76 protein-coding genes and 1 pseudogene (2 of these 77 cut by a window edge) are annotated in these 115,343 nt (G+C 62.7%); 34 read left to right on the forward strand and 43 right to left on the reverse strand.

Annotated features, from left to right (window positions below; all coding sequences use genetic code 11):
* Nucleotides 1-3,112: the 3' portion of a dermonecrotic toxin domain-containing protein gene (locus JZ00_RS11480; protein WP_039589956.1), read on the forward strand. 1,607 nt of this gene lie to the left of the window's left edge; only the last 3,112 of its 4,719 coding nucleotides appear in the window; the start codon falls outside the window, past its left edge; the stop codon is at nucleotides 3,110-3,112.
* 58 nt (nucleotides 3,113-3,170) lie between these two features.
* Here the strand turns inward: JZ00_RS11480 and JZ00_RS11485 are convergent, their stop codons facing one another.
* From JZ00_RS11485 to JZ00_RS11520, 8 genes are all read right to left on the reverse strand, one after another.
* The gene (locus JZ00_RS11485) at nucleotides 3,171-5,546 is read right to left on the reverse strand and encodes an efflux RND transporter permease subunit (RefSeq protein ID WP_039589954.1); all 2,376 of its coding nucleotides are present in this window, start codon (nucleotides 5,544-5,546) and stop codon (nucleotides 3,171-3,173) included.
* A gap of 43 nt (nucleotides 5,547-5,589) precedes the next feature.
* Nucleotides 5,590-6,642: a WD40/YVTN/BNR-like repeat-containing protein gene (locus JZ00_RS11490; RefSeq protein WP_039589952.1), complete on the reverse strand. Its 1,053-nt coding sequence runs from the start codon at nucleotides 6,640-6,642 to the stop codon at nucleotides 5,590-5,592.
* A gap of 257 nt (nucleotides 6,643-6,899) precedes the next feature.
* Nucleotides 6,900-9,557 carry an aminopeptidase N gene (gene pepN / locus JZ00_RS11495; RefSeq protein ID WP_039589950.1) on the reverse strand — a complete coding sequence of 886 codons (2,658 nt, stop codon included), beginning with the start codon at nucleotides 9,555-9,557 and terminating at the stop codon, nucleotides 6,900-6,902.
* Between the two features lie 13 nt (nucleotides 9,558-9,570).
* The gene (locus JZ00_RS11500) at nucleotides 9,571-10,401 is read right to left on the reverse strand and encodes a DUF2797 domain-containing protein (RefSeq protein WP_039589948.1); all 831 of its coding nucleotides are present in this window, start codon (nucleotides 10,399-10,401) and stop codon (nucleotides 9,571-9,573) included.
* Entirely contained in the window at nucleotides 10,398-10,658 is a 261-nt protein-coding gene (locus JZ00_RS11505; protein WP_030142618.1) for a YeaC family protein, read from the reverse strand. Before JZ00_RS11505 ends, JZ00_RS11500 begins: the two co-directional genes overlap by 4 nt.
* 45 nt (nucleotides 10,659-10,703) lie before the next feature.
* Nucleotides 10,704-11,576 carry a rhomboid family intramembrane serine protease gene (locus JZ00_RS11510; protein WP_039589945.1) on the reverse strand — a complete coding sequence of 291 codons (873 nt, stop codon included), beginning with the start codon at nucleotides 11,574-11,576 and terminating at the stop codon, nucleotides 10,704-10,706.
* Complete coding sequence (locus JZ00_RS11515; protein ID WP_411829975.1) at nucleotides 11,573-12,547, reverse strand: metallophosphoesterase; 975 nt, start codon at nucleotides 12,545-12,547, stop codon at nucleotides 11,573-11,575. The genes JZ00_RS11510 and JZ00_RS11515 overlap by 4 nt, the downstream gene beginning before the upstream one ends.
* Nucleotides 12,544-13,434 carry an NAD(+) kinase gene (locus JZ00_RS11520; protein WP_030142621.1) on the reverse strand — a complete coding sequence of 297 codons (891 nt, stop codon included), beginning with the start codon at nucleotides 13,432-13,434 and terminating at the stop codon, nucleotides 12,544-12,546. The genes JZ00_RS11515 and JZ00_RS11520 overlap by 4 nt, the downstream gene beginning before the upstream one ends.
* Before the next feature lie 105 nt (nucleotides 13,435-13,539).
* Here JZ00_RS11520 and JZ00_RS11525 point away from each other — a divergent pair, with 105 nt between their 5' ends.
* Nucleotides 13,540-14,490 carry a DUF1853 family protein gene (locus JZ00_RS11525; protein WP_039589943.1) on the forward strand — a complete coding sequence of 317 codons (951 nt, stop codon included), beginning with the start codon at nucleotides 13,540-13,542 and terminating at the stop codon, nucleotides 14,488-14,490.
* 99 nt (nucleotides 14,491-14,589) lie between these two features.
* Here JZ00_RS11525 and JZ00_RS11530 read toward each other — a convergent pair whose 3' ends face one another.
* From JZ00_RS11530 to JZ00_RS11540, 3 genes are all read right to left on the reverse strand, one after another.
* Nucleotides 14,590-15,873, reverse strand: a complete 1,284-nt coding sequence (locus tag JZ00_RS11530) for an arsenic transporter (protein WP_039589942.1) — start codon at nucleotides 15,871-15,873, stop codon at nucleotides 14,590-14,592.
* 37 nt (nucleotides 15,874-15,910) lie between these two features.
* A complete protein-coding gene (locus JZ00_RS11535; protein ID WP_039589940.1) occupies nucleotides 15,911-16,261 on the reverse strand; it encodes a metalloregulator ArsR/SmtB family transcription factor in 351 nt (116 codons plus the stop codon).
* A gap of 133 nt (nucleotides 16,262-16,394) precedes the next feature.
* Nucleotides 16,395-16,952 carry an NADPH-dependent FMN reductase gene (locus JZ00_RS11540; RefSeq protein ID WP_039589939.1) on the reverse strand — a complete coding sequence of 186 codons (558 nt, stop codon included), beginning with the start codon at nucleotides 16,950-16,952 and terminating at the stop codon, nucleotides 16,395-16,397.
* A gap of 186 nt (nucleotides 16,953-17,138) precedes the next feature.
* Here JZ00_RS11540 and JZ00_RS11545 point away from each other — a divergent pair, with 186 nt between their 5' ends.
* Nucleotides 17,139-17,369: a hypothetical protein gene (locus tag JZ00_RS11545; RefSeq protein ID WP_039589937.1), complete on the forward strand. Its 231-nt coding sequence runs from the start codon at nucleotides 17,139-17,141 to the stop codon at nucleotides 17,367-17,369.
* A gap of 86 nt (nucleotides 17,370-17,455) precedes the next feature.
* Nucleotides 17,456-18,349 (forward strand): LysR substrate-binding domain-containing protein, encoded by an 894-nt coding sequence (locus tag JZ00_RS11550; protein ID WP_039589935.1) that lies wholly within the window; start codon nucleotides 17,456-17,458, stop codon nucleotides 18,347-18,349.
* Here the strand turns inward: JZ00_RS11550 and JZ00_RS11555 are convergent.
* From JZ00_RS11555 to JZ00_RS11570, 4 genes are all read right to left on the reverse strand, one after another.
* Nucleotides 18,315-18,929: a GNAT family N-acetyltransferase gene (locus JZ00_RS11555; protein ID WP_039589933.1), complete on the reverse strand. Its 615-nt coding sequence runs from the start codon at nucleotides 18,927-18,929 to the stop codon at nucleotides 18,315-18,317. The genes JZ00_RS11550 and JZ00_RS11555 overlap by 35 nt on opposite strands.
* 167 nt (nucleotides 18,930-19,096) lie before the next feature.
* Nucleotides 19,097-19,858, reverse strand: coding sequence for a DNA polymerase III subunit epsilon (dnaQ, locus tag JZ00_RS11560; protein ID WP_039589931.1), 762 nt, complete (start codon nucleotides 19,856-19,858; stop codon nucleotides 19,097-19,099).
* A 79-nt stretch (nucleotides 19,859-19,937) separates the two neighbouring features.
* The gene (rnhA, locus tag JZ00_RS11565; protein ID WP_039589929.1) at nucleotides 19,938-20,390 is read right to left on the reverse strand and encodes a ribonuclease HI; all 453 of its coding nucleotides are present in this window, start codon (nucleotides 20,388-20,390) and stop codon (nucleotides 19,938-19,940) included.
* Between the two features lie 86 nt (nucleotides 20,391-20,476).
* The gene (locus tag JZ00_RS11570; protein ID WP_039589928.1) at nucleotides 20,477-21,235 is read right to left on the reverse strand and encodes a class I SAM-dependent methyltransferase; all 759 of its coding nucleotides are present in this window, start codon (nucleotides 21,233-21,235) and stop codon (nucleotides 20,477-20,479) included.
* A gap of 65 nt (nucleotides 21,236-21,300) precedes the next feature.
* Here JZ00_RS11570 and gloB point away from each other — a divergent pair, with 65 nt between their 5' ends.
* The 8 genes from gloB (at nucleotide 21,301) to fabI (ending at nucleotide 32,093) form a co-directional block, all read left to right on the forward strand.
* Entirely contained in the window at nucleotides 21,301-22,068 is a 768-nt protein-coding gene (gene gloB / locus JZ00_RS11575) for a hydroxyacylglutathione hydrolase (protein ID WP_039590092.1), read from the forward strand.
* 99 nt (nucleotides 22,069-22,167) lie between these two features.
* The gene (locus JZ00_RS11580) at nucleotides 22,168-23,616 is read left to right on the forward strand and encodes a transglycosylase SLT domain-containing protein (RefSeq protein WP_039589927.1); all 1,449 of its coding nucleotides are present in this window, start codon (nucleotides 22,168-22,170) and stop codon (nucleotides 23,614-23,616) included.
* A 272-nt stretch (nucleotides 23,617-23,888) separates the two neighbouring features.
* Nucleotides 23,889-25,718, forward strand: coding sequence for an extracellular solute-binding protein (locus tag JZ00_RS11585; RefSeq protein WP_162488969.1), 1,830 nt, complete (start codon nucleotides 23,889-23,891; stop codon nucleotides 25,716-25,718).
* Nucleotides 25,715-27,568, forward strand: a complete 1,854-nt coding sequence (locus tag JZ00_RS11590) for an extracellular solute-binding protein (RefSeq protein WP_039589924.1) — start codon at nucleotides 25,715-25,717, stop codon at nucleotides 27,566-27,568. Before JZ00_RS11585 ends, JZ00_RS11590 begins: the two co-directional genes overlap by 4 nt.
* Nucleotides 27,569-27,572: 4 nt before the next feature.
* The gene (locus tag JZ00_RS11595; protein WP_039589923.1) at nucleotides 27,573-28,646 is read left to right on the forward strand and encodes a microcin C ABC transporter permease YejB; all 1,074 of its coding nucleotides are present in this window, start codon (nucleotides 27,573-27,575) and stop codon (nucleotides 28,644-28,646) included.
* A 1-nt stretch (nucleotide 28,647) separates the two neighbouring features.
* A complete protein-coding gene (locus tag JZ00_RS11600; protein ID WP_039589922.1) occupies nucleotides 28,648-29,667 on the forward strand; it encodes an ABC transporter permease in 1,020 nt (339 codons plus the stop codon).
* 1 nt (nucleotide 29,668) lies between these two features.
* Nucleotides 29,669-31,279, forward strand: coding sequence for an ABC transporter ATP-binding protein (locus JZ00_RS11605; RefSeq protein WP_039589921.1), 1,611 nt, complete (start codon nucleotides 29,669-29,671; stop codon nucleotides 31,277-31,279).
* A gap of 19 nt (nucleotides 31,280-31,298) precedes the next feature.
* The gene (fabI, locus tag JZ00_RS11610; protein WP_003202751.1) at nucleotides 31,299-32,093 is read left to right on the forward strand and encodes an enoyl-ACP reductase FabI; all 795 of its coding nucleotides are present in this window, start codon (nucleotides 31,299-31,301) and stop codon (nucleotides 32,091-32,093) included.
* Nucleotides 32,094-32,145: 52 nt separating this feature from the next.
* Here the strand turns inward: fabI and JZ00_RS11615 are convergent, their stop codons facing one another.
* Together JZ00_RS11615 and treA are read right to left on the reverse strand one after the other, a co-directional pair.
* A complete protein-coding gene (locus JZ00_RS11615) occupies nucleotides 32,146-33,078 on the reverse strand; it encodes a LysR substrate-binding domain-containing protein (protein WP_039589916.1) in 933 nt (310 codons plus the stop codon).
* A gap of 61 nt (nucleotides 33,079-33,139) precedes the next feature.
* Nucleotides 33,140-34,744 carry an alpha,alpha-trehalase TreA gene (treA, locus tag JZ00_RS11620; RefSeq protein ID WP_039589915.1) on the reverse strand — a complete coding sequence of 535 codons (1,605 nt, stop codon included), beginning with the start codon at nucleotides 34,742-34,744 and terminating at the stop codon, nucleotides 33,140-33,142.
* A gap of 147 nt (nucleotides 34,745-34,891) precedes the next feature.
* On the opposite strand from treA, the gene JZ00_RS11625 reads away from it, so the two are divergent.
* Nucleotides 34,892-36,193: an SDR family oxidoreductase gene (locus JZ00_RS11625; protein ID WP_039589914.1), complete on the forward strand. Its 1,302-nt coding sequence runs from the start codon at nucleotides 34,892-34,894 to the stop codon at nucleotides 36,191-36,193.
* 17 nt (nucleotides 36,194-36,210) lie between these two features.
* Here JZ00_RS11625 and JZ00_RS11630 read toward each other — a convergent pair whose 3' ends face one another.
* On the reverse strand, nucleotides 36,211-38,211 hold the full coding sequence (locus tag JZ00_RS11630) for a sigma-54-dependent Fis family transcriptional regulator (RefSeq protein ID WP_039589913.1): 2,001 nt from the start codon (nucleotides 38,209-38,211) through the stop codon (nucleotides 36,211-36,213).
* A 180-nt stretch (nucleotides 38,212-38,391) separates the two neighbouring features.
* Here JZ00_RS11630 and JZ00_RS11635 point away from each other — a divergent pair, with 180 nt between their 5' ends.
* From JZ00_RS11635 to JZ00_RS11645, 3 genes are read left to right on the forward strand one after another with little or no spacing between them, the layout of a single operon-like run.
* Entirely contained in the window at nucleotides 38,392-39,414 is a 1,023-nt protein-coding gene (locus JZ00_RS11635; protein ID WP_039589910.1) for a Gfo/Idh/MocA family oxidoreductase, read from the forward strand.
* Nucleotides 39,411-40,202 (forward strand): TIM barrel protein, encoded by a 792-nt coding sequence (locus JZ00_RS11640; protein ID WP_039589909.1) that lies wholly within the window; start codon nucleotides 39,411-39,413, stop codon nucleotides 40,200-40,202. The genes JZ00_RS11635 and JZ00_RS11640 overlap by 4 nt, the downstream gene beginning before the upstream one ends.
* A 58-nt stretch (nucleotides 40,203-40,260) precedes the next feature.
* Complete coding sequence (locus JZ00_RS11645; protein ID WP_039589907.1) at nucleotides 40,261-41,187, forward strand: sugar ABC transporter substrate-binding protein; 927 nt, start codon at nucleotides 40,261-40,263, stop codon at nucleotides 41,185-41,187.
* Between the two features lie 45 nt (nucleotides 41,188-41,232).
* Here JZ00_RS11645 and JZ00_RS11650 read toward each other — a convergent pair whose 3' ends face one another.
* Together JZ00_RS11650 and JZ00_RS11655 are read right to left on the reverse strand one after the other, a co-directional pair.
* The gene (locus JZ00_RS11650; protein WP_039589905.1) at nucleotides 41,233-42,663 is read right to left on the reverse strand and encodes a diaminobutyrate--2-oxoglutarate transaminase; all 1,431 of its coding nucleotides are present in this window, start codon (nucleotides 42,661-42,663) and stop codon (nucleotides 41,233-41,235) included.
* A 36-nt stretch (nucleotides 42,664-42,699) separates the two neighbouring features.
* Nucleotides 42,700-42,915, reverse strand: coding sequence for an MbtH family protein (locus tag JZ00_RS11655; RefSeq protein ID WP_039589903.1), 216 nt, complete (start codon nucleotides 42,913-42,915; stop codon nucleotides 42,700-42,702).
* 199 nt (nucleotides 42,916-43,114) lie between these two features.
* Between JZ00_RS11655 and fhuF the strand changes: the two genes are divergently transcribed.
* Nucleotides 43,115-43,852 (forward strand): siderophore-iron reductase FhuF, encoded by a 738-nt coding sequence (gene fhuF / locus JZ00_RS11660; protein WP_039589901.1) that lies wholly within the window; start codon nucleotides 43,115-43,117, stop codon nucleotides 43,850-43,852.
* Between the two features lie 9 nt (nucleotides 43,853-43,861).
* Here the strand turns inward: fhuF and JZ00_RS11665 are convergent, their stop codons facing one another.
* The 10 genes from JZ00_RS11665 to JZ00_RS11710 all read right to left on the reverse strand — a co-directional run bounded on the left by JZ00_RS11665 (nucleotide 43,862) and on the right by JZ00_RS11710 (nucleotide 77,638).
* Nucleotides 43,862-45,505 (reverse strand): cyclic peptide export ABC transporter, encoded by a 1,644-nt coding sequence (locus JZ00_RS11665; RefSeq protein ID WP_039589899.1) that lies wholly within the window; start codon nucleotides 45,503-45,505, stop codon nucleotides 43,862-43,864.
* Complete coding sequence (locus JZ00_RS11670) at nucleotides 45,502-49,284, reverse strand: non-ribosomal peptide synthetase (RefSeq protein ID WP_039589897.1); 3,783 nt, start codon at nucleotides 49,282-49,284, stop codon at nucleotides 45,502-45,504. The genes JZ00_RS11665 and JZ00_RS11670 overlap by 4 nt, the downstream gene beginning before the upstream one ends.
* A complete protein-coding gene (locus JZ00_RS11675; protein ID WP_046509710.1) occupies nucleotides 49,281-58,298 on the reverse strand; it encodes a non-ribosomal peptide synthetase in 9,018 nt (3,005 codons plus the stop codon). The genes JZ00_RS11670 and JZ00_RS11675 overlap by 4 nt, the downstream gene beginning before the upstream one ends.
* An 11-nt stretch (nucleotides 58,299-58,309) precedes the next feature.
* On the reverse strand, nucleotides 58,310-67,774 hold the full coding sequence (locus JZ00_RS11680) for a non-ribosomal peptide synthetase (RefSeq protein ID WP_052742306.1): 9,465 nt from the start codon (nucleotides 67,772-67,774) through the stop codon (nucleotides 58,310-58,312).
* A 41-nt stretch (nucleotides 67,775-67,815) separates the two neighbouring features.
* Entirely contained in the window at nucleotides 67,816-72,630 is a 4,815-nt protein-coding gene (locus JZ00_RS11685) for a non-ribosomal peptide synthetase (protein WP_039589896.1), read from the reverse strand.
* 71 nt (nucleotides 72,631-72,701) lie between these two features.
* Nucleotides 72,702-73,691: a TauD/TfdA family dioxygenase gene (locus JZ00_RS11690; RefSeq protein WP_052680794.1), complete on the reverse strand. Its 990-nt coding sequence runs from the start codon at nucleotides 73,689-73,691 to the stop codon at nucleotides 72,702-72,704.
* Between the two features lie 123 nt (nucleotides 73,692-73,814).
* A complete protein-coding gene (locus JZ00_RS11695) occupies nucleotides 73,815-74,753 on the reverse strand; it encodes an ABC transporter substrate-binding protein (RefSeq protein WP_235433074.1) in 939 nt (312 codons plus the stop codon).
* A gap of 55 nt (nucleotides 74,754-74,808) precedes the next feature.
* Entirely contained in the window at nucleotides 74,809-75,858 is a 1,050-nt protein-coding gene (locus JZ00_RS11700; RefSeq protein ID WP_039589892.1) for a FecCD family ABC transporter permease, read from the reverse strand.
* Nucleotides 75,855-76,838 carry a FecCD family ABC transporter permease gene (locus JZ00_RS11705; protein WP_039589890.1) on the reverse strand — a complete coding sequence of 328 codons (984 nt, stop codon included), beginning with the start codon at nucleotides 76,836-76,838 and terminating at the stop codon, nucleotides 75,855-75,857. The genes JZ00_RS11700 and JZ00_RS11705 overlap by 4 nt, the downstream gene beginning before the upstream one ends.
* Nucleotides 76,835-77,638 (reverse strand): ABC transporter ATP-binding protein, encoded by an 804-nt coding sequence (locus tag JZ00_RS11710; protein ID WP_039589888.1) that lies wholly within the window; start codon nucleotides 77,636-77,638, stop codon nucleotides 76,835-76,837. Before JZ00_RS11710 ends, JZ00_RS11705 begins: the two co-directional genes overlap by 4 nt.
* A gap of 291 nt (nucleotides 77,639-77,929) precedes the next feature.
* Here JZ00_RS11710 and JZ00_RS11715 point away from each other — a divergent pair, with 291 nt between their 5' ends.
* Both JZ00_RS11715 and JZ00_RS11720 read left to right on the forward strand, forming a co-directional pair.
* A complete protein-coding gene (locus tag JZ00_RS11715) occupies nucleotides 77,930-80,143 on the forward strand; it encodes a TonB-dependent siderophore receptor (protein WP_046509638.1) in 2,214 nt (737 codons plus the stop codon).
* A gap of 192 nt (nucleotides 80,144-80,335) precedes the next feature.
* A complete protein-coding gene (locus JZ00_RS11720; protein ID WP_039589885.1) occupies nucleotides 80,336-81,550 on the forward strand; it encodes a multidrug effflux MFS transporter in 1,215 nt (404 codons plus the stop codon).
* A 7-nt stretch (nucleotides 81,551-81,557) separates the two neighbouring features.
* On the opposite strand, the gene fabF is transcribed toward JZ00_RS11720, so the two are convergent.
* Genes fabF through JZ00_RS11735 form a run of 3 tightly spaced genes read right to left on the reverse strand, consistent with a single transcriptional unit; the run spans nucleotide 81,558 to nucleotide 87,009 of the window.
* A complete protein-coding gene (fabF, locus tag JZ00_RS11725) occupies nucleotides 81,558-82,844 on the reverse strand; it encodes a beta-ketoacyl-ACP synthase II (protein ID WP_039589884.1) in 1,287 nt (428 codons plus the stop codon).
* Nucleotides 82,841-85,903, reverse strand: a complete 3,063-nt coding sequence (locus tag JZ00_RS11730; protein ID WP_039589883.1) for an efflux RND transporter permease subunit — start codon at nucleotides 85,901-85,903, stop codon at nucleotides 82,841-82,843. The genes fabF and JZ00_RS11730 overlap by 4 nt, the downstream gene beginning before the upstream one ends.
* A complete protein-coding gene (locus JZ00_RS11735) occupies nucleotides 85,900-87,009 on the reverse strand; it encodes an efflux RND transporter periplasmic adaptor subunit (RefSeq protein ID WP_039589880.1) in 1,110 nt (369 codons plus the stop codon). Before JZ00_RS11735 ends, JZ00_RS11730 begins: the two co-directional genes overlap by 4 nt.
* A 212-nt stretch (nucleotides 87,010-87,221) precedes the next feature.
* Between JZ00_RS11735 and JZ00_RS11740 the strand changes: the two genes are divergently transcribed.
* Entirely contained in the window at nucleotides 87,222-88,682 is a 1,461-nt protein-coding gene (locus tag JZ00_RS11740) for an efflux transporter outer membrane subunit (protein WP_039589879.1), read from the forward strand.
* Nucleotides 88,683-88,735: 53 nt separating this feature from the next.
* Here the strand turns inward: JZ00_RS11740 and JZ00_RS11745 are convergent, their stop codons facing one another.
* Complete coding sequence (locus tag JZ00_RS11745; protein WP_039589877.1) at nucleotides 88,736-89,356, reverse strand: TetR/AcrR family transcriptional regulator; 621 nt, start codon at nucleotides 89,354-89,356, stop codon at nucleotides 88,736-88,738.
* A 100-nt stretch (nucleotides 89,357-89,456) separates the two neighbouring features.
* Nucleotides 89,457-90,413: a threonine dehydratase gene (locus tag JZ00_RS11750; protein ID WP_039589875.1), complete on the reverse strand. Its 957-nt coding sequence runs from the start codon at nucleotides 90,411-90,413 to the stop codon at nucleotides 89,457-89,459.
* A 103-nt stretch (nucleotides 90,414-90,516) separates the two neighbouring features.
* Between JZ00_RS11750 and JZ00_RS11755 the strand changes: the two genes are divergently transcribed.
* From JZ00_RS11755 to JZ00_RS11770, 4 genes and pseudogenes are all read left to right on the forward strand, one after another.
* Nucleotides 90,517-91,311: a helix-turn-helix transcriptional regulator gene (locus JZ00_RS11755; protein WP_039589874.1), complete on the forward strand. Its 795-nt coding sequence runs from the start codon at nucleotides 90,517-90,519 to the stop codon at nucleotides 91,309-91,311.
* A 144-nt stretch (nucleotides 91,312-91,455) separates the two neighbouring features.
* Nucleotides 91,456-92,460 carry a response regulator gene (locus JZ00_RS11760; RefSeq protein ID WP_039589873.1) on the forward strand — a complete coding sequence of 335 codons (1,005 nt, stop codon included), beginning with the start codon at nucleotides 91,456-91,458 and terminating at the stop codon, nucleotides 92,458-92,460.
* A 3-nt stretch (nucleotides 92,461-92,463) separates the two neighbouring features.
* A complete protein-coding gene (locus tag JZ00_RS11765; protein ID WP_039589872.1) occupies nucleotides 92,464-93,420 on the forward strand; it encodes a sensor domain-containing diguanylate cyclase in 957 nt (318 codons plus the stop codon).
* Nucleotides 93,421-93,472: 52 nt separating this feature from the next.
* Nucleotides 93,473-93,820 (forward strand): annotated as a pseudogene (locus tag JZ00_RS11770) (substrate-binding domain-containing protein); the annotation flags it as partial.
* Nucleotides 93,821-93,862: 42 nt separating this feature from the next.
* Here the strand turns inward: JZ00_RS11770 and JZ00_RS11775 are convergent.
* Nucleotides 93,863-94,288 carry a VOC family protein gene (locus JZ00_RS11775; protein ID WP_039589871.1) on the reverse strand — a complete coding sequence of 142 codons (426 nt, stop codon included), beginning with the start codon at nucleotides 94,286-94,288 and terminating at the stop codon, nucleotides 93,863-93,865.
* Between the two features lie 121 nt (nucleotides 94,289-94,409).
* Between JZ00_RS11775 and JZ00_RS11780 the strand changes: the two genes are divergently transcribed.
* The 3 genes from JZ00_RS11780 to JZ00_RS11790 all read left to right on the forward strand — a co-directional run bounded on the left by JZ00_RS11780 (nucleotide 94,410) and on the right by JZ00_RS11790 (nucleotide 99,929).
* Nucleotides 94,410-95,288: a LysR family transcriptional regulator gene (locus tag JZ00_RS11780; protein ID WP_039589870.1), complete on the forward strand. Its 879-nt coding sequence runs from the start codon at nucleotides 94,410-94,412 to the stop codon at nucleotides 95,286-95,288.
* A gap of 372 nt (nucleotides 95,289-95,660) precedes the next feature.
* Entirely contained in the window at nucleotides 95,661-96,830 is a 1,170-nt protein-coding gene (locus tag JZ00_RS11785) for an efflux RND transporter periplasmic adaptor subunit (protein WP_039589869.1), read from the forward strand.
* Nucleotides 96,831-96,833: 3 nt separating this feature from the next.
* Nucleotides 96,834-99,929 carry an efflux RND transporter permease subunit gene (locus JZ00_RS11790; RefSeq protein WP_039589868.1) on the forward strand — a complete coding sequence of 1,032 codons (3,096 nt, stop codon included), beginning with the start codon at nucleotides 96,834-96,836 and terminating at the stop codon, nucleotides 99,927-99,929.
* Nucleotides 99,930-99,941: 12 nt separating this feature from the next.
* Here JZ00_RS11790 and JZ00_RS11795 read toward each other — a convergent pair whose 3' ends face one another.
* Complete coding sequence (locus JZ00_RS11795) at nucleotides 99,942-100,433, reverse strand: winged helix-turn-helix transcriptional regulator (RefSeq protein ID WP_039589867.1); 492 nt, start codon at nucleotides 100,431-100,433, stop codon at nucleotides 99,942-99,944.
* 144 nt (nucleotides 100,434-100,577) lie between these two features.
* On the opposite strand from JZ00_RS11795, the gene JZ00_RS11800 reads away from it, so the two are divergent.
* Both JZ00_RS11800 and JZ00_RS11805 read left to right on the forward strand, forming a co-directional pair.
* The gene (locus JZ00_RS11800; RefSeq protein WP_039589866.1) at nucleotides 100,578-101,204 is read left to right on the forward strand and encodes a cysteine hydrolase family protein; all 627 of its coding nucleotides are present in this window, start codon (nucleotides 100,578-100,580) and stop codon (nucleotides 101,202-101,204) included.
* Nucleotides 101,205-101,215: 11 nt separating this feature from the next.
* Complete coding sequence (locus tag JZ00_RS11805; protein WP_039589865.1) at nucleotides 101,216-102,412, forward strand: MFS transporter; 1,197 nt, start codon at nucleotides 101,216-101,218, stop codon at nucleotides 102,410-102,412.
* On the opposite strand, the gene JZ00_RS11810 is transcribed toward JZ00_RS11805, so the two are convergent.
* The 5 genes from JZ00_RS11810 to JZ00_RS11830 form a co-directional block, all read right to left on the reverse strand.
* A complete protein-coding gene (locus JZ00_RS11810; protein WP_046509643.1) occupies nucleotides 102,387-103,322 on the reverse strand; it encodes a hypothetical protein in 936 nt (311 codons plus the stop codon). The two genes, JZ00_RS11805 and JZ00_RS11810, sit on opposite strands and share 26 nt — an antisense overlap.
* A 145-nt stretch (nucleotides 103,323-103,467) precedes the next feature.
* A complete protein-coding gene (locus tag JZ00_RS11815; RefSeq protein ID WP_039589864.1) occupies nucleotides 103,468-104,316 on the reverse strand; it encodes an ureidoglycolate lyase in 849 nt (282 codons plus the stop codon).
* A 25-nt stretch (nucleotides 104,317-104,341) separates the two neighbouring features.
* The gene (locus JZ00_RS11820; protein ID WP_039589863.1) at nucleotides 104,342-105,082 is read right to left on the reverse strand and encodes an SDR family oxidoreductase; all 741 of its coding nucleotides are present in this window, start codon (nucleotides 105,080-105,082) and stop codon (nucleotides 104,342-104,344) included.
* Nucleotides 105,079-106,461, reverse strand: a complete 1,383-nt coding sequence (locus JZ00_RS11825; RefSeq protein WP_039589862.1) for an MFS transporter — start codon at nucleotides 106,459-106,461, stop codon at nucleotides 105,079-105,081. Before JZ00_RS11825 ends, JZ00_RS11820 begins: the two co-directional genes overlap by 4 nt.
* A 205-nt stretch (nucleotides 106,462-106,666) precedes the next feature.
* Nucleotides 106,667-107,605, reverse strand: coding sequence for a LysR family transcriptional regulator (locus tag JZ00_RS11830; RefSeq protein ID WP_039589861.1), 939 nt, complete (start codon nucleotides 107,603-107,605; stop codon nucleotides 106,667-106,669).
* Between the two features lie 114 nt (nucleotides 107,606-107,719).
* Here JZ00_RS11830 and JZ00_RS11835 point away from each other — a divergent pair, with 114 nt between their 5' ends.
* Entirely contained in the window at nucleotides 107,720-108,901 is a 1,182-nt protein-coding gene (locus JZ00_RS11835; protein ID WP_039589860.1) for a fumarylacetoacetate hydrolase family protein, read from the forward strand.
* Between the two features lie 46 nt (nucleotides 108,902-108,947).
* On the forward strand, nucleotides 108,948-110,732 hold the full coding sequence (locus tag JZ00_RS11840; protein ID WP_039589857.1) for an IlvD/Edd family dehydratase: 1,785 nt from the start codon (nucleotides 108,948-108,950) through the stop codon (nucleotides 110,730-110,732).
* Between the two features lie 163 nt (nucleotides 110,733-110,895).
* Here JZ00_RS11840 and JZ00_RS11845 read toward each other — a convergent pair whose 3' ends face one another.
* Nucleotides 110,896-112,632, reverse strand: coding sequence for an OPT family oligopeptide transporter (locus JZ00_RS11845; protein ID WP_039589856.1), 1,737 nt, complete (start codon nucleotides 112,630-112,632; stop codon nucleotides 110,896-110,898).
* A gap of 227 nt (nucleotides 112,633-112,859) precedes the next feature.
* On the opposite strand from JZ00_RS11845, the gene JZ00_RS11850 reads away from it, so the two are divergent.
* The 3 genes in view from JZ00_RS11850 to JZ00_RS11860 are tightly spaced (at most 24 nt apart) and all read left to right on the forward strand, a layout consistent with a single transcriptional unit that may run on beyond the window.
* A complete protein-coding gene (locus tag JZ00_RS11850) occupies nucleotides 112,860-113,630 on the forward strand; it encodes a substrate-binding periplasmic protein (RefSeq protein WP_039589854.1) in 771 nt (256 codons plus the stop codon).
* A 1-nt stretch (nucleotide 113,631) separates the two neighbouring features.
* Nucleotides 113,632-114,972, forward strand: coding sequence for a GGDEF domain-containing protein (locus tag JZ00_RS11855; protein WP_039589852.1), 1,341 nt, complete (start codon nucleotides 113,632-113,634; stop codon nucleotides 114,970-114,972).
* A gap of 24 nt (nucleotides 114,973-114,996) precedes the next feature.
* Nucleotides 114,997-115,343: the 5' portion of a substrate-binding periplasmic protein gene (locus tag JZ00_RS11860; RefSeq protein ID WP_039589850.1), read on the forward strand. The gene runs 388 nt beyond the window's last position; the window shows 347 of its 735 coding nt (coding positions 1-347); its start codon is at nucleotides 114,997-114,999; the stop codon falls past the right edge of the window.

Below are 115,343 nucleotides of genomic sequence, written 5' to 3' on the forward strand. Positions count from 1 at the left end.
AAACGGCATGACTCGCCAGGGGCTGGACCTTCTCGAGGCCCTGTTTGCGCCTTCCGTCGAAGAACGACAAGTCGATGGCCGCCCCGTCGTGATCCGCCACCTGGCCTTGCAGCGAAAGCCTCACGCGACGCCGGACACCGTGCTCAACATGTTCGTGATCGAGTCTCAGGATCCGACCCAGGGCCCGCATCTGCTGTATCGGCCACTCTACGAAACGTCCTTGCAGCAGTTTTCCTCTCGCCAGGCGCTGCTGGACGCCATCGCCACCGCCGGAGCGCTGCAGGACAGCGTGCTGACCTGGTTGCCCGACTCCGCTCGGCTGGTCTATGCCAACGGCGGGATCAAGGAACCGCATGTCCTGCAGTTCCATCAGGGCGATGAATTCGACATTCCCGATAAGCCCGCCCCGGCAACGCTTGCCCTCGACGAGGCCAGCAAGGAACTGCTGCAGTACCTGGGGAACGGTCGATTGATGCAGTACCTTTATGGCTGCAATGCCCACGCGCTGGTCACCCAAGCCGACCGGAGCTCGGTATCCAACAGCGAGAGCCGCTGGGCATTGCTGCTCAAGGGCGGCAACCTGCTGTTCAACACCCTGCTGTTCCCGCTGTTACGTGGCCCCGCCATGACCTGCGCCTGGCTGTTCAACTTGATGCTCAGTGCCCAGAACGACATCCCGGCACTGAGCAGCGACGACCCGGTGACCCGCGAACTCGCTGCTGTCGACCTGCTGCTGAACCTGGCCCTGCTGGCGACACAGATTCCTTCTTCGCGCGCGCCTGCCCGTGTGCCTGTGTCTGAAACAGCAATGGAGCAAGCGATGCGCCCTCCCGCGCCGCGCATCCTCGCGCAACAGTGGCCCGCCCCCACCGCGCCGACATTCAAGGAAAGCATCATCGCCTTGCCCGGCGAACTGTCCAAGGCGCCCGGCAAAGCCCTGGATTTCAGCTTCGCCAGCGCCCGCAATCGCCTGACACCCGAGCAACGAACCCAACTGCAAGGGATGCAGGTGAATCGGCCCGCCAAGCTACCCGAACCCATTACGTACGGACCGCTCAAGGGCTTGTACGTCATCGGTGCGAAATGGCACGCCATGGTTGAGCGAGCGCTATACCAGATCGACGTGGATGTGGACGACAACGTGAAGATCATCGACCCTCAGGACCCGAGCCGCGACGGCCCGATGCTGAAATCCGACGACCGCGGCAACTGGACCATGGACCTGAACCTGCGCCTTCGCGGGGGCATGCCGAAGAGCCGTATCCAAGAACTCAAGGACCGGAAGAAAAAGCTCAACAAGGACCTTGACGACTTCCTGGCCAGCCAGGCAAGCCGAGCCGATGGCATTAAAAAAGCCCACCAGAAGGTCCACGACGGTGTGCCCCGCCAAGATGGCAAGCCTCCCAAAGACGAGACGGGTAAGGTGATCACGCCCGAGCAGCATCTACTCGACCGTCAAGAACTCTATGAGCTGCTGGAAACGCAAATAGCCACTCACTTGGGAGTGCTCGCAAGCCAGGACGAGCGCAAGACCTTGCATGCGCAATTGGATCAACCTGTGGTGGTGATGATCACCAAGAGCATCATCCTGTATGCGGACGCAGCGTCTTCCCTGGTCAAGATGGACCAGGACGACCTCGTCAATGCTCATCCTGGGTTGGATGTATACCCGACCCCTGAACGCGTTCGAAGCAACGGTCCGGGCTTCTTAGACTTCCAGAAGAAAACGTTCTCGAACCGTGAGCGGGTGATTCACTGGCTGAACTTGAGAGATCAGCAGCTAGAGAACCTGCTGAACCTCGATGCAACCAGCGCTACCGATTTCGACCAATTGCTGCTGACTTTTGATAAGAAATACGATACAGCCCTAACGCTCCAGGATGCGCAATTGGCTACGCTGCCGATATTGTCGGTCAAGACTATCGATTCCGACCTGTTGCAAACGCTGACTCGCATCATCCTGTCGTTGTCCAGCCAGATCAGCTCCCATTCCAATATCAAGCACTACACCTTGCCACCGCCGGAGCACCTGGCGGTACTGGAGAGCCTGACCGAGCAGTACGCAAAGGCATTGGATGCCCTGGATGTCGTGAAGACCCTCTATGTCGAGGACGTCGACGAAACCTATTTCGACAAGATGGTTTCGCTGCTCAAGGGTCTGTACGACGATGTCTCCGGGAAACTGGCGGCAGAGGTCAAGCCGGAGCCAACCTCTCGAAAACGCCCGGCGAAACCGCCGCTTGATCGCAAGAGAAAGCGGCTGATCATGACCCGCAAATCCGGCGTTCTGATCGGCGATGTCAAACCGGCCGGTACAAACGTGGACGTTGCTGGCGGGTCAAGCTTGCCCATTGAAGTCGTTGAGATCCACTCCGAAATCAACGGGGAAGTCCTCGAGACCTACTCCCGCCACGACGACGTATGGGACGTCGTCGAGGTAGAGCGACCGGCACCCGTGCCAAGAACCCGAGCCATCAAGACGATCAAGGGAGATGCGCAAAAACTGCTCGAACAGTTGGATAACCGCCTGCGCCGGGCTGAGAGTTATAAAACACGCTGTCGTCACCCTCAGGAAATCGAAGAGATCCTGGACAACGAGGCGAGTCGCTACCGCACGCTCTCGGCGGAACTCGACAGGGCTTTCACGGTTTCAGGAACGTTACCCTCGCCGGCGGATCAGGCCTTGAGCCAGCAATTGTCCCGGGCCATTTCCAGCCTGACCACCAAGGGCGCCGCGCTGCGCACCGAATTGAGCCTGAAATTGCCGCCCACCGATGGCAACCTCCGATACCTGTTTGAAAAAAAGCTGATACACGTCGCGCGCCTTGGCGAGCGCAAGGCCTTGAAAGGAACCCGCAAGGATTTCCTCCAGGAGTACGCCATCAACGACGTTGACGGCTTTCCCCTCTGGTATGCGCATTTTCACTACGAAACGGCCGAGACGCCAAAAGCCGACTACAGCGTCGCGCATCTGAAAACCAAGGAGCAACGTCGGGAGCACTATCACTCAATGCTGGCCAAGGCTCAGAGCCCCTATGCCGTGGTGAATGTGCACCGTGGTCAGATTGGCAAATTCCTGGCGCGCGACAAGTTCTTACCGTTAGCGCCTTGATCAAGACGAGAAGCCGCCGTTCCGGGACGGCGGCTTTTGCCTTCAATCGCTCGCGCCATCAATGGGCGAACAACGAATTGCCCTTCTGCCCCGCCAGTTTCTCAGGCTTGATCAGGAACCGCGCCAACGCCGGCAGCAGCCACAGCGCCCCGAACATGTTCCACAGCAGCATGAATGTCAGCATCAAGCCCATGTCGGCCTGGAACTTGATGGCCGAGAAGATCCAGGTGCACACGCCGATCGCCAGGCAGAGGCCGGTAAACAACACCGCTTTGCCGGTGGACTTCAACGTCTGGTAATAGGCCTCCTGCAACGGCAAGCCGGCGCGCAGGAAACTCTCCAGGCGGCTGTAGATATAGATGCCGTAGTCCACGCCAATCCCCACGCCCAACGCCACCACCGGCAGAGTCGCGACCTTCACGCCGATGCCCATGAACGCCATCAAGGCGTTGCCCAGCACCGACGTCAGCACCAGCGGCAGGACGATGCACAGCGTCGCCGCCCAGGAACGGAAGGTGATCATGCACATGGTCGCCACGCAGATGTACACCAGGATCAGGATGATCAGTTCCGATTCCTTGATCACCTCGTTAGTGGCCGCCTCGATGCCCGCGTTACCTGCCGCCAGGATGAACTCCAGGCCCTCGCGGTTGTTGTCCTTGGCAAAGTCCTGCACCGCCTTCACCGCACGATCCAGGGTCTCGGCCTTGTGGTCGTTGAGGAACACCAGCACCGGTGCAAGTGAACAACTGTTGTTGTACAGGCCATCGGCCCGGGCAATGGAGCTGTTGAGCACATCAGGGTTGCGCGACAGCGTTTCCCATTTCAGGTTGCCCTCGTTCATGCCCTTGATCATTTGCTTGGACACGGTCACCAGGGAAATTGCCGACTGCACGCCCTCGGTGTTCTGCATCTTCCACATCAGCTCGTCGATCGGCGCCATGGCTTCATAGCGCGAACAACCTTCGGACTTGGTCTTGACCATCACCACCAGCACATCGGAACTGGTGGAGTAATTGCTGATGATGAAATTGTTGTCCTGGTTGTAGCGCGAATCCGGACGCAGCTCCGGCGCGCCCTGGTCCAGGTCGCCGATCTTCAGGTTCTGGCTGTACCAGAGGCCGCCGCCAAACGCGATCACGGCCAGGGCGATCGATACCGGCGCCACCTTGGCGCTGGCGAAGTTCGACAATGTGCGCCAGAACGGGTGTTCGCGGGTCGCGTCTTTTTTGCTGCGTTCCACGGCGCGTTTGCTGATGCCGACGTAGGAGATCGCCACCGGCAGCAGGATCAGGTTGGTGAATACGATGACCGCCACGCCGATGGAGGCACCGATGGCCAGTTCGCGAATCACGCCGATGTCGATGATCAACAGCGTGATAAAGCCGACGGCGTCCGCCAGGATGGCGATCATGCCCGGCAGGAACAACTGCCGGAAGGTGCGCCGCGCTGCGGTCAGGGCGTTGTCCGCTTCGCTGGATTGCAGGGCGATACCGTTGATTTTCTGCACGCCATGGGAAATACCGATGGCAAAGATCAAAAACGGCACGAGCATTGAGTAAGGGTCCAGGCCAAACCCCACCGCGTGCATCAGTCCCAGTTGCCAGACCACCGCCACCAGGGTGGTGCTCAGTACTGCAATGGTGCTGCGCATGCAGTTCGTGAACCAGTACAACAGGATCAGGGTAATGACGAAGGCCACGCCAAAGAACATCACCACCATGACCAGGCCATCGATCAAGTCGCCGACTTTCTTGGCGAAACCGACGATGTGGATCTGCACATTGGGGTTCTGGGCTTCGAACTTGTTGCGGATCTTGTCTTCAAGTTCATGGGAAAACTTGCGGTAGTCCAGGGCGAGCAATTTGCCCTGGTCCTGCGGGTCCGGGTAGGACTCCAGCAACGGAATATCGATGATGCTCGATTTGAAGTCGTTCGCCACCAGCCGCCCGACCTGACCGGACTTGAGCACGTTGTTGCGCAACAGGTCGAGGCTGTCGGCCGAGCCGTCGTAACTCTGGGGAATCACCTCACCACCGGCAAAGCCCTCTTCCGTCACTTCGGTCCAGCGCACACTCGGGCTCCACAGCGACTTGAGCCCGGAACGGTCGACACCGGAAATGTAAAACACTTCGTCGTGGATCTGGCGCAGGGTCTCCATGTATTCCTTGGAGAAAATGTCGCCATCGGTGGCCTCCACGGAAATCCGCACCGTGTTGCCCAGGTTCGCCAAGTCGTTGCGGTGCTCGAGCATCTTCTCGATGAAGGGGTGCTCGAGGGGGATCATCTTTTCAAAACTGGTGGACGGCCGGATCAGCGTGGCCTGCCAGAACAGGAAGATACTGACCAGCAGGCAAATGACTATCACTGCCGGGCGGTTGTTGAAAATCAGGCGCTCGAGGAACGTGGCCTTGTCTTGGTGATGACTGCTCATGGGGTCCGCCTTGTTGTTATTGTGCCCGTCTGACAGGTCCGGCTCATTTGCTCAGTTCGGCGCCGGTGGACGTGGTGGCGCGAACGCCGCCCTGTCCCGCCAGGATCAGGTTGCCGTTGCCTGCCGCCGTGACGGCCGCCACGGAGATGCGATCCGGGCGGTTGAACACGCTGAACGTCACGCCGTCGTCGGTGCTGCGGATCACGCTGCCACCGTTGCCGACAATCACGATGGCGCCGTCCGGCAACAGCGTCGCGCCCGACAAGCCGAACTCCAGCGCGCCACGGGCAGCGTTGAGTTCGACCTGCTCCCACGTCGTGCCAAAGTCGGCGGAACGATAAAGATTGCCACGAAGACCGTAGGCCAACAGCGTCGAAGACTGGGCGGTGCCGATGACGCCGAACAGCGAACCCTCGTACGGCCCCTGGAGTTTTTCCCAGGTCTGCCCCCAATCGGCGGAACGGAACATGCTGCCGGCCTCGCCCACGACGAACAGCCCGGCATCCTTCACGGCGGCGATGGCATTGAGGTGGTATTGATCTTCATTGTCGAGGCGGTCGCTGGCGTCTTCCCAGTGCTTGCCGCCATCGTTGGTTTCGTACAGCGCCCCGTAGGCGCCCACGGCGAAGCCATGGCTGGCGTCCTGGAACCAGATATCCAGCAACGGCGCTTCACGGGGCAGGTCTTCAAATTGCTTGGTCCAAGTGCTGCCGCCGTCCACGCTGGCGAGGATCTGCGCGTCGTGTCCCACGGCCCAGCCGTGCTTGTCGTCGACGAAAAAGACGGCGGTGAGCAATTGGCGTGTCGGTACCTTGGCCTGGGTCCAGGACGTGCCCTGGTCATCGGAATAGACGATATGCCCACGGTCACCGACCGCCACCAGGCGCTGGCCGGCATGCACCACATCGAGCATCAGGGTCTTGCTGGCCTTGGCCGACTCGACGGAATAGATGACATCGGACGTCGATGCGGCGACTGCCAGCACCGGCGCCGACAACACGACAGAGCCCAGCAGCGAGAGTGCCGAAGCCAGCAACGCAACTCGGCGCAGCATCGGCGGCCGGCAGCGGCCCGTTGCCATGACAGGCTCATTCATAGACCTTTCCCCCATTTATTATTGTTATGGCTTGGTACGTTGCCAGTCTTGGAGCATAGCCCTGAAACCTGCAATCTAGAGCTACTTCGCAAGCGAACCTATCCTATCGGGCTTTCGAAAGGTCTGACAATCGACGCCACGTTATCTTTTGTTAACCGGGGAGGATATCGGCCAAGGGTGAATCAGAAGACATTCGCGAGGGTGATGGATGCGGCGAGGGATAAATTCCCTCGCCGCAAAAGTTAGGCAGTGCCTGTTTATGCCAGGCTCTTGCTCACCACCTCGAACACATCGGCCGACAGCCCGCCGGACGCCAGGATGCGCTCCAGTTCGGCTTTCATCAGTGCCTGGCGGGCGCTGTCGTATTTGCGCCAGCGGGTCAGCGGGGCCAGTTGCCGCGAGGCGATCTGCGGGTTGAAACCGTTGAGCTGGATCACCAGGTCCGCCAGGAAGCGGTAGCCTGAACCATCGGCGGCGTGGAAGTTGATCAGGTTCTGTCCGGCGAAGGCGCCGATCAACGCCCGTACCTTGTTCGGGTTCTTGATGGTGAACGCTGGGTGCTCCATCAATGCCTTGACCCGCGCCAGGCCGCCCGGCAACGGGCTGCCTGCCTGGACGCTGAACCATTGGTCCATGACCAGCGGGTTGCCCTTGAAGTTTTCCGCGAACACTTCGAGAGCGTGGGCCTTCTCGGTTTCGAACGGCGAGTTGACCAGCACCGCCAGCGCTGTCAGGCGTTCGGTCATGTTGTCGGCGGTGTCGAATTGATCCAGGGTCGCACTCAGCACTTCAGGCTTGCCGGTAAGCATCAGGTACGACAACGCAATGTTTTGCAGCGCGCGGCGGGCGAAATGCTCCGCCTCGGCCACGTATGGCGTGCGCTTGGACAGGTCGCGGTTGGCTTCATAACGCAGCCACAGGGCTTCGAACAGGTTCTCGGCCAACTGCTGGCGGGCGAACTCACGGGCGGTATGGATCGCCTCGACGTCGGCCACTTCGCTGATTTCCGTCAGGTAGGCTTCGCTTGGCAGCGAGAGCATTTCGGCGACCATGGCCTGGTCCAGGGACTCATCCGAGAGCACGCTGCGCAGCGCACTGACCAGGCGCGGATCCAACGTCAGCGTCGCGCCCTGCTGATGCTGGGTGATCAATTCCTGCAACACCTGGACCGACAACTGCTGGCCGGCATCCCAGCGGTTGAAACCGTCGCTGTCATGCTGCATCAGGAACATCAGTTGGTCGCGGTCGTAGGGGAAGCTCAATTTCACCGGTGCCGAGAACCCGCGTAGCAAAGAAGGCAAGGGCTTTTCAGCGACATCGACGAACGTGAAAGTCTGTTCGGCTTCGGTCACCGAGATCACCCGGGTGGTGCCGCTGGCCGCCGATTCGCCGCTCAGGCGCAGGGGAATCTCGCCGCCCTGACTGTTCAACAGCCCCAGTTCCACGGGGATCACGAACGGCAGTTTTTCCGCCTTGTCCGGCGTCGGCGGGCAGCTTTGGCGGAACGACAAGCTGTAGGTCTTGGCCGCCGCATCGTAGGACTCACTGACCGCCAGCCGTGGCGTACCGGCCTGGCTGTACCAGCGCTTGAACTGGGCCAGGTCGACGCCGTTGGCATCTTCCATGGCCTTGATGAAATCGTCGCAGGTCACGGCCTGGCCGTCGTGGCGCTCGAAATACAGGTCGCTGCCCTTGCGGAAGCCTTCGGCACCCAACAGGGTGTGGATCATGCCAACCACTTCCGAGCCCTTTTCGTAAACGGTCAGGGTGTAGAAGTTGGAGATTTCGATGAAGCTGTCCGGGCGAACCGGGTGGGCCATCGGGCCGGCGTCTTCGGCAAACTGGTGGGTACGCAGGTACGCGACGTCCTGGATGCGCTTGACGGTGGCCGAGTTCATGTCGGCCGAGAACCCGGCGTCGCGGAACACCGTGAACCCTTCCTTGAGCGACAGTTGGAACCAGTCGCGGCAGGTCACGCGGTTGCCCGACCAGTTGTGGAAATATTCGTGGGCAACGATCGCCTCGACCCGCTGGTGCGCGGCGTCGGTGGCGGTTTCGGCGCGGGCCAGCACGGCGCTGGAGTTGAAGATGTTGAGGCCCTTGTTCTCCATGGCGCCCATATTGAAGTCGTTGACCGCGACAATCATGAAGATGTCGAGGTCGTATTCGCGGCCATACACTTCTTCGTCCCAGCGCATCGACTTCTTCAGGCTGGTCATGGCGTGCTGGCACTTGTCGATGTTTTCCGGCTCGACGTAGATGCGCAGCGCCACGGTGCGCTCGGTCATGGTGGTGAAAGTGTCTTCGACGCACCACAAGTCACCGGCCACCAGGGCAAACAGGTAGGCGGGTTTCTTGAACGGGTCTTCCCAGGTCGCCCAATGCCGCCCGTCTTCGCCAGGGCCGCTGGCAATCGGGTTGCCGTTGGACAACAGCACCGGATAGCTGTGCTGCTCGGCCACCACGGTGGTGGTGAACTCGCTCATCACGTCCGGGCGGTCGAGGTAATAAGTGATCTTGCGGAACCCTTCGGCCTCGCACTGGGTGCAGAACATGCTGCCGGATTTGTACAGGCCTTCCAGGGCGGTGTTGGTTTCCGGGTGGATACGCACCGTGGTATCGACCGTGAACGCCTGGGCCTTGGGTTGCAAGGTCAGGTGGCTGTCATCCAATTGATACTCGCCCTGCCCCAGGTCGGCGTCGTCAAGCTTGATCGACAACAACTCCAACAGCTGGCCATCGAGCACCAGCGGCGGCAACCCGGCGCCGCGCTCGGGGTTGCGGCGCATTACCAGTTGCGCATGGACCAGGCTGTGGTCCTCGAACAACTCGAAGGTCAGGTGCGTCTCGTCGATCAGGTACTCGGGGGCCTGATAGTCCTTCAGGTAGATCATCTTCGGTTGTTCGGTGCGCATGGGTCGAATCCTTCTACTGATGCACGGCGAGCTGGTAAGCCGTGTATTTACGAATATTGATCACGCCAGTGTCGAAAATCAGGTATTGGCCCTTGATTCCCAGCAGCGTGCCTTCGGCGATCGGGTTCTTGTCCAGGTTGAAACTGACGATCTTGGCCGGGTATTGCTCCACCGGATAACGGATCTCGATGGGTTCGACGTCCGCTATGGTCTGGATCGCTTGCAGGCCGAATCGTTCCTGAAGCCCCTGCAGGCCCTGGGCGCAGCTTTCGAAGAGCGAATCACGGATGGCGGGCAAGTCCACCGCCGCGGCTTCGCCTTTGAGCAACGCGCGCCAGTTGGTCTTGTCGGCCACCTGGCTGCGGAACAGGTCTTCGACGAAGCCCGATTGCTGGCGGGTCGCGACGCGCAGGATCGGCAGCGCCTGGCTGGCGCCCTGGTCCAGCCAACGGGTCGGCAGTTGCGTGGCACGGGTGATGCCGACTTTCACGCCGGAGGAATTGGCCAGGTAGACCACGTGATCGGTCATGCAGAACTGCTCGCCCCAGGCCGGATCACGGCAAGTGCCGGCGTCGAAATGGCAACGCTCGGGGCTCATGATGCACAGGTCGCACTGTGCCAGCTTGGTCATGCACGGGTAGCAATAGCCCTGGCTGAAGCTGGTCTTGGTCCGGCGCCCGCAATGGGTGCAGTGGATCGCCCCCAGGTATTGCAGGCGTATCGTGCTGCCAATCAACGGGTTGACCGGCACCTCGACGTCGCCCAGGCGAAAGGCGTATTGAACGGTCGGCCCGTCCAGGCGTGCCGACATCTTGCTGATTGCACCGCGGCCTATCTCGATCAATGGATGGCGTCCGACTTGAACAGGATATTCGGCACTTCGGTGGCTTTGGACTGGCACTCCTGCGGGCCCATGTAACCGGTGCGCTCTTCTTCGGGCAGGTTCTGGATTTCCCAGGCGATCATCGCCTGCAAGGACAGCTCGCGCTGCTCGGCGGTGAGTTTGTTGCCATCGGCCCATTTACCGATTTCCACAGCCAGCTTCAGGCTGCGGTAGATGTCGGGAGTGATGTTCTGGATCATTTCGTTGAAGGAAGACATGGGTTCTCCGCGCAATCGCGCATTCTCAAAAGACACAGGCGTCGGTCAGGAGGCCATTTTACGGCGAGCTAACAGCCCGCCCAACAATCCCGTGAAGCAACCGACGAGCAACCCGCCGACGTGGGCCGCGTTGGCGATTTCTCCGAAACCGATCAGCGAAACCAGGCCGGACAGGCACAGCAGCAACCACACCAGCATCATCACCAGTACCCCTCGGGGCAAATGATAGGCCGGGTTCGGTGCGAGCAGTTGGTAGATCCAGCAATGGCCCAGCAGGCCGTACAACACCCCCGACAACCCGCCGAACAGCGTCGGGCCACTGAAAAAATACTGGGCAAAATTGGAAACGAGGCTGAACAGCAGCGTCAGCCCCAACAGATTGATGCCACCCTGGCGCGCTTCGATCCGCCGCCCCAGCTCCCAATACCACATGCCATTCATGGCGATGTGCAGGAAGCCGAAGTGGATCAGCATCGGCGTCACCAGGCGCCACCACTGCCCCGCCGCCAGGCTATCGGCCAACGGGGCGAACTGGATGTAGTCGCCGACCACGCGAAATTCGAGGAACGTCAACCAGCGCAGGGTTCCAAGATTATCCCCGAGCAGGGTCACGGCGCTGACGACCAGGCTCAGCAACAGCACCAGCGCCGTCACAGGGCTGCGGGTCAGTTGCTGGACAAACCCCGGACGACGGGAGGTGTTGCCGATGGCCGGCAGTTCCAGCTGCTGTTCCGGATCGCCAGCGGGGAACCGCGCATACAGCGAGCGCACATCCTCGCTGATGTCATTCGGCACCCAGAGCACCTGCTCGCCCGCCTCTTCACTGACACGATGGGGAACCTGCATGCGTTGCAGCAGCTTGACGAAACCGCTCAGGTCCACCGCCAGGGGCAAGCGCAGCACCGCGACGACGCTCATTTCACCACCTCCGGACGCTCGACATCGACCCAGACGAACTTGTGCGGATCCAGGCGGGTTTCCTGGTCGAGGCGATACGCAACGAGCTTGCCATAGAGCACCGCGCTGTAGTCCAGGCACGCCAGGTTCGAGCGAATCGGCGAGGGCTTGCCGCTGCGCCAATAGTGACCGACGAACAGCATCGGTTCATCGACGCCGTAACGCAGGAGGTTGTTTTTCTCATCCGGCGTCAATGGCGTGCGTGCCACCGGCTCCGGCAACGCATCGGGCTGGAAGACGATATCGCCGTAGGTCTGCGGGTTGTCTTCCCAGAACTTGGTACGAAAGAACGCTCGCGTCAGGCCATCGCCGCCCGTCAGCGTCATGCCATGGGGCAAGCGCATGTCCGTGCCGCGCAGCAGGCGGTCGAACACCGTACAGGCGAAACTGCCGGATTCGGCCGACGCCTGGAGAAAATGCTCATCGACGCAGCCATTCGGGAACAAGCCCCGTAGCGGCTCGATCAGGCCGGCGTCCCAGCAGGCATGCACGACCCGGAAGCGACCGGCGTCGACAAACAGCGGCAGTTCATAGAACCAGTTGAGGAAATCATGCCAGTCACCAGGGTGCTGCTCGAACTGGCTCAGGGTCTCGTGAAGCAGGCGGGCATGGCGCGGCGTGTGTTCGCGCACGTAGCGCTGGCCGCTGCCGGGCAATGCCGGCGTGCTCCAACCCAGGGCATTGAATTCGTGGTTCCCCATGATGCACAGCGCCTGACCGGCCTGCACCATGTCGTGGACGATGTGCAGCGCCTCGCGAATTCGCGGGCCGCGGTCGATGATATCCCCCAGGAACACGGCCATGCGCGACGGATGCCGCCAGACCCCGCCCTGCTTGTGGTAACCCAGTCGGTCCAGCAGGTGTTCCAGGGTCAAGGCGCATCCGTGCACGTCGCCGATCAGGTCGTAACTGCGCGCAGGATCGAGCATCAGTCGCCTCCACCCCCCAGACGACTGCCCCAGCCGAGCTTGGTCCGGCAGACTTCGTAGTAATTGTGATCCAGTGGGTGGATCAGGCGCAGCTTTTGCGCTTTTTTGCTGACGGTGATGGTGTCGCCCGGCGCGCAGGTGAAATGGTTCTGGCCGTCACACGACACTTGCGGGTAGATCTGCATATCCTTGGACACGACGATTTTCAACTCGCTGTTGCCATCGACCACGATGGGTCGCCCAGACAAGGTATGGGGGTACATGGGCACAATCACAATAGCGTCGAGCTTGGGATGCATGATCGGTCCGCCGGCCGACAGCGCATAGGCGGTTGAACCGGTGGGCGTGGCGACGATCAGGCCGTCGGCCTTCTGGCTGCAAACAAACTGGCCGTCGATGTACAGCTCGAACTCGATCATGCGCGTGGACTTGCCAGGGTGCAGCACTACGTCGTTGAGGGCATCACCCTGGCCGATGGCCTCGGCGTGACGGCGAACCTCGGCTTGCAGCAGGAAGCGGTTTTCCACCAGGTAGTGGCCGTCCAGCACCTCGGCGACCTTGACCTCCAGCTCGTCAGGGCGGATATCCGTCAGAAACCCGAGGCTGCCCCGGTTGATCCCCAATACCGGGATATTGTGGCGCGCCAAGGCCCGTGCGGCGCCCAGCAGGCTGCCGTCACCGCCGACCACGATGACCATGTCGCAGACTTCGCCGAGCATCTTGCGCGACGACGTCTGCAGCCCATGACCCGGCAACACTTCGGCGATAGTGTCTTCGAGAATGACATGCAGGTGCCGCTCCAGGAGGAAGCGTTTGAGGCGGCGAACGGTGTCCAGCACCTGTGAACTGCCGAGGCGACCGATAATGCCGATATTGCGAAATTGCTCCATGAGGCTCCTGCGAGGGTCTGCGACGGGCGAAAAACACGATTATGGGCGAAAGCGCTCCGTAGACAAAATTCTTTAAGCCTCCAGCGCAACGGCTATGCTCGCAAGATGATCTTGTTCCCTGAATTGCTGGACCTGCCCCGCCGCCTGCGCCATCCCGAAGTGCGGGACCTGGCGTGGGTGATCGTCGCCCCGCCGATGCTCATCGACACGCCCTGGCCCCAGCGTCACCCTCTGGCGGGCAGCGACTGGGTGCAGCAGCCCCATCGGCTGGAACACTGGCTGCGCCAGCTGGACCATGACAGCTATCCGCTGCTGCACTGCCTGTCCCAAGGACGGACACGGCGCCTGGGCCTGTATTACGAAAGGTTGTGGCAGTTTGCCGTGCAACACGCACCCGGCATCGAATTGATGGCGGCGAACCTGCCGATCCGTCGTGAGGGCCATACGCTGGGGGAACTGGACTTGCTGCTGCGCGATGGTGAAGGTGTTCATCACCTGGAACTGGCGATCAAGCTGTACCTCGGCCCGCAACAGGGCAATGGGCACGACACCGCGCAATGGCTCGGCCCTGGCTGCCATGACCGGCTCGATCGCAAGCTGGCGCACCTGCGCGAACACCAACTGCCTATTTCGGCACGCCCGGAAAGTCGCGAGGCCCTGGCTGCGCTGGGCATCGAATCGTTTCGCTCACACCTGTGGCTCGGCGGCTACCTGCTCTACCCCTGGCCGGGCGAGGCCGAACCGCCGAGCGGCGCCCACCCCAGGCATTTGCGCGGCCGCTGGTTGCACCAGCGGGACTGGCCTGGATTCGTCGCCCAGCGTCCACCGGGCCGCTGGCGGCCCCTGCCCCGCGCCGCGTGGCTGGCCCCGGCCCATTATCCGCCGGACCAGGTCTGGGCTGCTGCGCAACTGGACGCCTGGCGAACCGCCCTCGACCCGATGGCGCCGGCGCAACTGATGGTGCGCCTGACGGAGAATGCCGAGGGCGAATGGGAGGAAGCCGAGCGGGCGTTCCTGGTGGCGGATCTATGGCCGGATGTACCGGGCAATGGCTGAGTCGTGCCGTGCCTGGCCAATTGTCTTCGCGAGCTGGCCCACAGTGGATTGTCTTTGAGCAGGTGGGAGAGAGGCTGCTCGCGAAGGGGTCGCTAGGGCCTAGAGGGACAACCGCACAGCCAACGCCGCCAGCGTTACCACCAACACCGGCACCGTCAATACGATCCCGACCTTGAAGTAATAGCCCCAGCCGATGCGAATATCCTTGCGTGCCAGCACATGCAACCAGAGCAAGGTTGCCAGGCTGCCGATCGGGGTGATTTTAGGGCCCAGGTCGCTGCCGATGACGTTGGCGTAGATCATCGCCTCCTTCACCACCCCGGTAGCCTGGCTGGCGTCGATGGACAAGGCGCCGACCAACACCGTCGGCAGGTTGTTCATCAATGAGGACAGCAGCGCAGTCAACAGCCCCGTGCCCATGGCTGCGCCCCACACACCATAACCGGCGAAACCGTCAAGCCAATGGGCCAGGTAGCCTGTCAGGCCGGCGTTGCGCAGGCCATAGACCACCAGGTACATGCCGAGGGAAAAAATCACGATCTGCCAGGGCGCTTCCTTCATCGCCTTGCGGGTGGAAATCTTGTGGCCGCGAGCCGCCACGGCCAGCAGCAGCGCAGCGCAGACTGCGGAAATCGCGCTGATGGGAATCCCCAAGGGCTCCAAGGCAAAGCAGCCCAGCAGCAGGACCACCAGCACCACCCAACCGGCGTAGAACGTTGCCTTGTCATGGATCGCCGTCGCCGGATCGTCCAGTTGCCCGGGGTTGTAGTCCCGCGGTATGTCGCGACGAAACACCCACATCAATATCGCCAGGCTGGCCGCCACGCTGACCAGGTTCACCGGCACCATGACCGACGCGTAGCGGTTGAAACCAATGCCGAAGAAATCCGCCGAGACGATGTTTACCAGGTTCGACACCACCAACGGCAGGCTGGCGGTATCGGCGATGAAACCGGCGCCCATCACGAACGCCAGGGTCGCCGCGGGCGAGAACCGCAGGGCCAGCAGCATCGAAATCACGATGGGCGTCAGGATCAACGCCGCCCCGTCATTGGCGAACAACGCCGACACCAAGGCGCCAAGCAACACCATGAAGGCGAACAGCTTGCGCCCGCTGCCCCGCCCCCAACGGGCCACATGCAGGGCCGCCCAGGCGAAGAAACCGGCCTCGTCCAGCAGCAGGCTGATGATGATCAGCGCGACAAACGTGCCGGTGGCATTCCAGATGATCTGCCAGACCACTGCGATGTCACTGACGTGCACCGCCCCGCTCAGCAACGCCAGCACCGCGCCGAGCGTGGCGCTCCAGCCGACGCCCAAGCCTTTGGGTTGCCAGATCACCAGGATGATGGTCAGCAGGAAAATCAATGACGCGATGAGCATGGACCACAGCCTTGGAAGGAAACAGTAGGAAAAACGACTAGCAGCAACGTGCCGAAGGACGATCCGCCATCGCGTGCAAGCGCTGGACATCCGTCGCCAGCCAATGCGTATTGGCTGCCAATGCTTGCTGGAGCAAGGAACCAACCCAGGCAGGTAGTTGCGGATGCAAGCGGTAATAGACCCATTGCCCCTGGCGTCGGTCGCTGAGCAACCCGGCATGACGCAGCTGGGCCAAGTGCCGCGAAATCTTCGGCTGGCCAAGGCCAAGGGCAGCGGTGAGCTCACAGACACACAGCTCGCCTTCATGGGTAACCAGCAATGCGATACGCGTGCGGGTGTCGTCGGCCAGCGCCTTGAAGATATTGACGGGGTTTTGAAAATCGGACATGGCGCGGGCGAAGCCTGGATAAAAGAACTGCGAAGATATGGAATTTCGAATATTCGGTAAAGCGAGGATTGCAGCTTACCTCCATGGCAAGGAAACTTGCTTCCTTGCCACAGGGTGTGCCTGGACCTTCAGATCAAGCTTTCTTGTGCTGCTCCACCCATTTGCCATAGGCATCGATGAATTTCTGTAAGAAAGGCCTGACCGAATCCGCCAGGTTGCCCGCCTCGTCGAACGCGGTCCCGGCGCCGCTCAGATAAGCCTCCGGTTGCTGCATGCACGGCACGTCGAGGAACACCAGTGACTGGCGCAGATGATGGTTGGCGCCGAAACCACCCATCGCCCCCGGTGATGCGCTGATCACCGCACCCGGTTTGCCGCTCAGGCAACTTTGGCCGTAGGGGCGCGAGCCGACGTCGATGGCGTTTTTCAAGGGTGCTGGCACCGAGCGATTGTATTCAGGGGTCACGAACAGCAGCGCGTCGGCGGCACCTACTTTCTGGCGAAACGCCGTGTAGGCGGCCGGTGGCGAGACGTCGATGTCCTCGTTGTAAAGGGGCAAGTCACCGATTTCGACAATTTCCAGTTTCAGGTTGGACGCGGCCAGGTCAGCCAGCGCGAGGGCGATCTTGCGGTTGATCGACGCCTTGCGAAGGCTGCCCACTAAAACCGCAACGTTATACACATCACTCATGGGGGGGGTCTCGACTGTCGGCTCAAAGGAAGCCTGTAGTTATAGATGATCGGCACGACAATTGGACCAATGGAATGTCGAAAACCGGCCAACCGGACTATTTTTTTCTTGTAGGAAAACTTACCGCGCTCGGCCAAGGTCTACAGGACCGCAAATCGAGTGATCTACTTCCAGAGGTTCTAAGCAATGGCAGCAGTACTTGTCGGACAGTTTCATGCACGAGACGCTGAAGGTCGCGTCTATTCCGTGCATGAATTCCAAGAATCAGACCCGTCCCTGGACGGCAGTGGCAAGGATGTCATCACCTATAAGCTGGCCATTGGCGACCGAGTCAGCAAGCTGGGCGGGGAAAAATTCATGTTGGTGCAGTCCGGCATCGAACTGATCCGCGAACCCGAACCGCAAATAGCGCTGTAACCCGGTTTCATGAGCAGAAGTCGTACCCGTAATTGGGTTAGGATTCAGCCACTCAATGGCTTACCTGCCTAATACGGACTTCTTGCATGCGTTTACGCCACATCGAAGTGATCCAGGCGCTGCTGCAGACCGGCCACCTTGGCACCGCGGCCGAATGGCTGCAATTACCGGTCGCCGAGGTCGAGTCGATCCTGCGGGATGCGGAGGCCCAGCTCGGCTTCATGCTGTTCGCCAGCGTGCGTGGACGGCTGCAGGCAACCCGCGAGACCCTGGCGTTGCGCGACGGCATCACGCGGCTTTACGACACCCTCGAACCGATCCAGCGGCTGGCCGGCAGCCTGAAACATCATCAAGCCCCGCCCCTGCGCATCATCTGCACCCCACCGCTGGCGCAACAGCTGTTGCCCCTGGGCATCGCCGCCCTGCGTCGGCGCCACCCGGACGCGCCTTGCACCCTGCTCAGCGAGCCGACCCGCAATATCGTCAAGAGCCTGTTGCTGCGTGAAAGCGACCTGGGCCTGAGCCTGCACGATCCTGAACACCCGGACATCCATTGCCAGACGATCGCCCAAGGCAAACTGCAATTGCTGGCGCCCCATGGCTGGCTGCAACCGCGGCAAAAATACATTTCGCTTCAAGACCTGGCAGGCCAGTCGCTGGTGGGGCTCGATGGTCACGACCCGCTGAGCCCGGCATTCGACCACAAGCTCGCGGCGCTGCGCCCCGCGCCGGTGATCCAGATCCGCGTGCAGACGCACCAGATGATGCGCGCGATGGTCGAAGCCGGCGAAGGCCTTGCCATTGTCGACCCATTCACCGCCTCGGGCGCCAAGGGCAGCGGGCTGGACATCTGCCCCGTGTCGCCGGCCGTTCCCATCTGCCTCTACGCGCTGAGCCTGAACAGTGCAGAGCCCTCGCCAACGGTCCAAGCGCTGCTGGAACGGATCAAGGAACAAGCCGGGGCGTTGCTGAACCACTGATCGTCATGCCCAGCGGATCGTCGAACAACCGGTACCAGAACAGCGCTACCTCGGCGGTATGCCGATCGATGCCGCGGTAGCGCAAATGGTCGACCCCGCCGAGCACATAGCCGCAACGCTCGTAGAGCCGGCACGCGCCCAGGTTGTTGTTCTGGGTCTCCAGCATGATGCCCGGCAGTTTTTTCTTGCGACTCCAGAACTGCGCAACATCGAGCAATGCCTTGGCCACGCCGTGACGACGAGCCGGGGCATGCACCGCCAATTCGTCGATATGGGCATAGCCATTCCAATTGGTACTGATCACCAGATGTCCCACCGGCTCGTCGTCCAGGTAGGCCATGAAGATTTCGCTGTCGGGAGCATCGCGGAAACTGCTGAACTCTTCAGGATCGATGCCGTAGCATTTGCGGTAGGGAACGATCGGCGTGACTGGCCACTGGCTCACCGGTCGACCAATCTGCGGCGTACCGTAGGCGCTGACTTCAAAACTGAAATCGCTGCCCCAGACGTACGCGGCGAAACCGTCGTCGACGACGCGTACCGACAGGCCGGGATGCTTGGGATTCGTGACCGGTTGCATACTGGGAAAGGTCCTCATTCCTTGAGGCAATCAACGGCACAGTGCCATCCATTGCCCTTGCCTCTCGAATCTTCACACATCAAGCGGGTATCCATGGCCTGCCTTACTTCAGGTTAGAAGGTACTGGCGATTGTCGCGAGAAATGCTCGCTCCCACAGGGTCATGTTTCAGTTCGTGGCAGCCTGCGCCTCAACCAGTTGCGTCCACAATGCCGGGGCACCGGCGGACTTGGCGATCGCTTCCAGACGCGCGGCATGCTCGGCCAGGTCGCTCTCGCTGGCGCGGATGATCCGGGCTGGCTTGCGGTCCGCCGGCAAGCGACGAATTTCCGTGGCCTGGTTGCCCGACCCTTCCCCTGTCCCGTTGCCGTCCGAGGCATTGCCGGCCAGTGACAGGCTGGTTTGCCCGCCGGTCATGGTCAGGTAGACGTCGGCGAGGATTTCGGAGTCGAGCAAGGCGCCGTGCAATTCACGACCGGAGTTGTCGACACCATAGCGCTTGCACAGGGCGTCGAGGCTGTTGCGCTGCCCAGGATGCCGTTCCCGGGCCATCATCAAGGTGTCGAGAATGGTGCAATGCCGGGTGATATCGGCGCGATCCTGCTGGCCCAGCAGGGCGAACTCATTGTTGATGAACCCGACGTCGAACGCCGCGTTATGAATAATCAACTGCGCGCCCTGGATGAATTCGAAGAACTCATCGGCCACCTCGGCGAAACGCGGCTTGCCCACCAGGAATTCATTGGTGATGCCGTGCACGCCGATGGCACCCTCGTCACTTTCGCGGTCCGGTTGCAGATAAACGTGGAAATGACGACCGGTCAGGCGCCGGCCGATCAGTTCGACACAGCCGATTTCAATAATCCGGTGACCGTCGGTCACCGGCATGCCGGTGGTTTCGGTATCCAGTACTACAGATCTGTTGGCCATCAGTGTTCAGCTCTCAACGGGCAGTCTTGCAAAAGCGCGGATGGTAACACGCCCATACCGCATCCTGACGAGGTCGGGATCAAGCCTGCTTATATCCGCGCACCTCATCCACGCCCCGGTTGGCCAACTGGTCGGCCCGTTCGTTGCCATGGTGGCCGACGTGCCCACGCACCCATTTCCACGTGACGTTGTGCCGGCTGACCTGCTCGTCCAGCAGTTTCCAGAGGTCGGCGTTCTTGACCGGTTCCTTTGCCGCCGTCTTCCAGCCGCGCTTCTTCCAGTTCGCCATCCACTCGTTGATGCCTTTCATCACATACTGCGAGTCGGTCACCAGCAGCACATCGCAAGGGCGCTTGAGCTCTTCCAGGCCGCGAATGGCCCCCATCAGTTCCATGCGGTTGTTGGTGGTATTGGCTTCGCCGCCCCAGAGCTCCTTTTCTACGCCCTTGAACACCAGCAACGCACCCCAGCCACCCGGGCCAGGGTTGCCCTTGCAGGCGCCATCAGTGAAAAGTTCTACGCTATCGCTCATGCCAATCAATCCAAAAAAACAAAGGTCGCCGCCCGGGACCGATCAATGCCCGGAGCCGGATACGGCCAGAACCATCAGAAAAAGGCTTACGGCTCGATGTGACGCCGATTGACCTTGGCCATCGGCAAGGGAATCAGCTTGCCCATCGGCTCACGTCGCGCCTGACGCACCGGACGCAGCCCGACAGCGATCTTGCGCGCCACCAATAGATAGAAGCCGCCGCCGGACAATTGCCAGGCACCCGCCTTGCGCTCCCAGCCGGCCAATCGGGCCTGCCACTTGGGCGACGCAAGCGGCGGACGATAGCACCCGAAGCGGCGTTTCTCCAGCGCGAAGCCCAGCAGGTTGAGCCAGTCGCCGACCCGCGAAGCGGAAATGCAACGGGCCTGGCGCAATGCGTCGCTGGCGAACACATGACGCAACCCCCAACTGCTCCAGGGATTGATGCCGATGATCAACAGATGCCCCCCGGGCCGCACGCTGCTGGCGGCCTCACGGAGCAATCCATGTGGCGACAGGCAGAAATCCAGCCCGTGCTGCATCACCACCACATCGGCGGCATGCTCGCTCAACGGCCAGGCCTGCTCTTCGCAAACGATTTCGACGCCCGGCAATGGCGCCCCCAGGCGGACATTGCGCTGGACCTGGGGCGCCGACGGCGGTGTTTGCGCCGACGGACCGTAATGCACCAGGTAGCCGCCAAAGAACCGGCCCAGCTCGTCTTCGAGCATGCGCCGCTCTTCTTCCAGCAGAAATTGCCCGACAGGGGAGGACAGCCACTCTCGGGCGGAGCTGATCAACGCCAGCCAGTCAGGATCGGCCTGAGCGAACGCTTCATCGGTCATTGCATTCTCCAACGCGCCAGGAAGTTCTAAGATGCGCCTTTGTTTTGAGCTTGGCGAATTCCACGATGATACAGATCACTGCCCTGCCCGCGTTTACCGATAACTACATCTGGTTGTTACAAGATCACTCGACGCAGCGCTGTGCCGTGGTCGACCCAGGCGATGCCGCGCCAGTGCAGCACTGGCTCGACGCCCATCCGGACTGGATCTTGAGCGACATCCTGGTTACTCACCATCACAATGACCATGTCGGCGGTGTCGCCGCGCTGAAAAATGCGACCCACGCCACCGTCTACGGCCCGGCCAGCGAAAACATCCCGGCGCGTGACATCGCCCTGGGCGACAATGCGAAAGTCAACGTGCTGGGCCTGGATTTCGATGTCTACGCCGTCCCCGGCCACACGCTGGGGCATATCGCCTACTACCACCGCGGCCTGTTGTTCTGCGGTGACACGCTGTTCGCTGCCGGTTGCGGCCGGCTCTTCGAAGGCACGCCCGAACAGATGCACCATTCCCTGAGCCGACTCGCCGCGCTCCCCGAAGATACGCTCGTCTACTGCACCCATGAATATACCTTGAGCAATCTGAAATTCGCCGCCGCCGTCGAACCGACCAATCCGGACGTTGTCGCCCGCCTGGAGAAAGTCAACCAGCAGCGCGGCCAGGGCATCATCACCCTGCCTTCGACCCTGGCGCTGGAAAAACTCACCAATCCGTTTTTGCGCACGACTGAAACATCCGTTAAACAAAAAGCAGACGAACGGAACGGCCAGCGAAACCAGACGCCGAGTGAGGTTTTTGCGGCCTTGAGGGCCTGGAAAGATAAGTTCTAAGGCAGCTACCGATTGATACAAAAATTCTGAATGGTTGACCTGTTGGGGTGCGCTTCCTAGAATCGGCCGACATTTTTGCCCGGAACTTACTTCCAGCCAATGTCGTCATCTATTCGCAGGTCCGTCCAGTCAGACACACTGACCCGCTTGGCCCAGGCCATCGCGGTGGCTGTGTCCGCCACGCTGGCGGGCTGTCAGAGCACCGGCCAGGTGCCACAGAACGATGCTGCGCATAAGCCGAATGTCGCCGCGCGGGCCAAGCAAAAACCCGTATGGCTCACGGAAAAGCCCGCCCCCCAAGTGCCCCAGGACGTGTGGGAGCGCATGCGCCAGGGCTTCCAGCTCCAGGAAACCGCCGGCGTAAACCCGCGCATCGAGCAGCAGCGCCTGTGGTTCGCCAGCAACCCGTCGTTCCTGGAGAACGCCGGCGAGCGCGGCAGCTTGTACATCCATTACATCGTCGAGCGCCTGGAAGAACGCAACATGCCGCTGGAGCTGGCGCTGTTGCCGGTGATCGAAAGCGCCTACAACCCGATGGCCTATTCCCGGGCCAACGCGGTGGGACTGTGGCAGTTCATCCCCTCCACCGGGCGCTATTTCAACCTGCGCCAGACCCGTTTCTACGACGGCCGTCGTGACATTACCGCGTCCACAACGGCCGCGATGGATTACCTGACACGCCTGCACGACATGTTCAACGGCGACTGGCTGCTGGCGCTGGCGGCCTATAATGCCGGTGAAGGCACGGTCAGCCGCGCCATCGAACGCAACGAGAAGCTTGGCCTGCCCACCGACTACTGGAACCTGCCGCTGCCCAGCGAAACCCAGGCCTATGTGCCGAAACTGCTGGCGCTGTCCCAGGTCGTCCTGGCTCCCGACGCCTATGGCGTGAACCTCAACCCGATCGCCAACGAACCGTACTTCCAGGTTGTCGAGATCAACCAGCGCATGGACCTGTCGAAGGTCGCGGCGGTAGCGAACATCGACGAGGACGAGCTGTTCCAGCTCAACCCGGCATTCAAGCAGCGCACCACCATCGACGGCCCGCAACACTTGCTGGTCCCGACGTCGAAGGCTCAGTTGCTGACCGCTAGCCTCTCGACCATGCGCCCGGAAGAACTGATCAGCCCCCGCTCGCTCAAGCCGGTCTTCGAAACCGCCGACGACAGCGAAGTGGAAGGGGCCAGGCGCACCTACCGTGTCAAGCGCGGCGACAACCTGGCCCGGATAGCCAAGGCCAACAATGTCCAGACCAAGGACCTGCAACGCTGGAACAAACTCAGCGGCAACAAGCTCAAGGTTGGTCAGACCCTGGTGATGCAGGACGCCAAGGCCAGCAAGGCGAGCGGCAAGCGAATCAACACCGTCGTGGCCGCAAAGGGCAAGGAGCAAAAGAAGCAGACCCAATACAAGGTCAAGCAGGGCGACTCGCTATACGTCGTCGCCAAGCGTTTCAATGTCGAAATGCAGCACCTCAAGCGCTGGAATCCGCGCATGGGCAAGGCGCTCAAGCCTGGGCAGATGCTGACGGTCTATTCCCCACATTGACACTGGGGTTCCTGTAGCTAGGGGCTTGTTGTGGCGAGGGGATTTATCCCCGCTGGGGCGCGAAGCGGCCCTAAAACCTGACAACTCGGTGTATCAGATAGATCCAGGGGGGGCTGCTTCGCAGCCCAGCGGGGATAAATCCCCTCGCCACAACAGCCTTCTACCCAGTAGGTATCACTGCCTACACAAGCTCCCGACTTTTTCCCGTCGATACAAGCTGTTACTGTACAGGCCATAAAAGCCCAAGCCGCCTGGATCGGATCCCAGACTTGATACGTCCCCTCCTCCTGCTCCTGATCAGCCTGGCATCGAGCCCTGCCGCCTACGCCACCATCAGCGAAAGCCATGGCTATGCCCAGTTCGGCACGCTCAAGTACCCGGCCCGATTCACCCACTTCGACTGGGTCAACCCGCAAGCGCCCAAGGGCGGTACCTTGCGGGTCATGGCATTCGGCACGTTCGACACACTGAACCCCTACACCTTCAAGGGCAGCAGCCCGGTTTCCACGGCGAATTTCCTGCAATACGGCATCAATGAGCTGAACGAGCCGCTGATGGTCGGCACGGGCCAATACGCGCCGTCCGGTGATGAGCCCACCTCAAGCTACGGCCTGATCGCCCAGTCGGTTGAGTACAGCGAGGACCGCAGCTGGGTGGTGTTCAACCTGCGGCCCGAAGCGCGCTTCCATGATGGCGTGCCGATCACGGCCTATGACGTCGCGTTCTCCTACCGGACGTTGCTCAAGGATGGCCACCCACAATATCGGACCAACCTGCAGGAAGTGCTGCGGGTCGACGTTCTCAATCCGTTGAAGATCCGTTTCGTGTTCAAGCGCTCGGGCAACCCCCTGCTGATCCTGCGCCTGGGCGAACTGCCGGTGTTGCCGCAGCATTACTGGAAAGACCGCGATTTCAAGGCCACCACCTTCGAACCGCCACTGGGCAGCGGCCCCTACCGCATCACCAAAGTGCAGCCAGGCCGCCAGTTGGTGTTCGAGCGAGTCAAGGACTACTGGGGCAAGGACCTGCCAGTCAATCGCGGCAAGTACAACGTCGATCGAATGAACGTGGAGTTCTACCGCGACAGCGACGTCGCCTTCGAAGCCTTCAAGGCCGGCGAGTTCGATATCTACATCGAGCATCAGGCCAAGAACTGGGCCAACGGCTACAACTTCCCGGCGGTTAACCGGGGCGATGTGATCAAGGCGCAGATTCCCCATCGGATTCCGACCCAGACCCAGGGCCTGTTCATGAATACCCGGCGCGCCACGTTCGCCGAGATCAAGGTCCGTGAAGCCCTGGGGTTGATGTTCGATTTCCAGTGGACCAACCGCACACTGTTCAGCGGTGCCTACAAACGAACCCTCAGCTATTACCCCAACAGCGAATTCTCTGCCACTGGCCTGCCTGTCGGCCACGAATGGCTGCTGCTCAAACCTTATCGCGAGCAACTGCCGCCCCGATTGCTGACCGAGCCCTTCAGCCTGCCCGAAACCGACGGTCGCGGCATCCCACGGGAAACCCTGCGCAGAGCCTTGGGCCTGCTGAAGGAAGCCGGCTGGACGCTCCATGGCCAGCACCTGCTGAACGCCGATAGCCAACCGTTGCGCTTCGAGATCCTGCTGGTGAACCCGAACCTGGAGCGCATCCTGCAGCCCTACGTCGAGAACCTCGCCAGCATCGGCGTCCAGGCCCGCCTGCGCACGGTGGACCGCGCCCAGTACAAACAGCGCCTGGACCAGTTCGACTTCGACATGATCCTGCTGACCCTGGGCCAGACGCTCAGCCCAGGTCTTGAGCAGTGGCAGTATTTCCACTCCAGCCAGGTCGGGATCAAGGGCAGCAAGAACTATGCGGGGATCGCCAACCCGGTTGTCGACCATCTGCTGGAAAAACTGCTCGCCGCCCAGACCCGCGATGAGCAGGTCGCCGCTGGCAAAGCCCTGGACCGTGTGTTGCTATGGCAGCACTACTGCATTCCCAACTGGTATATCAATTATCATCGCCTGGCGTACCGCAACCGGTTCGCCTTTGTCACTACGCCGCCCTATACCCTGGGCTTGAGCGCCTGGTGGCTGAAATCTTCGGAGAAAGATCAATGAAGCCTATACGCGCCCTGCTCCTGCAGGCCGGCAGCCTGTTGTTCGCCGGGCTGGCCTGCGCCGCGCCGCAGCATGCCGTGACCCTGTACAACGAGCCGCCGAAATACCCGGCCGATTTCAAGCATTTCGATTATGTGAACCCCGATGCCCCCAAGGGAGGGGTTTTTCGCCAAGGCGGGTTTGGCGGCTTCGACAGCCTCAACCCGTTCATCAGCAAAGGCGTACCGGCCGACGACATCGGCCTGATCTATGACACGCTGGCCAAGCAAGGCCTGGACGAACCCTTCACCGAGTATGGCCTGGTCGCAGAAAAAATCGAGAAAGCCCCGGACAACGGCTGGGTGCGTTTCTATCTGCGCCCCGAAGCCCGCTTCAACGATGGCCACCCGGTCCGCGCCGAGGACGTGGTGTTCAGCTTCCAGACGTTGACCAAAGACGGCGCCCCGATGTTTCGCGGCTATTACAACGACGTCGCCGAAGTCATCGCCGAAGAACCGCTCAAGGTCCTGTTCAAGTTCAAGCACACCAACAATCGCGAGCTGCCATTGATCCTCGGACAATTGCCCGTCCTGCCCAAGCACTGGTGGGCCAGCCGGGACTTCAGCAAGGGCAACCTTGAAATCCCCTTGGGCAGTGGCCCGTACAGGGTCGCCGAAGTGAAGGCCGGTCGCTCGATCCGCTACGAGCGGGTGAAGGATTATTGGGGCAAGGATCTGCCGGTCAATCGCGGCTTCTACAATTTCGATGTGCTGGTCACCGACTACTACCGCGACAACACCGTGGCCGTCGAGGCGTTGAAAGCCGGACAGTTCGATTACTGGCTCGAAATGACTGCGAAAAACTGGGCCAACGCCTACAACGTCCCCGCCGTGACCGAAGGCCGGCTGATCAAGGAACAGATCCCCAACGGCAATCCCACCGGCATGCAAGGCTTTATCTACAACCTGCGCCGGCCGATCTTCCAGGATATGCGGGTGCGCAAGGCCTTGAGCCTGCTGTTCGATTTCGAATGGACCAACAAGCAACTCTTCAACGGGGCCTACGCCCGTACCCGCAGCTACTTCGAGAATTCGGAGATGGCCGCCACTGGCCTGCCTGGCGAAGATGAACTGGAGATTCTCGCCCCCCTGCGCGGCAAGATCCCCGAGCAGGTCTTCACCGAAGCCTTCCAGGCTCCGATGTGCGACGGCAGCGGGATGATCCGCGACCAACAGCGCAAGGCCTATCAACTGCTGCAAGAAGCCGGCTGGCGCATCGTCGACGACAGGATGGTCGATGCCCAGGGCAAACCGGTAGTGCTCGAATTCCTGCTGGCCCAAACCGACTTCGAGCGGGTCCTGCTGCCGTTCAAGCGCAACCTGAGTGACCTGGGCATCGAACTGGTGATCCGCCGCGTCGATGTATCCCAATACATCAATCGCGTGCGTTCCCGGGACTTCGACCTGGTAGTGGGCAGCTTCCCGCAATCCAGTTCGCCGGGTAACGAACAGAGAGAGTTCTGGATGTCCGCCGCGGCCGACAAGCCTGGCAGCCGCAACACCATGGGCCTGAAAGACCCAGCCGTCGACCAGTTGGTAGAACAGTTGATCAACGCCGATTCGCGCAAGAGCCTGGTGGCACACGCCCGGGCGCTCGACCGAGTGTTGCAGTGGGGCTACTACGTGATTCCCAACTGGCACATCAAGACCTGGCGCGTCGCCTATTGGAACCACATCGGCCATCCGAAAGTCACGCCAACCTACGACATCGGCACCACCACCTGGTGGGTCAAGCCGGAGATCAAGCCAGCCGATGAAGTAGAGAAGCAGGTCATCGAGCAGCATATCGCCGCCCCTGCGAGCGTGGAGTAACCCGATGCTGGCCTACATTTTTCGGCGATTGCTGCTGATCATCCCGACCCTGTTCGGCATCTTGCTGATCAACTTCGTCATCATCCAGGCCGCGCCCGGCGGGCCGGTAGAGCAGATGATCGCCAAGCTCGAAGGCTTCGAAGGCGCTACCAGCCGCATTGCCGGCGGTGGTGCCGAAGTGTCGGTGGCCGGTTCCTCCTACCGCGGTGCCCAGGGCCTGGACCCGGCGCTGGTCAAGGAAATCGAACGCATGTACGGCTTCGACAAGTCGGCGCCCGAACGCCTGTGGATCATGATCAAGAATTATGCGCGCCTGGACTTCGGCGACAGCTTTTTCCGTGACGCCAAGGTCATCGACCTGATCAAGGAAAAGATGCCGGTGTCCATTTCGTTGGGGCTGTGGAGCACCCTCATCATGTACCTGGTTTCGATCCCCCTGGGGATCGCCAAGGCCACGCGGCATGGCAGCCATTTCGATGTCTGGACCAGCTCGGCCATCATCGTCGGCTACGCGATCCCATCATTCCTGTTCGCCATCCTGCTGATCGTGGTGTTTGCAGGCGGCAGCTATTTCGATTGGTTTCCACTGCGGGGGCTGACGTCCAACAATTTCGACGAGCTGACCCTGGGGGGCAAGATACTCGATTACTTCTGGCACCTGGCCTTGCCGGTGACCGCCCTGGTGATCGGCAACTTCGCCACCATGACCCTGCTGACCAAGAACAGTTTCCTCGACGAAATCAACAAGCAATACGTGGTCACCGCCAAGGCCAAGGGCCTGACCCGCCATCGAGTGCTCTACGGCCATGTCTTCCGCAACGCCATGCTGCTGGTGATCGCCGGTTTCCCGTCTGCCTTCATCGGGATCTTCTTCACCGGCTCGCTGCTGGTGGAAGTGATCTTTTCCCTCGACGGGCTGGGACTGATGAGTTTCGAAGCGGCCATCAACCGCGACTACCCCGTGGTATTTGGCACGCTGTTCATCTTCACCCTGCTGGGATTGGTGGTAAAACTGATCGGCGACCTGACCTACACCTTCGTCGATCCGCGCATCGATTTCGAAAGCCGGGAGCATTGAGATGAACCTGTCCCCTCTCAATCGCCGTCGTTTCGAACTGTTCAAGGCCAACAAGCGTGGCTGGTGGTCGCTGTGGCTGTTCCTGGTGCTGTTCGTGCTGAGCCTGGGCGCCGAGCTGATTGCCAACGATAAGCCGCTTGTCGTGCATTACGACGACGGTTGGTACTTCCCGGCCCTCAAGCGCTACCCGGAAACCACCTTCGGCGGCGAGTTCCCGCTGGAGGCCAACTACAAGAGCCCGTACATCCGCGAGTTGCTGGCGGCCAAGGACGCCTGGGTGTTGTGGGCGCCTATTCCGTTCAGCTACCAGAGCATCAACTACGACTTGAAAGTCCCGGCCCCGGCACCGCCCTCCTCGGTGAACTGGCTCGGCACCGACGACCAGGGCCGCGATGTGCTGGCCCGGGTCATCTATGGCTTTCGCATCTCGGTGCTGTTCGCGCTGACGTTGACGATACTCAGCTCGATCATCGGCGTGATCGCCGGTGCCCTGCAGGGCTTCTATGGCGGCTGGGTGGATCTCGCCGGCCAGCGCTTCCTGGAGATCTGGTCCGGGTTGCCGGTGCTGTACCTGCTGATCATCCTCGCCAGTTTCGTCCAGCCGAACTTCTGGTGGCTGCTGGGCATCATGCTGTTGTTTTCCTGGATGAGCCTGGTGGACGTCGTGCGTGCCGAGTTCCTGCGCGGGCGCAACCTGGAATACGTGCGCGCCGCACGGGCGCTGGGCATGCAGGACGGCGCGATCATGTTCCGCCACATCCTGCCCAATGCCATGGTCTCGACCATGACGTTCATGCCGTTCATCCTCACGGGCGCCATCGGCACCCTCACCGCCCTGGATTTCCTCGGCTTCGGCCTGCCGGCGGGCGCGCCGTCCCTGGGCGAATTGGTGGCCCAGGGCAAATCCAACCTCCAGGCGCCCTGGCTGGGCATCAGCGCTTTCGCGGTGCTGGCGATCATGCTGAGCCTGCTGGTGTTCATCGGCGAGTCCGCTCGCGATGCCTTCGATCCGAGGAAGTGATATGAACCAGGACAACCTGATCGAAGTACGCGACCTGGCGGTGGAGTTCATTGTCGGCGAACGCCGCCAGCGGGTGGTCGAGGGCGTCAGTTTCGACATCAAGCGCGGCGAAACCTTGGCCCTGGTGGGCGAAAGCGGCTCGGGCAAATCAGTCACCGCCCACTCGATCCTGCGCCTGCTGCCCTACCCGCTGGCCCACCACCCCACAGGGACCATCCAGTATTCCGGCCAGAATCTGCTGGAGTTGAAGGAAAAAACCATCCGCCACATCCGCGGCAACCGGATCGCGATGATCTTCCAGGAACCGATGACGTCCCTGAACCCGCTGCACTCCATTGAAAAGCAGATCAATGAAGTGCTCGGCATCCACAAGGGCCTGAGCGGGAAAGTCGCCACCCGCCGTTCCCTCGAACTGTTGGAGCTGGTCGGCATCCCCGAACCGCACAAGCGCCTCAAGGCCTTGCCCCATGAGTTGTCCGGCGGCCAGCGCCAGCGGGTCATGATCGCCATGGCCCTGGCCAACGAGCCGGAACTGTTGATCGCCGACGAACCGACGACCGCGCTGGATGTCACCGTGCAGCTGAAAATCCTCGATCTGCTCAAGGATTTGCAGGCGCGCCTGGGCATGTCGCTGCTCCTGATCAGCCATGATTTGAACCTGGTGCGAAGAATTGCGCATCGCGTATGTGTCATGCAGCGCGGTTGCATCGTCGAACAGGCATCGTGCGCAGAGTTGTTCCGCGCACCGCAACATCCGTACACTCGGGAATTGCTGGCCGCCGAGCCCAGCGGCAACCCGGCCAACAACGTCGTCGGTCCGCCATTGCTGGAGGTCGAGGACTTGAAAGTCTGGTTTCCGATCAAGAAAGGCCTGTTCAAGCGCACGGTGGATTACATCAAGGCCGTGGACGGGATCCGCTTCAGCCTGCCCCAGGGCCAGACCCTGGGCATCGTTGGCGAGAGCGGTTCCGGCAAGTCGACATTGGGGCTGGCGATCTTGCGGTTGATCGGCAGCCAAGGCGGGATCCGCTTCGAAGGCAACGCCCTGGACAGCCTGACGCAGCAGCAAGTCAGGCCGCTGCGCCGGGAGATGCAAGTGGTGTTTCAGGACCCGTTCGGCAGCCTGAGCCCGCGGATGTGTGTCAGCCAGATCGTCGGCGAAGGGTTGCGGATCCACAAGATCGGCACCCCGGCCGAACAGGAACAAGCGATAATCGCGGCATTGAAGGAGGTAGGCCTGGACCCGGAGACCCGGAACCGCTACCCCCATGAATTTTCCGGAGGGCAACGGCAACGTATCGCCATTGCCCGGGCCCTGGTGCTCAAGCCGGCGTTGATTCTGCTGGATGAACCGACGTCGGCCCTGGACCGTACCGTGCAACGCCAAGTGGTGGAGCTGTTGCGGTCGCTGCAAACCAAGTACAACCTGACGTACCTGTTTATCAGCCATGACCTGGCTGTCGTCAAAGCGCTGAGCCACCAACTGATGGTGGTCAAGCATGGCCAAGTGGTCGAACAAGGTGATGCCCGCAGCATATTCGCCGCGCCGCAACACCCCTATACACAGCAGTTGCTGGAGGCCGCCTTCCTGGCCCCAACAACTGCCGAATAACCTGAAAGAGGAGCAACACATGGGTTTTCTCGCCGGTAAGCGCGTACTGATCGTCGGTGTCGCCAGCAAGCTGTCCATCGCATCCGGCATCGCTGCCGCCATGCATCGCGAGGGCGCTGAGCTTGCGTTCACTTATCAGAACGACAAACTCAAGGGTCGTGTCGAAGAGTTCGCGCAAGGCTGGGGTTCGAGCCCTGAGCTGTGCTTCCCATGCGACGTGGCCAGCGACGAAGAAATCGCCAAGGTCTTCGAAGAATTGAGCAAGAAGTGGGACGGCCTGGACTGCATCGTGCACTCCGTGGGCTTCGCCCCGGGCGACCAGCTGGACGGCGACTTCACCGAAGCCACCACCCGCGAAGGCTTCCGCATCGCGCACGACATCAGCGCCTACAGCTTCGTGGCCCTTGCCAAGGCCGGTCGCGAAATGATGAAAGGCCGCAACGGCAGCCTGCTGACCCTGTCTTACCTGGGCGCCGAGCGCACCATGCCTAACTACAATGTCATGGGCATGGCCAAGGCTTCCCTGGAAGCTGGCGTTCGCTACCTGGCCGGCTCCCTGGGCCCGGATGGCACCCGCGTGAACTGCGTATCGGCCGGCCCGATCCGCACCCTCGCCGCCTCCGGCATCAAGAACTTCCGCAAGATGCTGGCCGCCAACGAAGCGCAAACCCCGCTGCGTCGCAACGTCACCATCGAAGAAGTCGGCAATGCCGGCGCCTTCCTGTGCTCGGACCTGGCGTCGGGCATCAGCGGTGAAATCATGTACGTGGACGGCGGCTTCAACACCACCGCCATGGGCAACATCGAAGAGTAAATCTTCACGCTGCACCCAACGCCGCTTGGCCTGCAAAGGCCAAGCGGTTTTTTTATGCCTGCACCAGCTGCCCAACCGACAGATCCTGAAAACACGCCTCAAGAAACTCGACGCACACCCGCAGCTTCGCCGACTGACTGAGCCGCGTCGGATAGACCGCCCAGACATTGGCACTCTGCGAATAAGCCGGCAGGACCTGAACCAGCCGCCCCTGCTCCAACAGCGGCCCGGCGTCCCACATCGAGCGCAACAGGATCCCGCCGCCACTCAACGCCCACTCCAGGACAATCTCACCACTGTTGGAGGACAACGGGCCGCCGACGCGCACCGTCTCCGGCTGCCCATCCTTGCTCAAGGTCCAGATACCGAAGGCGTTATCGCGCTCCTTGAGCACCAGGCAATCATGATCCTTGAGGTCATCCAGCGAATGCGGCGTGCCCCGTCGTCGCAAATATTCAGGGGATGCGCAGAGCACTCGCCGATTGCTCACCAGCTTGCGCCCCAGATGCTGGCCCGGCAGGTCATCACCTACGCGGATCTCCAGGTCGAACCCTTCGCCGACGATATCGACAACACGGTCAAACACGTCCAGGCGGATGTCGAGCCCTGGATACGTCTGGGACAGTTTGCCGATGGCCGGCGCGACATGATTGCGGCCAAACCCGAAGCTGCTGCAGATGTGCAATGAGCCGGTGGGCTGATGCCGAGCCCGAGCGATTTCGCCGACAAATTCATCGAAATCACCCAACAATTTTTCCGCCCAGACCCGCACGCGCTCGCCATCGTCGGTCAAGGCGATGCGTCGGGTCGTGCGGTGCAGCAGCCGGGTCGACAGCGTCGACTCCAATACCGAAATACGCTTGCTGATATAAGCCGGCGAGTAACCCAACGCCTCGGCGGCACTGGCAAAGCCGTTTTTCCGGACAACGGCCAGAAACACCTTGAGGTCTTCCGGCAACGGTAATTGATCACGACTTGTGTTCATCGACGCTACCACAGCCCTATTCTTCGCAATTTCGCGAAGAATAGCACTGAAGTGGCCCGGCTCAATTGCCGTATTTGCCGAGCAATTTGAGCGTCACGCCGTTGGTCCAGCCGAAGCCGTCCTGCAATTCATATTCGCCGCCTCCTCCGCCGCTGCCTTGTCCGGACACGTCGTATTTCTCCACCAGCTTGTCTTCCTTGCCATAGAGGTCCTGGACCTGTTGCAGGAAGCGGCTGCCGATCTCCCGGGCCAGGCCAGTTTGCCCGTAGCGCTCCAAGCCTTCGACTGCGACCCACTGCAACGGCGCCCAGCCATTGGGCTCGTCCCATTGCTGGCCGTTATTCACCTGGGTGGTGGCGATGCCGCCGGGACGCAACAAGCCTTGGCGCACCGCGTCGGCGGTACGATCGGCACGCTCGCTGGAAGCCAGGCCTGTATAAAGCGGGAACAGCGTCGCGGCAGTGAGCGCCGGGCGCTGGCGGTCCTGCTGCCAATCGTAGTCCACGTAGTAGCCGCCATCGGCATTCCACAGATGCGTCTCGATGGCTCGCTGGCGTTGCTCGGCGCGTTGCCCATAGGCCTGGGTGCACGGCGTGTTCCGTACCGTTTCACAAGCCTTGGCGATGGTGCGCTCCAGGTGATACATCAGGCTGTTCAAGTCCACCGGCGCGATGGAGGTGGTGCGGATGGTCGCCAGGGTCTTATGATCCCCCAACCAACGGGAGCTGAAATCCCAGCCGCTTTCGGCACCTGCGCGCAAGTCGCGCCAGACGTCTTCCTTGGGTCTGTCGGCTGCCTGTTCAGCCGTCTTGACGTCCTGCAACCACGACTCCTGGCGAGGCGTGGGGCTGGCATCCCAATAGCGGTTGAGCACGCTGCCGTCGGCAAGCTTGACGACATGGCGCCCGGCCTCACCCGGCTTTAGCGTTTGCGCACCTTCCATCCAGTAGGCGTATTCCTTTTGCAATTGCCCAAGGTAGCGTCCGTAAGCCTGCTCACCCTCGATGTGCGCCTGGAGCTCGACCATGTAGGCGAAGAAAGGCGGCTGCGACCGACTCAAGTAGTAGGTGCGATTGCCGTTGGGAATGTGGCCGTAGGTGTCGATCATGTAGGCGAAATTGTCGGTCATCTGGCGAACCTGCGCCCGATTGCCGCTTTGCTCCAGACCCAGCATGGTGAAATACGAATCCCAGTAATACATTTCCCGGAAACGACCGCCGGGCACCACATACGGCTGCGGTAATGGCAGCAGGCTGCTGTATGGCGGGACTTGGGTGTAGGTTCGGCTGAGCACTGGCCAGAGGTTGTCGATGTGCTCCTTGATCGGCGCACCGGGTTTGGGCGTCGGACTTTCAGCCTGGCCGGATTCGATGAAGTTGTCCTTTACGAAGGCGCCGAGATCGAAATCCGAGCTGTCGCGACGTGCCAGGTAATCGGCACGAATCTGCGCGGGATCGCGCTTGGGCAGCGCGTCGACGAAATGTTTCTGGTCCGTGAACAACTGTTTGCCTTGCACCGCTTCAAACAACTCGGGGTACGCCTGGTCGGGCGGCAACGGGGTGCGACTCTGCGCCTCCTCGTAGCTCCAGGTCGCGGACGGTTGGCTGGAACACGCGGCGCAGAGCAGCGCGGTGAGGGATAGGCTGGCGAGATAAACAGAACGCATCTGAGACTCCTTGATGTGGACACTTCCTACAGAAATGACTGACGGAAATGAGCCACGGTTCACTCGGACTTCCTTTCCTCACTTCGATGGAACCCCTGTTTCACCCCCGCTCTCTATCGCAGAACCAACAGAGCGGAGGTGTTGATCATGATTTCCCCGGCAACCGGCATGAGGGCGGGCGAACGCTACGCCGTCGAGAGCGTCGAGCGAGCGCCGCATTTCCCCGGCTTCTTCCTCGATGGAAAGTATTACCTGGGCCCTGAACTGAACACGTCAGTGGGCTGGCTGGAGGGCGAGAAGTTTATCTATGACCAGCTTGATCCGGAGGGCGAGCCGGTTTACCCCGACAGGGTCGCCGGCACCATCGAAGACCTGACGCTGATCATGGCGGACGGCGTGCGCCTGAAGCTGACGCCCATGCGGCCCGAGATCGACCAGCCTGCAGGCGGAACCGCCTCCAACCGTGAAACCAAGTCGTATCCCTTGGCGGAAAAACTCGTTGTCATCACCGGCGCTTCCAGCGGGATCGGCCGTGCCACCGCGCAGGCGTTCGCCCGGCAGCGCGCACGCCTGGTGCTGGCGGCACGCGACCGTGCCGCACTCGATGAGGTCGTCGCACAATGCCAGGCAGAAGGAGCCAACGCGCTGGCGGTGTGCACCGACGTTACCAGCAGCGAGCAGATGCAAGCGCTTGCCGCCGAAGCCGCGACGTTCGGTGACGGTCGCATCGACATCTGGATCAACAATGCAGGCGTGGGTGCGGTGGGCGATTTCGAGCAAACGCCGCTGGAAGTCCATGAGCAGGTCTTGCAAACCGATTTGCTCGGTTACCTGCGTGGCGCGTACGTGGCCTGGCCGTATTTCAAGAAGCAAAAGCGCGGCATCCTGATCAATACGCTGTCGCTGGGCAGTTGGGTCGCCCAGCCCTACGCGGCGGCTTATTCGGCGAGTAAATACGGGTTGCGTGGTTTGTCCGAAGCCTTGCGCGGTGAACTGGGAGAATACCGGGACATCCACGTCTGCGACGTCTATCCCGCCGTCATCGATACGCCGGGCTTTCGCGATGGCGCCAACTACACCGGCCACGCGCTCAAGCCACCGCCTCCGGTCTACGACCCGCATCGCGTCGCCGAGGCAATGGTCAGTTGCGCCCTCAATCCCAAGCCCACCACCACCGTCGGCAGCGCGGCGGTACTGGCGAGAGCGGCACACTTTCTGTTGCCAGGATTCGCACAACTGTCCGGCTGGCTGACGCGCCGGGGCCTGAACCGCAGCCCGGCATCGGCCACCTCTGCAGGCAATCTGTTCGCCCCACCCAGCGGCCAGCGACGCGTGGAGGGCGGTTGGCGCAAGCCGACGCGGCGACCCACTCCCTTGCTGGTGGCGGGTGCCGCGTTATTGATTGGCGGATGCCTGGTTGCGTTGGGGCGTGAGCGTGGTCGAGGCTGATGCGGTCTGGGGTTGGATCAGTCCAAGCCCGAACGGAACGCTTCGACCTTGAGCCCGAATCGGCTCATCTTGTTGTACAAACCGCCACGGGATACGCTCAGCTGCCGGGCGGCCAGGCGGATATTGCCTCGCGTGTCCCTGAGGGCTGCGATGATCGCATTCATTTCATGGGTGCCAAGATCCACGGCCGCTCGGGGCGCGGGAGCAGGGTGCCGGGCCGATGGCTGCCCTCCCTGCCTGATTTCCAATGCAAGGTCGTTCGCCTGGATCAGCTCGGTGGCAGCCAGGTTGGTCGCCCGCTCGATGACATTTTCCAGCTCGCGGACATTGCCCGGCCAGTGGTAGGCGCCCAAAAGCTCCAGCGCCTCGGGTGACAGGTCGCGCATGGGTTTTCGCAGCGACCGGGCGCAACGGGCCAGAAAGTGCCGCGCCAGCATCGGCACATCTTCAAGGCGCATCCGCAGCGGGGGCACCGTCAGGCCCAGCACGTTGAGTCGATAGTAGAGGTCCTCGCGAAAGGCGCCTTCGGCCACCGCCTGGCTCAGGTTGCGGTGAGTCGCGGCAATGATGCGAACGTTGACCCGCAACGATTTTTTCGCCCCCACGCGGGTGACTTCGCCTTCCTGCAGGACGCGCAGCAAGCTGACTTGGGCATCGAAGGACATGTCGCCGATTTCGTCGAGGAATATCGTCCCGCCATCGGCCAGCTCGAACTTGCCCGCCGAGCCGCCGCGCGTCGATCCGGTGAATGCGCCTTCGACGTGGCCAAACAGCTCGCTCTGTACCAGGTCCCGGGGAATGGCCCCGCAGTTGACCGCCACGAAAGGCCCACCGCGACGCTCGCTGGCATTGTGGATGGCCTGGGCGAACAGCTCCTTCCCTGTGCCGCTTTCTCCAAGGATCAGGGTGGTCGAGTCGCTGCGGCTGGCGATTCGGCCCAAGTGCAACGCGTCCTGGATGGCGCGGGAGCGGCCCTGGATGGTTTCGAAGGTGTAGCTGGCCTGGGTGCCGATGATGCGCCGGGTGATCTCGCGAATGCGCCGGTTTTCACGCAACGAAACAATACGACCGCCCTGCTCCAGGGGACAGACCGACACCAGGCAGGCCAGGTGGCTGCGATCGTGCAGCTCGAACGTGCAATCCAGGTCCCTCACCCCTTCCCCGGCGCTGCGCAGGATTTCACCGCTCAGTTCGGTCTGCCCCAGGCTCTGGAACGGCTTGCCCAGCCAGGCAGGGTCGACACGAAACAACTGCCGGGCGTAATGGTTGAGGGCCTTGATGTCACCGTTTTCGTCCAGCACCACCAAGCCCTCGTTGAGCACTTCCAGGACCGTTTGTTGCTCTTCGAGCAACGCATGTAGCGTCATTTGCCGGGAGACGGCTTCGGCCGCAGCCTGGACGGTGCCCAGGGTGTGGAAGTGAAACCAGCCGGGTTCGGCGGTCAACGTCAACATCGCCAGCGTTCGTCCGTGGGAATCGCGGATGGGCGCGGCGGCGCAATGCATATGCCGTTGGCGCAGGCCGGCGCCGAAATTTTCCCCGGCCAGCACGTACACCAGGCGGTCCTCAACCAGCGCCAGCCCGGTGCAATTGGTGCCCTGTACCGACTCCAGCAATCGACTGCCGATCGGCGTGAGGTCCAAGCCACAGAAATACAACGTGGTGCCTTCAGCATCGGTCAGGTTGATATGCCCGTTGGGGTTGTAGGCCAGCAAGCCGCGCATGACCTGCGCAGCAGCGGCAATCAACAATCGATTCGCCGCCAACGTCGCGGTCAACTCAGCGGGCACGACGAAACGGTACTCGCCGTCTTGCGGGTCGAGCCCGGCTTCGACGCTGCGCCGCCAGGAATTCCAGATCACTTGCCTGACACCGGGAGGACGCTCGGTGACGCCCTTCAAGCAGGCTCGCCAAGCCTCATCCAGCGCCGGGGTTGAACCGCCATTCAACGACGCGGGGCCGAGGGCGGTCAGGTAGTCACGGTCTTCAACGTCCAAGGCCATCGGCTGTGCATTCATGACGAGCTCTATGTTCATATTTTCGACATGTCAGTATAGACATGTCATCCAAATGAACATCTCCACGTTCAGCAAGCCGATAAACTCCAGTATTTTCAAGACGTTATAAACTGGCACAGCCCTTGCTCCCATCGGTGTACCGACAACGAGTCGCGAACAACAATAAAAGGGAGTCATTCCATGAGCATGTCAAAAACCATCCGCCTGGGTCTTATCGGTGCCGGTCGCATGGGCAGCTTTCACGGCCTGACCGCCGCTCGCCACATCCCCGGCGCATGCCTTGGCGCCATTGCCGACCCCACGCCTGGCCAGGCCGCGAAGCTGGCGACGGAATTGGCTGTCGAGAAGGTCTACACCGATCCAAGAGACTTGCTGGATGACCCGGATATCGACGCCGTACTGATCGCCGCGCCGGCCCGCAGCCACGCCGAACTGGTGGTCAGCGCGGCGCAGGCGGGAAAAAGCGTGTTCTGCGAAAAACCCATGGCCATCACCCTGGATGAGGCCGACCGCGCCATTGCCGCCACAGCCGATGCGAGGGTGACGCTGCAAGTGGGCTTCAACCGGCGCTTCGCCAAGAGCTTTCGCACCGCACACCTGGACGTGGTTGCCGGCCGAATCGGTACGCCACAACTCCTGCGCTCGTTGACCCGAGATCCGGCATTGAACAACCCCGCCGCCTCGCCGCAATGGGTGATTTTCCTGGAGACGCTGATTCACGATTTCGACACCTTGCGCTACCTCAATCCGGGTGCCGAAGCGATCGAGGTGTTCGTCATGGCCAACGCGTTGATCGCGCCGGATTTCAAACACAAAGGCTTCCTCGACACCGCAGTGGTCACGATCCGATTCGACAACGGCGCCATCGCCACCGCCGAGGCCAATTTTCAGGCGGTGTACGGCTACGACGTCCGTGGCGAAGTGTTCGGCAGCGCCGGCATGCTGACCATGGGCAGCGTCAACGACGGCGATTTGCTGCGCTACCTGGCCAATGGTGTCCAGGCCGACACCCAGCGCATGGACACCGACTTGCTGCGTGACGCCTACGTGGCCGAGCTCAACCACTTCGTCGATTGCGTGCGCAGCGGTGAAAAGCCCCTCGCCAGCGGTGAAGACGCCCGGGCCGCGCTGGCGATCGCCCGCGCCTGCATCGAGTCGTTCCAACAAGGCAAGGCGGTGCGTGTGCAAGGAGCGCTTTCATGAGTGTCATACCGTTCAAGCTGGCGGTCAGCGCCGAGATGGTGTTCCTCGACCTGCCCTTTGTCGAACGCGTCAAACGCATCCATGCGCTGGGCTTCAGCGTCGAGATCTGGAACTGGACGACCAAGGACATCCAGACCCTTGCGGCAACCGGCGCTGACTTCACCTCCATGACCGGCTACATCGCGGGCAACCTGACCGACCCCGAAGACATTCGGCAACTGCTCGACAGCGCCCGGGAATCCTTAGGCATAGCGGCGCAATTGAATTGCCCGAGCCTGAACCTGCACGGCACCGGCCTGGGTGACCGGGGTCTGCCGGTCAAGCCCGTTGGCCAGGCCACCGGCCGCATGTGGCTGAGCGCCTGCAAGACCCTGGAAAAAATCGCCCGCCTGGGTGAAGACGCCGACCGGGTGTTCCTGCTGGAAAATCTCAACACTGAAGTCGACCATCCGGGCACACCGTTCGCCCGCGCCGACGACACCCTGGCGCTGATCGAAGCCGTGGGCAGCCCGCACCTGAAAATGAACCTGGACCTCTATCACGCGCAGATCGGCGAAGGAAACCTGATCGAACTGATCCAGCGCGCCGGCGACGCCATCGGTGAAATCCAGGTCGCCGATGTGCCTGGTCGTATGGAACCCGGCACCGGCGAAATCAACTATCCGGCGATTGCCAGGGCCCTGTCCAACATGGGATACCGCGGTGTCGTCGGCCTCGAAGGTTGGGCCAGCGGCGACAGCGAGCCGGCGCTTGAGCGCTTCAGGCAGGCCTTCACGCTGGATAGATGAGGCCCGTGCCAGCACTTCTCGATGACGTTCACTTCATAACAACAAAAGGAAACCCATCATGCGTCGTTGCACACTGCTGTTCACCACGCTACTCCTGTTTTTCAGCCAATGGGCCGCCGCCGACTATCGCATCGGTGTCAGCATCGCCAGGGTCGACGATAACTTCATGACCTATGTGCGCAACGGCCTGGACGAGGCCGCCAAGAAAGATGGCGTCCAGATCCAGTTCGAGGACGCCCAGGGCGATGTGGTTCGCCAGCTCAACCAGGTCCAGGGCTTCATCAATCAGAAAGTGGATGCCGTGATCGTCCTGCCAGTCGATACCTCGGCCACGGCCAATATCACCCGTGCGGCGGTCGAGGCGAAGACGCCGCTGGTCTACGTCAACCGTCACCCGGACGAACGCACCCTGCCCAAAGGCGTGGTCACGGTGGCGTCCAATGACATCGAGGCCGGCCAATTGCAGATGCGTTACCTGGCCGAAAAACTCGGTGGCAAGGGCAACCTCGCGATCATCATGGGCGACCTTGCGCAAAACGCCACCCATGACCGCACCGAAGGGGTCAAGCAGGTGCTCAAGGACTTTCCAGGCATCAAGGTTGTCGAGCAGCAGAGTGCCGAGTGGCAGCGCAACAAAGGCATGGACCTGACCAGCAACTGGCTGCTCGCCGGCAGCCGTTTCGATGCCATCGTCGCCAACAATGACGAGATGGCCATCGGTGCGGCCATGGCGTTGCAACAGGCCGGCAAGGGCAAGGGTGAAATCGCGATTGTCGGCATCGACGGCTTGCCTGACGGCCTGGCGGCGATCAAGCGCGGGATGCTGGTCGCCTCGGTGTTCCAGGACCCCAAGGCCCAGGCGACCAGCGCGGTGCAGGCAGCCCTGAAGATGATCAAGGGCGAGCCGGTGGAAGCTGAGGTGTGGGTGCCCTTCCAGTTGATCAAGCCTGAACAACTGGCGGTCTTCGAGCAGCGTTACAAGTAGCAACCACGGCGACAGCGCTGGCCGGTTTGAAGGGCCAGCGCTGGATCAAGCGATGTGCAACGCCCTGCCCTTGGTCTCGGCGAGGGCATTGTTCAATGCCACCCGGAACAGTTCGACCAGCACATCGATCTCTTCGGCCTGGATGATCAACGGCGGCAGGAATCGCACCACGGCGCCGTGACGCCCGCCCAGCTCCAGGATGACCCCCAGGCGCAGGCATTGGCGCTGGATGGCCTGGGCCAATGCCGTATCCGCCGGGGGAACCCGGCTGTCGCTCGGTATGTCGCTGACGACTTCCACGCCCACCATCAATCCCCGGCCACGCACCTGGCCCAGGCAAGGGTAATCACCCTGCAACTGGCGCAGTTGCTCCATCAGGCGCTGCCCCATGATGTCGGCGTGCCCTGGCAGGTTTTCGCTGATGATATGACGCAACGTTGCAGCACCCGCAGCCATCGCCATCTGGTTGCCACGGAACGTGCCGGCATGGGAGCCAGGCTTCCAGGTGTCCAGCTCCTCGCGGTAGACCATCACGGCCAATGGCAGCCCGCCGCCGATGGCCTTGGAAAGCACCAGGATGTCCGGCTCGATGTCGGCATGCTGGAACGCAAACAGCTTGCCGGTACGACCCAGGCCGGTTTGCACTTCATCGATGATCAGCGCCACACCATGTTGGCGCGTCAATTGACGCAAGCCCTGGAGCCAGCGTACCGGTGCCGGGATCACCCCACCCTCGCCCTGCACCACTTCCACGACCACCGCCGCCGGTGGCAACACGCCCGATTCCGGATCGCTCAGCAGCTGTTCGATGAAGTGCAGCCCGGCGTCGATGCCGGCTTCACCGCCGATGCCGAACGGGCAGCGGTAGTCATACGGGTATGGCAGGAACTGCACGTCCGCCATCAACGAGCCCAGCGCCTGTTTCGGCCCCAGGTTGCCCATCAGGCTCAATGTCCCCAGGGTCATGCCATGGTAGCCCCCGGAGAACGTGAGGATCGGCTTGCGCCCGGTGGCGATCCGCGCCAGCTTCAGGGCCGCCTCGATGCCATCGGCACCGGTCGGTCCGCAGAACTGGATGCGCGCGTGGCGGGCGAAGTTCTCCGGCAACGCATTGAACAAGTCTTCGACGAATCGATCCTTGACCGGCGTCGTCAGGTCCAGGGTGTGCAGGGGCAAACCGGAATCGAGCGTCTGGCGCATGGCGGCAATGGCCACCGGGTGGTTATGGCCCAGCGCCAAGGTGCCCGCGCCGGCGAGGCAATCCATGAATAATTGGCCCTGGGTGTCGCGCACATAAAGCCCATGGGCTTCCTGCAGGGCCAGCGGGATGCGTCGCGGATAGGAACGCGCATTCGATTCCCGGGCCGCCTGGCGTTGCAGGTACGGGTTGGTATTGAGTTCGCGAGGCGCCTGGTGGCGGAACTGCTCCAGCGTGAAGGTGGCGCTGGAGGATGAACGGGGCTGGACACTTTCCATTTTGACTCCCTGAAATGAGAACGCGGTCGCGGGCGATCAGCCCTGTCCTTGTGCCTGCATGGCCTGGCGCAGGCTCAGCGGGCGCATGTCGGTCCAGACTTTCTCGATGTAGGCCAGGCACTCTTCCTTGCTGCCCTGCATGTCCACGGTGCGCCAGCCAGCGGGCACGCTGCGGTAGTCCGGCCAGATCGAGTACTGCTCCTCTTCGTTGACGACAACCAGAAACCGCGTATCCGGGCTATCCAAACTCATTGCTTGCTCCTTGACTGGCATGACGGGAAAGGTCGCTACGATACAATACTAATGGTAGCGATTCTCATTAATATTTTAAAAAACTTATGTTGCTCGCCTGTTTCAGCGTCGGCGAACAGTCGCAAGACGCTGGTGTGCTGTTTATACTTCGCCCCCTCTGGACGATAACCCCTCTCAATTCGCGGTCACGGATGAGTCAATGATTCCCAGCCTTGCTCCGCTGTTCACCGGGCCGCTCGTGGCCTTCGAAGAAAAGCTGCAGCTGCGCAGCCAGCCCCGCACCGATCTGCCGGCGGAGCTGTTCTTCCAGCGCGAGACGTTCAATGACTTCGTCGACGAGCTGCTGGCGCGCTACCAGACCGATGAACGCCTGGCGCTGGTGTCACTGTGGTCCAAGTGGTATTTCAGTACCTTCCTTGCGCCGGTGATGGCCGCCAACCTCCTGCTGCAACGGGACCTGCCGCTCGCCCTGAACGACGTCGGCTTGAAACTCGGCGACGACGCCCGGCCACAGGCCTTGCATCTGCGCGACGCCGGGCAACCCCTGCCTCGATGCACGGCCTTCGAACGGTTCCAGACGCTGATCGAACAGCATCTGGAACCGGTCATCGACACGCTGGCAAGCGTCAGCCGCGCTTCGCCCCGTTTGTTCTGGAGCAACGCCGGCAACACCTTCGAATTCGTCTCCACGCGGATCGACCTGCATCCGCTGGCAAACCCCGACAGCACCCTGCCCGCCCGGGAAATCCTCACCGCCCGCCTGCGCCCCGATGGCCGGCGCAACCCGTTGTTCGCCCCCGTGCGCTACCACGACATCGGCGAGGACGAGCCGCAGCGCCTGCGGCGAATCTGCTGCATCCGCTACCGCCTTCCCGGCGTCGGCTATTGCAGCAGTTGCCCCCTCGATGAATGCAAACGGCAGGATGCGGACGCCTGAGCGCGCTGATCATTTCGCCAATTGAAAGGGGTTCTCCGTCGCCCGGTCGTAATCGACGAGGTGGCCATAGTCGAGACGGTAGACCCGGTCCGCCACATCGAAATAACGGTCATCATGGGTGATGGCAATGACTGTCTTGCCGGCCGCTTTCAGCTCAGGCAGCAACTCGTTGTAGAACACATGGCGGAACACCGGATCCTGGTCGGCCGCCCATTCGTCCAGCAAGAAGACTTCACGGCCCTCCATCATCAGCAGCAGCAAGGCCAGGCGTTTGCGCTGGCCTTGGGACAACGCAGTGGTGGACAGGCGCCCGGCGGCGAATTCAACCTTGTGGGCGAGCCCCAGGCGCTCGAGATAGTGGTCCACCCGAGCCTCCAATCCTTCATGGTCGCCCGCCTCGCCCAGCACGTCGGCGAACAGATAGAAGTCGGCGAAGATCGCGGCGAAGTGCTCGCGGTGCCATTCGCTGGTGCTGGCATCGAGCACCACCCCATTGAGTGACACCTCGCCCGCCGCGGGCACGTAGAGCCCGGTCAACAGCTTGGCCAGGGTCGACTTGCCGCTGCCATTGCCACCGACGATGAAAATCAACTCGCCGCGCCGGATCGTCAGGTCGATCGGCCCCAGCTCAAAGGCAAATTCCTCCTTCTTGCCGGCATACCGGTAATGCACATCCGACAGGCGCAGCTCGCGAAACGGCTGCGCCGCTTGCGCGGGCGTCTTGAACTGCACCGTCTCGCCCAGTGCCAAGGCGTCGATGGCCTGCAAGGCGACATGGCCGCGAATGACCGCGGGAATGGCATCGAGGATCATCGAGATCGGCGTACGCAGGAACATGATCGCCAGGACGTAGCCAACCACCACCTGCTGGCTCAGCAACCCCAGCCCCTGGCCGAGGAAAAACAGCGTGCCGATCAGCACGAACACCAGCAGCGTCGTCCAGTTCAGGTTCACTGCCCACAAGGTGTCGGCGCGCACCGATGCGTCCAGCGACGCTCGGGCAATAGGTTCGAGCTTGCGTTGATAAAGCAGATGCCGGCGCTCCCGGCTCAGGCCCAGTTCGCAACGCCCCTGGATCGCGGCTTCGAACTGCTCGGTGAGTTGATCGTCCTGTTGCCGGACAGCCTGCATCAGGCGCTTGACCTTGCGTCCCAACAACACATCGAGGCCGACGCCGGCGGCGATCACCGCCAGAGTCAGGCCAAAGAACGGCAGGCTCAGCCAGGCCATGTACGCCAGCCCTGCCAGCAACAGCAAGCCGTTGTACAAGGAAATCGGCAATTGCTTGAACGCCGTCGCGACGGTGGTCACGTCCTTGGTCAGGGCGTTGTAGATGCGTGGGCTACCCAACCGTTCGATGCGTTCGAGGGCAGTTCCCAGCACCTTGCCCACCAACCGCAAGCGCAACTGGTACACCAGGCGATGGCCGATCTGCACCAGCAACCATTGCGAGGTGACCCCGCTGATGAACAACAGCACCAGCAGGCCACCGAACAGCAGCAAGCCCTGGCCGAGGTCGTCCAGGCCTTGTTCCAGGCAGCGGTTGATGTAGCCGATCAGGCCGATACTGGTGGCCGCGCTCAAGGCACTGCTCAGCACCGCGAGGAAGATGCGCCACCGCGCGTTGTGCAGCAGTTCTTTCAATAACATCATGGGACCGACACCACCTTGGCAGAGGTTTGCAACAGTAAAGGCAGCAGGTTTTCGACCAGGCGCGGCTCGCCGGGCATCTCATGATGCCCCGCATCCAGCGTCCACTGGCTGACGGGTTGTCGCGCGTGGGCTTGCCATTGCGCGCGCAAGTCGCCGTGGGCATTGCCGCGCCACAGCCAGACCGGCACATCGACGATGGGCAAGGCCTGCTCGTACAAACGGGTCTTGATCGCCCGATATTGCGCCATCAGCGCCAGCAGTTCAGCATCCGCCGCTTCCCATTGCAGATGCCCGCGTACCTGCTCATCGTCCAACAACCGAGCGACACCCTCGGCATAGTCAAGGCCGGCCAACAGCCCCGTCAATCGCTCCCGTAGCGATTCTCCGATCGGCTGGCCGTGGTTGCGGCAATAAAATGCGAAATCGGCAATCAGCTGGCCCGCTTCGTCGCCCTCGCCGGCCAGGCTGCGCTGGGCATCGTGATCGAGCACCACCAGGCCTTCGACGCTGAAGCCGCTGGCTTGCAGATGCGGCACCAGCAACAAGGCCAGGCGCGCGGCGAGGCTCCAGCCCAACAGCACCAGCGGACGCGCTTTGAGCTGCACCGGGATGCTCGCCACGTATCGGCGCAACAGCGTGTCCATATCGTCGTTGGCCCAGCCGTTTTCCAGGGCGGCAAGACCGAAGGCCGCAACTGCGCCGCGCAGGTTGTCCACCAGCGGCTGGTACGCCTGCAGGTGCCCTTGCGCGCCATGCACCACCAGCAAGGCCGGTGCCTGCGGATCGGCGTCGTTGAGAACTCTCCATGGACCGTTGCCCTTCTCGCCCAGGCCCTGCACGAGATCACGCACCGTATGCCGCTCGAACAGCAGGTTGGTCGGCAGGTTGAGGCCCAACCGTTCGCGGATCAGCGACACCACTTTGATCGCCGCCAATGAATGCCCGCCGACACTGAAGAAGTTGTCGGTCACACCGAGGTCGTCGACACCCAGCACATCGCACCAGATCGCGAGCACGGCGGTCTCCAGTTCGCCCTCCGGCGCTACGCGGGTGTTCTGCAAGCGTTGCCGGGCGCGTTCAAGCAGATGCTTGCGATCGAGCTTGCCGTTGCTGTTCAGCGGCATGGCCTTCAGCGCAAAGATACCGCTGGGCAGCATGTAGTCCGGCAGTTGCCGGGCCAGGCTGGCGCGCAACGGATCCGCGCCTTGGAACTGAATCTCGTCCGTCACCACAAAGGCCAACAACCGAGCGTGATCGCCTTCGCCATCCATAAGCACAGCCGCCTGCAAGACGCCCGGCTGGGCCAGCATCGCTTGCTCGACCTCCGCCAGTTCAAGGCGAAAGCCGCGGATTTTCACTTGTTGGTCGTTGCGCCCCAGAATGCGCAGGGCTCCGTCGGCCTGGCGCAACGCCAAGTCACCGGTGCGGTACAAGCGTTGACCGCTGGCGGGATCGACACCGAAGGCACCGCCGCCGACATTGCCGACGTAACCCCTGCCGACACTGGCGCCACTGATGCACAACTCGCCGGCCTGCCCGGATGGTACCGGTCGTTGCTGCTCGTCGAGCAAGTGAACGCGGTTGTCCCCCAGCACCTGGCTCAAGGCGCAACCATTCACGCCCTGCGCCAGATCGATGGCCCGCCACAGTACGCCGACGGTGGTCTCGGTCGGGCCATAGTGGTTATACAGCCGGCAGGTTGGTCCGGCCTGGGCCAAGCGGGTCAGCAACGTCTCGCCAATCGGTTCTCCACCCAATACCAGCACTTGCCGTGGCAGTACGTCGGCGGCCTGCTCGCCCATCAAGGCTTCGAGGTGCGACGGGACGATTTTCAGGACGTCGAGGGGATGACGCCGAAGCTCTTCGGCAAAGGCCTGTGCGTCGGTCACGGCCGACTGCGCGAGCACGTGCACGCAACCACCCTGCAGCCACGCCGGGAACAGCACGGTGTTGCCCAGATCGGCGAGCAGCGACGACACCAGCCCGTAATGCCCGCCCTCGGGCAGTTGCAGCGCGCGGGTGACTTGGGTGACGTAATGACGCAACTGCCCTTGCTCGATCTGCACCCCCTTGGGCTTGCCGCTGGTGCCCGAGGTGTAGAGCACGTAGGCGAGGTCCTGCGCGGTGCCGGAGCGCGGTGTAGCGAACAGCGGCCCGTTGCTCGCCTGTGACCAGCAGAGCGTGCGCACCGACATGTCCGGCAACAGGCCCTCCAGGTGCAGCAGCAACGCCGGTTGCGCATCGTCGAGTATCCCGGCCAGGCGCAGCGGCGGCTGCTGGGGATCCAGCGGCAAATACGCGGCACCGACCTTGAAGCAGGCAAGCATTGCCACCAGCATCTGCGCGCCGCGCGGCAGGTACAGCCCCACCACGTCTTCACGGCCCACGCCCGCGTGATCCAGGCTGCCGGCGACGCGGTCACTCAGCGCATCGAGTTCACCGTATGAAAACACTTGGTCGGCGTAACGCAGCGCCGGGCGATCCGGCTGTGCCTGGGCATGCCGGCGCAGGGCCGCGACGATGTCCAGGTCCGCTGCGAGGTCAGGACTCGGCGACGACGCCAGGGACTCCTCGGGCAAGCGCGCATCGATGCCATCGATCAGCCCGTTGGGCGATTGCAGCACTTGGCCGAGCCAATGTTCGAAACGCTTGAGCAATGCCTGCATCTGCTCGCCGCGATACACCCCGCGATCATAAGCCAGCGCCAGTTCGCAATTGCCTTGGGCGTCGAGGATCAACTGCAGTTGCAGCTCGACCGGCGTGTCGAACGACAGCCATTGCAACGCGTCCGGTTGCGGCACGCGCAGTACCTGCAATCCGGCCTGGAAACTGGCACGCCACTCTGGCAACAACTGCGCCTGGCCAACGTACTCTTGCCAGTCGACGGCGCTCTCCAGTTGCCGGGCCAGTTGCCGGGCCAGGTTCACCAGGGTGCTGTGCTCGGATATCTGCACCACCATCGGCAACGTCTGTTCGAACACCCCAAGCGCGCCGGTCAGCTCCTCGTAGTTGTCCCGGGGGTCGTGCTGCAAACCAAGTTGACCCTGGCGTTGGCCATTAAGCCTGCCGAGCAGCGATCCCCAAGCGGCGAGCACCAGTTGTTCGACGGCCACGCCTTCGCCATCGGCCAATGCCGTGAGCAGCGCCGGCAGGGTCGGCGCCAGTTGCTGGCGGACCACCGCGTGACGGCCGTCAGCGATGCCGTAGCGCTCGACGAGGCGCATGCCCGAGACGTCTTGCAAGGCCAGGTTGCGCCAGAACTGCATGCCCTGCTCGGCGTCTTCATCCAGTTGCAGTCCATTGATCCATTCGACGTAGTCCGGGTACTGCATGGGCTCGTCATCGAGCGGCGCGGCGCGGCCGAGCAAGTGCTCGCGCAACTGGACCAGGCTGCGCGCGTCCAGCGAATACACCGGGACCGCCAGCATTAGCTGATCGTCGAGCAGCCAGGCCAGCACATCGGGCTGTTCCGCCTGGCAATGACGCTGGGCCTCCTCCAGCCATGCCGGCTCGTCGTGGCCGTCGGCTGTGCGCCCCTGGCGCCAGTCCAGGCGCAATGCCTGGGGCTCGATCACCCGCTGGCGCAACCCGGTGGCGCCCAGCGGACGCTCGTAGCGCAGGCACAGCGCCTGGTGCTGCGCCAGGCTGTCGCGCAAGCGTTGCTCCACAGTGCCTGCGGCAACGCCCGTCAATGACATGCACACCCAGCGCCAGGCGTGCGGATTGGCCTGGGCCAGTTGTTTCTGCTGGGGTGAAAGCGTGAGTCCGAGGTCCATCATGGGGTCAACTCTTCAAGTGTCTCTTCAGCCTGCGCCGGGGCGGCCATGACTTGGTGGCGGGCATAGATTTCGCCCATGGCCACGACGATTTTGCGCTCGCCCTCGAACGGATCCCGGGCGTGCGCCGCCAGCATGTTATCGAGCATCACCACATCGCCCTGTTGCCAGTCGAAGCGCACCGCACACCGGTCGTAGGCGGCATTGATGGCGTCGATGGCTGCCGGTTCGAGTTCCGAGCCGTCACCGTAGAACACTTGCCTCGGCATGGCCGACTCGCCGTCACGCAGGAACTGCTCGCGGATATCGGCATCGAGAAACGCCGGGTGGTACAGCTGGATCTGGTTGAAGAAGCTCTCTTCGCCGGTCAACGGGTGCAGGATCACCGCCGGGCACACCTGGCGGGTGTGCAGGTCGTTGGCGCCGCGCCATTGGAACTCGATGTTGCTCTCACGGCAGATCCGCTCGACCTCGGCACGATCCTCGGTCTGGAAGAAGTGCTGCCAACTGACGTCCAGGCTGGTGCTGAAATTTCGCACATACATCAGTTGTTTGCGCCGCAGGTTCGCCTGCAGCCAGGCCGGCAGTTCACGGTAGACCTCGCGGCTGTCAACGATCGGCGTCGCGCCACCGGAAGTCGCCGGCGTCTCGCAGTAGAACCACTGTCGACGTGGCCAACGATGCTGGTGCGCGCTTTCGTTGTGGAACAGGATCATCCGATCCTTGGGGTATGGCGTGGACTTGTAGATGTTCTTGCCGCCCTCTTTCTTAGGCAGGTCACCGTATTGCCCGTACAGCTGCGGACACAGGGCCTGGCAGAACGCCTCGAAATCCGCCGGGGTCGGCAAGTCGAAGCCCCGGAACAGGATGCCGCCATGCTCGCGCAGCCAGTTCTCGACCTTGTCGCGGTTGGCTTCGGCCCAGATGGCCGGGGCCAACTCCCGGTCCCGCAAGGAAACCAGCAACGGAAATTTCGAGTCCTCTCGCAGCGGCCGGGCTTCGATGGGCTCGCGGGTCGCCGCCGATCCGCTCTGGCGCATCTTGCCCAATTTGTTCATTTTGCGTTGCAGCGGATTGTCCGTGGACATTGCAGCAGCTCCCTTTACAGTCGCAATCAAGGTATCGATGGGGGTGTCCGGCGCGCCGAGGGCCTGCTCCAGCAGCGACTCGAAGGCACCGCGCAAGCGTTCGACAGTGGCCGGGCGGAACAGGCTGGTGCGGTACACCCAGCGCAGGCTGATGGCATCACCGTCTTCGCTGGCGAACAGGGCCATGTCGAACTTGGAGTGGTGCTGCTCGCCCGTCAGCGGCTCGACCTGCAGGTCGCCCAGTCGGCGCTGCTGGCGCGGCGTGTTGTCGAGCACGAACAGGGTCTGCAACAGCGGGTGCACATTGGCCACGCGCGGCAGCTCCAGGCATTCGACGACCCGCTCGAACGGCGTGTCCTGCCAGGCGAATGCCTGCAGGCAAACCTCGCGGACTTGCAAGGCCTGCTCGCGCAAGCTCAGTTCCGGTTGCACGCGGATACGCAAGGCCAACAGGTTGACGAAGAAGCCAATCAGCGATTCGGTGGCCGGATGGTCACGGTTCGCCACGTCCGTGCCGATCACCAGGTCGCGGCCCTGCGTCTCGCGTTGCAGCACGGCGGCGTAGCATGTCAGCAGGAGCATGAACGGCGAGGTGCCGCTGTCCTGGGCGAACGCTTTGAGACGGCCAACCGTGGCGGGCGGCAATTGGAAATCCACTGCCGCCCCGGCACCGCTGTCACGCTCCGGACGTGGAAAATCGAATGGCAGTGGCACCTGCGCGGGGATGCCCGCCAAGGTCCGTCGCCAGAAATCCAGGCCTTCACGCTGACGCAACCGGACCGCCGCCGAGCTTTGCCAAACGGCGTAGTCGACGTATTGGATCGGCAACGCTTGCTGGGTCGGCAGCACGCCGGTGCTGTAGGCCTCGTAGCCTTCGATCAATTCGTCGACCAATACGGCGCCGGACCAACCGTCGGAAGCGATGTGGTGCATGACCATCTGCAGCACATGATCCTCTTCGCCGAGGCGATACAGGACCACTCGCAGCGGCGCCTCGCTGCCGAGATCGAACGGACGCAGCGCCATGTCCCGGGCTTCATCCGTCCACTGTGTTTCAGTCGAGGCAAGGGTTTGCAGAGCCACCGCCGACTGCGGGTGAATGCGCTGGCGCAGTTCGCCGCCGCGGGAGTGATAGGTGGTGCGCAGGATGGCGTGTCGACTCACCAGCCGCTGCAACGAACGCTCCAGGGCCTGGATATCCAGTCGTCCACGCAAACGGACGCTGCTGCCCATGTTGAAGCTGCTGTCGGCCAGATCAAGTTGTTGCATCAACCAGACCCGTTGTTGCGCCGAGGACAGTGGCTGCTCGATGTTTTGGTCCACCGCTGGGATCCTCAGCGAAGCCAGGTCCTGCTCGGCGGCAAGGCCCTCGATTCGCTCGGCCAGTTGCGCCAGCACAGGCGTTTCGAACAACCAGCGCAAGGGCACCTCGAAGCCCTGCTCACGCAGGCGAGCGCGGACCTGGGCGGCCATCAGTGAATGCCCGCCCAGCTGGAAGAAATGTCCATCGGACGGGACGTCCTGCACGTCCAGTACCGAGGCCCAGATCTGCGCCACCAAGGCCTCGCTGGCCGACAGCGTACGCCCGGTCGCCGGCGTGCTGCCGACAACCGTTTGCAAGCGCGGCAGTTGTTTGCGATCGACCTTGCCGTTGCTGTTGAGCGGCAACCGATCCAGCGCTTGCAGGTGCGTCGGCACCATGTAGATCGGCAAGCGCGCCTGCAAATACTCGCGCACAGCCGCTTCATCAGGTGCAGCGTCCGGTTCTGCCACCCAGAACGCGACCAGGTGCTCGCCTTGCACGGCCACGACGGCTTGCAGCAGTTGCGGATGGCTCAGCAAGACGGCCTCGATCTCCCCCAGTTCGATGCGGTAGCCACGCAACTTGATCTGGTCGTCGGTGCGTCCGAGGTAGTACAGCTGGCCGTCGGGCTGCCACCGCGCCAGATCGCCAGTGCGGTACAAACGGCCGCCGTGACCGAACGGGTCGGCAATGAAGCGCTCGGCGGTCAGCCCCGGCTGCCCGGCGTAACCCCGGGCCAGGCCGTCCCCGGCGATATAGAGTTCGCCGACGCAGCCTGGAGGCACTTCGCACAGGTGCTCATCGAGGACATGGCAACGGGTGTTGAGCAACGGCCGGCCTATCGGGGCCACGGGCAATTGCAGCGTGTCGACGGGCGTCTGGGTCGACCACACCGTGGTCTCGGTCGGGCCGTAGACGTTGATCAATCGAGCCACGTGCTGCTTGAGTTCGCTGGCCAGTTCCGCCGACACCGCCTCGCCGCCGGCCAGGGCCACTCGTCCTTCCAGCACCTGGCGATCACCTTGCAACAGCATCGCCCAGGTGGCGGGCGTTGCCTGGATCAGGTCGACCGATTGTTCCTTGATCAAGCGTGCGAGCAACAGCGGATCCTGGCGCTCGTCCTCCTCCGCCAGGACCACCGTGCCGCCACGCACCAGCGGCAGACACAGTTCCAGGCCGCAAATGTCGAAGGTCACGGTGGTCAAGGCCAGGTAACGCTGCACATTGTCCAGTGGCAACGCCTGCTCCATGGCCAGCAGGAAGTTGGCGAAGTTGCCACGACTGATCTGCACGCCCTTGGGTTGCCCGGTCGATCCCGAGGTGTAGAGCGTGTAGGCCAATTGCCCGAGGTGCCTAGGCAATCCCGGCGCCTGCGCGGGGAATTTCGCCAACGGCAGGTCTGCCCACAGGCACATGCGCAGCTCGGCAGGCCAATCCGAAGTTGCCGAATCGCAGAGCAACAAACGCGGCTGCGCCCGGTTGAGCACCTGCGCCTGGCGAGCCGGCGGATGAGCGCGGTCGAGGGGCAAATAGGCGGCACCGGCCTTCTGGATGCCCAACATGCACACCAGCAGCCGCTCGTCCCGAGGCAGGCAGAAGGCAACCAGCGATTCGGGCCCGACGCCTTGGGCCAGCAACCAATGGGCCAGGCGGTTGGCTTGGGCGTCCAGGGCGGCGTAGCTCAGTTGACGATCCGCGCAATGCACGGCAATACGCTCGGAATGCACCGCGGCCTGCACTTCGAAACGCGTCACCCAATCCGCTTCGCCGTGCAATGGCAACGACTGCCCGGCAGTCGCCAGCGTCGCAACCGAGCGCAGCGGAATCTCCAACAAGCGAGCATCAAGATCCATGCCCGCCAGGCTGGCAAGCAACGCCTGGTAGTCCTCCACCAGTCGCTGGGTGATGTCGGCACGCAACAATGCCGTCGCATATTCGACGATCAAACTGGTGCTCGCCTCGGCACCGCGACCTTGGGTGAACAGGTTGAACGTCAGGTCGAACTTGGCGCTCACCACGCCACCCGGTAGTGCCAACGCCTGGGCAGAGATGCCGGGCAGGTTCAGGCTGCGGGAGTCCTGATGGTCGACTTGATAGTTGAACATCGTCTGGAACAATGGTGTGCGGTCCAGGCTGCGCTCGACATCCAGCACTTCCAACAACTGCTCGAACGGCAGCGCCTGATGGGCCAGGTCCTCGGTCAACTGGCTGCTCAGGGCCTGGACGTACGCTTGCAGGCTCTGGCGACCATCAATCTGTATGCGGTGGGCCAATGTGTTGACGAACAACCCGACCAACGCTTGGCTTTCCACCGACTCACGCCCCGCCACCGGCAAGCCGACGGCGAAATCATTGCGTCCGCCATGGCGCCAGAGCAACAACTGGTAAGCGGCGAAATACAACACGAACGGCGTGACGCCAAGCGCCCTCGCCCGGGCCTCGACCGCAGTGCTCAGCGAACTGGGCAGGACATATTCGTCCCGCGCTCCGCTGAACGTCTGCAACGCCGGCCGTATGGATTGCTCGGGGAACTCCAGCGGCTCGTTACCCAGGCCTTCCAGGCGTTGTTGCCAATAGCCCAACAATGCCTTGCCAGGCGCCCCGGCCAGGTGTTGCCGCTGCGCCTTGATCAGCGGCAGCAAAGCGCTTGCCGCCGGCAGGGTCCGGTCTTGATAAAGCGCTGCCAGGTCCTGGACCAGCAAGCCCATGGACCAGCCGTCCACGGCGATGTGGTGCACGTTGAACAACAGGCGATAGTCGTCGGGTGCAGCACAAAACACATCGATGGCCAGCAGCGGTCCCTGCGCGAGGTCGAATACCCGCCTGGCCGCGCTGGCAATGGCCGCATCCTGTTCCGCGTCACTCAGGCCGCCGATGTCATGGACGTTGAAGATCGGCGCAGCTGTGTCGTCCAGACGCTGCCAGACTTGCCCCTGCTCTTCGAAGAAACGACAGCGCAACGCGTCATGACGGGCCGCCAGCGCCTGACAGGCGCGTTGCAGGCGAGGCACGTCCAGTTCACCGCGCAAGGCCAACAACTGGGTGACGTTGTAGGCGGTTTCAGCCGGATCGAACTGCTGCATGAACCACACCCTTTGCTGGGCATGGGACAGCGGTTGCGGTTGCCCCGCGTCCTCGCTCGGCGGCATGGCCTCAGCGACCGGCGCGACAACCGGCGCGAGCACCTTGGCCAGTTGCCGAGGGGTCGGGTTTTCCAACAGTTGCCGGGGCATCAGGCGCAAGTCGGCCTGACGCAAGCGCGCGATCAACTGCAAGCTGAGGATCGAGTCGCCGCCCATGGCAAAGAAGTCGGCGTCCGGCCCGAGGGCAGGTTGCCCGAGCAGTTCGCGAAAAGCCGTCAGCACCGCAAGCAATGCTGGCTCGGCGCGGCAGTCGATGCACAGGGCCATGGCCGCCAACGTCGGATGCTGCAGCACGTCCCGCGGTTGCAGCTTGAGCCCTTCCCGGGACGCCAGGCCAATCAATTGCAGACTGAGGATCGAGTCCCCGCCGAGGGCGAAGAAATCGTCCTCACGGCCAACTTGCGCGCACCCGAGGGTCTGGCACCACAGTTGCGCCAGGCGTTGTTCGGTGTCGCCGTTGGGTTGCTCGGCGGCTTCGGCGACCGGTTCATCGACGGCCGGCTCCGGCAATGCACGCCGATCCAACTTGCCGTTGGCCGTCAATGGCAGCGTGACCAGTGCCAACCAATGGGCCGGCACCATGTGTTCCGGCAGCTGCCGCCTGGCCTCGGCTTGCAGCGTCGCGAGGGCTTCGGTCGACACCGCAGGGCTGAGATACGCCACCAGTTGCGTCCGCCCTTTTATCTCGCAGGCCAGCACCGCGCCCTCGCGAACCTGGGGCTGGGCGTTGAGCCAGGCACTGACCTCGCCCGGTTCGACGCGGAAACCGCGAATTTTCACCTGATCGTCCTGACGCCCGAGAAATACCAGGCGCCCTTGGCGATCCAGGCGAACCCGGTCACCGCTGCGATAAAAACGCTGGCCCTGGGCGGTGGAGCCGAACGCGCGCGCGGTCAATTCCGGCTGACCGAGGTAGCCCTGGGCAACCTGGGGACCACCGATCAACAGCTCACCGGCGACCCCGAGCGGCACCGATCGGTCGTGGTTATCGACGATGCGCAAGTCACAGCCGGACAGCGGCTGGCCCAACGGCAGATACTGACCCGCTTCGAACGCATCGGCGTCGAGGATTTCTCCGCAAGCCACGCCGACCGTGGTTTCCGACGGGCCATAGTGGTTGAAGATCCGCAGTTGCGGCGCCAGTTCACGCAGCTTGGCGAACAATGCCTGGTCGAAGCCCTCGCCTCCAAGGATCAACAAATCCTTGGGCAGGACACGACCGGCGTCGTCCAGTGCCAGCAAACCACGCAGGTGCGAAGGGGCGATCTTCAGGCAGTCCACCGGATGCTGGTCGAGAAAATCAGCCCAGCCGGGCGGATCAAAGGCCAGCGATGCCGGCGGCAAGACCAGCGGGTCGCCCGAATTGAGCGCGGCGAAGACAGAGGTCAAGCCAAGGTCGGCGGCGACCGTTGCCAAGGTCGCCCAACGGCTTGCGGGTTTGGCTTGCAAGCGTTGACCAACGGCATTGGCATAGTGTGCGAGGTTGGCATGGGTGACCTGCACGCCTTTTGGCTGGCCGGTCGAACCCGAGGTGTAGATCAGGTACGCAGGTAATTGTGGCTGGCTGAGGCTTTCGTCCTGACTGATGTCCGCGTTAACCGACCAGTCGGCGACACCCAATGCCAGGTGCGCAATACCCAGGCCGGTCTCCGGCGCTTGCGCCAATGTCAGCCACAGGCTCGCGCCGCTGTCTTGCAGCAGTTGCGCGAGTCGCCGGGCCGGTTGTGCCGGGTCGAGAAACAGGCAAGTCGCGCCACGGTGCCAGCACGCCAGGGTTGCCAGCAGTTGTTCAGGGCAACGCGGCATGCACAGGGCAACCACCTGCCCCGGCCCAACGCCCTGCCCGGCCAGCCGTGCGGCCAACGAGCAACTGGCCGCGCCGAGCGTGGCGTAATCAATGCGCTGCTCCAGGCTGCACAACGCCATGGCATTCGGCGTGTGCGTGGCCCAGTGCAGCACTTGCTGGTCCAACGGCAACGCCATCGAGTCCAGGACCGGGCCGCGCACTTCACTCGCCGGGGACACCAGTTGCAGATCCGCCAGGCGCCGCTGCGGATGCGCCGAACCCTCGTGGAAAATCGCCAGCAAGTCGTCGAGCATTTGCTCGACCGTGGCCGCGTCGAACAATTCGTCGCTGTATTCCAGTTCGCAGCGCAACTGCGCATCGGCGGTGCGGACCATGCGCAACGTCAGGTCGAAACGTGCGTGGCGTTGCGGCGGGTCGAGCACTTCGACCGCCACGCCGGGCAAGGCCAGGGTGCGGCTTTCGGGCAGATCGACCTGGACGAACATGACCTGGAACAACGGACTCGAACGCGGACGCTCAAGACTTTCGAGGATGTTCTCGAAGGGCAACTGCTGATGGTCGAACGCCGCCGCAACGGTGTCGCGAGTGCGCAGCAATGCGCTGCCGAAGTCCGGGTTGTCTTGCAGACGTTGGCGAATCACCAGGGTATTGAGCAACGGGCCGATCAACGGTGCCAGCTCCGGACGGTCACGTTGCGCCGCCGAGGTGCCCAGGCACAGGTCCGTCTCGCCGCTGTAGCGCGACAGCAGGCAGCTGAACGCTGTCAGGCCGTAGATGTACAGCGTCACCCCGTGATTACGGATGGCTGCCTCGATCGCCGTTGTGAGGTGCGGCGGGAGTTCCCGGGCCAGGACCGCGCCACTGTGGCGGCGTTGTGTGGCCAAGGGGCGCGGGCGGTCCAGCGGCAACGCCATCGGCGCAGGCGCATCGGCCAGTTGGTCGCGCCAGAAATCGATGTGCTGCTGGCAACTGTCGCTGTCCAGCCATTCACGCTCCCACGCGGCGAAATCGGCGTATTGGATGGGCAATTCGGCTAGCGCGACAGCCTGGTTCGAAGCGAGCGCCCGGTAAGCCTCGGCCAATTCGAGGGTCAGTTGCTGGGCCGACCAGGCGTCATAAGCGACGTGGTGAATGGTGAAAAACAGCCAGGTGGAATGCTCCTGGGCGTCGCTGAACGCTTGCCAGCGCCAAGGCATCGATTGTGCCAGGTCAAAGGGTTCGGCCAATTGGCGGGCGTATTCATCGGCGCACCATTGCTCGTGTTCCGATGCTGGGATGGCCAACCGTTCGACGCCAGGCAACTGAACCTGTTGTGGCTCGCAATGGGGCTGTAACTGTCCGCTGGCGTCAGGGCTGTAGCGCGTGCGCAGGATCTGGTGGCGATCGACCACCTGCTGCATCGCCTGCTGCAAACGCTCGCCGTCCAGGCGCCCATCGAAACGCAGCACCGAGCACAGGTTGTAGAGCGCGCGACTGCTCAGGGCTTCAGCCGACAGGAAACGCCTTTGCGCCTGCGCCAACGGCCTGTGCTCGCCGTCGTCGAGCACGGCGGGGACGATCGGCAGGCGCCAGCTGTCAATGCCCTTCTCGGCCAAGCGTTGGCGAAAGACCTTCTTCTTGTCCGCGGGCAAGGATGCCAGCCGCTGCGCAATCTCCAGGAAAGCTTGTTGCGTCATCGTACTCATCCTTACAGTTCCATCTCGGCCAACAGGCGCTGCATTTCGTCCAGGGCTTCGTCGGTCGACGGCCCCTGGGGTTTTTCGATCTGTTCGGCGAGCGCGGCGATCGTCGGGTTCTGGAATAGGCTGCGCAACTCAAGCTTGACGCCAAAACGGCTCTCGACCTGGGTCATCAAACGCATGGCCAACAAAGAATGGCCGCCCAGCTCGAAGAAGCTGTTGAACACCCCGACCTGCGGCAACGCCAGCAGCTCCTGCCAGATGTCCGCCAATTGCCGCTCCAGTTCGTTGCGCGGCGCCACACCCTGGATCGCCACCGGCTGCGGGGCCGGCAAGGCCTTGCGATCGATCTTGCCGTTGGCATTGAGGGCAAACCGTGGCTGTTCGATGAAGCCGGCCGGAATCATGTATCCCGGCAGTACGCCTTCCAGATACCGACGCAGCGCCGCCTGATCGACCGGGCTCGGTGCCTGCAACCAGGCAAACAGGCTCTGGCTGCGGGCATCGATCATCACCACCGCTTCTTCCACGCCGGGGTAACGGCGCAACAGAGATTCGATTTCACCGGGTTCGATGCGGAAACCGCGCACCTTGACCTGGAAGTCACCGCGTCCGACATAGGCCAGCCGCCCATCGTGGCGGCGGCGCACCAGGTCGCCAGTGCGATACATGCGGCTACCCGGCTCACCGGCATATGGGTCAGGCAAATATGCCGCCGCCGTGGTAGCCGGCGCGTGCTGGTAACCCCGGGTGACGCCGGAGCCGGCGATATACAGCTCACCCGTGGCGCCCAGTGGCACCGGACGGAGCATGTCGTCGAGCACGTAGCAGAGCGTATTGAGCAGAGGCATGCCGATATCGGCGACGCCGGACGGCACGTCCTGCAATGCCTGGGTGGTCGACCAGACGGTGGTTTCCGTCGGGCCGTAGGCGTTGATCAGCGCCACGTCACGGCCCCGCAGTTCGTTCACCAGCTCACCGGGCACCGCCTCGCCACCGATCAGGCCACGCAGCGGCGGCCAATCGGCCTGGCCGGTTTCCAGCAGGATCTGCCAACCCGCGGGGGTCGCCTGGAATACCGTGGCCCGGCGCAGCAGCGCGAACAACTGATGCCCATCGACCACCTGCTCGCGGCGCGCCAGCAGGATGGCCGCGCCGTTGACCAGCGGCAGGAACAGCTCCGGCTTGCACATATCGAAGGCGTACGTGGTGCTGGCGAGCCAGACATCTTTCGCGCCAAGGGGCAGCAAGCGATCGAGGCCGGCCAGCAAGTTGCTCAGGTTGCCACGGTTGACCTGCACGCCTTTCGGTGTGCCAGTCGAGCCCGAGGTGTAGATCACGTAGGCGCGCTGCTGCGCATCGATCGGCAATGCAAGATTGGCGTCGCTGCGGGTGTCCAGCGGCAACCGGTCGAGCAGAATGTGATCAACGCCGCCCAAGGCCTCGGCGCAGAGGCTTTCAGTGAGCACCAGGGCCGGGCGCGCATGCTCGATGATGAAGGCCAGGCGCTCGCTCGGGTGCTGCGGATCCAATGGCAGGTACGCCGCGCCGGCCTTGTGGATCCCGAGCAGCGTTGGCAGCAGCCATGGGCCACGGCTCAGGCAGACCGCAATCAGATCATCCGTGCCGACACCTTGCGCCCGCAGCCAATGGGCCAGGCGATTGCTGATGGCATTGAGCTGCGCATAGGTCAGTTGTTGGTCCTGGCAATCCACCGCCAGCGCATCGGGCGTCAGGACGGCCTGCGCTTCGAAGCGGACGATGAGGTCCACTGCCGGCGTCAAGGATTGCGCCGGACAATTCCATGGACGCTGGGCCAAGGCATGGTCGGCGTTGGCCAGGTCGATATCCCAGAGGCGCGCATCCGGTTCTTGCAACATGCCTTCGAGCAGATAGCGGAACTCATCGGCATACCGTTGCGCGGTCTGTGCCAGGAACAGATCGGTGTTGTATTCCAGCACGCATTGCCACTCCTCGCCCTGCTGCTCGATGTGCAGGCCGATGTCCACCAGGGCACTGTCGCTTTCGACGTTGAGCCGTTGCGCCGGCAAGCCGGCGAAGCGTTGTTCGAGCGTGGCGTTGGCATCGCGCTGGATCAGGTTGAACAACGCCTGGAACAGCGGCGTGTGGCTGAGATCGCGGCGCACCTGCAAGGCTTCCACCAAGCGCTCGAACGGCACGTCGGCATGCTGTTGCGCCGCCAGGTGCGTGGCGTGCAACTGCTGCCAGAACTGCTCGACCGATTGCTGGGGATCGAGGTGGCTGCGCAGGACCTGGGTGGTGGCGAAATAGCCAATCAGATTGTCGGTGTGGGCCTGATGACGATGAGCGACCGGCAGGCCGATCCAGATTTCCCGTTGGCCCGAGTGTCTGGCCAACAAGGTTTTCCAGGCCGCCAGCAACGGTGCGAAAGCGGTCAGGCCAAGGCGCTGCGCCGTCTCGCGCAGGTGCTTGACCAGCGTCGCCGGCAGGTTGAAGCGCAGGCGCTGGCCCTTGTAGCCCTGCTCGGCGGGCCGCGGCATGTCGGTTGGCAGGTTCAGCACCGGCGGTTCGCCCGCCAGCGTGGCTCGCCAGTAGTCAAGCTGCGACTCGATCCGCGCCTGCCCCACCGGGCTTTGCCAACTCGCCGCGATGTCGGTGAACTGCAGCGGCAAGGCTGGCAGGCACGCCTCGCGCTCTTCCAGCAACGCCTGGTAGATCACTTGCAGTTCATTGAAGAGAATCTCCAGCGAACGCGCATCGGCGATGATGTGGTGCAAAGTGACTTGCAGCACGCTGCGATCCTGGCCCACATACACACGCACCCGCCACAGCGGCGGCGCGGTGAGGTCGAATGGGCGCTGCGCCTCCTGGCTGAGCTTTTGGGTGAAGCCACTCGCATGTTCGTCTATTTCCAGCGACTCGAAGCTCAGCGCCAGGGTGCCGAGGTCGTCGACGTGCTGGCGTGCGCCGTCGGCGGTGTCGCTGAACACTGTCCGCAGGCTGTGTTGGCGAACCACCAGTTGCGCCAGCGCCTGTTCCAGCAAAGCCGGCTGCAGGAGCCCGTCCAGGCGCAAGGCCAAGGACAGGTGATAGGCCTGGGTGTCGCCCTGCAGACGGTCGAGGAACCACAAGCGTTGCTGAGTGAAATGCAACGGCGCCGAGGGTTCTTCGAACGCACGCAGAATGCCGTCGGCCTCAGTGCTGGCCTGGGCCAAGGTGGCGGCCAGGTCGCGCAGCACCGGTTGTTCGAAGACGTTGCGCAATGGCAAGCGTCGGCCATGCTGTTCGGCGATTCGTGCCACCAGCCGCGCCGCCAGCAACGAATGTCCGCCGAGGGCAAAGAAGTTATCCTCGGCGCCAACATCGGTGCATCCCAACAACTCCTCCCAGAGCCCGGCCAGGGTCCGCTCCCACTCGCTCGACAGCGCGCCCTGCTGGCCGTCACGCTGCTGCGGTGCCGGCAGGGCCTTGCGGTCGACCTTGCCGCTGGGGCTCAACGGCAGGGTCTCGAGGCGAACGAACTGGCTAGGCAGCATGTAGTCCGGCAACTGCGCGCCAAGGTTGGCGCGCAGCGCCGTTTCGTCCAGTGCGTCGCCAGCGTAGTAACCCACCAGCCGCGCCGATTCACCGTTACCCAGCAGCACCACGGCCGCCTCGCGAACCCCGGGGATGCGGGACAGCAACGCTTCGATTTCGCCCAGCTCGATACGGAACCCCCGCAGCTTGACCTGGAAATCCAGGCGTCCGAGGTAATCCAGGCTGCCGTTGCTATTGCGGCGCACCCGGTCACCGGTACGGTACATGCGCGCGCCGGCCACGAAAGGATCCGGCAGGAACGCGGCGGCGGTCAGGCGCGCGGCAGCGAAATAGCCTCGACCCAGGTTGGCCCCGGCCAGGTACAGCTCACCGGGCACACCGGCGGCGACCGGTTGCAGGTCGGCGTCGAGCACGTAGGCGGCGGTATTTGCCACCGGTTGCCCGATCGGCACCTCGACGGCGCTTTCGTTGCCGCTGCGTACTTCGAAGGTGCTGTAGACGGTCGCTTCCGTCGGGCCGTAGCCGTTGATGACGTTGGCCCCCCTGCCCTCGATGGCTTCAGCCAGTGCGCACGGCAAGGCTTCGCCACCGGAGATGGCGCGCACGCCCTGCCAACTGCGCGAAGTGTGCGCCACCAGCATGCGCCATGTGGCCGGCGTGGCCTGCATGACGGTGGGTTGTCCGGTGATCAGCAACTGATCGATCGCTTGCGGATCCCGCGCCTGTTCCCGATCGGCCAGGAGGATGCTGGCGCCATGGGCCAGGGGCAGGAGCAACTCGACGATGGCAATATCGAACGTCGCGGTGGTCAAGGCCAGGACCCGGTCACTGGCCGTCATCGGCAAGACCTGTTCGACAGCCAACATCAGGTTCATCAAGTTGCCACGGCTGATTGCCACGCCTTTGGGCTGGCCGGTGGAACCGGAGGTGTACAACACGTAGGCGAGCTGGCCGGGGATGCAGGCCACAGGCTTGCGCGTGCCGGTCGAGCCGCTGGCGTCGATGTCGAGCAACGGCAGCCCGGTGTTCCACTGCGCCAATACGTTAAGGCTCGCCGCGGTACCCAGGCATAACGTGGGCTGCGCCGCTTCGAGAATGTAGCGGCCGCGCTCCGGCGGCGTGTCCTCGGCCAACGGCACGTACGCCGCCCCGGCCTTGAGCACTGCCAGCATCGCTATGGGCAGGCGTGCATCGCGGGGCAGGCTCAACGCCACGCGGTCTTCGACACCGACGCCATGGGCCTGCAACGTCGACGCGAGCGCCTCGGCGGCCTGGTCGAGTTCGGCGTAAGTCAGGTGCTGATTGCCTGCGACGACGGCAATCGCCTCGGGCTGGCGGGCAACCTGGAGCGCGAAGGCTTCGAGCATGTCCTGCTGACCAGCCACCGCGCGGCCATCGATCCGCGCCAAGGCCCGTTCAGCGCTCTGCCATGCCAGTTCACCCAGAGGCTGGGCGGCTTGCTCGATCAACGCATCGAGCAATGCCAGGTATTGCTCGGCCATGCCTTGCACGGTCTGCTGGCGGAACAGATCGCGGCTGTATTGCAGGCTCAGGCTGATGCCATGCTCGCTGTCGCGCACGTCCAGGTGCAGGTCGCACAAGGCGCTGTCCGGGCGGTTGTCCAGCGGTTCGGCGATGACGTCGGTGAGCTCGAAGCGCTCCAGGGCGTTGCCCGGGAAGTAGTTGAACATCACTTGGAACAGCGGGTTGTAGCTCACCTGCCGGACCACGCCCAGCTGTTCGATCAAGTAGTCGAACGGCAAGTCCTGGTGGGACTGGACCGCCACGGACAAGGCCTGCAATTCGTTCATCAGTTGCAGCGGGCTGCGCTCGCCGGAGAGCTTCTTGCGATACACCAGGGTGTTGACGAAGCAACCCACCAGCGGCTGCAAGACCGCATGGTGCCGGTTGGCCGCCGGGACGCCGACGAGGATGTCGTCTTCGCCGCTGCGGCTGCGCAGCAGCAACTGGAAAGCGGCCAGCAGCGGGATGAAGTTGCTCCAGCCGTGGCGGGCGCTGAAGGCCCTGAGCCGTGCCGCCAGCTCGTCAGGCAAGCGACACTCGACACGTCCACCGGCCTGGCTGGCCTGGGCGGGACGAGGAAAATCGGCGGCCAGGTCGAGCACCGGCAGCTCGCCGGCCAGTTGTTCGCGCCAGTAGGCCAGCTCTTGCTCGCACGCCTTGCTGCCCATCCACTGGCGCTGCCACACGGCGTAGTCGGCGTATTGCATTGCCGGGGCGGGCCGCGGGGTCGCCAGGCCCCGGCGCCGATTGCGGTACTGTTCGCAAAAGCCGTCGATGATCAGCTGCAGGGACCAACCATCGGCAACGATGTGGTGGCAATTCAACGACAGGACAAACGCCTCCGGCGCCAGGCGATACAGCCTGGCGCGCAGCAGCGGCGCCACGTCGAGGGCGAACGGCGTCATCGCGTCCCGGCGCAGTCGTTCGTGCAGCGCGTCTTCGCTCGCCACATCGATGACCGGCAAATCAACTTCGCTGTGCGCCAGGACAACCTGGCTCGGCCCTTGAGCCGCACCGATGAACCCGGTGCGCAGCACCTCGTGCTGGTCGAGGACCGCTTGCAAGGCAGCGCGCAGGTCAGCGACGTGCAGCTCGCCCGTCAGGCGCACGGCGCCGGCCAGGTTGTACGCCGGACTGTCGGGGTCGAGTTGTTGCAAGAACCACAGCCGTTGCTGGGCAAACGACAGCGGCAGCGTTTCCGGGCGCGGCAGCAAGGTCGGCGACGGTTTTACCGCGCCCGCCTGGTTCTCCAGCCAATCGGCCATGGCGGTGATGGTCGGACGTTCGAACACGACCCGCAACGGCAGGTCCTTGCCGCTGAGCTTGCCGATCAGGCCGATCAGTTGGGTTGCCAGCAGCGAATGGCCGCCCAGCTCGAAGAAATTGTCCTCGACACCCACCTGGCCCAGGCCGAGCACGCTCTGCCAGGCTTCCACCAACTGGCCTTGCAACTCGCTGCTCGGCGCCACATAGCGGGCCTGGCTTTGCGCGGCGAAGTCCGGCGCGGGCAGCGACTTACGGTCGATCTTGCCGTTGCCGTTGAGTGGAAAACGTTCCAGGAACACGAATGCGCTCGGGATCATGTAGGCCGGGAGATTGCCCAATACATGCTCGCGCAACGTCTCGATGCCGCAGGCCCCATCGGCCACGATGTAAGCCACCAGCACCTTGGCGCGTTGCTGGTCGTCACGGGCCACGACCACGGCTTCGCGCACGCCGCGGTACCGGGTCAGGCAAGCCTCGATCTCGTCCAGCTCGATGCGGTGGCCACGAATCTTGACTTGGTGGTCGGTGCGTCCGACGTATTCCAGGTCGCCGTTGGGCAGGAAGCGCGCCAGGTCACCGGTGCGGTACAGGCGCGAACCGTCGTTGGCGATCGGATCCGGCAGGAAGACTGCCGCGGTGCGTGCCGGATCGGCCATATAGCCGCGCCCGACGCCGACGCCGGCGACGAAGATTTCCCCGACCGCGCCCACCGGTATCGGCTGCAAATCAGCGTTGAGCAGGTACAAGCGATTGTTCAGCGTGGCGCGGCCGATCGGTACGTTGATGCGTTGTTCCGGCAAGCGTTCGAGCAGCGGATGAAAGGCCACGTCATCGGAGCATTCCGCCGGCCCGTAGGCGTTCATCAGCGGGATCGCCGGATAACGTTCGAACCAGCGACGCGCCAAGGCTGGCGGCAAGGCCTCGCCCGTGGCGAGCACCCAGCGCAGGGACGAGGTTTCCAAGCCGGCGTCGAGCAGGCTTTGCATCAATGACGGCACCGCTTCGAGGATGCTGATGCCGTGACGTCCGATGGCCGAGGCCAATGCCTCGGGGTCCTGCACCACGCAGTCGCCGAGGATCACCGTGCGCGCACCCAACACCAGGCCGGCGAGGGTTTGCCAGACGGAAATGTCGAAGCACTGCGGCGCGGTCTGGGCGATCACGTCGTTTGCATCGAGCCCCAACCCCGGCAGTTTGCCGAGGATGTTATTGAGCATGCCCGCCTGCGCAACCATTGCACCCTTCGGCGTGCCGGTGGAGCCAGAGGTGAAGATGCAATAAGCCAACGATGTGTCGTGCACGGTGACGTTCAGGTCATCGTCGCCGTAGCTGCAAAGTACCGAAGGGTCGTAGCGCACGGCCTTGGGGCGCTGGTCGAGCAGGTCGAGGGCCTGCATCGCCAGTTCGCCCTGCCCTGCGCTATGAATCAGCAACGGCGTGCGGCTCTGGCGCAGCACCTGGGCCAGGCGCTGGGCCGGGTTGCGCGGATCGAGCGGCAGCCAACCGGCACCGGCCTTGAGCGTGGCGACAATCATTACCACCAGGTCCAGGCCCCGTTCGTCGAACACCGCGATCAGATCGTCACGGTTCACACCTTGCGCGCGCAAATGTCGGGCCAGTCGGTTGGCGGCGCGGTTCAACTGATCGAACGTCAGGGTTTGCTCGCCGTGGACAATGGCGATGCGTGCCGGGGTCTGGCGAACCTGTTCCTGGAAACGTTCGATGTACAACGGTTGCAGCAGTTGTTCGTCGGGTTCCAGTCCGCCACCGGCCCAGACCTCGTGCTGGTGGACGATTTCACTTTCATCGAGCATTGCCAGTCGATGCAACGGCGTGCCGGCATTTGCGCCGAGGGCTTCGCCCATGTTCAATAACAAGGTGCGGAAATGCCGCAGCATCTGCTCGACTTCTTCACGCAGGAACCAATCGGTTTGGTAGGTCAACTGCAGGTGCAGACGCTCACCTGGCACGATCACCACGGTGATCGGGTAGTTGGTGTGGGTACGGTTGGCCATGTCGCTGATCAGGTAGTCCAACTGCCCCTGGCGCAAGTCGGCGGCAATGGGCGCGTTCTCGAACACGAACAGGCTCTGGAACAGATCCTGGCGCTGCACATCGCTCCAACGCTGGATGTCCGCCAGGGAAACACTTTCATGCTCGCGCAGGCTGAGGTTCTCGGTCTGCAAGGCTTTCAGCCACGGCCCGAGCCCTTCCTGCGGGCCATAGCGCCAGCGCAGCGGCAAGCTATTGATGAACAGGCCGACGATGCTTTCCATGCCTTGCAGGTGCACCGGACGGCCGGCGACGGTGATGCCGAATACCAAGTCGCGATCGCCGCTATAGCGCGCCAGCAACAAAGCCCAGGCGCCTTGCACCAGGGTGTTGAGGGTGAGGCCATGTTGGGCCGCAACGCTCTGCAACGCCTGGGTCTGCCCGGGTTCCAGGAACTCGACACAGTCCTCGACCGGTTCGGCAGCGCCTTGGATGCGGCCAACATGACCGAAGCCAAACTCGTTCGGCGTGTCGAAGCCCGCCAGCCGCTGTTGCCAGAAGGCTTGGTGATCTTCCGGTTTCTGGGTCTCCAGCCAGCGGATGAAATCGCGATAAGGGCGCGGTGTCGGCAGGTTCAGTCGACGTCCTTCCCGGGCGGCGCGGTAGCCGTTGAGGAAGTCCATCATGATGATCGAGAAGCACCAGGCATCCATGAGGATGTGGTGGTAGCTGCGCACGAACTGGTAGGTGTCGGGTGCCAGTTTGTACAGCCTGACTCGCATCAGTGGCGCTTTGGTGAAGTCCAACCCTTCGGCGCGTTCTTCGCTGAGCAACTGCTCGAGGCGATCCTGTTGCTCGCCTTCGCTCAGGTGCGACCAATCCTCGAAGGTGATCGGCAGTTCGACCTGCTTGTGCACCACCTGCATCGGGCGCTTCTGCTGCTTCCATACGAACGAGGTGCGCAGCAGTTCATGGCGCTCCACCACCTGCGCCCAGGCCTGGCGGAATGCCGCGAGGTCCAGGTCCGGCATGACCATGACATGGCGATATTGCAGCAGATACATGCCCTTGCCCGGGTGCATCAGGCTGTGGAACAACAATCCTTGCTGCATGGGAGCCAGCGGGTAAATAGCTTCGATGTTGCGCGAAAGAGCCTTGACCTTGTCGTTCATGCTGACGGTATCCGAACCTGTAATGTTTGGGACGCGGGGGCTCATTGCTCTAGTTGCTCGAGCAGCCCCAGGAATTCATCGTCGGACAGGCCGGAGTCGGCGAAGTCCGAAGCCGTGGCGCGGCCCACCGACGGGGCCTGGCAGTGGTCCAGCAACGCAGTGATCCGCTGCTGGAACTGGCGCGCCAGTTCGTCCACCAACACCGGGTCGTGGACCTTCGGCGCATAACGCCATTCGACGTGTAGCTGGCCTTCGTTGACCAGCGCCGTCACGTCCAGCCAATGGGTGCGGCGGGTGCTTTCGGCACGCATTGCGGGGCACACCGGCCGCGCCAGGCGCCAGAGGCTCGATGCGCCGATCCATTGGTCGACCCGCCCCAGGTAGTTGAAGGTCAGCAGCGAGGCTGCTCCCAGGCCATGGGCCGGATCCTGGCGCAACAGGCCGTAGCCGATGCCTTGTTCAGGGACGCGGCGCAGGGCTTCCTTGGCCGCGATGATCGAGGCTTCCGAGTCCCGGGCAGTGTCAACCGCGAGCGGGTAGCGGCTGGTGTGCCAACCGATCGAGCGCGACAATTCGGGGCCCTGCTCCCAACCGCTGCGCCCGTGGCTTTCCAGCTCAAGGGTGACGCGCTCACGGCCCTGCCATTGGCCGATGACACCGGCCAATGCGGCCACCAGCAGATCCTGGACCTGGGTGCCGTAGGCCGCGTGACAATCGCCCAGCAGCCATTGCGTGTGCTCGACCGACAGCTGCATGTCCAGTGTGCGGCTTTCGCCGTACGGATTGGGCTGTCGAGGAACGCTCTGCTCGGCGGCCAACTGCTCCTGCCAGTAGCCAACCTGGGCCAGGACGGCAGGCTCGCGCCGATGCTCCTGCAAGGCCTCGCTCCATGTATGGAGACCCGCCGAAACGGCAGGCAACGCCACGTTCGGTTGCAGGTAGAGACTTTCCAGCTCTTGCAGCAGAACCTGCCAGGACACTGCGTCGACAAGCAAGTGATGCGCCGTGCACAACAACGCCTGGCTCTGGGGGAAATACACCCAGCGAATCAAAGGCGCCTTGCCCAGATCGAAGCCTTGTTGCCAGCGTTTCAACAGCGCGTCATCCAACGCTCCGTCCTCGACCTGGAACAACCCGTCGAGCTGGCTTGGGGAAAACGCCTGGTAGCGCTGCTGCCAACCTTGCGCCGACGCTTCGAAGACCAGGCGCAAGCTGGCATGACGCTGCAGCAGCGCGCCGACGGCCTGGGCAAATCGCGCCTGTTCCAACGGCGCGTTCAACGCCAGCAGCAACGATTGGTTCCAGTACCCGGGCTCGGCTTGCTCCTGGGCGAAAAACCATTGCTGGATCGGTGTCAGGGGAAACGCTGTGGCAGGTTCGAGTACGGCCGATGCAGCGCCCTCCTTCACGGCGCCGAGATCGACCACCTGCCCGGCCCAACCGCGCACGGTCGGGAACTCGAAAATCTGCTTGGGCTTGAGTTGCAGCCCCTGCTGCTTGGCCCGGGCGATGATCTGCAAACTCAGGATCGAGTCGCCACCGACACTGAAGAAATTGTCATCGACCTGCAGTCCGGGGTTATTGAGAATCTCGCGAGCGATGTCGAGCAGACGCTGCTCAAGGCTGCGCTGTGGCGTTTGTACCACTCGAGCCAAGGCGCGCACGGTCTGTTCGGCGAACAACTGCTTGGGCGTCATCCGGATATCTTGCTGGCGCGCCAGGGCAATGATCTGCAGGCCGAGAATCGAGTCGCCGCCCAGGGCAAAGAAGTTGTCATCGGGCCCCAGGTCGGGATTGCCGAGCAGCCCGCGCCAGATGTCGAGCAACGCGCTTTCGACCGCGTCCAAGGGTTGCTCGACAGGAGCCGTCGCCGACGTTGTCGCCGGCGCTTGCTCGGCCAACTGCAGCAATGCCTTGCGGTCGACCTTGCCGTTGGGCAACAAGGCAAACCCATCGAGGCAATGCCACTGGGCCGGTTGCATATAGTCCGGCAGTTGCGCTTGCAGGGCGGCTTGAATATCAGCCAGCGCGCTCGCCGGCGCGACCAGGAACGCCACCAGGCGGTTGCCCGTCAACGGCGAAGGGCTATTCAATACCTGCACATCGCTGACCTGCGGCATCGCCCGCAGTCGTGCCGCGACTTCCGCCGGCTCGACCCGATAACCGCGGATCTTGACCTGCTCATCGAGCCGACCGAGAAACTCCACCTGCCCTTGATGATTGAGCCGCGCCCGGTCGCCGGTGCGATAGCCATGGGCTCCGAAGCGGCTGCGGTCGGCGTCGCTGGCGCTGAGATAACCCAGCGCAACCGTCTTGCCCTGCACGCAGAGTTCGCCACTCACGCCGATTGGCAGCAGGCGGCCATCGGGGGAACGGACGCTGACCTGGACATTGGGCAACGGTCGACCCAACGGTGCCGCGCCTTTGATATCGATCTCATGGGTCAACACCCCGACGGTGGTTTCACTGGGACCGTAGTGGTTGACGATGCGCAGGTCCGGCTTCAATGCCCGCAACCGCGAAACCACTTCATGGCCCAAGGCTTCGCCACCGGTTACCAGGCATTGGCGCGGCAATAAGCGTTGCGGATCGTTGGCGACCAGCAAGGCGTTGAGGTGTGACGGTACGATTTTCAGCAGGTCCACGGGCTCGCGTTCAAGCACAGCCGCCAGCTCTTCGGCGTCGAAGGCCAGTTCCTCGGCCAACAGCCGCAGGCGACGGCCGCTGAGCAAGGCACCGAACAAGGCCGTGTGCCCCAAATCCGTGGCGCAACTGGCCAGGCTGGCCAGGCTGGCATCGGCCGGCAGGCCCAGGCGTTCCAGGCAGCCGGTCACGTAATGGACCAGGTTGCCCTGGCTGACCGCCACGCCTTTCGGCCGGCCGGTGGAGCCGGAGGTGTAGACGACGTAGGCTGGCAGGTCCGCGGCCAACGACGCGCGCAACGGCGATTCGCTCAATAACTCGGCACCTGGCAACGATAGCCAGCGCACCGAATCCGGCAACCAACCGGGACGCAGCCCTTCACCAACCCAGACCTTGGGCATCGCATCCTGGCAGATGTCCTGCAAACGCGACTGCGGCCACTGAGGATCGAGGGCCAGGTAGGTGGCGCCGCACTGCCAGGCCGCAAGCATGTGCATCACCAGCTCGCGGCTGCGGGGCAGGCACAAGGCGATGCGCGCGCCCTCCAGGTTCGCGCCTGCCTGCAAGCGCTCGCCACGGGCCACCACTGCCCGGCCGAGTCCGGCATAGCTGAGCGTGCCTCGCTCGTCTTGCAGGGCAATCGACTCGGGCTTTTGAACGCACTGTTGGACGAAGGCCTGCCAAGCGTTGTTGACCGGGACCGGCAGGTCCTCGCCACTGAGGATCGATTGTTGCGCGGGCGGCAGCCAGTCGAGCCCGGCGAACGGCACGTCCGGCTGCTCGATGACCGCGTGGACCAAGGCAACGAACTGATCGCGATAGCGCTCGACCGTTTCACGGCGATACAAGGCCTTGCTGTAGCGCCAGCGGCAAAGGAAGCCCTCCTCCTCGTCGACCACCACCATGTTCAATTCATGGGCCGCGCCGCGCTGCTCCGACAGCAGGCGGTCAACGTACTGTTCGAACGGCGCGATGCGCTCCTTGTTGAGGGTGAACATGTGCTGGAACAGCGGCGCCCGACCCACTTGCCGTGGCAGCTCCAACTGCTTGACCAGGCGCGAGAACGGATAGTGACGGTGTTGCAGGGCTTGCTTGACGGAGGCATCCACTTGCCTGGCCCAATCGCCGCTGGACAGCTCGGGTTGCAAGCGGCAGCGGATCGGCAGCGGGTTGACCAGGTAGCCCGGCAAATGGACGTGCTCGCGGCGCAGGCGCCAGCCGCTGGGCGTGCCCAGGACGAAGTCATCCTGCCCGGACAACACGCCGAGGAACTGCTGGAACAACGAGAACCAGCAGATGTAAGGCGTCACGCCCCATTGACGGGCCACGGCACGAATCCGCACCGTGGTGGCCGGGTCGAAACGAACCGACAGCTCGCCTCCCTGGAACGCCTGGTTGCTGCCGTAGTGGAAATCGGTCGGCAATTCCAAGGCCGGGGCACCGTCCAATTGCGCTTGCCACCATGCCAGCTCCGCCGGTTCGGCGGCTTCGCTGCGCACGTGCAAGTCGCTGCAATAATCGCGATACGCATCCGGGTTCACAGCGGGCAATGCTTGCTCGTTGATCAGCGCGAAGAGTTCATTGAGCACGATGTAGAAGGTGGCCAAGTCGGCGGCGATGTGATGAATCACCAGCAGCACGCTGTGCTCGACACGTCCGGCCTGGGTGTTGCTCAACAGGACGACCCGACTGACGTCGCCGGCTTCCAGGTTGAATGGTTTATCGGCCCACTCAATGATGCGCTGCTGCAATGCCTGCGCGTCGACCGCCTGCAACGTCACGCGCTCCAGCGGCCGGACGTGCTCGCGATGGCTCCACTGCAACAGGTCGCCATTGCGTTCGGCATAGGCGGTACACAGCATCGGATAACGTCGCTGCACCGTTTCCCAGGCGCCTTGCAGGCGCTGGGGCAAATCCTCCGTGACGAACTGCGCCTTGATGCGTCCGGCGTAGGCAATGTTATAGGCGCAGCTGTCCGGCTCCAGGCGCTGCAGGAACCAGAGCGCCTGCTCGTTATCGGTCAGCGGGCGTGCCGCAAAATAATCGGGGTGCAAGGCCAGCCATTGCAGCACATCGGCGCGATGCGTCGTCAGTTCGCGCGCCAGTTCATCGTCCAGAGCCTTGGGTGATCCGGGGGTGATAACCAACTGGCCTTCGGCTTCCGACAGGCGAATTCCACGCAGCCAGCAGCGATGCATCAGGCGATCGAGCATTTGATGTCCTTCATTTTTGCTTGTTTGGAATAAGCCGCCCAATGCGGCGGCTTAATGCAAGTGCGTCGGGCTCAACCCGCCGGAGCAGGCTCGGCCATGGCAACCACGACCTTTCGTGCGCCCTGGAATGTCGAGCGGCCGTGGGCCACCAGCATGTTGTCGAGCATCAGCACGTCACCCGCCTGCCAGGGGAAGCTCACCTGGCAGCGCTGCAATACCGCACGAACATGCTCCAGGGCATCCAGCTCGATAGGCGAGCCATCGCCATAGAAGACGTTACGCGGCACGCCCTCTTCGCCCACGATGGAAATCAGCGTCTCACGCACGGGCGCGGCAAGGTTGGAGATATGGAACAGATGCGCCTGGTTGAACCACACCCACTCCCCGGTCACCGGGTGTTGGGCCACGGCCTGGCAGACCTGGCGCGTGGACAGCTCGCCGTCATCCTTCCATTGGAACTGGATCTGGTTGGCGCGGCAGAAATGTTCGACTTGCGCACGGTCTTCGGTGCTGAACGCCTGTTGCCAGGGCAAATCGAGACCGTTGCCGTAGTTGCGCACGTACATCAGGCGCTTCTCGGCGAACCGTTGGCGGATCGCCGGATCGAGTTGCTGGTAGACCTGGCGGCTGTCGGCGATGGGGGTTTCGCCGCCCACCGCAGATGCCTGTACGCAGTGGAACCAGATCTTCATCGGCCAGTTGAGCGAGTAGGACTGCTCGTTGTGCAGCGGGATCACCTGGTGGGCCGGGTATTCGGTGGAGGTGTAGACCCGGTTGTTGAGCTTGGTGCGCGGCGTCGAGGCGTAGTCGTAGGTCAGCAATTCGTGACCGAAACTGCGGGCGAATACTTCGAAGTCCGCCTCACCATTGAACGCAAAACCACGAAACAGGATGCCGCCGACACGCGGCAACTCGGTCTCGACCGCCTGCAGGATCTGCGCTCGGCTGTCCTGCCAGGCGGCACCACTGGTTGGCGCCTGGAAGATGAACGGCAAGGTCCGCTCGTTGCCCGGCAAGCCTTCCATGGATTGAACCTGTGCACGCGCCAAACCAGTTTCCATTTTGTGATCCCTCGCCATTCCGATGAGCGTGTTTTTTTCGAGAGCACAAACTAATACAAACGAGTAACAACCGCAATAGAGAATCATTGTCATTAATGACGTTTGTATGACAATCGACACAAATCATTTGGCCTGGAGCACGCTCTCCCGTTCAGCGATATGGGACATCAACAGGTAGGCGGAACCCAGCAACCCCTGCATCGTATCGGCGTAGCGGCTGCGGTTCAGATAGAGAAACTGGCGGTTCTTCACCGCAAACAGGTTCTGCCATTGAGGCGACTGGCGAAACGCCGCCGTGCTGGCCTCCGAATCGAGCAGTTCTTCGTAGGTATCGATAATGAAATCACTGTCGAAGTCGCCGATTCGCTCCAGGCTGTACGGCACGTTCTGGCGCGCTTCACGATAAGCGGCGACACGGCCGAGGCCGAAATCAGCGATGACGTCATCCATTCCGCCCCGGCCGATCAGTTGGAAACCGTCGGTATAGACCTCAAGGGTCGTGACAGTGATGCGCGAAGGGTCTTTGACCCGCTTCTTGAACTCGCTGACGACCCACTCGTACTCGCGGAGCATTTCTTCATAGCGTTGCTGCTTGCCCACCAGCTCGGCCAGTTGCTTGGCGTAGGTCTTGATGTCACTTTCCCGCGAAGGCAACAGCACGACCGGTGCGATTTTGCTGAGCTTTTCCTTGAGGTCGGCGTGATAGGACAGGCCGACGATCAGGTCAGGCTTCAGGGCGGCAATGGCCTCCAGGTCAGGCGACTGGTGCGAGCCGATGTACTGGATTCCGGTCACATCGAAGCGCTCCTGGGCTCCGCGAAACAGCACGTCCGAAAACAGCTTCTTGCGCCCTGTCGAGCCGCAGGGCTTGATCCCCAACTCCAGCAACTGAGTGGTCAGGCTGAAGTCGTGCAGGGAGACGATGCAACGAGGTGAGACCGGCACTTCGACCCGGCCGAAGCTGTTCTCGAACACCTTGGTTTCAGCCGCGCCGACGTGCATGGACATCAACGCCAACGGCACGCACAGCATGCCCACCAACCCTTGGAATATTGCTTTCACCCTTCCCCGCACGCGTTTGCCTCCAATAATTTAAAGATAAGCGTCGCTGTGTTTCTCAGCGACTGCGTTGGCGCGCCAACAATATGATCAGGTAAGGCGCGCCAATGATTGCGACCACCAGCCCCGCCGGTAACTGCAACGGCGGAAAAAGCCCCCTGCCCAGCGTATCGCCCGCCAGTACCAGCAACGCCCCCACCAACGCCGACAAGGGCATCAGCGCACCGTGGCGATCGCCTGCCAATTGCCGCGCCAGATGCGGAGCCACCAACCCGACAAACGTCATGGTACCGACATTCGCCACGGCCGCCGCGGTCAACATGACGCTGCACAGCAACAGGAAAATCATCACGCCGGTGACATTCAGGCCGCGGCTGAGCGCGACTTTTTCGCCCAGTTGCAACAGGTTCAACTGGCGATGGAAAAACAACAACGGAACACCTGCCAGCAACAGCCAGACGCCAAGGCTGTGCACCTGTGCCCAGCCAGCGCGATGCAAGCTGCCACCCAGCCACATGAGGGCCGACTCCACCTGGTCGATGTTGCCGTAAGTGATCAGCAGGTCAGCCACCGCGCTGAGCATGGCGGTAAGCCCGACGCCGACGAGGATCAGCCGCAGCGGCGAAATGCCCTGGCGCCACGACAACAGCGCGACGAAAAATGCCACGGCCAAGCCGCCCGCCAATGCCGCCAGCGGATAGAGTTCAAGGGGCAGCAGCGAGGGCCAGAGCACGATGATCAGCAGCATCGTCACACTGGCGCCCGACTCCACGCCCACCAGGCCCGGCGCCGCCAGCGGGTTGCGCGTCAACGACTGCATCAACAGGCCGGCCAGTGACATGGCCATGCCGGCAAGGATCGCCAGCGCGACACGCGGCAGCCGCAACTCCCAAAGCAGATTGCGCATGGTCGAGTCGACCTGTCCGGGGAACCACAACGCTTGCCAGGCCTGGGCAACCCCCAACGAATAACTGCCGACGGTCAGCGCGTACAGCGACAAGGCAACCAATGCGAAAATCAGCACCAGTACCGAGATCACGTCGACGGGCCGGGCCACCCAAGGCAGCAATGGCAGCGCCCTGGGCAACGTCAGTCCCAGGCGCGTCATTTGACTTTCCTCAACACCAGCGCGACAAAAATCGGCCCGCCGATCAGCGCCGTGACAATCCCGGTGTTGAGCTCGAAGGGCCGCACCACGGTGCGTGCGGCGATGTCCGCCAGGATCAGCAGCAGCGCGCCGAGCAAGGGCGCGGCCAGCAATAGCCGCCGATAATCGTCGCCAAACAACAGCCGCGCAGTGTGAGGCACCACCAGCCCGACAAAACCGATCGGCCCTGCCAGCGCCACGGCGCACCCTGACAGCAGGACCACGGAGGCCAGGCCGAACAGGCGCATTTTCAACAGATTGACGCCCATGCCGGCCGCGGCCTGCGGACCCAGTCGATGAGCATTCAGGGCCCGAACATTGACCAGGCACAAGCCCATGCCCAACACGACATAGGGCCAGACCCATGCCTGCATCGAGCCTCCGGTCACGCCGATCGACCCGGTGAGCCAGCGACGCAGGCTGTCGAGCCCTTGCTGGTCGAGCAACAACAGGATCGAAGTAATGGCGCTGAACAACGCCGCAATCATCGCCCCGGACAAGGTCAGGCGGATCGGGTTATGGCCCCTGCCCGCCAGCAGCAGGACACCGATGGCCGCCACCAGGGCACCGCTGAACGCGAACAGCGGGATCATCGACAGGTCGTGCCCCGGCAACACCAGCAAGCCGAACACCACGAACAACGCCGCGCCGCTATTGATACCGAGGATGCCCGGGTCAGCCAATGGATTGTCGCCCACGGCCTGCATGATCACCCCGGCCATGCCAAGGCTGGCCCCCACCAGCATCGCGACCAACAGGCGCGGCAGGCGGCTGCCGCGGATAACGCTCTGGTCGGCGTTGTCCGGCGCGTAAGCCACCAGCGCCTGCCAGGCTTCGCTCCAGGGAATACTCTTGGCGCCTACCGCCAGATGCAGCAGCGCGGCCAAGCCGATGGCGAGCAACAGGCCCAGCCACACCGGCAATCGCAATCCGTGACTCACATCGCCTCCCGCACAGCCGACGGCTGGCTACGGCTGGTTTGCGGGACACACAGCGGGTCGCCCGAATAGGGGTCGGTGATGATGTGCGCGTCCAGGTCAAAGACTGCCTTGAGGTTTTCGCGGGTGAAGACTTCGGCGGGCGCGCCCTGGGCCAGCAAACGTCCCTCGCGCATCATCACCAGGTGATCGGCATAACGCGCGGCCTGGTTCAGATCGTGGAGCACGGCCACGACCGTCTTGCCTTGCTCGCGCAGATCCACCAGCAGTTCGAGCAAGGTGATCTGGTGCGCGATGTCGAGAAACGTCGTGGGCTCGTCCAACAGGATTACCGGGGTGTCCTGGGCCAGGGTCATGGCAATCCAGCAGCGCTGCAATTGTCCGCCCGACAGGGTGGCCAGTGAACGATCGAGCAACGGCGCGATGCCCGCCAGGTCGATGGCGCGGTCAATGGCCTGCTGGTCCTGCTCGGACCACTGGCGCCACCAGCTCTGCCAGGGAAAACGTCCCTGCATCACCAGCTCCCGGACACTCATGCCGGCCGGCGAGGTGGTGCGCTGGGGCAACAGCGCCATGCGTTGCGCCAGCGCCCGGCGCGAATACTGCCCCAGGGCCTTGCCGGACAGGTGCACCTCGCCAGCGCTCGGGCGCAGCATATGCGCCAGTACATTCAGTAGCGTGGTCTTGCCGCAGCCGTTGGCCCCGATCAACGCCGTGAAGCAGCCTTCGGGAATGTCCAGGCTGACACCGTTGAGAATCTGTTGCTCGCCATAGCTCAGCCGCACATTGCTGGCTTTCAGCATGACCGTCCCTCCACCGCCCTAGAGGGCTTGATCGAATCGTCCATCGTACCGATCCCGCGCATTCGTTTCCCGGTGATAACGCCGCAAAACCCATCGAGGGCCAAAAAGTGGGCCACAGAATATGTCGAAACTAAAATAATTTCCCTACAAGACTGACAATATTAATGCAAACCCTTATCATTCACAGTCAGATTATGGCCAGTAGACACTAACCTCGCTCGCGTGCCTGATCCCGCCGGACCGGGATGGCAGGCCTGCGAAGATCAATAACGACCCCCAAGGACTTCCTCGATGCTCGTAAGAAAAACAACAGTTGGCACCGATAAACGTTACGTCTCGCGTCATCCAGCGTTTCACCTGAGCACCCTGGCCCTGGCTTTGGGGAGCATCTTTTCAGCACAGGCGATCGCCGCGCAGGAAGACGCTGCCGCCAACGCCCCTCTTCAACTCGGCGAAATCAACATCAACGCCGCCGCCGTGGAAAACCCTACGGCGCCGTTGGCCGGCAAAGTCGCCCTGCGCAACGGCAGCGCCACCAAATCCAACGCAGCCATTACCGAAACGCCCCAGTCGGTGTCCGTGGTCACCGCCGACGAAATGCGCGATCGCAAGTCGGACACCCTGGCGGACGCCCTGAGCTACACCCCTGGCTTCACCAGCCAGCCAAGCAGCTTCAACCGCACCTCCGACCGGTTCCGCATGCGCGGCTTCGACGTCGAATCCGCCACCGGCGGCTCGCTGCGCGACGGCATGCGCCTACAGTACAACTCCTACGACGGTGTCCAGGAACCCTATGGCCTGGAACGCGTGGAAGTCGTGCGCGGCGCCGCGTCGGTGCTGTACGGTCAATTGTCGCCCGGTGGCTTCGTCAACGGCGTGAGCAAACGCCCGACCGAAACCGCGCAGCATGAGCTGGGGATGCAATACGGCAACCATGACCGCAAGCAACTGACCGCCGACTTCAGCGGCCCACTCGGCGACAGCGAGGTCCTCAGCTACCGCTTGACCATGCTCAAGCGCGACAGCGACACCCAGCAGGACTACATCAATGACGACAAGCTCTACATCGCCCCGGCCCTGACCTGGCGCCCTAATGAAGACACCTCGCTGACCCTGCTTTCGTTCTACCAGAAGAGCGACACCCGCTTCTCCGCCCCGCTGCCCTACCAATTGGTCAAAGGCGTGGGCAACGGGCCGGTCACCATCGGCCGCCACGATTTCATCGGCGAGCCCGACTACGACGACATGAATGGCGAGATGTCCGCCATCGGTTATGAGTTCGAACACCGCTTTGATGAACACACCCGTATCAGCAACAAGCTGCGTTACTACGAAGCGGATGTGAAGTGGAAGTATCTGCAGGCGCAGACCAGCGCGGCTGCCATCAACGGAGCAGCCAATACCGGCGTCCTTCGTCGCCAGTACAGCGACCGGCGCGAGCGCTCCCGGGCGTTGGCCAGCGACACCAACATCGAGACGCGTTGGAACATCGGCGGCATCGAGAACACCTTCCTGGTGGGCGCAGACACCTACGATGCCTCGTATGATTCGCATAACTTCCGCGCCAACACGTCCTCAATCAATATCGGCGACTACAACTACGGCCAACCGGTGGTCGTGAACAAGGATCGCAGCCGTGACCGCGGTTCGCAGATCGACACCTTCCAGACCGGCATCTACCTGCAAGACCAGATCAAGTTCGACGATCACTGGCTTCTGTTGCTGGGCGGTCGCCATGACTGGGCCGACCAGGACCAGGAAGGCTTCGCCACCGGCCAGAAGCTGAGCCAGGACGACGAATCCACCACTTGGCGCGCCGGCCTGGTGTACGAAGCGGACAACGGCCTGGCCCCCTACATCAGCTACAGCGAATCGTTCTTCCCGGTGGCGGTAGCCGACGCGCCAGGCCAGACGTTCGAGCCGACCGAAGGCAAGCAGTACGAAATCGGTATCCGCTATCAGCCTCCAGGCAGCAACACGCTGTTGAGCGCAGCGGTGTACGAGCTGACGCAGGAAAACGTCGTCAAGCGCGACCTGGCCGGCAACAATCCCCAGCAGATCGGCGAACAGCGCTCCCGAGGCCTGGAACTGGAAGCCAAGAGCGACGTCACGCCTCAACTGACGGTCATCGCGACCTACGCCTACACCGATTCACGCATCACCAAGAGTGTAATCCAGAGCGAAGTGGGCCAGCGCAGCGAAGATACGCCTTACCACCAAGCCGCGCTGTGGGCTGACTACAACTTCGCCCTGTTCGGCGTACCACAACTGAAGGTGGGCGGCGGCGCGCGCTACAAGGGCACCACCCAGGCGTCGGGCATCGATTCACAATTGCCGGCCTACACCCTGTTCGATGCCATGGCCAGCTACCAGATCGACAAGAACTGGGACGTTTCCCTCAACGCGAACAACGTGACAAATAAAAAATACGTCTACTGTGAAGCCGCCATCTGCCGCTACGGCGACGAGCGTGAGCTGGTGACCTCCGTCAACTTCCGCTGGTAACCCGCCTGGCTCGGTCGGCGCCGACAAGCGTCGACCGAGTCATTTCACGCCCTGCCAACGCTTCTGGCGCCCCGCTCGAAACCCCTCATCACCCATCCTCCTGAATCCTCTTTTGACCTTGACGCATCAGATGACGACCGTCATATTACGATCATCATAAGCCAGCCAAAAACCGGCCAAGAGGGTTGTTTCATGGAAACCGGAAATGCATCAGTGATTGAAGCTGCGCAGCCACAGGCATCGAGCCCCGCCCTGACCGGCCGAGTCGTGGCGCTGCTCGCAGGCCTCGCGGCCATCGGCATGCTCTCCACCAATATCATCCTTCCGGCGTTCCCGGTCATCGGCGATGAGCTCGGCGTGACCGCCCGCGAACTGGGCCTGACGTTCTCCAGTTATTTCGTCACCTTTGCCCTGGGCCAGTTGGTGGTGGGGCCGTTGGCTGATCGTTATGGACGCCAGAAACTGGTGCTGGGCGGACTCTCGGTGTTCATCGTCGGCACCGTCATCGCAGGGCTCGCCACCACGCTCGATGTCATGATCGCCGGACGCATCGTCCAGGCATTGGGCGTGTGCGCGGCCTCGGTGCTGTCGCGCGCCATCGCACGGGATCTGTTCGAAGGCGAGACATTGGCCCGTGCCCTGTCGTTGACGATGGTCGCCACCGCCGCCGCGCCAGGTTTCTCACCCTTGGCGGGCAGCGTGCTATCCGTCACGCTTGGATGGCGCGCCATCTTCATCCTGGTGGGATTGGCCGCCGTTGTGCTGGCGTTCTTCTATGTCCGCGATCTTGGAGAAACGCATCCCGCCGATCGCCGCGCGCCGCACTCCACCGGCAGCGTCGTGCGCGCCTACGCCAGGCTGGCGGTGGACAAGCGCTTTATTTTCCCCGCCCTGTCGATGAGCCTGTTGCTCAGCGGCCTGTTCGCCTCTTTCGCCGCCGCCCCGGCCATCCTCATGAAAGGCATCGGCCTGACGTCGGTGCAGGCCGGCCTGTATTTCGCATCCACGGTGTTCGTCGTGTTCGCCGCCGGCATGGCCGCACCGCGCCTGGCCCACCGCTTCGGCCCACGGCACGTTGCCCTGCTGGGGATCGCCTGCGCCATGGTTGGCGGGGGGCTGCTCATCGTCGGGCCGGCCTATCCAGGCCTCGGCTGGTATGCCGTTTCGATGGTGACATTCCTCTGGGGCATGGGGCTGGCGAACCCGTTGGGTACGGCGATCACCATGGGGCCTTTCGGCAAGGAGGCCGGGATGGCCTCGGCGCTGCTGGGTTTTCTCTCGATGGGTGCCGCAGCCTTGACGACCTGGCTAGCCTCGGTCTTGAGCTTTTCCCCCATCCTGACCGTGGGCGCGATCCAGGCGTTGACCTGCCTGGTCGCGCTGGTGCTGTTCTTCCTGCGCCGCTGATCCGCCGTCAGTCTTGCCAACGACGGAACAACACGCTGGCGTTGACGCCACCAAAACCGAACCCATTCGACAACGCATGGGTGATCGGCATCTGCCGCGCCTTCAGGCCGACCAGATCGAGCCCGTTGCCAGCCTCATCGGGATGATTGAGGTTCAGCGTCGGCGGCACGACCTGATCGCGCAGCGCCAGGACCGTAAAGATCGCTTCGATGCCGCCCGCCGCCCCCAGCAGGTGCCCGGTGGCGGATTTGGTGGAGGTGATCGCCACGCCGGAATCCGTACCGAATACTGCGCGAATCGCCGCCAACTCACCGGCATCGCCGACCTGGGTGGATGTCGCATGGGCGTTGATGTGTTGCACCTCGGCGGGGTTGATGCCCGCCTGGCGCAGAGCCTGCTCCATGGCACGGCGAGCGCCATTGCCGTCTTCCGGCCCTGCAGTCAGGTGATAGGCATCGGCGCTGGTGCCATATCCCACAAGCTCTGCCAACGGCTTGGCGCCGCGGGCCAGGGCGTGTTCCAGCGACTCGATCACCAGCAACCCGGCGCCTTCGGCCATGACGAAGCCGTCGCGACCCTGGTCGAACGGCCGCGAGGCCTCCTGTGGACGCTCGGCGAATCCCGTGGACAGCGCCCGCGCCGCGGCGAAACAACCCAGGGTCACGCGGTCGATCGCCGCCTCGGTCCCACCGCAGAGGGCAATGTCCGCCTCGCCACTCCTGATCAGCCGAGCCGCATCGCCAATGGCCTGTACGCCGGCGGCGCACGCGGTGACAGGCGCACCGAGCGGTCCCTTGAAACCATGCCGGATCGAGACCTGCCCGGCCGCCATGTTGGCCAGGAAAGCCGGCGCGGTAAACGGCGACAATCGACGCGGGCCGCGTGCATCGGTGGTGCGCACCGCATCGGCAATCGTGGCAAAACCACCCACGCCCGAGGAGATGATCGTCGCGGTCCGCTCCTGATCGACGGCTTCGACAGGATGCCAGCCAGCCTGCTCGAGCGCTTCGTGGGCCGCCACCAGGGCGAACTCGATGAAACGGTCCATCTTCTTGCGATCCTTGGGCGCGATAAGGCGCTCCGGGTCGTAACCGGCGATGCCATCCTCCTCCAGGGTCGGCACCTGCCCGCCCACGGCAACCCCAGTGCCGTCGGTCACGTCGGCGGACAGGTTGCGAATGCCGGAGTGCCCGGCCAACAAGCGCTTCCAGACCTCTTCCACCGCGCACCCCAACGGTCCTACCATGCCAACGCCGGTGACGACGATTCGTTTTTGACCTTCGCGATTTTTCATGAAGCCCTCTTCGTATCAGGACGGATCTTGAACCAGATGGAATACATCGCCGGCAGGCACACCAGCGTCATGATGGTGCCGACGAACGTGCCGCCGATCAGCGTGTAGGCCAGCGTGCCCCAGAACACCGAGTGCGTCAGGGGAATGAATGCCAGGATCGCCGCCAGCGCCGTGAGCAGCACCGGGCGGGCCCGTTGCACCGTGGCTTCGATCACCGCGTGGAACGGGTCGAGACCTTCGTTGGCGTTGTGATGGATTTGCCCGATCAGGATCAGCGTATTGCGCATCAGGATCCCAGACAGCGCGATCAGGCCGACCAGCGCGTTGATGCCGAATGGCTGGTTGAAGATCAGCAGCGTCGGCACTACTCCGATCAGGCCCAGCGGTGCCGTCAAGAACACCATGATCATCGCCGAGATCGAACGGACTTGAAGGATGATGATCAGCAACGTCATGGCGACCATGATTGGCACCAGCGGCACGATGGCCTTGCCGGCCTTGCCCGATTCCTCGATGGCGCCGGCCTGCTCGATCCGGTAGCCGGCGGGCAGCGTGTCGATGACCGGTTGCAACTGCTTGATGATCGCGGTCGAAACGTCCGGTGGTTGCAAGCCTTCCGCGATGTCGCCGCGCACGGTCATGGTCGGCGTGCGATCACGACGCCGCAGGATCGGATCTTCCATGCGCACATCGACTTCGCCCACCTGGGACAGTGGTATACGCTGGCCCGTTGCGCCGACCAGGGTGAAGCCTTCGATCCTGGCCGGATCCAGACGGATGTCCCCGGCAGCGCGGCCCACCACCTGCACCGAACGGATGTCCTCGCGGACCGCCGTGATCGGCACACCGCTGAGCAGGAATTGCAGCTGCTGGGCGACCGCGTTGGACGTCAGCCCCACGGCCTGCAAGCGGTCCTGGTCGAGGTTGAAGTGCAGGGTCGGCACCAGCGGCCCCCAATCGATGTTGACGGTCCGCATCAGCGGGCTCGCCTGCATGATGCCCTGGACCTGACTGGCGATCTCGCGCAGTTTCGCCGCATCAGGCCCCATCACCCGATAAGCCACGGGGAACGGTGAATACGGGCCAAACACCAGTTGCGTCACCCGCACCCGCGCCTCTGGGGCGAGCCCTTCGGCGAGCGCTTCGCGAAGGCGGAACTTGAGGGCTTCGCGCGCTTGCTGGCTGTCCGTCAGCACGACAATTTTCGCAAAAGACGGATCGGGCAGCTCCGGCGCCATTGCCAGGTAGAAACGCGGCGCGCCTTGGCCGATGTAGGCGGTGACGATCCGCGCCTCCTCTTGCTGTTGCAGCCAGGCTTCGACCTTGGCGGTGGTGGCGCTGGTCTGCTCGATGGAGGTGCCGTACGGCATCTGCACTTCCACCAGCACCTCGGGCCGGTCCGAGGTCGGGAAAAACTGTTTCTTGACCAGGCTCATGCCAAGGATCGCCACCACGAATGTCGCGATCACTGTACCGGCCACCCACCATTTGCGCGCAATGACCTGCGTCAGCACCTGGCGGAAGCGGTTGTAATGGCGGGTGTTGTAGATGGCTGCGTGGCCGCCTTCGACCTGCTTGATATCGGGCAACAGTTTCACGCCCAGGTACGGTGTGAAGGCCACCGCGACCACCCAGGAAGCGATCAGGGCGATGCCGACGATCCAGAACATGTTGCTGGTGTACTCGCCAGCGGTCGATTGCGCGAAACCGTTTGGCATGAAGCCGATGGCGGTCACCAGCGTACCGGAGAGCATCGGCGCGGCCGTGTGGCTCCAGGCATACGCGGAGGCTTTGATGCGGTCGTAGCCCTCCTCCATTTTCACGACCATCATTTCGATGGCGATGATCGCGTCGTCTACCAGCAACCCGAGCGCGAGGATCAGCGAACCGAGGGTGATGCGGTCGAAATTCTTGCCGGTGGCGGCCATGACCACGAACACCACGGCCAACGTCAATGGCACGGCCGCCGCGACAACGACGCCGACGCGCCAACCCATGCTGAGGAAACAGACAACCATCACCACCAGCAGCGCGACGAAGAACTTGACCATGAACTCACCGACCGCCGAGTCGATGTTCACCGATTGATCGGTGACTTTGGTCAGCGTCATGCCAAGGGGCATGTCCTGGTTGATCTTGCCGATCTGCGCGTCCAGCGCCTTGCCCAGGTCCAGGCCGTTCCAGCCCTCGCGCATGATGACGCCCAACAACAGTGCCTCTTCACCGCCGTTGCGCACCCTGAACGTGGCCGGATCTTCGTAGCCGCGCTCGACGGTCGCCACGTCCGATAATTTCAACGAACGCCCCTGCACGACCACCGGCGTGTCACGAATCTTCTGCAGTTTGTCGAAGGCGCCATCCAGGCGCAGGAACACCTGTGGCCCTACGGTTTCGATGGAGCCGGCGGGCGTGAGCATGTTCTGGCTGTTGAGGGCGGCAAAAATATCCTGGGGCAACACGCCCAGGGTCGCCAAGCGCTCATGGGAAAACGAGACGAAGATCCGTTCGGCCTGCTCGCCGATGATATTGACCTTCTTCACGCCCGGCACATGCAGCAGTTGCTGGCGCAGCGCCTCGGCATCGCGGACTAACAGTCGTTGCGGCTCGCCCTTGGCTTTCAGGGCGAACAAGGCAAAGGTCACATCGGAGAACTCATCGTTGACCATCGGCCCGATAACCCCGGCCGGTAGCTTGATCGCCTCGTCAGCGAGTTTCTTGCGTGCCTGGTAGAACTCTTCCTGCACTTGCGACGGCGGCGTGCGATCGACCAGCGACACCATCGTGAACGCAAGGCCGGGACGGGTATAGGTTTCGGTGCGGTCGTACCACTTCAGCTCCTGCAGGCGTTTTTCCAGCGGTTCGGCGACTTGATCCTGCATTTCCTGGGCTGTCGCGCCTGGCCAGGCCGTGATGACTGTCAGTTGCTTGACCGTGAACGGCGGATCTTCCGCGCGGCCCAGTTGGAAAAACGCCAGGACGCCCGCCACGGCGATCAGCAACAGCAGGAATACCGTGATGGAACGCTCGCGGACGGCGAGCGCCGAAAGGTTGAAGCTCATGGGCGATTCCCCGCAACCTTCGTGTCTATCGGTTGACCCAGCCTCACCGCCTCCCCTTCGCGCAGCAGATGGGCACCCAGCGCAACAATCTGCTCGCCTCTTTTCAGCTCACCCGAGACCTGCGCGGCATCATCGCTCAAGCCGAGCACCTGGACGGGACGCCAGGTGACTGTCGCCGGTTCCCCGGTGATCAACCAGACACCGCTGCCCTTGCCCGCGTCGTACAGGGCCGCGATCGGCACTTGCAGCGCCTGTTCCGAGCGAGTGCCCGCGGCGATCCGAAGCGTGACGGTAGAACCCAGCGGCGCGTTGGCGAGCGCGCCTTCCAACACATACCGAGCCTCGAAGGTGCGCGTCACACGATCAGCGGAATCCGACAGCAGCCGCAGCTTCGCAGTGACGGCCTCGCTGGTCTTGCCGTAGAGCGTCGCCTGGGCAACGGAGCCTGCCGTCGGCCGCAGGGTCTCGGGCAGTTGCACCACGGCTTCGCGCTGGCCAGCCCGCGCCAGCCGCACCACGATCTGTCCCGGGGCGACGACCTGTCCAGGCTCGGCCAGTGTCTCCATTGCCACGCCATCGGCGTCGGCCAGCAGTGCGGCATACCCGGAGGCATTGCGGGCGACGTCCGCTTGCGCCTGGGCCGCGCTGAGCTGCGCCCTGGCGGTATCGGCCGCAGCCTTGATCTGGTCGTAGCCCGAGGCTGAGATGGCGCCGGCTTCGACGAGGTCCCGGTAACGCACCTCGTCATCGGCGGTCTGCTTCGCCCTGGCCCGAGCGGCGGCAACCGCTTCCTGTTGCGCTCGCGCTTGCAGGCCCAGGTCGACGGGGTCCAGGCGCATCAGCGGCTGACCCCGCTTGACGGTCTGGCCGGTATCGACCAGTCGTTCCAGTATCTTGCCCGACACTCGGAAGCCCAGGTCACTCTGGACCCTCGCCGTGACCACGCCGGTAAACGAGCGCGACTGGTCGGGCGAACCCAGTACCTGCGCAACCCTCACCAAGGGCGCAAGCGTGCGCGGATCTTTCTCGGTGGATGACTCGCCACACGCCGTCAGGACGAGAGGCAACAGGCAAGCGGCAAGGGTGACAGGTCGACGCCGGAGCATAAGGTCCCTTTCTTGAGCGGACAGGATGGAAAGCGCATTCTCATTCCAGTGACTAATTCTGTCAATCGTCACAACCCAGTCACACTCTCGTCGGCGCTTGCGATCCCGGCAGGCTTGGAAAAAAGCTTTCACTTCAAGGCTGGACGCGAATTGACAGGATGTGACTGTATAGTGATATGGTCACCCTCTGCACAGCCCCAAGGAATTGTTCCATGCCACCCCTTCGTCCCCTGGCTTTTCTCCTAGGCACCAGCTTGATGGCAGGTTGTGCAGTCGGTCCGGATTACCATCGTCCCTCCGCCCCGCTTTCGAGTCGTTACGTCGGTCAGCCTTCGGTCGAACAAAGGTCCGCCAGCGCCCAAGCCGACTTGGTCCGTTGGTGGGAAGCATTTGGTGATCCAACCCTCACCGCGTTTATCACCAAGGCCCTCGAGCAGAACCTGGACCTGGCGCAGGCATCGGCACGTGTCACCCAAGCCCGAGCGGGCCTGGGTGCCGCGAATGCCGCTTTGCTGCCCTCGGGAAACATCAACGGCCAGGCGGCACGCGCCTATCAATCGGTCGAGACCCCGCTCGGCCAGGTGCTGGATTCGACACCCGGCTATGACCGCTACGGAAACCTGTACGAACTCAACCTCGGCGCCAGTTGGGAAATAGACGCGTTCGGCGGCCTACGACGCGGACGCGAAGCGGCGATGGCCGAATACCAGGCGTCAGAAGCCGGTGTCGTCGCCACGCGACTGGCCGTCGCCGCTCAAGTCGCGGATATCTACATTGCCGCCCGCGGCCTGCAGGCGCGGCTGGATATCGCAAAGCGCCAGGTCATCACGCAGCAGGACTTGCTGGAAAAAGTCCGGCTGCTCTACAGCAAAGGCCTGGCCGCCAATTACCAAGTCCACCAGACCGAGGGGCAATTGTCACAGGTGCAGGCCACCGTGCCGGTGCTGCAGACTGGCCTGGACGCCGCGATGAATGCGCTGGATGTCATGCTTGGCACGCCGCCCGGCACTCATCGGTCACAACTGGCAGAGCAGCGCGCTATTCCCCTGGCTCCGCAAATAACCACAACCGGAACGCCGGCGGACCTGCTACGCCGCCGGCCAGACCTGATCATCGCTGAACGACGCTTGGCGGCGTCCAATGCGCGCATCGGCGAAGCCGTCGCCGAGTACTACCCGAAATTTTCCCTCAGCGCCTTGCTTGGCAGCGCCACGGCGGTATCCGGCGGCAATCTCTTGAGCGGCGGCGCGAGCCAATCGGCGGGTGTGCTGGGGCTGCGCTGGAGGCTCTTCGATTTCGGCCGCATCAACGCCCAGATCGACCAGGCCAAGGGCCAGGAAGCCGAAGCGCTGGCCGCTTATCGCCAGTCCGTGCTGCGCGCCACCGAAGACGTCGAAAATGCGTTTAGCGCCCTGGTCAATCGAGAAGCCCAGGCGACCATCCTCGCCGAGGGCGAAACCTCGCTGACGCAAGCCCGCCGATCCTCCTTCATCGCCTACCAGAAAGGCACCGCCAGCCTGATCGACGTGCTCAATGCGGACGAGACATTGCTGCAAGCGTCCGATGCCCGAGCGCAAGCGCGAACCGAATCGGCCCGGGCAGCGGTCGCGGCATTTCGGGCGCTTGGCGGTGGGTGGCAAGCACCTGAAGATGGCCCTGTAGCGACAAGGTGAACGTTTAAGAGAATAGTCACCAATCAACGACCGGAGGTGCCCTCCAGCCGAGCTCAGGGCATCAGGCTACGCAGAATGAGATTGGACGTGAGCGTGGGGGCTTCCTCGACGAAGTCGAGGTTGTATTGCAGCAGCAACGGGTTGACGAACGGCCGCAAGGCCAGGTGAATGGCCTCCACCGTTTCGTCCAGCGGCGTGCGTCGTTCAAACTCGCCGAGCTCACGCCCCTCGCGCACGATCTGCAACACGAAACCCTTGATCCGTTCGTTGTACACCTGGGAACTGGGCCAGCGCTCCGACGCCGAAAATGCGGCGATGTCGTAGAGCTTGCGGTCGTTGAAGAACAGGTCCACACCCGTGACCACCAGCGTCTTGACCAGCCTGCGCAAGCGCTCCGTCGCCGAGAGCCCCTCCACATTGATCGCCTCTTCCACGGCCTGGACGATCGTCGACAGGCAATTGGAGCAGATGGCTTCGCCGATGGCCTGCTTGGAATCGAAGAACTTGTAGATGTACGCCTTGGAGAAACCGATGGCCTTGGCCAAGTCGGAAACCGTGGTCTTGCCAAAGCCGTACTGGCTGAAATGTTCATGGGCAGCCGCGATGATCTGGTCACGAATTTCGTGATCGACGGGTCCACGGACGCTGGGGGATGCAATGGATGGCTGGTTCATGGGGGCAGCTTACGCACCCCAAGGAAGGTTGACAACTTATGACCAATCCAAGATTAAGTCACAAGATAGTCAATAGCGCTTCGATAACCAGCCATGGCCACTAGCCGATCACGCGGGCATACACTGACCTGTCGACATTGCCGCCGGACAGAATAACCCCAACCTTTTTCCCCTCCATTTTCCCGCGCTCCTGGATAAGCGCCGCCAACGCCGCAGCGCCGGCACCTTCGGCCAGATTATGGGTGTCGGTGTAATAGACGCACATGGCCTCGGCGATCTCTTGATCGCTGACCGCCACGATCCGCGCCGCTCCTGCGCCGTAGACGGCGAAGGCCTCTGGAATCGGCTTACGCACGGCCAGGCCGTCGGCGAAGGTGTTGGCCGAGGCGGTTTCGCAAATTTTACCCGTCTCGAATGAGCGCTTCGCCGCCGTTGCCTCGGTGGACACCACGCCCACGACCTGGGTTTGCAAGCCCAGGGCGTCGCGGGCCGCGATGACCGCGCAGATTCCGGAACCGCAACCAATGGGCACGTAGACGGTATCCAGATCCGGCACGGCCGTGAACAGTTCCAAGGCATAGGTGGCGACACCCTTGACCAATTCGGTATGAAACGGCGGAACGAGATAGAGCCCCTGGGCCTGCGCCAGGCGAGCCGCCTCTTCCCGGGCCTCATCGAAATCGCGGCCGTACTCGATCACTTCACCACCGAAGGCACGCATGGCGTCGTTCTTCTCGACCGAGTTTCCCTCGGGCACCACGATCAATGCCCTCAGCCCCGCCGCGCTCGCCGCCAGTGCCTGGCTCTGGCCATGATTGCCCCGGGTCGCAGTGACAATCCCTTTCGCTTGCGGATGCTCGCGCTTGAGCCAATGCATGAAGGTGATGCCGCCGCGCACCTTGAACGCGCCCGTGGGGGTGTGGTTTTCGTGCTTGACCCAGACCGTGCAACCGAGGCGTTTCGCCAGCAACGGCCAGGCGTACTGGGCCGTGGCAGGCATGACTTGGTAAACCTGGCGAGCCGCTTGTTCGATATCGTCGAGCGTCAATGGGTACATGATGGGCCTCCTTTAGTTTCGACCAGTCTAGCCAGGGGCGCCGAACCCTGGCTTTCAGAAAACTGACCTGACTTTTATCCCGTCGCTTCACTACTATGGGCTCATGAGCCATCGAAATCGTCCGCAGCCGCCGCGCCCGCCTGAATCGACCCGTCGCATCGAGGCCGGCCCGTGGCTGATCGAATTGCTCCCCGGCTGCGCCTATGCGGCCCGATACGTCGCACCCCAGGCCGCCATCGGTTTTGCGTTCGACAGTCAGCGAGGCCTGCACGCCATCGGCAGCGACCGGGTACAGCCGTTCTACGCCAAGCCCAACGGCCTGGCGTTCGTGCCGGCCCAGTGCGACGTGTACTCGGAGTCCCCCGTGGGCGGCGAATACCTGCGCTTGATACGTACCGACGGCGTTGCGCTGGCGGGGGACCACGCCTTCAATAATCGCCTCGACTCACGCGCCAGCGCCCTTGCGCAACGCATGCGCCGGGCGCTGCTGCACGGCTCGTTCGAAGACGACTGGGAAGCCTGGGCGCTGGGATTGGCCGAACGCGTGGCGCCGGGCAAACCCCAGACGACGCGCACCCAGGGCTCGATGACCGACAGCCGGATGCGCCTGCTCGATGAGTTCATCGATGCCAGCCTGGATCAACCCCTTGGCGTGTCGGCGATGGCGCAGTTGCTGGGATTGTCCGAAGGTTATTTCATGCGGGCGTTCAAGATCGCCACGGGCAAAAGTCCCCATGGCTACCTGATCGACAGGCGCCTGGCCAAAGCCCGGGCGCTGATACGCGACTCGTCTGCGACGCTGGCGCAGATTGCCCACGCCTGCGGTTTCAGTTCACAGGCGCACATGACGACAACGTTCAAGCAGCGACTCGGCGTGAGCCCGGCACGATTGCGTTAAATGACGAAGTGCATTTGACGCCTTTGACTTAATGGTCCAGTTTTTAAAGAAGCTACAGATTGCATTCCGTTCGATAGTCAGAGGGCCACTGCCGCCTATGAGTGATGTAGGAAGGACCTTCCCCGCAGTTGAACGTCGTTGGGCATGCCAGTGCCGTTGATTCCCCTGGTTGTGTGCGACGACTCCACCATGGCGCGCAAGCAAGTGTTGCGTGCCCTGCCGCAAGACTGGCCGGTTTCAGTCACCGAGGCGGTCAATGGCCGCCAGGCGATGGATGCCATACGCCAGGGCCTGGGCCAGGTGGTGCTGCTCGACCTGACCATGCCGGAGATGGACGGTTACCAAGTGCTCAGCGCCTTGCGCGCCGAAGGCCTCAAGGCGCAAGTCATCGTGATTTCCGGGGACGTCCAGGATGAGGCTGTGCGCCGCGTCCATGAGCTGGGCGCCCTGGCCTTCCTGAAAAAACCGTTCGACGAAAACGAACTGCGCCAGACCCTCAACCGGGTGGGCCTGCTGACCCAACCCGGCAAGGCGCCGCTGCAGGACCGACCGGCATCGAACGCGGCGATCAGCTTCCAGGACGCGTTTCGCGAAACGGTCAACGTTGCCATCGGCCAAGCTGCGGCGTTGATTGCCAAGGTGCTGGGGGTCTTCGTGCAACTGCCGGTGCCGAACGTCAACGTGCTCGAAGTCGGCGAGTTGCACATGGCCTTGAACGACGTCGGCAGTTCCCAGCAACTCACCGCCATATGCCAGGGTTTTATCGGCAGCGGCATTGCCGGCGAAGCCCTGCTGATCTTCCACGACTCGGAAATCGCTGACATCGCTCAGCTGATGCAGCGCGAAAGTACCGACTACTCCGACCTGGAAATGCTCGTCGACCTTTCCAGCATCCTGATCGGCGCATGCCTGAGCAGCATCGCCGAGCAGATCGACGTGGTCTTCTCCCAAGGTCATCCACAGATCCTCGGCCAGCACGCAGCCATCGAGGAATTGATCCGGGCAAACCGCGTCCACTGGAAAAAGACCCTGGCGGTGGAAATCAGCTACGGCCTGGAAGGCCAGGATATCCGCTTCGACCTGTTGCTGCTGTTCACGGAGGACTCCATCGAGCGGCTGACCCACAAACTCGCCTACCTGATGAGCTGAGCCATGACCGAAACCATTGATCTGAACGAATTCCACTGGTTGCTGGCGATCGTTCAGAGCATCGACGTCGGCGTGGTGGTGCTCGACCGCGAGTATCGCGTGCAGGTCTGGAACACCTTCATGGAGAACCGCTCCGGGGTCCAGCCCAAGGATGCCCAGAACCGGAACTTCTTCAGCCTGTTCCCGGAAATCGATCGCCAATGGTTCAGCCGCAAGGTGGAAAGCGTCGCCACCCTGGGCACCCCCGCGTTCACGGTCTGGGAGCAGCGCCCGTACTTGATGCGCTTCAAGAGCTACCAGCCGATCACCGGCCAGGAAGAGTTCATGTACCAGAACACCACGCTGCTGCCACTGCGCTCGCCCGACAACCGGATCAACCACATCTGTCTGGTGATCTATGACGTCACCGACGTCGCCACCAATCGTCATCAGATCCAGGCCGCCAATGCCCAACTGCAACTGCTCTCCAGCACCGATCGCCTGACGGGCCTGTACAACCGCGGCCATTGGGAAGGCAGCCTGAAAGCGGCTTACGCCCGTCACCAGCGCTACGGCAATGCGCTGAGCCTGGTGATGCTGGACATCGATCATTTCAAGCAGGTCAACGACACCTACGGCCACCAGGCCGGCGACAAGGTGATCGAGCAGGTCGCCGCGCTGTTGCATGAGCACGTGCGCGAGTCCGACGTGGCCGGGCGTTACGGCGGCGAGGAGTTCGGCGTGGTGCTGTCGGACACCGACAAGGCCGGCGCACGGATTTTCGCCGAGCGCCTGCGCCAGGCCGTCGAGCAGTTGTGGGTGCAGTACAACGGCCAGGACATCCGTTTCACCATCAGCCTGGGCGTGGCCGACCTGAGCGCGCCGGCGAACGATCATGCCGAACTCATCGCCAGGGCCGACCAGGCGTTGTACACGTCAAAGAAAACCGGGCGCAATCGCGTGACGGTCCACGGTCATTGATCCAGCAAATTCAAGGGTACGAGCTCGCTCGCGATGGGGCTCTCACAGTCATCACGACCTTTCCGACCACGATGCCTATGGTGAAACCGCCGCCATTCTCGATCGGCACATCGTCGACGGTCGCCCGCAATTCGACATCCTGGTCTGCGGCAACGACCGCATTGCCTTTTGCGCGTACCAACTGTTGTTGGGTCGTGGCCTGAAAATTCCCGACGATGTGGCTGTGCTCGGCTATGACAACATGATCGGCATCGCCGAACTGTTCATGCCGCCACTGACCACCGTTCAACTGCCGTACTACGAAATTGGTCGCCAGGCGGCCAATCACCTGATCGAGGCCCTCAAGATCTCGGGCACCCAGCCCGTGGATTGCCCACTGGTGCGCAGGGCGTCGCTGTAATCCGATCGAGGACCGCAACGGCGCGACCTTTGTGCCGCCTGGTCATTTTGCAAAGAGCTGGCCCATGTCCTTGAATGCCTTGAACTCCAGCGCATTGCCGCAAGGATCGAATAGGAACATCGTCGCCTGCTCGCCCACCTGGCCCTGGAAGCGCACGTAGGGTTCGATCACGAACTCGATGCCAAACGATTTCAATCGCTCGGCCAGCGCTTCCCATTCAGCCCACCCCAACACCACACCAAAATGAGGCACCGGCACGTCGTGGCCGTCCACCGCATTGCTATGCACGCTGTCCTGGGATTCAGTCTTGGGATGTTCGTGAATCACCAGTTGGTGACCGTAGAAGTTGAAGTCGACCCATTGCTCGCTGGAGCGCCCCTCCTCCAACCCAAAGACTTGTCCATAGAAACTGCGGGCTGCCGCCAGGTCGTAAACAGGAATCGCAAGGTGGAAAGGTGAGAGGCTCATTGGTACTCCAGGGATGTTTTTTATTTGTCGCAACGCAACGGCGCGTGCAGCCCATCGTAGCCGCGCAGGCACAACAAAAAAATCAATATAAATTTCTTAGAAACACAACTAATATTGATGAATGATCAAAGAACTCAAGACCCTCATCGCCGTCGCGCGCGAAGGTACCTTCGCCGCCGCCGGGCACAAGATAGGCCTCACCCAGGCGGCGGTCAGTGCGCAGATCCAGCGCCTCGAAGCCGAGCTGGGCTTCGAAGTATTCGACCGCAAAGGACGCTCGGCCCACCTCAACAAACGGGGCCACCAGATACTCCTGCAAGCCCAAGAATTGATTCGCCTTTACGAGAATCTCGGCTCCTCGACGCCCGGGCTTCCTCCCGGCGTACTGGTGAACATCGGCGCAATCGCCTCCGTCCAGCGCGCCTATCTCCCGGACGCTCTCGCCACGTTCCACCAACAGTGCCCGCAGTGCCGAACACGTATCGTGCCGGGCCTGTCGGTTGAGTTGATCAACCTGGTGGATGCTGGCGAAATCGACCTGGCGGTGATGATCCGCCCGCCGTTCTCGCTGCAAAGCGACCTGCGCTGGACCACTCTGGCGCTGGAGCCCTACCGGTTGATCGTTCCCCGTGGAATGCCCGGTGAGGATTGGTCGGTGCTGCTGTCCAGCCAGCCGTTCATTCGTTATGACCGCTCTTCCTTCGGTGGCAGGCAGGTCGATCGTTTCCTGCGGCAGATGCACTTCACCTTGCGCGAAGTGTGCGAGCTGGACGAGTTGGACGCGATCATCAAGCTCGTTGAAAAAGGCGTAGGTGTCGCGCTGGTGCCGCAGACCTCAGCCCATCAGCCCTGGCCAAAGGGCGTGCGAGCGCTTGACCTTGGGCAGCATACGTTTCATCGGGACATCGGCCTTGTCCATCGGTCGCGACAGAGCCTGGCCGACCCCGTCGCGATTCTCGCTGGACTGGTCATCGAGCAGGCCGGCGGCGGAATAGGGTGACGCGTTTTCCATCCATGGGCGGAATAGGCGCGAATCTCAAATCCCCTATATTCGCGCGTTGTGTAACTCATAGCGTTCTCCCTGTCTGGCTCTTTCAAACTCAATCACCTCGATGGTGATACCGCATAGCCCCAGCATAAAGAAAGGGGCGCTACTGTCAGAACTTACAGGTACATCCGACAAAAATATGCCCATCTATAATGCCGAACCCTCTCCTCTGGATTCTGATGGCAACCATCAACAGGCGTTGGTCGGTTGTTTTCGAATCCAGCGGCCTGTCTGGTTACACAATTTCACAGAGTGCCTACAAAGCTTCACCCTTGCCATTGACCCCCATCCCTACCATGGGCGGTTCATTATTGGGGAAGCACCATGTCCAAGACTCCTGTCGCTACACTGGGCTTGTTGATCGGGGCGCTGTTGCTCAGCGGCTGTGATCACAGCTCGACAGTGGAAGAATCCGTCCCGCCGGCCAGCGTGCGTATCGAAACCGTCCAGGCCCGCCCCCTGTCGATCAGCAACGAGCTGAGTGGCCGGATCGCCGCGCCGCGGGTGGCCGAAGTCCGCGCCCGGGTCGCCGGCGTGGTCTTGCAGCGGGTCTATCGTGAAGGCAGCGACGTCAAGCAGGGCCAGGTGCTGTTTCGCATCGATCCGGCGCCGTTCAAGGCTGACCTGGACAGTGCCGAGGCGGCGTTGCGCAAGGCCGAGGCCAATGCGTTCCAGGCCCGTTTGCAGGCCCGGCGCTACGCCCAGTTGATCGACGACAAGGCGATCAGTGGCCAGGATTACGACAACGCGCGGGCCAACGTACGCCAGACGGCCGCCGACGTCGCCGCCAGCAAGGCGGCGGTGGAACGGGCGAAACTGAACCTCGGCTATGCCACGGTGACCGCGCCGATTTCCGGGCGTATCGGTCGTGCCCTGGTGACTGAAGGTGCGCTGGTTGGGCAGAACGAATCCACGCCGTTGGCGCTGATCCAGCAACTGGACCCGATCCACGCCGACCTCACGCAGTCGACCCGCGAACTCAACGACCTGCGCCGCGCCTTTCGCGCAGGGCAACTGCAAGCGGTCGGCCAGGGCCAGGCCAAGGCCACCTTGATCCAGGACGACGGCAGCCCTTATCCGCTGCCCGGCAAGTTGCTGTTCACCGACCTCAGCGTCGACCCGAGCACCGGCCAGATCACCCTGCGCAGCGAGTTCCCCAACCCGGACCTGGACCTGCTGCCCGGCAGTTTCATCCGCGTGCGTCTCGAACAAGCGGTTAACAGCCAAGGGATCACCGTGCCGCAACGGGCGATCCTGCGCGACAGCGCCGGCATCGCGCAGGTGTTGCTGCTGGATGCCGAGCAGAAGGTCAGCCAGCAACCCGTGCAATTGGGCGCTGCGCAGAACGATCGCTGGATCGTCACCGAAGGCTTGAAGCCGGGCGACCGCATCGTCGTTGAAGGCCTGCAACACGCGCGCCCGGGGGACCAAGTGCGGATCGACGACTCCCCTCTTCCTCTCGCCCAGGCTCCCGGGCCACAGGCAGGACACTAAACCATGCCGCACTTTTTCATCGACCGTCCGGTGTTTGCCTGGGTCGTCGCCTTGTTCATCCTGCTGGCCGGGATCCTGGCCATCCCACAGCTGCCGGTGGCGCAATACCCGGTCGTGGCCCCACCACAAATCGAGATCTACGCGGTGTACCCGGGCGCTTCGGCGCAGACCATCGACGAGAGCGTGGTCAGCCTGATCGAAGAGGAACTCAACGGCGCCGATAACCTGCTGTACTTCGAATCCCAGAGCAGCCTCGGCAGCGCCACGATTACCGCGACATTCCAACCGGGCACAAATCCGGAATTGGCCCAGGTCGATGTGCAGAATCGCCTCAAGGCCGTGGAGTCGCGCCTGCCGCAAGCGGTAACCCAGCAGGGCTTACAGGTGGACAAGGTTTCCGCCGGCTTCCTGCTGCTGATTACCCTCACCTCCAGCGACGGCAAGCTCGACGATGTGGCACTCAGCGACTACCTGGCGCGCAACGTGATGAACGAGATCAAGCGCCTGGACGGCGTTGGCAAGGCCCAGTTGTACGGCGCCGAACGGGCCATGCGGATCTGGATCGATCCTCGCAAGCTGGTGGGCTTCAACCTGACCCCGGCGGACGTCAATGCCGCCATCGTCGCGCAGAACGCCCAGGTCTCGGCGGGCAGCCTGGGCGATCTGCCGAGCCGCAGTAGCCAGGAGATCACCGCGACCATCGTCGTCAAGGGCCAGCTCTCGACGCCGCAGGAATTCGCCGACATCGTGCTCAAGGCCAACCCCGACGGTTCGACGGTGCGCATCGCCGATGTCGCGCGGGTGGAAATCGGCAGCCAGGAATATCAGTTCTCCACGCGCCTGAACGGCAAGCCGTCCACCGCCGTGGCGGTGCAACTGTCGCCGGGCGCCAATGCGCTGAACACCGCCACCCTGGTGCGGGCGAAGATGGATGAGCTGTCGCGCTACTTCCCGGCCGGCGTGGAATACAAGATTCCCTACGACACGTCGCCGTTCGTCAAAGTCTCAATCACCAAAGTGGTCTACACCCTAGGCGAGGCGATGCTGCTGGTGTTCGCGGTGATGTTCCTGTTCCTGCAGAACATCCGCTACACCCTGATCCCCACGCTGGTGGTGCCGGTGGCGCTGATGGGCACCTTCGCGACGATGCTCGCACTGGGATTCTCCATCAACGTATTGACCATGTTCGGCATGGTATTGGCCATCGGCATCCTGGTGGACGACGCCATCGTCGTGGTGGAAAACGTCGAGCGGATCATGGCCCAGGAAGGCTTGTCCCCCAAAGAAGCCACGCGCAAGGCCATGGGGCAGATCACCGGCGCAATCATCGGCATTACCCTGGTGTTGGTGGCGGTGTTCCTTCCAATGGCGTTCATGCAGGGCTCGGTGGGGGTGATTTACCAACAGTTCTCGCTGTCGATGGCGACATCGATTTTGTTCTCGGCCTTCCTCGCCCTGACCTTGACCCCGGCGCTTTGCGCGACCTTGCTCAAACCGGTCGTCCAAGGAGATCACCACGCAAAAAGCGGTTTCTTCGGCTGGTTCAACCGGGGCTTCGACCGATTCGGCGATCGCTATCAAGGATGGGTGGCCTATGCGCTGAAACGCAGCGGCCGTTATCTGCTGATCTACGGCGTGCTGCTGGTGGGCATGGGCCTGCTGTTCAGTCGCTTGCCCTCCTCGTTCCTGCCGGTGGAAGACCAGGGCTACACCATCACCGACATCCAGCTGCCACCGGGCGCGAGCAAAAACCGGACGGTGCAGGTGGTGGAGCAGATCGAAGCCCACAATGCCGGTGAGCCGGGGGTCGGCGACAGCACGGTCATCCTCGGTTTCAGTTTCTCCGGCAGCGGGCAGAACGCCGCACTGGCGTTCACCACGCTGAAGGATTGGTCGCAACGCGGTGGCGATGATTCGGCGGCGTCGATTGCCGATCGCGCCAACCAGGCGTTCGGTGCGATCAAGGACGCCATGGTGTTCTCGGTGCTGCCGCCGCCAGTGGATGGCCTGGGCACTTCCAGCGGTTTCGAGTTTCGCTTGCAGGACCGCGGCGGCCTCGGCCACGCCACGTTGATGCAGGCCCGCAGCGAATTGCTCGCCGCCGCTGAAAAGAGCCCGATGCTGATGAATGTGCGCGAAAGTGCCCTGGCGGAAGCGCCGCAGGTGCAATTGGAAGTGGATCGTAAACAGGCCAATGCCTTGGGCATTTCCTTCGCCGATGTCGGCGGTGTGCTGTCCACGGCGGTGGGCTCGGCCTACATCAACGACTTCCCGAACCAGGGGCGAATGCAGCGCGTGGTGGTCCAGGCCGAAGGCGACCAGCGCAGCCAGGTGGAGGATCTGCTGAAGATCCACGTGCGCAACAGCAGTGGAAAAATGGTGCCGCTGTCGGCCTTCGTCCAGGCCCGCTGGACCCAAGGGCCGGCACAACTGACCCGCTACAACGGCTACCCGGCGGTGAGCATCTCCGGCGAACCGGCCCCGGGCTACAGCACCGGGCAAGCCATGGCCGAAATCGAGCGGCTGGTGGCCCAAGGGCCGACGGGCCTGGGCCAGGAATGGACCGGGTTGTCCCTGCAGGAACGTTTGTCCGGCAGCCAGGCGCCGATCCTGCTGGGCCTGTCGCTACTGGTGGTGTTCCTGTGCCTGGCGGCGCTGTACGAGAGTTGGTCGATCCCGACCTCGGTGTTGCTGGTGGTACCACTGGGTGTGCTCGGTGCGGTACTGGCCGTGTCGTTGCGCGGCATGCCCAATGATGTGTTCTTCAAGATCGGACTGATCACCATCATTGGTTTGTCGGCGAAAAACGCCATCCTGATCATCGAGTTCGCCAAGAGCCTGTACGACGAAGGCCACGACCTGATCGACGCCACGCTCCAGGCCTCGCGCCTGCGCCTGCGGCCGATCATCATGACCTCGTTGGCGTTCATCCTGGGCGTGGTTCCGCTGGCGATTGCCACGGGCGCCAGCTCGGCGAGCCAGCAGGCCATTGGCACGGGCGTGATCGGCGGGATGATCAGCGCCACCCTGGCGGTGGTGTTTGTCCCGGTGTTCTTCGTGGTGGTGATGAAGCACGTCCCGCGGCGCAAATCCGACTGAGGATTGGCGGCGCTACTTGCCCTTGAACGCTTCCCGACGGGCCGTGCGCTCGGCGAGGAAGCGTTCGCTGATCGACGGCTGCAAGTCCTTGCGTTCAACCGGCACACCGCAGTTCGGGCAAACACTCGCCACCCCGACGTCATGTCCACAGGCGCGATGCACAAAGTGCATCGCCAGCCCTTCATCCTCGTCCTTGCACCATTTCTCGCCCCAGGCGCGCAGCGCGTAGATCACCGGGTAGAAATCCCATCCCTTGGCCGTCAGTTGGTATTCGTAGCGCAACGGCTTCTCCTGGTAGGGACGGCGTTCCACCAGGCCGTCGGCTTCCAGCGCCTTGAGGCGCGAGGTGAGCATCTGCGGCGTAGCGCTGGTCTGGATCTGGATCTCCTCGAAGCGCGTCATGCCCATGTACAACTCACGCAACACCAGAATCGTCCATTTATCGCCGACCACACCCACCGAACGCGCCACCGGGCAGACCGTTTCGCTCGTTTCATCTTGCATATGTGTTTTTCTCGAAATCACTATCTTTTTCATAGTAACACGACAGCCCAACACTTAAATCGCCTCGGAAACGGCGTAAATATTGACTATATGATTTTCATAGTTAGTATTGAGGACACCTTTCAATGAACTGGAGCCTCAAAAATGACCCAGCCTGTGTACTCCCCGTCGCGAACCGGCCTGTTGCTGGTGGACCCCTATAACGACTTCCTGTCCGAGGGCGGCAAGCTCTTTGCCCTGCTGAAAGACGTCGCCCAGGACGTTCACCTGCTCGACAACCTGCGCGCCGGCGTGGCGGCCGCTCGGCAACAGGATATCCAGGTGTTCTATGTGCCCCATCGCCGCTGGCAACCTGGCGACTACGACAACTGGGACCACCCTAATCCGACCCAACGCCTGATCCAGCAACGCCACACATTCGCCAAGGGCACCTGGGGCGGCGAATGGCATCCGGACTTCGTGCCGCAGGACGGCGACATCATCGTCCAAGAGCATTGGGGCCAGAGCGGGTTCGCCAATACCGACCTCGATTTTCAGCTCAAGCAACAAGGCATTACCCATGTGATTGTCATGGGTTTGCTGGCGAATACTTGCATCGAGTCCACCGCGCGGTTCGCCATGGAGCTCGGTTATCACGTGACGCTGGTGCGCGACGCAACCGCCGCGTTCAGCCCGGAAATGATGCACGCGGCGCACGAACTGAACGGGCCGACATTCGCCCACAGCATCGTCGATACCGGCACGCTGATCTCGACCTTGCAACAGCACTGAAGGACCGCGCCATGCCCGCGCCGAACGTGATCCCCGCTCGCCTGGTCGGCGTCATGGCAGTGTGTTGCGCCCTGGCCGCGTCGACCATTTACTACCATCAACCGCTGCTGCCGATGATGGCTGCGTCGTTCGGCATGACCTCGACCCAAGCCGGCCTGATCGCCACGCTGACGCAACTGGGCTACGGCGCAGGCCTGTTGCTCATCGTGCCGCTCGCCGACTGCCGACAACCGCGCCGGTTGGCATTGCTGGCTATCGGGGCAAATGCCATCGCCCTGCTCGCCTGCGCCGCCGCGCCGAGTTTCGCGCTGCTGTGCGTTGGCAGCTTCGCGGTAGGGGTGACGGCGATTACCGCGCAGTTGATCATTCCCGTGCTGTCGGCTCTGGCCGCGCCCACGGAACGCGGTCGGGTGGTGGGGACGTTGCTGGGCGGACTGTCCACCGGGTTGCTGCTGGCGCGTATCTTCGGTGGTTTGCTGGGCGAGCACACCGGTTGGCGATCGGTATTTCTGATGGCCTCGCTTATCGATGGGCTGTTGCTGTTGATCGTGGCGAGATACCTGCCTGCCATACCCCGTCTCTCTTCGATCCGCTATGGCGCGTTGATGCGTTCCCTCGGTAGCCTGCTGCGCGAGGAGCCTGTGCTGCGTTTCTGCGCCGCGAGCGGCTTCCTGGTATTCGCCGCGTTCAGTGCCTTGTGGGCGACGCTGGCTGCGCTGCTGACGCAGCCCCCCTATGCGTTCGGCTCCACCACCATTGGCCTGTTCGGCCTGGCGACAGTGCCGGGCATCGTCACATCGCTCCGCATCGGCACGTTAGTCGACCGCCTCGGCGCCCGAACGCTTGCCATCGCCGGTGCGACAGTGTTGGTGGTGGGTTTCGTCTTCATCGCGGCAAGCGCAGAGAACCTGGGCTGGCTGATTGTCGGCATGGTGCTGTTGGACCTCGGCAACAGGGCCGGCCTGGTTGCCAATCAGGCGCGCGTCCAAACCCTGCGCGCCGAGGCCCGCGGCCGATTGAACACGGTGTTCATGGGTTCGTATTTCCTCGGTGGTGCACTTGGCGCGGCCTTGGGCAACTACGGCGTCCACCGGAATGGTTGGATCGGGCTTGCGGCCGTCGGTGCGTTGCTCGCCCTGTCGGCAACCGCCATCAGCGCCCTCGCGCCCCGAGAGACCCGCGTCACGTTGGCGGATGCTCAGCCGTGACGGCCGGTCGCTCAGGCTGTCGCCCGGTGCAGCCCCGCGCCTTGTCCGCCAGCGCTTTATCCACCAGGCGTTGCACCCAATCGGCGTCCCGGTCGTTGATCACAGCGTAACGGTCCGACGGGAAAAAGCTCCAACGATGGGATGCTTCGGCGAGGCGACTGGACTCGTCGGCGGTCATCCAGTACGAGGACTCCGTCAGCGGCACAGGCGCACCATCAAAACGCTCGCCCAGCGTCACGTGAGTCCCTGGGGCAAAGGCAATTGCCAATTGCTGTTGGGGCTTCATCCGCTGTTCGGGCGCAGGCATTCGGCTGACCTGTCCATGGCGCAAGACACCGGGAAATTCCTCCATGAGCACCAGCCAATGGCCGGCCGTGGTCATGGCCAGGATCCACTGCGACACGCCGGAACTTTGTACGCGCACCAGCTTGTCGTTTTGCCACAGCATGAGGCTGTCGTGCTCGGGATTATCACTGGCCCACAGGCTGATGCCGGAGGTCAGCGTATGACGCTCGAGCTCGACCAACCCTCGATCCGGCATCGATTGCCAGTAGCGCTTGGTCGGGTCCCGTGAGTCGCGCCGGTAATTGGACGATGCCCAACCGGCGATGAAAAGCACCGTCACCAGCGCCTGCCAGCCCCAGGATCCTTCGATGATCCGGTCGATATCCAGCCCCGGGGCGAACCATTTCTCGACGAGGCCCAGGCCAATCACGAACGCCAGGCTTGGCAGCATCAGGCCAACGCTCACCGGCGCCGCCAGCACCATGACCCAGCTGAAGCGGTGCATCGATGCACGCTCGCGCGCCCTGGCCAATTCCTCTGGGAGCATCGGTGATTGCTCGCGTGGGCCGATGCCTGGATCAGGCGTCTCGAAGCGGAAGAACTGCGCGTGGGAGTCGTCGCTCATGGGTCGAATCGTTCTCTCGAATCAGGCGTGCATCTTCGAGGATTTTTCGTGGCGAGGACAGCGCAGATATCTTCGCGGCTGGACTACCGCTATCGCGAGCTTGCTCCGGGCGGCGATCCGACGATAGCTCCAGCGAAACCAGTGATCAGTCCGCCTGCACGGTCACCTGACGCTGCTCCCCCAAGCCCTCGATGCCAAGGCGCATGGTCTGCCCCGGGCGCAGGAACACCGGGTCGGGCTTGATGCCCAGCCCAACGCCCGGTGGCGTGCCGGTGGAAATGACGTCGCCCGGTTGCAGGCTCATGCAGCGGCTCAGGTAGGCGATCAGTTGCGGCACGCTGAAGATCAGCGTCCGGGTGTTACCGTCCTGATAGCGATGCCCGTCGACTTCCAGCCACAGGTGCAGCGCATGCGGGTCGGGGATTTCATCCTTGGTCACTAGCCACGGACCGAGGGGGCCGAAGGTGTCGAAGCCCTTGCCTTTATCCCAAGTGCCGCCGCGTTCAAGCTGCCATTCGCGCTCAGATACATCGTTGATGACGCAGTAACCAGCGACGTGCTCCAGGGCGTTCGCTTCGTCGATGTAGCGCCCGCCTTTGCCGATGACCACGCCCAGCTCGACTTCCCAATCGGTCTTGAGCGAGCCGCGGGGAATCTGGATATCGTCATTCGGCCCGCAGATGGCGCTGGTCCATTTGTTGAAGATGATGGGTTCCTTCGGCACCTCCATGTTCGACTCGGCCGCATGGTCGGCGTAGTTCAAGCCGATGCAGATGAACTTGCCGACCTGCCCGACACACGGGCCGATCCGCGGCTGGCCGGCCACGACCGGCAGGCTGCGCGGGTCGATGGTGGCGAGTTTCGCCAGGCTTTCCGGGGCCAGGACGTTTGCGGCGATATCCGGCACGTGGCCCGACAGGTCGCGGACCTGATTGTCGTCATCCAGCAGGCCGGGTTTTTCCGAGCCTTTTTCGCCGTAACGCAACAGTTTCATGAAGTGCTCCTGTTCAAGTGAAAACTCAAAGGCTCATGCCGCCATCGATTACGTGCACCGCCCCCGTGGTGTAGGCGGACGCGTCGCTGCCCAAGTACACCGCCAATTGCGCGATCTCTTGCGTGCTACCAATGCGCCCCATCGGCTGGCGGTCGAGAAACTGTCGGTAGACCTGTTGCTCATCGACACCTTGCTGCGCGGCCTGATCGGCAATGCGCTGGCGCAGCGATGGAGAATCCACGGTGCCGGGGCAGATCGCGTTGCAGCGAATACCCTGGCTGACGAAATCGATGGCGACGGATTTGGTCAGCCCCACCACCGCCGCCTTGCTGGCAGCATAGGCGAAACGATTGGGCACGCCTTTGACACTGGACGCCACCGACGACATGTTGATGATCGATCCGCCGCCACGGGCCAACATCCCCGGCAGGAAGGCGCGGATCATCCGGTACATGGCGGTGACGTTCAGGTCCATCGAGCGCGCCCAGGCCGCTTCGTCGCAGTCGATAATGGTGCCGCTGTGCACGTAGCCGGCGCAATTGAACAACACGTCCAGCCCGCCGACCCGATCTCGAACCGCCTCGATGGCGTTGGCCGAGGTGACGTCTAGCGTAATGGCAGTCACCCCTTCGATGCCCGCCAGTGCGCGTGTGTCGATGTCACTGGCGAACACCTCGGCGCCGGCCTGGGCGAAGGCCACCGCGCTGGCAAGGCCTATGCCCTGGCCCGCCGCCGTCACCAGCACCCGTTTGTTGTGCAGGCTCATGCCGTTTCCAATTGCGTCGCCGGGGCCGCACTTTTTGGCGTCCGGCCGAGCATCGAGGCCGGGATGGCCAGGATCAACCCGCCGCTGACCAACAGGCACAGCGCCAAGACGTACGTACCGTTATTGATATTGCCCGTGAGCGTCTCGGCCACGGCGGTGATCATCGATCCGGTGAAGCCCGACAGGTTGCCGATGGCGTTGATCATGCCGATCCCGGCAGCGGCCGCGACGCCCGACAGCACAGTGCCGGGCAAGGTCCAGAAGATCGGCATCAGGCTCAGGATCCCCGAGGCCGAGACGCTGAGGAACAGCACCGACAGCACCAGGTTATCGGCGAAGAACGCACTGAGGATCAGCCCGGCGCCACCGATGAAGGCCGGTATGGCCGCGTGCAGGCGTCGCTCGCCAGTGCGATTGGAATGCCGGGCGTTGAGCAGCATCGCCACCACCGCCACCGAATAAGGAATGGCGGTGAGCAAACCAATGTGCAGGCTGTTGGTGATGCCGGTGCTCTTGATGATCGACGGCATCCAGAAGGCCAGGCCATAGAAACCGGTGTTGAAGGTCAACAGGATCAACACCAGCAACCACACCCGTGGGTTGAAAAACACCTCGCTCAAGCGCGAAGCCTTGCCCTGGTTGTCGGTTTGCAAGTTGGCCTTGAGCATGGCTTTTTCCGCCGCCGAAAGCCACTTGGCCTTGTCGATGTTGTCGGCCAGGCAGACGATCACCACGAAGGCCATGATGATCGAAGGAATGCCTTCGATGATCAGCATCCATTGCCAGCCGGACAGGCCCTGTACGCCTTGCATACTGTTCATCAGCCAGCCGGACAGGATCCCGCCGAGGGTCAGGCTGACCGGCAAGGCCAACAGGAATCCGGACATCACCCGACTCTGCCGGTGGGTCGGAAACCAGTAGTTGAGGTAAAGAATCACGCCAGGAAAAAAGCCCGCTTCGCAGATCCCCAGCAGGAAACGCAGCACGTAGAACATCGTGCTCGATTCGATGTGGAAGAACGCCGCCAGCGGCACGGTGTAGGCCACCGCCATGGAAATCACCGCCCAACTGAGCATGATCCGGGCGATCCAGAACCGCGCGCCAAAACGATGCAGCAACAGGTTGCTGGGGACTTCGAAAAGGAAATAGCCCCAGAAAAACATACTGGCGCCCAAGGCGTATACGGTGTTGCTGAATTGCAACTCGTTGAGCATGTCGAGCTTGGCGAAACCGATGTTCACCCTGTCGAGGTACGCCGCCATGTAGCACAACAACAGGACCGGCAGGATTCGCCAGATCACCTTGCGATAGGTCCGGTCCTCGAAATCGAGTTCGCCGGCTTGCGCCTGGGCGGGCAAATGCTCGGAGATGGTTTGCATGAAGTAACCCCTGATTGTTTTTATTGGGTCACGTCGAATGAGCGAGTCATTCGGCGATTGAACGAGGACTCTACTGTCGGGAAGCGATTCTTTCCCAATGGCATTTTTGGATTAGTTGATAACGGTTCGTTATCAAAGTACTTAAGGCTGGGTGAGTCATCGAGGCGAGGGGATTCATCCCCTCGCCACAGGTTCGGTTGCTTCTTCAGGTTATTTGGCGGGCGTTGTCCTTGAGGATCTCGGCAAACTCCAGCGCCGCGCCCACCAAAGGTTCATCCTTGCGGGTGAGGATGCCGTAGTCCTGCGGTACCAAGTGCAGCGGTGTATCGAGGGTCTTGAGCTGGCCGCTTTCGAGCAGCGGGTCGACCATCGCATTGGGCAACATGCCGATCATGGGGCCGCGTTGCAGGACCTGGAGAAAGGTCTGCATCGAAATCGTGTCGATGGTGTTGCGCGGCATGCCCACCCCGGCCTCGGCGAAGGCCAGTTCCATGCGCGCGCGAATCGGCGTGCCGACCGGATACAAAATCCACGGCAGGTCCACGAGCTGCTGCAAGGACGTCGGCCCGGCATTTGCCAGCGGATGGCGATCATTGACCACGATGCAGAACGGTTCGGGGGCCAGGGGTTGGAAGTCGTAGCGCTGCTGCTGGCTTTGATCGGTGAAACGCGCCACGGCCAGGTCGAGCTTCTTTTCTTCAAGCATCTTCATCAAATGATTGCTGGTCTGCTCCACTACCTCGATGGACAGCAACGGCCAGCGCTGCTTGATCTGCAGGATCGCCTCGGGCAACGCAACGGCCGTCGCGGCGAAGATACCGCCGACCTTGAGGTAGCCGTGGCCGCCCTCTCGCAGGCTGCTGATCTGCTCGACAAACGAACGTGCGTCATTCAGGGCGATTTGCGCGTAGCGCAGCACGTGCTCGCCCAGGGCTGTGGGCGGCATGCTGCGCGGGCGGCGCTCGAACAGGGCGAAGCCGAGCAGGCTTTCGATTTCCTTGAGCATCTTGCTCACGGCCGGCTGGCTGAGATTCATCTGCTCGGCCGCCAAATGCATGTTGCACGTGCGTCCCAGGGTGTCGATCAGCAACAGATGGCGAAATTTGAGCCAGCCGCAAAAGCTGGAAAAGGAGAGATCGGACATGGACGTTCCTCGGCGGCGCAATAACCAGGCGTTATCAGATACTGAATATATCTCATTGGAGTTCATCGACAACGCGCCCTAGCGTGAAGGCTTTACGAACCAGGAAGCCTGTCCATGTCGCTATTGCTTACCCCCGAAAATACCCTGCCGGTCGATGGCGTGGCCGGCACGCTGATTGGTCGCGCCTGGGTCCCGGGGCGGATCGCCGGGCCTTCGCCGATCGTGCTGCGCAGTGACGGCGTATTCGATCTGTCGGAGCGTTTTGCGACCCTGAGCGACCTGTTGGAAACCCCCTCGCCCTTGGCGGCAGCAAGAGAGACACCCGGCACCTTCATCGCCAGCATCGACGAGTTGCTGGCCAACACCGGCCCCCACGCCGACCCGTCCAAGCCGTTCCTGCTGCCGCCGCTGGATCTGCAAGTGATCAAGGCCGCCGGCGTGACCTTCGCCGCGAGCATGATCGAGCGAGTGATCGAGGAACAGGCCGGCGGCGACGCGGCCCGGGCGGACGCCGTGCGCGCCACAGTCCACGGTGTGATCGGCGACAATCTGCGCTCGATCGTGCCGGGGTCCGAGCAAGCCATGCGCCTCAAGGCGTATCTCATCGAACAAGGCATGTGGTCGCAATACCTGGAAGTCGGCATTGGCCCGGATGCGGAAATCTTCACCAAGGCGCCGGTCCTGGCCGCCGTGGGCAGCGGCAGCCAGATCGGCATTCATCCGGCCTCGCAATGGAACAACCCGGAACCGGAAGTGGTGCTGGCGGTGGACAGCCGCGGCCAGATCCACGGCGCCACGCTGGGCAACGACGTCAACCTGCGGGATATCGAAGGCCGCAGCGCACTCTTGCTGAGCAAGGCCAAGGACAACAACGCCTCGTGCGCCATCGGGCCGTTCATTCGCCTGTTCGATGAACATTTCAGCCTGGACGACGTGCGCGCCTGCGAGGTTGACCTGCACGTACAAGGCGAAGACGGCTATCGCCTGCACGGTTGCAGCTCCATGAGCCAGATCAGCCGCGACCCGCTTGACCTGGCGGGCCAGACACTCAATGCCAACCACCAATACCCGGATGGTTTCCTGTTGTTTCTCGGTACGCTGTTCGCCCCCACCGAGGACCGTGATCATGCCGGCAGCGGTTTCACCCATAAACTGGGTGACCGGGTCAGCATCAGCAGCCCGTTGTTGGGCAGCCTGCATAACCAGGTGACCCACAGCTGCGAGGCCGCGCCGTGGACCTTCGGCGTTGGCGCCCTGTTGCGCAATCTTGCCGCACGGGGACTGCTCGATCGCTGAGCCCGACTGATCGTCGATTCATCCAATTACAAGAGAGAAATGAATCATGAGTGACACGCCAAAACGCCGCCTGCGCAGCGAGCAATGGTTCAACGACCCGGCCCACGCGGACATGACCGCGCTGTATGTCGAACGCTACATGAACTACGGCATGACCCGCGAAGAGTTGCAATCGGGACGGCCGATCATCGGCATCGCCCAGACCGGCAGCGACCTGACGCCCTGCAACCGCCATCACCTGGAGCTGGCGCAACGGGTCAAGGCCGGAATCCGTGATGCCGGCGGCATCCCCATGGAATTCCCGGTCCACCCCATTGCCGAACAGTCGCGCCGACCCACCGCGGCACTGGACCGCAACCTGGCCTACCTGGGCCTGGTGGAAATCCTCCACGGTTATCCCTTGGACGGCGTGGTGCTCACCACTGGTTGCGACAAGACCACCCCCGCCTGCCTGATGGCGGCAGCGACCACCGACCTGCCGTCGATCGTGCTGTCCGGCGGCCCCATGCTCGATGGCCGTCACAAGGGCGAGCTGATCGGCTCCGGCACAGTGCTCTGGCACGCACGCAACCTGATGGCCGCTGGCGAGATCAACTACGAAGGCTTCATGGAAATGACCACGGCGGCCTCGCCCTCCGTCGGCCACTGCAACACCATGGGCACTGCCCTGTCGATGAACGCATTGGCCGAGGCCCTGGGCATGTCATTGCCGGGTTGCGCAAGCATTCCGGCGCCCTATCGCGAGCGCGGGCAGATGGCCTACGCCACCGGCAAGCGCATCTGCGAACTGGTTCGCCAGGATGTGCGCCCTTCGCAGATCATGACGCGTGAAGCGTTCGAGAACGCCATCGCTGTCGCCTCGGCACTCGGCGCGTCGAGCAACTGCCCGCCGCACCTGATCGCCATCGCCCGGCACATGGGCGTCGAGTTAAGCCTGGACGACTGGCAACAAATCGGCGAGGACGTGCCGCTGTTGGTCAACTGCATGCCGGCGGGCAAATACCTCGGCGAAGGCTTCCACCGCGCGGGCGGCGTACCGGCAGTCATGCATGAACTGCAAAAGGCTGGCCGCCTGCACGAACACTGTGCGACGGTCAGTGGCAAGACCATCGGCGAGATCGTCACCGGCAGCCTGACCTGCGACGCCGATGTCATCCATCCTTTCGAAGCCCCACTCAAGCACCGTGCCGGCTTCATCGTGCTCAGCGGCAACTTTTTCGACAGCGCCATCATGAAAATGTCGGTGGTGGGCGAAGCGTTCCGCAAGACCTACCTGTCCGAACCCGGTGCCGAGAACAGCTTCGAAGCGCGGGCCATCGTGTTCGAAGGGCCGGAGGACTACCACGCGCGCATCGACGACCCGGCCCTGGACATCGACGAGCGCTGCATCCTGGTGATTCGCGGCGCTGGTACCGTCGGCTATCCCGGCAGCGCCGAAGTGGTGAACATGGCCCCACCGGCGGCGCTGATCAAGCGCGGCATCGACTCCCTGCCCTGCCTGGGCGATGGCCGCCAGAGCGGCACCTCGGCGAGCCCGTCGATCCTCAACATGTCCCCGGAAGCGGCCGTCGGCGGTGGCCTGGCGCTGCTGCAGACCAACGACCGGCTGAGGGTCGACCTGAACACCCGCACCGTCAACTTGCTGGTGGACGAGGCTGAGATGGAGCGACGCCGCCTCGCGTGGACGCCCAACATCCCGCCTTCACAAACGCCTTGGCAGGAACTGTATCGTCAGTTGGTCGGGCAACTCTCCACCGGCGGTTGCCTGGAACCGGCGACGTTGCACCTGAGGGTGATCGCCCGCAGCGGGGAGCCCCGGCACTCTCACTGACTTGATGCCACACCAAACCGCTTCCTGTGGCGAGGGGATTTATCCCCGCTGGGCTGCGTAGCAGCCCTAAAACAATGAACTCAATCTTACTGGCACACCGGGTCGGCTAGTTTGGGGGCCGCTGCGCAGCCCAACGGGGATAAATCCCCTCGCCACAGTGACCTCACAGATTCCCAAGCATTTCCCACAACGAAGCGCCCACCCCGGTGATGCTCTCCCCGGCAATCAATCCCGCCGCAGCCGTGATCGCGAAGCGTTCGGTGACGCTCGGCCAACGGCAGCTCACCAGCCAGGTGAGCACGGCGCCGAGAGCCATCATCAGCGAGACCGAGGCCGGCAGCACAAACGCCAGGCCCAAGGCTGCGGTGCTGGGCAGGTAGCGGGCCCGATGGGCCGGCAGCAAGCTATCGAGAATGCCCAACAGCAACCCGGCGAAACCACCGATGAAGATCGCCCAGCGAATGCTCGCCGACAACGAGTCCAGGCCATGGGTCAGGGTTTGCGCCACGGCTTTCCAGGTGGCGACCGCCGGGGCCGGCCATTCTTCGGTGAGCAGCATGGTTTGCGGATCGGGGATCAGCGCCAGGTAAGCGAGCACGCCGACGATACTGCCGATGAAAATCCCCAGCGTCTGGGCCAAAAGCTGCTTGCGCGGCGTCGCGCCGATTGCTCGACCGACCTTGAAATCGTTCATCAAATCCGTGCATTGTCCGGCTGAACCACCGGCGGTATTGGCACTCATCAGATTGATCGGCACCTGCCCCGGGGCAACGATGCCGAAACTCAATTGGGACAACTGCCCGATAGCGCCAATGGGCGGAATGCCCGTGGCGCCGACCACCCGCGCAGCCACCGCCGCCAGGCAGATGGCCAAGGGAATGGTCAGCAACGCCATCCACGGATTGATGCCAAACAACATCGCTTGCAGGCTGACCACCAAGACGATTGCCAGCAGAAATCCGAGGGCAGGCCCGGCCTTTGGCATCGCCCATGTCGCCCCACCGCTGGCTTTGGTAGAGGTGTGCAGCGACCACAACCGGATCGCCAGCGAGGCCAGGGTCGCGCAAACCATCAGGCTCACGCCCGGCCACAGCAGCCATTCCACCAGCACGGCGAATTGTGGGCCGCTGCTGCCGGGCGGCAACTGCACCAGGCCGTGTTCAAGCAACCAAGGTGCCAACCCGCCCCACGCCAGCAGCGCGCCGAGCAACAGGGTCAAGCCGACACGGATGCCGATGATGCCGCCAAAGCCCACCAGCAACAGTGAAGGGTCCGCCGTGAATGTCAGCCGCTCCAACTGGGCCGTTGGCGACCAGCGTGGAATGGCCCAGACGAAACTATCGACCCACTTGGCCAGGCCGGACAGGACGGCCGCGCTCAGCAGCACCTTCAGCCGCGTCGCGGCTTCGTGGCCATGGTTGTAGATGTGCAACAGGGTTTCGAGGGTCGCCATGCCCTCGGGAAACCTCAGCGCCTTGTCGTTGAGCAGCGAGGGCCGCAGGTACCAGGCGATCCAGATGCCCAGGAAACTCACTGAAAACACCCAGGCGACCATCGGCACAGCGTCGAGTTGCTGGCCGGTCAGCAAGGTGTACGCCGGGATCGGCGCCACCAACCCACCGGAAATGATCGATGCCGCGGCCGACGCCACTGTCTGGTTGATGTTGCTTTCGTGCAGCGTCCAGGGCAGCCGCGCAGACGAGCGCTTGGCCAGGCCTTGCCAGATGCCGTAGCCGACCAGCAAGGCAATGATCGACATGTTGAACGACCAGCCGATCTTCAATCCCGCATAGACATTGGAGGGCGTCAGGAGAATACCGAGCACGATCCCGGTGATCACCGCGCGTGGGCTGAACTCGCGCTCTACAGCGTGCACGTGCAAGGTCGAGGTTTGATCCATGCGAATTCCTTATCGGCAAAAACGGCGCGTCCACCCGAGGCGACGACCTAATAAGTGAGCCTTGTATCGACGGAAGGTTCACCACCCGGTCCTGGCGTGCGCGTGATAGAGCGGTCGTCCCGAGATTGCGGACCGATGCTCAAGCACACCCGCGCCCAGCCGATAACCTGAGTGACGAAGGCCCTCAGGCCTCGCCCGGCTCTGCTGGTTGCATAGGGTAATGATCAATGGCTTGGCAGCTTAATCGCTTACTGATGTTCGGCGTCCTGATGCTCCTGGTTGCAGGGGGATCGGCGTTGGCCATCGCGGCAGAGCCGCCGCTGCGCATCGTCACCGAGGAATTGCCGCCGTACAACATGACGCAGGGCGGACGCGTGACCGGCATGAGCACCGAGGTGGTCGAGGCCGTGCTCAAGGAGATCGGCGTCGAGGCGTCGATCCAGCCGATGCCCTGGGCGCGGGCGTACGAACTGGCGCTCAATGAAAGCAACGTCCTGATCTATTCCATCGTGCGCACCCCTGCGCGTGAATCGCTTTTCCAGTGGATCGGTGCCATCGCCCCGACACAGTGGTATATCTACTCCCTGGCCGAACGGCCAGTGAAGCTCAACTCCCTGGCCGATGCCCATGGGCACCAGATCGCGACCGTAAACCAGGATGTGGGCGAGCAATATCTGGTCTCGAAGGGCTTTCGCATCGGCGAAGAACTGCAGTCCAGCACCAAGTACGAACACAATTACCGCAAGCTCAAGGTCGATCACGTTGAGCTGTGGATTTCCAACGAACTCAACGCGCTCTACCTGACCCGCCAGAACGGCGAGGACCCGGAAAAAGTACTGATCCAGTCGCTGGCGCTGCCCGAACTGAGCAGTGCCGACGGCCTGAACATGGCGTTCAGCCGCAAGACGCCGCCGCAGACCGTTGAAAAATTCCGCGCCGGCCTGGAGGCCATTCGTCGCAACGGCGTCTACGATGCCATCGCGCGCAAGTGGCTGTGAGATGGACGGCCACGTCAACCCGCCCTCTCCACGCGTACAGGCCAAGACGCTCAGTTCCCTGGGGCGTCGACTGGTACTGGCGACCCTGCTGTTCTGCCTGTTCTTCACCGTGGCGATGGTCACCTGGCGCACCTGGCTCGCCTGGGAGAGCAACCTGGCGGAGATGAACTCCGAGCTGGGGCTGATCGACCAGGTTTTCCGCGATACCCTGGCCCACGCCATTTGGGAAATGGACCGCGATTCCCTGGACAAACAGCTCGCCAGCGTCGCGAAGGCCGCGCCAGTCGGACGCGTGGTGCTGAATGTCCTGCGGCCCGGCCGGTCGCCGGAAATCATCGAACTCAATCGCTACACCACCGGTAACGAAGGGGCGGCTCCGGTGCTACAACGCGAACTCATCGCGCAACCCTATCTCGGCGCCCAGGAGAAAGTGGGCGAGCTGACCATCGAAGGCGACAACCAACTGCTGTGGCAACGCTTGTGGGGCGAAGCGCGCAGCATCGTCATCACCCAGATCATCCAGTCGATGCTGCTGGCGGGGCTGGTCATGACCATGTTCAACCGCCTGGTAACCATCCACGTGGTGCACATCGCCCGGCACCTGGGCGAACTCGCGCCACAAACCCTCAAGCATCACCTCAAGTTGCAACGCTCGGTGGACCGCCAGGATGAACTGAGCCTGCTCGAATCCCAGGTCAACGAGCTGCAGGACAATCTCCACGCCCACCTGGAACGCCAGCGCTCGGATGAACTGGCGATTGCCGCCAGCCGCGATCAGTTGGTCGAGCTGGTCGAGGCGCGCACGGCGGAACTCAAGGCCGCCAACCAGGCCCTTGAAGCCTTGTCCCGCCACGATGCCTTGACGGGCCTGGCCAACCGTCGCCATTTCGATCAGTTGAAAGAAGTCGAGTTTCGCCGCGCCATGCGCCACAAGACGCCACTGGCCGTGCTCATGTGCGACGTCGACTTTTTCAAGATCTACAACGACACCTACGGCCACATGAATGGCGACCAGTGCCTGCAACAGATTGCCGAAACCCTGCGTGACGTATTCGGCCGCTCTGGTGAATTGACCGCACGGGTCGGGGGCGAGGAATTTGTCGTCGTGCTGCCCAACATCGACGCTGGGCAGGCCTGCGAAGCGGCGCAACGCTTGCGTGACGCCCTGGCTGAACGCCAACTGCCCCACAGCGGCTCATCGGTCTCCCCGTTCGTCACGCTGAGCATCGGCGTCGCCGAGCTGGACCCCGAGACCATGGATCATTTCGACCAACTGATGCAGCGTGCCGACCAGGCGCTGTACCGGGCCAAGCACCAGGGACGCAACCGCGTCTCTCTCTGAACCATCGCCGCTGTCGAGGTCTGTATGCGCCACTTTCCGATGCTTTGCTCCTGGGTGTTCCTGGCCTTGATCAGTTTCCAAAGCCAGGCGGACACCATCGAAGTCGTGACCGAGGACTCGCTGTATGCCTATCTGCGCGACGATAAGCTGGCCGGCCCCGGTATCCATATCGCCGCCGAAATCTTGAAGCAGGCCGACCTCGGCGACTTCCACATGGCGTTGTACCCATGGGCGCGGGCCTATGAAATGGCCTTGCGCGAGCCCAACGTACTGATCTTTCCCCTGGATCGCACTCCGGCCCGTGAAAAGCTGTTCAAGTGGGTCGGTGAAATCCATCGCTCCACCAGCCGGCTCTACAAGCTGCGTGAAAC

This window comes from Pseudomonas frederiksbergensis, from assembly GCF_000802155.2.
In the GTDB taxonomy this organism is placed as follows: Bacteria; Pseudomonadota; Gammaproteobacteria; order Pseudomonadales; family Pseudomonadaceae; genus Aquipseudomonas; species Aquipseudomonas frederiksbergensis_A.

Coding starts and splice junctions, on each gene's coding strand:
- JZ00_RS11485 (WP_039589954.1), bottom strand. CDS start 5,546: ATGAGCAGTCATCACCAAGACAAGGCCACGTTCCTCGAGCGCCTGATT.
- JZ00_RS11490 (WP_039589952.1), bottom strand. CDS start 6,642: ATGAATGAGCCTGTCATGGCAACGGGCCGCTGCCGGCCGCCGATGCTG.
- pepN (WP_039589950.1), bottom strand. CDS start 9,557: ATGCGCACCGAACAACCGAAGATGATCTACCTGAAGGACTATCAGGCC.
- JZ00_RS11505 (WP_030142618.1), bottom strand. CDS start 10,658: ATGTCTTCCTTCAACGAAATGATCCAGAACATCACTCCCGACATCTAC.
- JZ00_RS11510 (WP_039589945.1), bottom strand. CDS start 11,576: ATGAGCGTCGTCGCGGTGCTGCGCTTGCCCCTGGCGGTGGACCTGAGC.
- JZ00_RS11520 (WP_030142621.1), bottom strand. CDS start 13,434: ATGGAGCAATTTCGCAATATCGGCATTATCGGTCGCCTCGGCAGTTCA.
- JZ00_RS11525 (WP_039589943.1), top strand. CDS start 13,540: ATGATCTTGTTCCCTGAATTGCTGGACCTGCCCCGCCGCCTGCGCCAT.
- JZ00_RS11530 (WP_039589942.1), bottom strand. CDS start 15,873: ATGCTCATCGCGTCATTGATTTTCCTGCTGACCATCATCCTGGTGATC.
- JZ00_RS11535 (WP_039589940.1), bottom strand. CDS start 16,261: ATGTCCGATTTTCAAAACCCCGTCAATATCTTCAAGGCGCTGGCCGAC.
- JZ00_RS11540 (WP_039589939.1), bottom strand. CDS start 16,952: ATGAGTGATGTGTATAACGTTGCGGTTTTAGTGGGCAGCCTTCGCAAG.
- JZ00_RS11545 (WP_039589937.1), top strand. CDS start 17,139: ATGGCAGCAGTACTTGTCGGACAGTTTCATGCACGAGACGCTGAAGGT.
- JZ00_RS11550 (WP_039589935.1), top strand. CDS start 17,456: ATGCGTTTACGCCACATCGAAGTGATCCAGGCGCTGCTGCAGACCGGC.
- JZ00_RS11555 (WP_039589933.1), bottom strand. CDS start 18,929: ATGCAACCGGTCACGAATCCCAAGCATCCCGGCCTGTCGGTACGCGTC.
- dnaQ (WP_039589931.1), bottom strand. CDS start 19,858: ATGGCCAACAGATCTGTAGTACTGGATACCGAAACCACCGGCATGCCG.
- rnhA (WP_039589929.1), bottom strand. CDS start 20,390: ATGAGCGATAGCGTAGAACTTTTCACTGATGGCGCCTGCAAGGGCAAC.
- JZ00_RS11570 (WP_039589928.1), bottom strand. CDS start 21,235: ATGACCGATGAAGCGTTCGCTCAGGCCGATCCTGACTGGCTGGCGTTG.
- gloB (WP_039590092.1), top strand. CDS start 21,301: ATGATACAGATCACTGCCCTGCCCGCGTTTACCGATAACTACATCTGG.
- JZ00_RS11580 (WP_039589927.1), top strand. CDS start 22,168: ATGTCGTCATCTATTCGCAGGTCCGTCCAGTCAGACACACTGACCCGC.
- JZ00_RS11590 (WP_039589924.1), top strand. CDS start 25,715: ATGAAGCCTATACGCGCCCTGCTCCTGCAGGCCGGCAGCCTGTTGTTC.
- JZ00_RS11595 (WP_039589923.1), top strand. CDS start 27,573: ATGCTGGCCTACATTTTTCGGCGATTGCTGCTGATCATCCCGACCCTG.
- JZ00_RS11600 (WP_039589922.1), top strand. CDS start 28,648: ATGAACCTGTCCCCTCTCAATCGCCGTCGTTTCGAACTGTTCAAGGCC.
- JZ00_RS11605 (WP_039589921.1), top strand. CDS start 29,669: ATGAACCAGGACAACCTGATCGAAGTACGCGACCTGGCGGTGGAGTTC.
- fabI (WP_003202751.1), top strand. CDS start 31,299: ATGGGTTTTCTCGCCGGTAAGCGCGTACTGATCGTCGGTGTCGCCAGC.
- JZ00_RS11615 (WP_039589916.1), bottom strand. CDS start 33,078: ATGAACACAAGTCGTGATCAATTACCGTTGCCGGAAGACCTCAAGGTG.
- treA (WP_039589915.1), bottom strand. CDS start 34,744: ATGCGTTCTGTTTATCTCGCCAGCCTATCCCTCACCGCGCTGCTCTGC.
- JZ00_RS11625 (WP_039589914.1), top strand. CDS start 34,892: ATGATTTCCCCGGCAACCGGCATGAGGGCGGGCGAACGCTACGCCGTC.
- JZ00_RS11630 (WP_039589913.1), bottom strand. CDS start 38,211: ATGAATGCACAGCCGATGGCCTTGGACGTTGAAGACCGTGACTACCTG.
- JZ00_RS11635 (WP_039589910.1), top strand. CDS start 38,392: ATGAGCATGTCAAAAACCATCCGCCTGGGTCTTATCGGTGCCGGTCGC.
- JZ00_RS11640 (WP_039589909.1), top strand. CDS start 39,411: ATGAGTGTCATACCGTTCAAGCTGGCGGTCAGCGCCGAGATGGTGTTC.
- JZ00_RS11645 (WP_039589907.1), top strand. CDS start 40,261: ATGCGTCGTTGCACACTGCTGTTCACCACGCTACTCCTGTTTTTCAGC.
- JZ00_RS11650 (WP_039589905.1), bottom strand. CDS start 42,663: ATGGAAAGTGTCCAGCCCCGTTCATCCTCCAGCGCCACCTTCACGCTG.
- JZ00_RS11655 (WP_039589903.1), bottom strand. CDS start 42,915: ATGAGTTTGGATAGCCCGGATACGCGGTTTCTGGTTGTCGTCAACGAA.
- fhuF (WP_039589901.1), top strand. CDS start 43,115: ATGATTCCCAGCCTTGCTCCGCTGTTCACCGGGCCGCTCGTGGCCTTC.
- JZ00_RS11665 (WP_039589899.1), bottom strand. CDS start 45,505: ATGATGTTATTGAAAGAACTGCTGCACAACGCGCGGTGGCGCATCTTC.
- JZ00_RS11670 (WP_039589897.1), bottom strand. CDS start 49,284: ATGATGGACCTCGGACTCACGCTTTCACCCCAGCAGAAACAACTGGCC.
- JZ00_RS11675 (WP_046509710.1), bottom strand. CDS start 58,298: ATGACGCAACAAGCTTTCCTGGAGATTGCGCAGCGGCTGGCATCCTTG.
- JZ00_RS11680 (WP_052742306.1), bottom strand. CDS start 67,774: ATGAACGACAAGGTCAAGGCTCTTTCGCGCAACATCGAAGCTATTTAC.
- JZ00_RS11685 (WP_039589896.1), bottom strand. CDS start 72,630: ATGCTCGATCGCCTGATGCATCGCTGCTGGCTGCGTGGAATTCGCCTG.
- JZ00_RS11690 (WP_052680794.1), bottom strand. CDS start 73,691: ATGGAAACTGGTTTGGCGCGTGCACAGGTTCAATCCATGGAAGGCTTG.
- JZ00_RS11700 (WP_039589892.1), bottom strand. CDS start 75,858: ATGACGCGCCTGGGACTGACGTTGCCCAGGGCGCTGCCATTGCTGCCT.
- JZ00_RS11710 (WP_039589888.1), bottom strand. CDS start 77,638: ATGCTGAAAGCCAGCAATGTGCGGCTGAGCTATGGCGAGCAACAGATT.
- JZ00_RS11715 (WP_046509638.1), top strand. CDS start 77,930: ATGCTCGTAAGAAAAACAACAGTTGGCACCGATAAACGTTACGTCTCG.
- JZ00_RS11720 (WP_039589885.1), top strand. CDS start 80,336: ATGGAAACCGGAAATGCATCAGTGATTGAAGCTGCGCAGCCACAGGCA.
- fabF (WP_039589884.1), bottom strand. CDS start 82,844: ATGAAAAATCGCGAAGGTCAAAAACGAATCGTCGTCACCGGCGTTGGC.
- JZ00_RS11730 (WP_039589883.1), bottom strand. CDS start 85,903: ATGAGCTTCAACCTTTCGGCGCTCGCCGTCCGCGAGCGTTCCATCACG.
- JZ00_RS11735 (WP_039589880.1), bottom strand. CDS start 87,009: ATGCTCCGGCGTCGACCTGTCACCCTTGCCGCTTGCCTGTTGCCTCTC.
- JZ00_RS11740 (WP_039589879.1), top strand. CDS start 87,222: ATGCCACCCCTTCGTCCCCTGGCTTTTCTCCTAGGCACCAGCTTGATG.
- JZ00_RS11745 (WP_039589877.1), bottom strand. CDS start 89,356: ATGAACCAGCCATCCATTGCATCCCCCAGCGTCCGTGGACCCGTCGAT.
- JZ00_RS11750 (WP_039589875.1), bottom strand. CDS start 90,413: ATGTACCCATTGACGCTCGACGATATCGAACAAGCGGCTCGCCAGGTT.
- JZ00_RS11755 (WP_039589874.1), top strand. CDS start 90,517: ATGAGCCATCGAAATCGTCCGCAGCCGCCGCGCCCGCCTGAATCGACC.
- JZ00_RS11760 (WP_039589873.1), top strand. CDS start 91,456: ATGCCAGTGCCGTTGATTCCCCTGGTTGTGTGCGACGACTCCACCATG.
- JZ00_RS11765 (WP_039589872.1), top strand. CDS start 92,464: ATGACCGAAACCATTGATCTGAACGAATTCCACTGGTTGCTGGCGATC.
- JZ00_RS11775 (WP_039589871.1), bottom strand. CDS start 94,288: ATGAGCCTCTCACCTTTCCACCTTGCGATTCCTGTTTACGACCTGGCG.
- JZ00_RS11780 (WP_039589870.1), top strand. CDS start 94,410: ATGATCAAAGAACTCAAGACCCTCATCGCCGTCGCGCGCGAAGGTACC.
- JZ00_RS11785 (WP_039589869.1), top strand. CDS start 95,661: ATGTCCAAGACTCCTGTCGCTACACTGGGCTTGTTGATCGGGGCGCTG.
- JZ00_RS11790 (WP_039589868.1), top strand. CDS start 96,834: ATGCCGCACTTTTTCATCGACCGTCCGGTGTTTGCCTGGGTCGTCGCC.
- JZ00_RS11795 (WP_039589867.1), bottom strand. CDS start 100,433: ATGCAAGATGAAACGAGCGAAACGGTCTGCCCGGTGGCGCGTTCGGTG.
- JZ00_RS11800 (WP_039589866.1), top strand. CDS start 100,578: ATGACCCAGCCTGTGTACTCCCCGTCGCGAACCGGCCTGTTGCTGGTG.
- JZ00_RS11805 (WP_039589865.1), top strand. CDS start 101,216: ATGCCCGCGCCGAACGTGATCCCCGCTCGCCTGGTCGGCGTCATGGCA.
- JZ00_RS11810 (WP_046509643.1), bottom strand. CDS start 103,322: ATGAGCGACGACTCCCACGCGCAGTTCTTCCGCTTCGAGACGCCTGAT.
- JZ00_RS11815 (WP_039589864.1), bottom strand. CDS start 104,316: ATGAAACTGTTGCGTTACGGCGAAAAAGGCTCGGAAAAACCCGGCCTG.
- JZ00_RS11820 (WP_039589863.1), bottom strand. CDS start 105,082: ATGAGCCTGCACAACAAACGGGTGCTGGTGACGGCGGCGGGCCAGGGC.
- JZ00_RS11825 (WP_039589862.1), bottom strand. CDS start 106,461: ATGCAAACCATCTCCGAGCATTTGCCCGCCCAGGCGCAAGCCGGCGAA.
- JZ00_RS11830 (WP_039589861.1), bottom strand. CDS start 107,605: ATGTCCGATCTCTCCTTTTCCAGCTTTTGCGGCTGGCTCAAATTTCGC.
- JZ00_RS11835 (WP_039589860.1), top strand. CDS start 107,720: ATGTCGCTATTGCTTACCCCCGAAAATACCCTGCCGGTCGATGGCGTG.
- JZ00_RS11840 (WP_039589857.1), top strand. CDS start 108,948: ATGAGTGACACGCCAAAACGCCGCCTGCGCAGCGAGCAATGGTTCAAC.
- JZ00_RS11845 (WP_039589856.1), bottom strand. CDS start 112,632: ATGGATCAAACCTCGACCTTGCACGTGCACGCTGTAGAGCGCGAGTTC.
- JZ00_RS11850 (WP_039589854.1), top strand. CDS start 112,860: ATGGCTTGGCAGCTTAATCGCTTACTGATGTTCGGCGTCCTGATGCTC.
- JZ00_RS11855 (WP_039589852.1), top strand. CDS start 113,632: ATGGACGGCCACGTCAACCCGCCCTCTCCACGCGTACAGGCCAAGACG.